Annotated in this window: 90 protein-coding genes, 4 tRNA genes, 1 pseudogene and 1 riboswitch; of the genes and pseudogenes, 52 read left to right on the plus strand and 43 right to left on the minus strand. The window is 37.7% G+C overall.

Annotation, left to right across the window (positions count from 1 at the left end):
• Nucleotides 1-404: 404 nt before the first annotated feature.
• The 5 genes from Q4489_RS11860 to Q4489_RS11880 all read right to left on the minus strand — a co-directional run bounded on the left by Q4489_RS11860 (nucleotide 405) and on the right by Q4489_RS11880 (nucleotide 7,673).
• Nucleotides 405-1,031: an NADAR family protein gene (locus Q4489_RS11860; protein WP_303480632.1), complete on the minus strand. Its 627-nt coding sequence runs from the start codon at nucleotides 1,029-1,031 to the stop codon at nucleotides 405-407.
• The gene (locus tag Q4489_RS11865; protein ID WP_303480634.1) at nucleotides 1,032-2,042 is read right to left on the minus strand and encodes a hypothetical protein; all 1,011 of its coding nucleotides are present in this window, start codon (nucleotides 2,040-2,042) and stop codon (nucleotides 1,032-1,034) included. It abuts the gene before it with no gap.
• A 120-nt stretch (nucleotides 2,043-2,162) separates the two neighbouring features.
• On the minus strand, nucleotides 2,163-3,062 hold the full coding sequence (locus Q4489_RS11870; protein ID WP_303480636.1) for a hypothetical protein: 900 nt from the start codon (nucleotides 3,060-3,062) through the stop codon (nucleotides 2,163-2,165).
• A 533-nt stretch (nucleotides 3,063-3,595) separates the two neighbouring features.
• Nucleotides 3,596-5,185: an ABC-F family ATPase gene (locus Q4489_RS11875; RefSeq protein WP_303480808.1), complete on the minus strand. Its 1,590-nt coding sequence runs from the start codon at nucleotides 5,183-5,185 to the stop codon at nucleotides 3,596-3,598.
• Nucleotides 5,186-5,420: 235 nt separating this feature from the next.
• Nucleotides 5,421-7,673, minus strand: a complete 2,253-nt coding sequence (locus Q4489_RS11880; protein WP_303480638.1) for a YgiQ family radical SAM protein — start codon at nucleotides 7,671-7,673, stop codon at nucleotides 5,421-5,423.
• A gap of 320 nt (nucleotides 7,674-7,993) precedes the next feature.
• Here Q4489_RS11880 and Q4489_RS11885 point away from each other — a divergent pair, with 320 nt between their 5' ends.
• The gene (locus Q4489_RS11885) at nucleotides 7,994-10,537 is read left to right on the plus strand and encodes a prolyl oligopeptidase family serine peptidase (RefSeq protein ID WP_303480639.1); all 2,544 of its coding nucleotides are present in this window, start codon (nucleotides 7,994-7,996) and stop codon (nucleotides 10,535-10,537) included.
• A 111-nt stretch (nucleotides 10,538-10,648) separates the two neighbouring features.
• Here Q4489_RS11885 and cysZ read toward each other — a convergent pair whose 3' ends face one another.
• Nucleotides 10,649-11,395, minus strand: a complete 747-nt coding sequence (gene cysZ, locus Q4489_RS11890; protein ID WP_303480643.1) for a sulfate transporter CysZ — start codon at nucleotides 11,393-11,395, stop codon at nucleotides 10,649-10,651.
• A gap of 139 nt (nucleotides 11,396-11,534) precedes the next feature.
• Here cysZ and smc point away from each other — a divergent pair, with 139 nt between their 5' ends.
• The 4 genes from smc to Q4489_RS11910 all read left to right on the plus strand — a co-directional run bounded on the left by smc (nucleotide 11,535) and on the right by Q4489_RS11910 (nucleotide 18,546).
• Complete coding sequence (gene smc, locus Q4489_RS11895) at nucleotides 11,535-15,050, plus strand: chromosome segregation protein SMC (RefSeq protein WP_303480645.1); 3,516 nt, start codon at nucleotides 11,535-11,537, stop codon at nucleotides 15,048-15,050.
• Nucleotides 15,051-15,062: 12 nt separating this feature from the next.
• Entirely contained in the window at nucleotides 15,063-16,109 is a 1,047-nt protein-coding gene (gene zipA, locus Q4489_RS11900) for a cell division protein ZipA (protein ID WP_303480648.1), read from the plus strand.
• Nucleotides 16,110-16,174: 65 nt separating this feature from the next.
• Nucleotides 16,175-18,226 carry an NAD-dependent DNA ligase LigA gene (ligA, locus tag Q4489_RS11905; protein ID WP_303480650.1) on the plus strand — a complete coding sequence of 684 codons (2,052 nt, stop codon included), beginning with the start codon at nucleotides 16,175-16,177 and terminating at the stop codon, nucleotides 18,224-18,226.
• Nucleotides 18,223-18,546, plus strand: a complete 324-nt coding sequence (locus Q4489_RS11910) for a DUF3392 domain-containing protein (protein ID WP_303480652.1) — start codon at nucleotides 18,223-18,225, stop codon at nucleotides 18,544-18,546. The genes ligA and Q4489_RS11910 overlap by 4 nt, the downstream gene beginning before the upstream one ends.
• On the opposite strand, the gene Q4489_RS11915 is transcribed toward Q4489_RS11910, so the two are convergent.
• Nucleotides 18,543-18,905 (minus strand): hypothetical protein, encoded by a 363-nt coding sequence (locus Q4489_RS11915; RefSeq protein ID WP_303480655.1) that lies wholly within the window; start codon nucleotides 18,903-18,905, stop codon nucleotides 18,543-18,545. The genes Q4489_RS11910 and Q4489_RS11915 overlap by 4 nt on opposite strands.
• A gap of 59 nt (nucleotides 18,906-18,964) precedes the next feature.
• Here Q4489_RS11915 and Q4489_RS11920 point away from each other — a divergent pair, with 59 nt between their 5' ends.
• From Q4489_RS11920 to map, 4 genes are all read left to right on the plus strand, one after another.
• A complete protein-coding gene (locus Q4489_RS11920) occupies nucleotides 18,965-19,597 on the plus strand; it encodes a hypothetical protein (RefSeq protein ID WP_303480658.1) in 633 nt (210 codons plus the stop codon).
• Between the two features lie 307 nt (nucleotides 19,598-19,904).
• A complete protein-coding gene (locus Q4489_RS11925; protein ID WP_303480661.1) occupies nucleotides 19,905-20,690 on the plus strand; it encodes a M48 family metallopeptidase in 786 nt (261 codons plus the stop codon).
• Nucleotides 20,691-20,834: 144 nt separating this feature from the next.
• Nucleotides 20,835-21,041 carry a ParD-like family protein gene (locus Q4489_RS11930; protein WP_303480811.1) on the plus strand — a complete coding sequence of 69 codons (207 nt, stop codon included), beginning with the start codon at nucleotides 20,835-20,837 and terminating at the stop codon, nucleotides 21,039-21,041.
• Entirely contained in the window at nucleotides 21,034-21,828 is a 795-nt protein-coding gene (gene map / locus Q4489_RS11935; RefSeq protein ID WP_303480664.1) for a type I methionyl aminopeptidase, read from the plus strand. Before Q4489_RS11930 ends, map begins: the two co-directional genes overlap by 8 nt.
• 16 nt (nucleotides 21,829-21,844) lie before the next feature.
• Here the strand turns inward: map and Q4489_RS11940 are convergent, their stop codons facing one another.
• Genes Q4489_RS11940 through Q4489_RS11960 form a run of 5 tightly spaced genes read right to left on the minus strand, consistent with a single transcriptional unit; the run spans nucleotide 21,845 to nucleotide 24,583 of the window.
• Complete coding sequence (locus Q4489_RS11940) at nucleotides 21,845-22,027, minus strand: hypothetical protein (RefSeq protein ID WP_303480667.1); 183 nt, start codon at nucleotides 22,025-22,027, stop codon at nucleotides 21,845-21,847.
• A complete protein-coding gene (locus tag Q4489_RS11945) occupies nucleotides 22,020-22,703 on the minus strand; it encodes a M15 family metallopeptidase (RefSeq protein ID WP_303480670.1) in 684 nt (227 codons plus the stop codon). Before Q4489_RS11945 ends, Q4489_RS11940 begins: the two co-directional genes overlap by 8 nt.
• 14 nt (nucleotides 22,704-22,717) lie before the next feature.
• The gene (dapE, locus tag Q4489_RS11950) at nucleotides 22,718-23,857 is read right to left on the minus strand and encodes a succinyl-diaminopimelate desuccinylase (protein ID WP_303480673.1); all 1,140 of its coding nucleotides are present in this window, start codon (nucleotides 23,855-23,857) and stop codon (nucleotides 22,718-22,720) included.
• On the minus strand, nucleotides 23,857-24,201 hold the full coding sequence (locus Q4489_RS11955) for an ArsC family reductase (protein ID WP_303480677.1): 345 nt from the start codon (nucleotides 24,199-24,201) through the stop codon (nucleotides 23,857-23,859). The genes dapE and Q4489_RS11955 overlap by 1 nt, the downstream gene beginning before the upstream one ends.
• 1 nt (nucleotide 24,202) lies before the next feature.
• Nucleotides 24,203-24,583 carry an ACT domain-containing protein gene (locus Q4489_RS11960; protein ID WP_303480680.1) on the minus strand — a complete coding sequence of 127 codons (381 nt, stop codon included), beginning with the start codon at nucleotides 24,581-24,583 and terminating at the stop codon, nucleotides 24,203-24,205.
• Nucleotides 24,584-25,172: 589 nt separating this feature from the next.
• On the opposite strand from Q4489_RS11960, the gene yfbV reads away from it, so the two are divergent.
• Nucleotides 25,173-25,592, plus strand: coding sequence for a terminus macrodomain insulation protein YfbV (gene yfbV / locus Q4489_RS11965; RefSeq protein ID WP_303480682.1), 420 nt, complete (start codon nucleotides 25,173-25,175; stop codon nucleotides 25,590-25,592).
• Nucleotides 25,593-25,618: 26 nt separating this feature from the next.
• Here yfbV and rlmA read toward each other — a convergent pair whose 3' ends face one another.
• From rlmA to udk, 7 genes are all read right to left on the minus strand, one after another.
• Complete coding sequence (gene rlmA / locus Q4489_RS11970) at nucleotides 25,619-26,431, minus strand: 23S rRNA (guanine(745)-N(1))-methyltransferase (protein ID WP_303480684.1); 813 nt, start codon at nucleotides 26,429-26,431, stop codon at nucleotides 25,619-25,621.
• Nucleotides 26,428-27,234, minus strand: a complete 807-nt coding sequence (gene xthA, locus Q4489_RS11975) for an exodeoxyribonuclease III (protein ID WP_303480687.1) — start codon at nucleotides 27,232-27,234, stop codon at nucleotides 26,428-26,430. Before xthA ends, rlmA begins: the two co-directional genes overlap by 4 nt.
• A 217-nt stretch (nucleotides 27,235-27,451) precedes the next feature.
• Nucleotides 27,452-28,108: a uracil phosphoribosyltransferase gene (gene upp / locus Q4489_RS11980; protein WP_303480690.1), complete on the minus strand. Its 657-nt coding sequence runs from the start codon at nucleotides 28,106-28,108 to the stop codon at nucleotides 27,452-27,454.
• A 58-nt stretch (nucleotides 28,109-28,166) separates the two neighbouring features.
• On the minus strand, nucleotides 28,167-28,742 hold the full coding sequence (locus Q4489_RS11985) for a thymidine kinase (protein ID WP_303480692.1): 576 nt from the start codon (nucleotides 28,740-28,742) through the stop codon (nucleotides 28,167-28,169).
• A gap of 6 nt (nucleotides 28,743-28,748) precedes the next feature.
• Nucleotides 28,749-29,519: a deoxyribose-phosphate aldolase gene (deoC, locus tag Q4489_RS11990; RefSeq protein ID WP_303480694.1), complete on the minus strand. Its 771-nt coding sequence runs from the start codon at nucleotides 29,517-29,519 to the stop codon at nucleotides 28,749-28,751.
• A 9-nt stretch (nucleotides 29,520-29,528) separates the two neighbouring features.
• Nucleotides 29,529-30,767: a NupC/NupG family nucleoside CNT transporter gene (locus tag Q4489_RS11995; protein ID WP_303480696.1), complete on the minus strand. Its 1,239-nt coding sequence runs from the start codon at nucleotides 30,765-30,767 to the stop codon at nucleotides 29,529-29,531.
• A 16-nt stretch (nucleotides 30,768-30,783) separates the two neighbouring features.
• Entirely contained in the window at nucleotides 30,784-31,422 is a 639-nt protein-coding gene (gene udk / locus Q4489_RS12000) for a uridine kinase (protein WP_303480699.1), read from the minus strand.
• Between the two features lie 184 nt (nucleotides 31,423-31,606).
• Here udk and Q4489_RS12005 point away from each other — a divergent pair, with 184 nt between their 5' ends.
• On the plus strand, nucleotides 31,607-32,821 hold the full coding sequence (locus Q4489_RS12005; RefSeq protein WP_303480702.1) for a phosphopentomutase: 1,215 nt from the start codon (nucleotides 31,607-31,609) through the stop codon (nucleotides 32,819-32,821).
• 196 nt (nucleotides 32,822-33,017) lie between these two features.
• The gene (locus tag Q4489_RS12010; RefSeq protein ID WP_303480705.1) at nucleotides 33,018-35,258 is read left to right on the plus strand and encodes a TonB-dependent receptor; all 2,241 of its coding nucleotides are present in this window, start codon (nucleotides 33,018-33,020) and stop codon (nucleotides 35,256-35,258) included.
• Nucleotides 35,259-35,326: 68 nt separating this feature from the next.
• Here the strand turns inward: Q4489_RS12010 and deoD are convergent, their stop codons facing one another.
• The 3 genes from deoD to add form a co-directional block, all read right to left on the minus strand.
• Entirely contained in the window at nucleotides 35,327-36,031 is a 705-nt protein-coding gene (gene deoD / locus Q4489_RS12015; RefSeq protein WP_303480707.1) for a purine-nucleoside phosphorylase, read from the minus strand.
• 114 nt (nucleotides 36,032-36,145) lie between these two features.
• The gene (locus tag Q4489_RS12020; protein WP_074495843.1) at nucleotides 36,146-36,316 is read right to left on the minus strand and encodes a XapX domain-containing protein; all 171 of its coding nucleotides are present in this window, start codon (nucleotides 36,314-36,316) and stop codon (nucleotides 36,146-36,148) included.
• Nucleotides 36,317-36,319: 3 nt separating this feature from the next.
• Nucleotides 36,320-37,339 carry an adenosine deaminase gene (gene add, locus Q4489_RS12025; protein ID WP_303480711.1) on the minus strand — a complete coding sequence of 340 codons (1,020 nt, stop codon included), beginning with the start codon at nucleotides 37,337-37,339 and terminating at the stop codon, nucleotides 36,320-36,322.
• Between the two features lie 189 nt (nucleotides 37,340-37,528).
• Here add and aroG point away from each other — a divergent pair, with 189 nt between their 5' ends.
• Nucleotides 37,529-38,581 (plus strand): 3-deoxy-7-phosphoheptulonate synthase AroG, encoded by a 1,053-nt coding sequence (gene aroG, locus Q4489_RS12030; protein ID WP_303480715.1) that lies wholly within the window; start codon nucleotides 37,529-37,531, stop codon nucleotides 38,579-38,581.
• A gap of 46 nt (nucleotides 38,582-38,627) precedes the next feature.
• On the opposite strand, the gene Q4489_RS12035 is transcribed toward aroG, so the two are convergent.
• Nucleotides 38,628-41,186 (minus strand): EAL domain-containing protein, encoded by a 2,559-nt coding sequence (locus tag Q4489_RS12035; RefSeq protein WP_303480718.1) that lies wholly within the window; start codon nucleotides 41,184-41,186, stop codon nucleotides 38,628-38,630.
• 271 nt (nucleotides 41,187-41,457) lie between these two features.
• Between Q4489_RS12035 and Q4489_RS12040 the strand changes: the two genes are divergently transcribed.
• Nucleotides 41,458-41,949 carry a low molecular weight protein-tyrosine-phosphatase gene (locus Q4489_RS12040; RefSeq protein ID WP_303480720.1) on the plus strand — a complete coding sequence of 164 codons (492 nt, stop codon included), beginning with the start codon at nucleotides 41,458-41,460 and terminating at the stop codon, nucleotides 41,947-41,949.
• A 44-nt stretch (nucleotides 41,950-41,993) separates the two neighbouring features.
• On the opposite strand, the gene ilvN is transcribed toward Q4489_RS12040, so the two are convergent.
• Together ilvN and Q4489_RS12050 are read right to left on the minus strand one after the other, a co-directional pair.
• A complete protein-coding gene (ilvN, locus tag Q4489_RS12045) occupies nucleotides 41,994-42,491 on the minus strand; it encodes an acetolactate synthase small subunit (RefSeq protein ID WP_303480723.1) in 498 nt (165 codons plus the stop codon).
• On the minus strand, nucleotides 42,491-44,215 hold the full coding sequence (locus Q4489_RS12050; protein WP_303480726.1) for an acetolactate synthase 3 large subunit: 1,725 nt from the start codon (nucleotides 44,213-44,215) through the stop codon (nucleotides 42,491-42,493). Before Q4489_RS12050 ends, ilvN begins: the two co-directional genes overlap by 1 nt.
• 568 nt (nucleotides 44,216-44,783) lie before the next feature.
• On the opposite strand from Q4489_RS12050, the gene Q4489_RS12055 reads away from it, so the two are divergent.
• The 10 genes from Q4489_RS12055 (at nucleotide 44,784) to Q4489_RS12100 (ending at nucleotide 53,022) form a co-directional block, all read left to right on the plus strand.
• Complete coding sequence (locus tag Q4489_RS12055; protein WP_303480728.1) at nucleotides 44,784-46,337, plus strand: HD domain-containing phosphohydrolase; 1,554 nt, start codon at nucleotides 44,784-44,786, stop codon at nucleotides 46,335-46,337.
• Between the two features lie 89 nt (nucleotides 46,338-46,426).
• Nucleotides 46,427-46,705, plus strand: a complete 279-nt coding sequence (locus Q4489_RS12060; protein WP_303480731.1) for a hypothetical protein — start codon at nucleotides 46,427-46,429, stop codon at nucleotides 46,703-46,705.
• Between the two features lie 48 nt (nucleotides 46,706-46,753).
• Entirely contained in the window at nucleotides 46,754-47,311 is a 558-nt protein-coding gene (locus tag Q4489_RS12065; RefSeq protein WP_303480734.1) for a hypothetical protein, read from the plus strand.
• Nucleotides 47,312-47,359: 48 nt separating this feature from the next.
• Nucleotides 47,360-47,893, plus strand: coding sequence for a hypothetical protein (locus Q4489_RS12070; RefSeq protein WP_303480737.1), 534 nt, complete (start codon nucleotides 47,360-47,362; stop codon nucleotides 47,891-47,893).
• 60 nt (nucleotides 47,894-47,953) lie between these two features.
• Complete coding sequence (locus Q4489_RS12075) at nucleotides 47,954-48,172, plus strand: DUF6500 family protein (protein ID WP_303480740.1); 219 nt, start codon at nucleotides 47,954-47,956, stop codon at nucleotides 48,170-48,172.
• A gap of 15 nt (nucleotides 48,173-48,187) precedes the next feature.
• Nucleotides 48,188-48,547, plus strand: coding sequence for a VOC family protein (locus Q4489_RS12080; protein WP_303480814.1), 360 nt, complete (start codon nucleotides 48,188-48,190; stop codon nucleotides 48,545-48,547).
• A 285-nt stretch (nucleotides 48,548-48,832) separates the two neighbouring features.
• Nucleotides 48,833-49,813, plus strand: coding sequence for a phenylalanine--tRNA ligase subunit alpha (gene pheS, locus Q4489_RS12085; RefSeq protein WP_074495864.1), 981 nt, complete (start codon nucleotides 48,833-48,835; stop codon nucleotides 49,811-49,813).
• A gap of 11 nt (nucleotides 49,814-49,824) precedes the next feature.
• Nucleotides 49,825-52,224: a phenylalanine--tRNA ligase subunit beta gene (gene pheT / locus Q4489_RS12090; protein ID WP_303480744.1), complete on the plus strand. Its 2,400-nt coding sequence runs from the start codon at nucleotides 49,825-49,827 to the stop codon at nucleotides 52,222-52,224.
• Between the two features lie 3 nt (nucleotides 52,225-52,227).
• Nucleotides 52,228-52,518 carry an integration host factor subunit alpha gene (locus Q4489_RS12095; protein ID WP_074495866.1) on the plus strand — a complete coding sequence of 97 codons (291 nt, stop codon included), beginning with the start codon at nucleotides 52,228-52,230 and terminating at the stop codon, nucleotides 52,516-52,518.
• A gap of 78 nt (nucleotides 52,519-52,596) precedes the next feature.
• Nucleotides 52,597-53,022: a DUF1801 domain-containing protein gene (locus Q4489_RS12100; RefSeq protein WP_303480747.1), complete on the plus strand. Its 426-nt coding sequence runs from the start codon at nucleotides 52,597-52,599 to the stop codon at nucleotides 53,020-53,022.
• On the opposite strand, the gene Q4489_RS12105 is transcribed toward Q4489_RS12100, so the two are convergent.
• The gene (locus Q4489_RS12105) at nucleotides 53,019-53,540 is read right to left on the minus strand and encodes a DUF2937 family protein (RefSeq protein WP_303480750.1); all 522 of its coding nucleotides are present in this window, start codon (nucleotides 53,538-53,540) and stop codon (nucleotides 53,019-53,021) included. The two genes, Q4489_RS12100 and Q4489_RS12105, sit on opposite strands and share 4 nt — an antisense overlap.
• 171 nt (nucleotides 53,541-53,711) lie before the next feature.
• On the opposite strand from Q4489_RS12105, the gene Q4489_RS12110 reads away from it, so the two are divergent.
• The 8 genes from Q4489_RS12110 to Q4489_RS12145 all read left to right on the plus strand — a co-directional run bounded on the left by Q4489_RS12110 (nucleotide 53,712) and on the right by Q4489_RS12145 (nucleotide 63,515).
• The gene (locus Q4489_RS12110) at nucleotides 53,712-55,502 is read left to right on the plus strand and encodes an ABC transporter ATP-binding protein/permease (protein ID WP_303480752.1); all 1,791 of its coding nucleotides are present in this window, start codon (nucleotides 53,712-53,714) and stop codon (nucleotides 55,500-55,502) included.
• The gene (locus Q4489_RS12115) at nucleotides 55,495-56,067 is read left to right on the plus strand and encodes a DUF1415 domain-containing protein (RefSeq protein ID WP_303480755.1); all 573 of its coding nucleotides are present in this window, start codon (nucleotides 55,495-55,497) and stop codon (nucleotides 56,065-56,067) included. The genes Q4489_RS12110 and Q4489_RS12115 overlap by 8 nt, the downstream gene beginning before the upstream one ends.
• A 100-nt stretch (nucleotides 56,068-56,167) precedes the next feature.
• On the plus strand, nucleotides 56,168-56,956 hold the full coding sequence (locus Q4489_RS12120) for a hypothetical protein (protein ID WP_303480757.1): 789 nt from the start codon (nucleotides 56,168-56,170) through the stop codon (nucleotides 56,954-56,956).
• A 22-nt stretch (nucleotides 56,957-56,978) separates the two neighbouring features.
• Nucleotides 56,979-57,797 (plus strand): glucosaminidase domain-containing protein, encoded by an 819-nt coding sequence (locus Q4489_RS12125; protein ID WP_303480759.1) that lies wholly within the window; start codon nucleotides 56,979-56,981, stop codon nucleotides 57,795-57,797.
• A gap of 324 nt (nucleotides 57,798-58,121) precedes the next feature.
• Nucleotides 58,122-58,808 (plus strand): response regulator transcription factor, encoded by a 687-nt coding sequence (locus Q4489_RS12130; protein WP_303480761.1) that lies wholly within the window; start codon nucleotides 58,122-58,124, stop codon nucleotides 58,806-58,808.
• Nucleotides 58,805-60,142, plus strand: a complete 1,338-nt coding sequence (locus Q4489_RS12135; protein ID WP_303480764.1) for a histidine kinase sensor domain-containing protein — start codon at nucleotides 58,805-58,807, stop codon at nucleotides 60,140-60,142. Before Q4489_RS12130 ends, Q4489_RS12135 begins: the two co-directional genes overlap by 4 nt.
• 145 nt (nucleotides 60,143-60,287) lie before the next feature.
• Nucleotides 60,288-62,297, plus strand: a complete 2,010-nt coding sequence (locus tag Q4489_RS12140) for a TonB-dependent receptor (RefSeq protein ID WP_303480765.1) — start codon at nucleotides 60,288-60,290, stop codon at nucleotides 62,295-62,297.
• Nucleotides 62,298-62,387: 90 nt separating this feature from the next.
• Entirely contained in the window at nucleotides 62,388-63,515 is a 1,128-nt protein-coding gene (locus Q4489_RS12145) for a PepSY domain-containing protein (protein WP_303480766.1), read from the plus strand.
• Nucleotides 63,516-63,734: 219 nt separating this feature from the next.
• Here Q4489_RS12145 and Q4489_RS12150 read toward each other — a convergent pair whose 3' ends face one another.
• The gene (locus Q4489_RS12150; RefSeq protein ID WP_303480767.1) at nucleotides 63,735-64,301 is read right to left on the minus strand and encodes a TetR/AcrR family transcriptional regulator; all 567 of its coding nucleotides are present in this window, start codon (nucleotides 64,299-64,301) and stop codon (nucleotides 63,735-63,737) included.
• A 101-nt stretch (nucleotides 64,302-64,402) separates the two neighbouring features.
• Between Q4489_RS12150 and Q4489_RS12155 the strand changes: the two genes are divergently transcribed.
• Nucleotides 64,403-64,942: a dihydrofolate reductase family protein gene (locus tag Q4489_RS12155; RefSeq protein WP_303480769.1), complete on the plus strand. Its 540-nt coding sequence runs from the start codon at nucleotides 64,403-64,405 to the stop codon at nucleotides 64,940-64,942.
• Nucleotides 64,943-65,110: 168 nt separating this feature from the next.
• Here Q4489_RS12155 and ttcA read toward each other — a convergent pair whose 3' ends face one another.
• The 8 genes from ttcA to rne all read right to left on the minus strand — a co-directional run bounded on the left by ttcA (nucleotide 65,111) and on the right by rne (nucleotide 75,222).
• Nucleotides 65,111-66,007, minus strand: coding sequence for a tRNA 2-thiocytidine(32) synthetase TtcA (gene ttcA / locus Q4489_RS12160; RefSeq protein ID WP_303480771.1), 897 nt, complete (start codon nucleotides 66,005-66,007; stop codon nucleotides 65,111-65,113).
• 258 nt (nucleotides 66,008-66,265) lie between these two features.
• On the minus strand, nucleotides 66,266-67,195 hold the full coding sequence (uspE, locus tag Q4489_RS12165) for a universal stress protein UspE (protein WP_303480773.1): 930 nt from the start codon (nucleotides 67,193-67,195) through the stop codon (nucleotides 66,266-66,268).
• A 375-nt stretch (nucleotides 67,196-67,570) separates the two neighbouring features.
• Nucleotides 67,571-68,290, minus strand: coding sequence for a fumarate/nitrate reduction transcriptional regulator Fnr (fnr, locus tag Q4489_RS12170; RefSeq protein WP_303480775.1), 720 nt, complete (start codon nucleotides 68,288-68,290; stop codon nucleotides 67,571-67,573).
• A 34-nt stretch (nucleotides 68,291-68,324) separates the two neighbouring features.
• Nucleotides 68,325-68,993: a sulfite exporter TauE/SafE family protein gene (locus tag Q4489_RS12175; RefSeq protein WP_303480777.1), complete on the minus strand. Its 669-nt coding sequence runs from the start codon at nucleotides 68,991-68,993 to the stop codon at nucleotides 68,325-68,327.
• Entirely contained in the window at nucleotides 68,983-69,183 is a 201-nt protein-coding gene (gene ccoS / locus Q4489_RS12180) for a cbb3-type cytochrome oxidase assembly protein CcoS (protein WP_303480778.1), read from the minus strand. The genes Q4489_RS12175 and ccoS overlap by 11 nt, the downstream gene beginning before the upstream one ends.
• Nucleotides 69,184-69,193: 10 nt before the next feature.
• Nucleotides 69,194-71,581: a heavy metal translocating P-type ATPase gene (locus Q4489_RS12185; protein WP_303480779.1), complete on the minus strand. Its 2,388-nt coding sequence runs from the start codon at nucleotides 71,579-71,581 to the stop codon at nucleotides 69,194-69,196.
• A gap of 3 nt (nucleotides 71,582-71,584) precedes the next feature.
• Nucleotides 71,585-72,079: a FixH family protein gene (locus tag Q4489_RS12190; protein WP_303480780.1), complete on the minus strand. Its 495-nt coding sequence runs from the start codon at nucleotides 72,077-72,079 to the stop codon at nucleotides 71,585-71,587.
• Between the two features lie 185 nt (nucleotides 72,080-72,264).
• Entirely contained in the window at nucleotides 72,265-75,222 is a 2,958-nt protein-coding gene (rne, locus tag Q4489_RS12195) for a ribonuclease E (protein ID WP_303480782.1), read from the minus strand.
• 576 nt (nucleotides 75,223-75,798) lie between these two features.
• On the opposite strand from rne, the gene rluC reads away from it, so the two are divergent.
• Nucleotides 75,799-76,761 carry a 23S rRNA pseudouridine(955/2504/2580) synthase RluC gene (gene rluC / locus Q4489_RS12200; RefSeq protein WP_303480784.1) on the plus strand — a complete coding sequence of 321 codons (963 nt, stop codon included), beginning with the start codon at nucleotides 75,799-75,801 and terminating at the stop codon, nucleotides 76,759-76,761.
• Nucleotides 76,758-77,405: an HAD family hydrolase gene (locus Q4489_RS12205; RefSeq protein WP_303480785.1), complete on the plus strand. Its 648-nt coding sequence runs from the start codon at nucleotides 76,758-76,760 to the stop codon at nucleotides 77,403-77,405. Before rluC ends, Q4489_RS12205 begins: the two co-directional genes overlap by 4 nt.
• A gap of 40 nt (nucleotides 77,406-77,445) precedes the next feature.
• Here the strand turns inward: Q4489_RS12205 and Q4489_RS12210 are convergent, their stop codons facing one another.
• Both Q4489_RS12210 and gloB read right to left on the minus strand, forming a co-directional pair.
• Complete coding sequence (locus Q4489_RS12210) at nucleotides 77,446-79,077, minus strand: LysM peptidoglycan-binding domain-containing protein (RefSeq protein ID WP_303480787.1); 1,632 nt, start codon at nucleotides 79,075-79,077, stop codon at nucleotides 77,446-77,448.
• A 70-nt stretch (nucleotides 79,078-79,147) separates the two neighbouring features.
• A complete protein-coding gene (gene gloB / locus Q4489_RS12215) occupies nucleotides 79,148-79,957 on the minus strand; it encodes a hydroxyacylglutathione hydrolase (RefSeq protein ID WP_303480788.1) in 810 nt (269 codons plus the stop codon).
• Nucleotides 79,958-80,239: 282 nt separating this feature from the next.
• Here gloB and Q4489_RS12220 point away from each other — a divergent pair, with 282 nt between their 5' ends.
• Nucleotides 80,240-81,004: a class I SAM-dependent methyltransferase gene (locus tag Q4489_RS12220; RefSeq protein WP_303480789.1), complete on the plus strand. Its 765-nt coding sequence runs from the start codon at nucleotides 80,240-80,242 to the stop codon at nucleotides 81,002-81,004.
• 8 nt (nucleotides 81,005-81,012) lie between these two features.
• Nucleotides 81,013-81,771 carry a Nif3-like dinuclear metal center hexameric protein gene (locus tag Q4489_RS12225; protein ID WP_303480790.1) on the plus strand — a complete coding sequence of 253 codons (759 nt, stop codon included), beginning with the start codon at nucleotides 81,013-81,015 and terminating at the stop codon, nucleotides 81,769-81,771.
• A 56-nt stretch (nucleotides 81,772-81,827) separates the two neighbouring features.
• On the opposite strand, the gene Q4489_RS12230 is transcribed toward Q4489_RS12225, so the two are convergent.
• The gene (locus tag Q4489_RS12230) at nucleotides 81,828-82,583 is read right to left on the minus strand and encodes an ElyC/SanA/YdcF family protein (RefSeq protein WP_303480791.1); all 756 of its coding nucleotides are present in this window, start codon (nucleotides 82,581-82,583) and stop codon (nucleotides 81,828-81,830) included.
• A 177-nt stretch (nucleotides 82,584-82,760) separates the two neighbouring features.
• Nucleotides 82,761-82,947: riboswitch (Lysine riboswitch) on the plus strand.
• A gap of 141 nt (nucleotides 82,948-83,088) precedes the next feature.
• On the opposite strand from Q4489_RS12230, the gene lysC reads away from it, so the two are divergent.
• A complete protein-coding gene (gene lysC / locus Q4489_RS12235) occupies nucleotides 83,089-84,441 on the plus strand; it encodes a lysine-sensitive aspartokinase 3 (protein ID WP_303480792.1) in 1,353 nt (450 codons plus the stop codon).
• 43 nt (nucleotides 84,442-84,484) lie between these two features.
• Here the strand turns inward: lysC and queC are convergent.
• Nucleotides 84,485-85,168, minus strand: a pseudogene (gene queC, locus Q4489_RS12240) (7-cyano-7-deazaguanine synthase QueC); the annotation flags it as partial.
• A gap of 67 nt (nucleotides 85,169-85,235) precedes the next feature.
• Here queC and queE point away from each other — a divergent pair.
• A complete protein-coding gene (gene queE / locus Q4489_RS12245) occupies nucleotides 85,236-85,910 on the plus strand; it encodes a 7-carboxy-7-deazaguanine synthase QueE (RefSeq protein WP_303480793.1) in 675 nt (224 codons plus the stop codon).
• 14 nt (nucleotides 85,911-85,924) lie between these two features.
• Here queE and pdsS read toward each other — a convergent pair whose 3' ends face one another.
• Entirely contained in the window at nucleotides 85,925-88,078 is a 2,154-nt protein-coding gene (pdsS, locus tag Q4489_RS12250) for a proteobacterial dedicated sortase system histidine kinase (protein WP_303480794.1), read from the minus strand.
• Nucleotides 88,078-88,785 carry a proteobacterial dedicated sortase system response regulator gene (gene pdsR, locus Q4489_RS12255; protein WP_303480816.1) on the minus strand — a complete coding sequence of 236 codons (708 nt, stop codon included), beginning with the start codon at nucleotides 88,783-88,785 and terminating at the stop codon, nucleotides 88,078-88,080. Before pdsR ends, pdsS begins: the two co-directional genes overlap by 1 nt.
• Nucleotides 88,786-88,979: 194 nt before the next feature.
• On the opposite strand from pdsR, the gene pdsO reads away from it, so the two are divergent.
• From pdsO to Q4489_RS12270, 3 genes are all read left to right on the plus strand, one after another.
• Entirely contained in the window at nucleotides 88,980-89,765 is a 786-nt protein-coding gene (gene pdsO / locus Q4489_RS12260) for a sortase-associated OmpA-like protein PdsO (protein ID WP_303480795.1), read from the plus strand.
• 174 nt (nucleotides 89,766-89,939) lie between these two features.
• On the plus strand, nucleotides 89,940-90,815 hold the full coding sequence (locus Q4489_RS12265) for an MBL fold metallo-hydrolase (RefSeq protein ID WP_303480796.1): 876 nt from the start codon (nucleotides 89,940-89,942) through the stop codon (nucleotides 90,813-90,815).
• A gap of 44 nt (nucleotides 90,816-90,859) precedes the next feature.
• Complete coding sequence (locus Q4489_RS12270; RefSeq protein WP_303480797.1) at nucleotides 90,860-91,555, plus strand: hypothetical protein; 696 nt, start codon at nucleotides 90,860-90,862, stop codon at nucleotides 91,553-91,555.
• 38 nt (nucleotides 91,556-91,593) lie between these two features.
• Here the strand turns inward: Q4489_RS12270 and dinG are convergent, their stop codons facing one another.
• Nucleotides 91,594-93,696, minus strand: coding sequence for an ATP-dependent DNA helicase DinG (gene dinG, locus Q4489_RS12275; protein ID WP_303480798.1), 2,103 nt, complete (start codon nucleotides 93,694-93,696; stop codon nucleotides 91,594-91,596).
• 108 nt (nucleotides 93,697-93,804) lie between these two features.
• Here dinG and Q4489_RS12280 point away from each other — a divergent pair, with 108 nt between their 5' ends.
• Both Q4489_RS12280 and Q4489_RS12285 read left to right on the plus strand, forming a co-directional pair.
• A complete protein-coding gene (locus Q4489_RS12280; protein WP_368389604.1) occupies nucleotides 93,805-96,249 on the plus strand; it encodes a DNA polymerase II in 2,445 nt (814 codons plus the stop codon).
• 134 nt (nucleotides 96,250-96,383) lie between these two features.
• Entirely contained in the window at nucleotides 96,384-97,568 is a 1,185-nt protein-coding gene (locus Q4489_RS12285; protein ID WP_303480799.1) for a cystathionine beta-lyase, read from the plus strand.
• Between the two features lie 122 nt (nucleotides 97,569-97,690).
• On the opposite strand, the gene fabA is transcribed toward Q4489_RS12285, so the two are convergent.
• Nucleotides 97,691-98,206 carry a bifunctional 3-hydroxydecanoyl-ACP dehydratase/trans-2-decenoyl-ACP isomerase gene (gene fabA, locus Q4489_RS12290; RefSeq protein ID WP_303480800.1) on the minus strand — a complete coding sequence of 172 codons (516 nt, stop codon included), beginning with the start codon at nucleotides 98,204-98,206 and terminating at the stop codon, nucleotides 97,691-97,693.
• Nucleotides 98,207-98,389: 183 nt separating this feature from the next.
• On the opposite strand from fabA, the gene Q4489_RS12295 reads away from it, so the two are divergent.
• The 8 genes from Q4489_RS12295 to Q4489_RS12330 all read left to right on the plus strand — a co-directional run bounded on the left by Q4489_RS12295 (nucleotide 98,390) and on the right by Q4489_RS12330 (nucleotide 102,628).
• Nucleotides 98,390-98,638 (plus strand): hypothetical protein, encoded by a 249-nt coding sequence (locus tag Q4489_RS12295; protein ID WP_074498051.1) that lies wholly within the window; start codon nucleotides 98,390-98,392, stop codon nucleotides 98,636-98,638.
• 147 nt (nucleotides 98,639-98,785) lie between these two features.
• Nucleotides 98,786-99,430 (plus strand): UvrY/SirA/GacA family response regulator transcription factor, encoded by a 645-nt coding sequence (gene uvrY, locus Q4489_RS12300; RefSeq protein ID WP_303480802.1) that lies wholly within the window; start codon nucleotides 98,786-98,788, stop codon nucleotides 99,428-99,430.
• 6 nt (nucleotides 99,431-99,436) lie between these two features.
• Nucleotides 99,437-101,278, plus strand: coding sequence for an excinuclease ABC subunit UvrC (uvrC, locus tag Q4489_RS12305; protein WP_303480804.1), 1,842 nt, complete (start codon nucleotides 99,437-99,439; stop codon nucleotides 101,276-101,278).
• A gap of 88 nt (nucleotides 101,279-101,366) precedes the next feature.
• On the plus strand, nucleotides 101,367-101,945 hold the full coding sequence (pgsA, locus tag Q4489_RS12310; RefSeq protein ID WP_303480806.1) for a CDP-diacylglycerol--glycerol-3-phosphate 3-phosphatidyltransferase: 579 nt from the start codon (nucleotides 101,367-101,369) through the stop codon (nucleotides 101,943-101,945).
• 252 nt (nucleotides 101,946-102,197) lie between these two features.
• Nucleotides 102,198-102,273, plus strand: a tRNA-Gly gene (locus tag Q4489_RS12315).
• Between the two features lie 48 nt (nucleotides 102,274-102,321).
• Nucleotides 102,322-102,395 (plus strand) — tRNA-Cys (locus Q4489_RS12320).
• 4 nt (nucleotides 102,396-102,399) lie between these two features.
• Nucleotides 102,400-102,486: transfer RNA gene (locus Q4489_RS12325), tRNA-Leu, on the plus strand.
• 66 nt (nucleotides 102,487-102,552) lie between these two features.
• A tRNA-Gly gene (locus tag Q4489_RS12330) sits at nucleotides 102,553-102,628 on the plus strand.
• Nucleotides 102,629-102,913: the final 285 nt, after the last annotated feature.

Consider the following 102,913-nt stretch of genomic DNA (forward strand, 5'->3'; position numbering starts at 1 on the left):
CACGGCACAAGCTCTGCCTTGTATAAATACCAAACAAATTGCTGCAAAAACAAACTTGAAAGATCAACACGCTCTAGAAATTTATTCACATTGAGTAGATTAGCCACAACTTTATCCAAAACTTCCATCACCTAGTTTGTGATAAATTTGAAGGGCTATTCGCCTAAGTACTTTAATAAATGCTGAATTCATAGTGCCCCAGCTACCCCAAAAGGATGTGGGAAAAAACAGGCTGCATTGGGGCGCAATAAAAGAGCCCCTCTGCTTTCAGTAAGCTACTTGCTTAACAGCCCCGTCGGCAGATGAAGTAAACGAATTTTTTATTGATTTAAAGTTGACCGTCATTAAAAAAAACGGTCAAAATAAACGCTATTTCTAATTGACAGAGTTAAGGCTCATATGTGCTAAACATCAAATAACCCAGCTTGATTATTTGCAATTGGCTTCTTATCTATAGATTTTACTGCTTCTATTTTGTGGCCTAAAAATAAAAAGTTGTCTATGTTCAAAGGTGGGACAACCATAAAATATTCTTTATCATTGTTAATTAATTGTTCTCGTAACCCCATCAACAACCGACCTAGAGCATTAATTCCTAAGTAAGTATTAGACTCTAACGGTTTTGCTCCCCAAAACGCATCTTTATTTGATAACTCAACAATAGGCATTTCACCAGAATCCAGTAACAATTGAGAAAAATCATCCCAATTTTGGGCTAGCTTAACTCGTAGGCACCACTTCATTATTTTTACTCTAACGTTAATCCAGTCGGCTCTAGTTTGTTCGCGGAATGGCTTACTAACCATTTTTGCAGTCATTGGGCTAGTTTGAAGTATTATTTTTTCTTGTACTTCAGGTAAATTTGGGAATCGACAAGACTGATACAAAGCTTCTGCACTTTGGAAGCGAACCTCACCAACAACTAATGGAAAGCCTCCACACATATTAGAGAAGCCCCCCCATTTTTCTGTTGTTTTCTTGAAAGCGGCAGCATGTCTAATATCATACTCCCTCTCTTCATAATTTCTCATTTAAATGCCATATGTCGAACGTTGCATTAATGGATACCATTTTCCAAAAGGGTGAGCAGTTGAATATCTAGGGTCTCCCCACCAAAATGCTAAAGGGTTATTGTTTGGACAGTTTCTATAACTAAACACTGTAGAACCAAAACCAAAACCATCAAATCTGTTATAACCAAGAGGTTTAACAACGATATTAGGTTTTTCACAAAATCCTAATATTTTTATGCCTGCCTTAAGCATTGCTGCTTCATATTGAGATCTTCTATCAACTGAGAATACTTTGTTTTTTTTCCCATTAACCTCCCTAAATTTTGGAGTTGTATTTAAGCTATCAATATATGATGAAACACTTGGAATTTCAGCTACGCTTGCTACAGGCCAAAAAACATGGGAATCATTTTTTTTGATTAACCTATTATCTAACCTGAGATCTTCTTTTGACCAGTATTTAAAAGTTATATTTTTTTTATTTTCTTCTGCAATTTTTTTCAATTGCTTCTGAACATAGTAAATACCACCTTGATACCATCCCATCATGACAACACTAACATGACATTGTGCAGGAGCACTTTCACGAATCCACTTCCTCATATCAGAAATTAATCGATTACCAGAAAACAAGAAATCATCAATATAAATATGATGTTCAGAGTGACCGTTAATTGAGGAGCGTATACCGTAATTTCTATACACTTCATTATTTAATAGTTCGACCAGCTCCGATTGACTATTACCGTTAATTTGAATACTACATAAAGAAATATTATTCCAAAAAGTTCTTGGTGAGTTTGAAGAAAATTTTTCGGAAGTTACAAGGCCTGATACAAAAGCTAAAAAAACATCTTTAGATATGTAGTTTTTTTTCAAAATCCGATTAGTCTCTTCCAATACCACTAAACGTTCTTTGCTATCAAATTGATTAACCCACCTAAGTACATGGTTCTCATCTAACAAGCCAAACTCTCGATCTCTATAATCCTTTATAACACCAGAAATACTTTTTACTAAACTTTCCAAGGTAACTCCATAATCGAATGACGTTTAACGCCGGCTAAATTGCGGATAATGCTTGGCTATAATCAGCGAAGAATGATTGTCAGCCAAGCTTTTGACCCCATCTTAAAACGTTTACTATAACTAATGAGGCAGAGCTTTTGATTCTAATGAAGGAGGTAAAACAGCCTCTAATAAAAGAGATATTTTACTCTTATCTTTGATTTTACCTTTTACATAGTTAGGGTATTTCTGCGGTAAATAAGTGTCTTGAAACCATGTTCTAAAAGTAGATAAAGCTTCATTCGGATATGCGTTTATTTCAGGATCTAGCTGCCGGTATGACTCTGGGAATTTATGATGTATTTTAATTCTAGCCCCAAAGCTAGCTTGTAACTCTTGTTCTTTCCAGTATTTAGCCCAGTGAATGCCTAAACTGCCATCAGGCATAATTGAGTCATCTACGGCAATATTGTTTCGGATAAGTGAAGCAATAATTGTCGTAGCTTCATCAAACATTGTGAAGTAACCCTTTGGGCTTTCATTGTTTAATATTCTTTCTTGGAGTAATTTCCAACTTTCACTAATTAAATCATCTTCATTATAATCTAAACGATCATAAATATATTTTCTTAGGCCTAACTTCGCAGCTTTACGGTAGTTTGTAATCGCTTCTTGTTTGGTCGTTTGAGCGTAGTGGGCATAATAGTCTGTAATCGCCATCACTATCGATTCAGGAACTGCGTGGGTTACACTAGATATTGCATAACTATTTTCAATTTCTACATATAGACTAACAGGTATTTCATCTGAATCAGTCCACTCGGATATTAGTTGCGCAAGTTGTTTTCCACGACTTTTTGTTTGAGCTTCACCTTTTTGCCAATCTTGTGACAGTTGGATAATCGCACTTGGAGCAACACCACAAAATCTAGCTAAACCTTGTAAAGATAAAAATGTTTCACCATTTGGTAAAACCCCCATGCTTATATTATCTACTTCCTGCATTTTGACAGGAACCAATTCCAGTTTACTCTGCTTCATAAGAATCCTTTTTAGTGTTAAGAGTTACCAATGCACGATTTTGTAGCTATATCAATTATTATGTAGACGACTCAGTAATATCCGTCTATTGATATTTCTTTAAACTACCAGAATTTATCAACAATTCAATTTGTAATGAAACTATGTGATGACTTTAATGGTATTAATTGGGTTGTTACTAATAATTTATCGTAATACTTAAAGGCTAAAGAGCTTTATGAAAGAGTTTCAGCGAGTTAAAAAATTGCTGGGTATTTTTAAAAAGATTTACTGAGCATTCTCAGTAATAATCTAGCTAGAATTTTTATAAAAGATGAACAATTGTGACTGTTCAATCCTCGCGGGAATTTCAATCGACAATCAATTAATTCATCACCGCTTTGTCGAAAAAGCAGACCATAAATCATTTGAATTTAGCGTTTGCATTTCGCTGTTAAATTCGGTTAGTACAGCTTAAGTAAAAGTGTTGAATAAAGTGAGTCACTGTTATTAAGTGCCCTTAAAATAGTTAAAGGGCACTTTAATGTCTTTGTTTAGCTTGTTTGACTTGCTAAATATTCATCATAACTACCGGCGAAATCAATAACGCCTTTGTCTTTTATTTCAATGATACGTGTTGCCAGGCTAGAAACAAATTCACGATCATGCGATACAAAGATCAATGAACCTTCAAATTGTTCTAAGGCCATATTTAATGATTCGATCGATTCCATATCTAAATGGTTGGTAGGTTCATCCATCACCAAAATGTTCGGGTTTTGCATCATTAATTTACCAAAAAGCATTCTACCTTGTTCACCACCCGATAATACTTTTACTGATTTTTTAATATCATCAGCAGAAAATAACATGCGGCCTAACGCTCCACGAATTGATTGTTCATCGTCACCTTCTTTGCGCCATTGGCTCATCCAATCAAATAGGTTCATATCGTGTTCAAATTCATGTGCGTGATCTTGCGCATAATAGCCAATATTATGATTTTCTGACCACTTTACTTCACCGCTATCTGGCTGAATTTCATTCATTAGTGTACGTAAAAAGGTGGTTTTACCAACACCATTTTCACCAATCACAGCAATTCGTTCACCGACTTCTGCCATTAAATTGATATTTTTTAATACATGGTTATCGTCAAAGCTAACATTCAGTTGTTCAACTTCTAACACATTACGGAACAACTTTTTCTCTTGTTCAAAACGAATAAATGGGTTAACTCGACTTGACGCTTTTACTTCATCAAGTTGAATTTTATCAATTTGTTTAGCGCGCGATGTTGCCTGTTTAGCTTTTGAAGCGTTGGCAGAGAAACGTGCAACAAAGGCTTTTAAGTCTGATATTTGCGCTTGTTTTTTTGCATTATCAGAAAGTAAACGAGCGCGAGCTTGTGTAGCTGCTAGCATATATTCGTCATAATTGCCTGGATAAACACGAAGTTCACCATAATCTAGATCAGCCATATGTGTGCAAACTGAGTTCAAAAAATGACGATCATGAGAAATAATGATCATGGTTGAATCACGTTCGTTAAGGGTATCTTCTAACCATTGTATGGTATGTATATCTAAGTTATTGGTTGGTTCATCAAGCAACAAAATATCAGGATCTGAGAACAGCGCTTGTGCGAGAAGTACACGTAATTTCCAACCAGGCGCTACTTCACTCATTTTACCGTAATGTTGTTCTACAGGAATACCTACACCTAACAGTAATTCACCAGCACGGCTTTCAGCACTATAACCATCCATTTCAGCATATAATGATTCAAGATCACCTACACGCATACCGTCTTCTTCGCTCATTTCTGGTAATGCATAAATACGATCTCGTTCTTCTTTTACTTGCCATAATTCGGTATGTCCGAAAATCACAGTATCAACAACGGAGTATTCTTCAAAGCCAAATTGATCTTGGCGTAATTTACCAATACGGTCATTTTGATCAAGGCTAACATTACCGCTGGTGGGTTCTAAATCGCTGCCTAATATTTTCATAAAGGTTGATTTACCACAGCCGTTGGCACCGATCAGACCGTAGCGGTTACCATTGCCAAATTTTTGTGAGATGTTTTCAAATAATGGTTTTGCAGCGAACTGCTGCGTGATGTTATTGGCGACTAAAATAACAGACTCCTAACGAGCTTGAAGTAAAGAAATTGCGCGCGATTATACAGCAACTAACAGGTAGGTGAAATTATAAATACTGACAAAGCCTATATCATCGGTTAAATGAGTGATACTAAAAATTAGCCAGATGAAATTTATAGCGTATATAGCGAGAAAAGTAAGTAGAAAAAACAGCTAAAGGTCTCATTCTTTAGCTGTTAATTATCGTTATAGTGAAGAGATGTAAGGTTTCTTACCGTTTTTTTGGCTTGTTCTTATTTGAAAACTGGTTATCACTAAAACGGGTTAACCCTTGTTTTCCTCTGCTAGCTTTCGTACGTTTAGTCATACCTTCACCTTTCTTAAAGCCATGAGCATTATTCTTGCCTTTTCCTGACTTTTTGTAATGTTGGTAATTGCCTTCTTGTCTACTTTCTGCAGGTACTAAGCAGCCAGGCTTTGTGCCAATCAACTTACGAGCTAAGCCCATTTTTGTCAGTGCTTCACGGATAATCGGCCAGTTATTTGGATCATGGTAACGTAAAATCGCTTTATGTAGCCGGCGTTGACGACCACCTTTAGGCACAACAACAGAGTCACTATTTTTTTTAACATTTCTTAACGAATCTATTTCTGTGTGGTAGAGCGTTGTTGCGTTTGCTAGCGGTGAAGGGTAAAAATTTTGTACCTGATCTAATTTAAAGTCATTTTCTTTGAGCCAGAGTGCTAAGTTCACCATGTCCATATCTGTGGTGCCAGGATGCGCTGAGATAAAGTAGGGGATAAGATATTGCTTTTTACCAGCAGCTTTTGAATATTTATCAAATAGGGTTTTAAATGCGTGATAGCTGCCCATTCCGGGCTTCATCATTTTGTTTAACGGCCCGTCCTCGGTATGCTCCGGCGCAATCTTTAAATAACCGCCAACATGATGTTCGGCTAATTCTTTTACATAATCCGGGTCTTCAACGGCTAGATCATATCGAACACCTGAAGCTATCAGAACTTTTTTGATCCCTTTTATTTTACGTGCTTTACGGTACAAGTTTATTGTTGGCGTGTGATCGGTATCTAAATGGCCACAAATGGTTGGCCAAACACAACTAGGTTTTCTACAGGTTGCTTCAGCTTTCGGGCTTTTACAGCGTAGCTTGTACATATTAGCCGTTGGACCACCAAGATCAGATATCACGCCGGTAAAGCCTGGTACTTTTTCTTTAATGTCTTCAATTTCATCTAGAATAGATTGCTCTGAACGAGATTGAATAATACGCCCCTCGTGTTCAGTTATTGAACAGAAAGTGCAGCCGCCAAAACAACCACGCATGATATTCACTGAGGTTTTTATCATATCGTATGCTGGAATTTTAGCATCACCATAATTTGGGTGGGGTACACGTTGATAAGGCAAACCGAAAACACCGTCCATCTCTTCTTCACTCAACGGATACGCAGGCGGATTAAGCCAAATAATACGATCGCCATGACGCTGTACTAATGGTTTAGCAGAACCCGGATTTACTTCTTGATGAAAAATACGCGAGGCATGGGCGTAAAGCATCTTATTATCTTTAACTTGCTCAAACGTAGGCAAATTGATGTAAGTGGTTAGCCATGGTTTAGTTTTATTTTTCCAGCTTTTGTTTTTGTGTTTATCGCTTTTAAATTCAACAATATTGACCACTTGTGTGTCTGATTTTACGTCTACCGTTTTTTCTTGTTCAGTGGCACAACTGGTTTCGTTAATTTCTTGGTATGGGCTAACAATAGGATCTATCTTTCCTGGTTTATCAATTGCACGTGAATCAATACCATGCCAACCGGGAAGTGCTTGCTTAGTTAAAAATGCGGTCCCTCTAATGTCGGTTAGAGACTCAATCGATTCACCTTGTGCAATACGATGACTTAACTCGACTAATGGACGCTCCGCGTTTCCATAGACGAGCATGTCTGCTTTAGCATCAAATAATACTGAGCGACGAACTTTCTCTGACCAATAATCGTAATGAGCTATACGACGCAAGCTTGCTTCTATTCCGCCAATAATCACAGGTACATCTTTGAATGCTTCTTTACACCGTTGTGAGTAAACTAAAACTGCTCTGTCGGGGCGTTTACCACCCTCATTATTTGGCGTGTAAGCGTCATCATGGCGTAAGCGTTTTTCTGCGGTATAACGGTTGATCATTGAGTCCATATTGCCGGCGGTAACACCGAAATATAGGTTTGGCTTGCCAAGTGCCATAAAGGCTTCTTTTGATTGCCATTCTGGCTGTGAGATTATTCCAACGCGAAAGCCTTGAGCTTCTAGCATTCTGCCTATAACAGCCATACCAAAACTTGGATGATCAACATAAGCATCACCGGTAATTAAAATAATATCGCAACTGTCCCAACCAAGCTCATCCATTTCTTCCCTTGTGGTGGGTAAAAATGTTGATGTGCCATAACACTCTGCCCAATACTTTGGGTAATCAAACAATGTTGTCTTAGGTAATGGGATCATGATGTTGCCTATTTAATACTAAAAGTGCCTATGTTGATGATGGCTTAAGCCAAATATCGCAAATAGGATTTTGGCGCGCGATTATAGCATTTTTAATCAATTTTGTTAGCTTAAGTTAGCTAGTGTTGTGTTTTTCGAGGCTTAGCTTTAGATAATTTATCTGCTTTTTTATTTAAGTATGCGTAATGATACAACAGGAAGAAAAAATTCAGCGCTAAAAATAAACAGGTTAACCTGTTCTGGTTGCCAAGCGTTTGCTTTTTACGTCACACTAGGGCAAATCATTAAATAATTATTTTAACAACAATTAAGCATTTACTATGAAAAATAATACCTTACTTTTAAGTGCAGTTAGTATTGCTTTGTTCGGTTGTGTAGCCACGACCAATGAACAAACCGCAGAATCTGTGTTGAATGAACCAAACGTTGCCGAACAACCGTCGATGACAGAACAACAAGCCAGCTTTGCGAAAGAAAAGTCTACTTTGGCACCTATCGAAAATTTAACACCGAAAAAAAGCGTTACACAAAAAACATTAGCGTCAGGTGAAATTGAACTAACGTTAGAAAAAATTATGTCAGATCCTGACTGGATGGGAAGAAGCCCTGAAGGTTGGTACTGGGGAGATGATAGTAATACCGTTTACTATCAACAAAAACGTGAAGGTAATCCCATTCGAGATTTGTTCCGTAAATCGTTACAGCAATCGGGCAACGGAGTAAAAGTTAATTTAGCTGAATACCATCAAGTAAAAGATAGGTTTGCAGTAAAAGATCAGCAGGGTAAACGTGAAGCTTATATCTTTGAAGGCAATGTATTTGTTAAAACATTGGCTACGGGTAAAGTAACTCAACTTACTTATACTTCTGCAATCGAGCGTTCACCAATATTTCTTACTAATGGGAACATCGCTTATCGTGTAAATAATCAGTTTTTTGAACATGACGTTGCTAGCCAAACTATTAGAGAGCTTGCTAGCTTAGTCGTAAAAGACAAACCTAAAGATGAGCAAGCTTCGTCATACCTAGCCAAAGAACAGCGTAAGCTAATTGGCTATGTAGCATTACAACAACGTAATAAAGCTCTGCGTAATGAACAGAAAGAACAGTTGAAAGCTAAAAACTCTACCTTGACTAAAACGGAATTCTTTTTAGGTAAGGGTAAGCGAGTGGTACATGCGAGTTTATCACCAACAGGTGAAAAGCTTATTGTTAGCGTAGCAGAAAGCAAACCTTCTCGTGCTTCAACTGATATTATGCCGAATTATATTACGGATAATGGCGATATCGAAGCTAAAAAAGTGCGTTCGCGCGTGGCAAATAATCGCAAATATCAAGAAGAAGTTTTCTTACTCGATCTAAAAACAGGTCAGCAGTTTCCGTTAAGTTTTGAAACGCTTCCTGGCTTTGATGAAGATGTGCTTGCCAGTGTAAAACAAGAAAATCATCAGCGTTTAGGTAAAACGTATAAAAGTGAAAAAGCGCCACGTAATATTCATGTGATGCGCGCAAGTAATCCTATTAAGTGGCATGAAAGTGGACAACAAGTCGCAGTGCTACTTGAAGCGTGGGATAACAAAGATCGCTGGTTAACAACGGTAGACTTGTTAGAAAACACATTAGTGTCGCAGCATCGACTTCATGATGATGCTTGGATCAATTGGTCGTTTAATGAATTTGGCTGGCTTGAAGATAAACTTTACTACCTTTCAGAAGAAAGTAGCTTTTCTCATCTTTATGTCAAAAGTCTAAAAGGAAAAGCTAAAAAATTAACGGAAGGTCGATTTGAAGTCAGCAATGTAAACTTAACAGAAGATAAAAATCACTTTATTTTTAAAGCGAATAAAAAGCATCCTGGTATTTATGAGATTTATCAAGTCGCTGTAGAGTCAGGTAAATTGACAGCGTTAACAGATCTTGGTGGTATGAATGATTATGCGTTAAGCCCAGATGGTAAAAAATTATTAATCCAACATTCTGAGGTTACCATGCCTCCTGAATTGTACGTCAAGCCGATTGATTCAAGTAGTAAAGCAGAGCGTATTACTAACACGGTATCAAAACAGTTTTTATCAATGCCATGGGTAGCGCCAAGCGTTGTTGCTGTGCCGTCGTCATATCAAAATGAACCTGTGTATTCACGCGTTTATTTACCTAAAAACTTTGATAAAACCGCAAAGAAAAACAAAGCAGTGATGTTTTCGCATGGTGCTGGTTATCTACAAAATGCGCATTTAGGTTGGTCAGGTTATTTTCGTGAATTTATGTTCCATAGCATGCTTGTACAACAAGGTTATGTCGTTATTGATATGGATTACCGAGCATCTAAAGGCTATGGCCGTGACTGGCGAACAGCCATTTATCGTCATATGGGGAAACCTGAAGTAGAAGATATGCGTGATGGTGTTGAGTGGTTAATTGAAAATGCCAATGTTGATCGTAGAAGAATCGGCACTTATGGCGGTTCATACGGTGGTTTTCTTACCTTAATGGCGATGTTTAAAGAGCCTGACTTATTTGAATCTGGTTCGGCGTTAAGGCTAGTATCTGATTGGGCCTATTATAACCATGGCTATACGTCTAATATCTTAAATACACCAGAAGATGACGCAATCGCGTACGAACGTAGCTCGCCAATTTACTTTGCGGAAGGGTTAGAAAAACCGTTGTTAATTAACGCCCCAATGGTAGATGATAATGTGTTTTTTGAAGATAGCGTTCGCTTAGTACAACGTTTAATTGAATTAGAAAAACAAGATTTTGAAACGGCGATTTATCCGGTAGAACCTCATGGTTTTGTTCAGCCGAGTTCATGGTTAGATGAGTATCGTCGGATCTATAAGTTGTTTGAAAATACGCTTTAACAAATAAAGTGTATTTCTAGTAAACATTCAAGCCCAGCCTAAACAGCTGGGCTTTTTTATGCTAATAAGTAAATTGAAAAACTCACATTGTCATTCAATACGTTTTAACCGTTAATCAGCAAAGTTATCGCGGTAATGATCTACCCATAGGGCCGTTGCGCCACAAATGGCTACTGGCATAATAACCAGGTTAACAAAAGGTATCATCGAACATACCGCTGTGGTAATACCAAAACTATAACTTAACCCTTTACGCTCTGCTAACGCATGCTTCATAGCTTCAAAAGGTACTTTGTGGTTATCAAAAGCATAATCTTTGTATTGAATTGCCATCATCCACGCAACAAATAAAAACCACATGATTTGCCCAATGATAGGAATAAAGCTCAAGATAAAAAAGCCAACAGCACGTGGTAAATAATAACTAAATTTACACCATTCTCTTGAAAATGTACGTGGTATATCTTTAACAATATCAAACACTGAACCAGATGGAGGTCTTTTATTGGTGAGCTTTGCTTCTAGCTTTTCTGCTAACAGCCCATTAAATGGTGCTGCAAGCCAATTAGCGACAGAACTAAAAATAAAAGAAAAGAACACTAAAAGAAACAATAAAGTAAGCGGTTGTACTATCCACGTTAGCCATTGTAAAAATTCAGGTAGCCAAGATTCGAATGCTAGCATCCATTCATCAAGCATTGTAAATAAATAACTGAACGCAACGGCGAATAAACACAGGTTGACTGATAATGGTATAAACACAAAACGTTTAACGCCTTTCATTCTAATTAAAGAAAAACCAAGTAATAAATAGCCGGCGCCGCTATGAGCTAAGGGAGAAGAGTGGTTTTGCTGCATTATTAACCTTTACTTTTCTGAAATAAAAATAGTATACCTAGCAAAGTTGGAACAGAGAAGGAAACACAGGTGCTAAAGGCGATATTTTCTGGTAGAGTCAGTTTATAAAAGCAATATATCATGCGGGCTACAAGCGTAAATGCGGTTAAAATATATCAAATTGGCGGGGTTTAAATCTTTTGTTGATCCGACAAAAGTGCCATTTGAACAACAAATGACCGCAATTGTTGGTCCGAATGGCTGCGGTAAGTCAAATATTATTGATGCTGTTCGTTGGGTGCTAGGCGAAAGTTCTGCAAAGCACTTACGTGGTGATGCCATGACCGATGTCATTTTTAATGGTGCTGCAAGTAGAAAGCCTATCGGTCAAGCCAGTGTTGAACTCATGTTCGACAACATGGCAGATCGCTTTCAAGGCTCTATGGCGGATCGCAACCAAGTTTCTATTCGTCGAGTTGTTAATCGTGACGCGCAAAATACCTATTACTTAAATGGCGCTAAGTGTCGTAGGAAAGATATCACTGATATTTTTCTGGGAACAGGCTTAGGACCAAGAAGTTATGCGATTATTGAACAGGGGACCATTTCTCGCCTTATTGAGTCTAAACCGCAAGAATTAAGAGTGTTTATCGAAGAAGCGGCAGGTATTTCGAAATATAAAGAAAGACGCAGAGAAACTGAAAATCGTATACGACATACTCGCGAAAATTTAGATCGCTTAACCGACATTCGATTGGAACTAACGCAGCAAATTGAAAAGCTGCATATTCAAGCTGAAGGCGCAAAACGTTTTAAAACGTTAAAAGCTGAAGAGCGACAATTAAAAGCTGAATTAGCTGTGTTACGTTGGCAGAACTTTGAACATCGTTCGAAGTTAAAGCAACAAGAAATACAAAAGGTTAACGATAGAATAGCGGAGTTAAAACAAGCACAACAAGCTGATGATCTCCTGTTAACTAACGCAAAACAGCAAATTCAAACAGCGAATAGCCAAATTCAACACTGCCAACAAGATAAGATTACCTTAACGAATGATATTGCAAGAGCTGAGCAACAAATCACACATGAAAAAGTGCAACAAAAACAACGTAAAGAAAGCGTTGACGCATTAAAAACTCAGATGGAAAAGGCACAGGAAATGCTCTTGCATGAGCAACAGTATTACGCGGAGACGCAACAAAAACTTGAAAAATATTCAAAGCATATTAAAAGTATTGAGGCACAAATTGTTGAATCTGAGCAGACACGCTTCGACAAAGAAACACAACTTCAACAATATCAATTAGAGTTACAACAACGTAATCTAGCTTATCGTGAGAGTGTTCAAGCTAAAAATTATTTTGAAAAACAACAATCAGTGTATTTATCTGAACTTGAACAACAACAACGACAATTAAATAAACTTAATCAACAATACGAAACGTTAGTGCTCGAAAAATCGACCTTAATGAAGGAGTCGTTGTTTGATGAACAACAGATCCGGCAGGTTATTGCTGAAAAGGAAAATCAACTTCGCGATCTTAACGCGGAGCTCAAAGCCACATCATTAAAACAGCAACAACATGCTGATATCATATCCGAGCTTCGGAGTGATTGTCGGAGTCAGCAATTACGCATTGCCGATATAACCAAAAAGTTGAGTCAACAAGAAAATTGGCAACAAGCACAAGTGTCCACATTTTCGCCGTTACTAAAAAATGAAATGCGTAGAGTTCAAGACTTATTGCAAGTTGAACCAGGTTGGGAGTTGGCTGTAGAAATGGTGCTTGAACAAATGCTACAAGCCCATGTGTTCGACTTGCCTTGGCATGAAGCAGAAATGGAAAAACTAATTACATTAGACGCTTGCTTTCTTTATTTATCAAGTGAAGATAAACAAGTAGACGGTATTTCCTCTCAACAACTTCAAGCAACACTGGCAAGCAAAGTGTCGAGTGAAGTATTGCCGCGAAGCTTATTTTCTAACGTGTTGATTGCTGCTGATGAAACAGCCTGTTTTGCTAATCGAGAAAATTTGAAACAACAGCAATCTGTTATATGCCCTCAAGGCGTTTGGTTAGGAAATAGTTTTATCAGAAAAGGGCAATTAACACGTTCAGATAATGTATTACTGTTAACAAATGAAAAGCAACAACTTGAACATTCTTACCAACAATTAATACAGCAACTGAATGACACTGAAACGCTGCTTCTGGGAGTTCATGCGCACATTGAGAGTATTGAAAAAACACAAGAAGAAGTAACGAAACAGTTAATTAGTCATCAACAGCAGTTATTAGAAGCAACACAGTTTAATGCAACCTGGCAACAAAAACATAAGCATATTGAACAGCAACAAGCGCATGTACAACGTGAAAAACAGCAAATAATACAAATGATTAGTAAGCAGGAAGCTGAATTCACAACATGGGAAAAAGAGCAAGATGTTGACCATAATGTCGCGAACGATGAACTCGTTGCAACAATGGCGTTACTTGAAAAAAAAATAGAACAACACAACGCTGCGTTAACTGATATTAATCAGCAATACCAATCGCTAAAAGAAAACATTCACCAACAACAAATATTGCTTGAGAGAAGTAAACACGAGAGCCAACTCGCGCAGCAAAATATTTCTCGATATCAAACAACGATTGATAATGCATCTGCGCAGCAAAAAGCAATGAATAACTATGAAAGCTTACCTGAAGAAAAGTTAATTGAATTAAATGAAAACCTACAGCGATGGTTAGCGTCATCGAGCGCGTTAGATAACGAAATTGAACAACAGCATAAAGTGATTGCAACACAACAAGTTGTTTTTCAACAAATGGAACAAAATGCCTTAAAAACCGTCGAACAAATCGAACAGTTCAAACAGCAGTTATCTCAATTACAATTAAGTGCTGAAAGTTTTTCAATAAAAGCTGAAAATGCACTTGAACAGCTAGATGAAATTGGTAAAAATGCCACAGACATTGCACAGTCTTTATCAGATAGTGCAAATGAATCTGTTTGGCAAGCTAAGTTAATAAAGGTTCAAAACGACATTCAACAACTTGGAGCGATTAATTTAGCAGCAATTGATGAGTATGAAAGTCAATTAACGCGAAAAAACTACCTAGATCAACAAGATCAGGATTTAAATCAGGCTATTTCAACGTTAGAATCAGCAATAGAAAAAATAGATAAAGAAAGTCGGCTTAAGTTTAAAACAACCTTTGATAAGGTGAATCATGATTTACAAAGGTTATTTCCTAAAGTTTTTGGCGGAGGTGATGCGTATTTAGCATTAACCGGCGATGACTTATTAGAGACTGGCGTAACAATTATGGCTAGACCTCCAGGTAAAAAGAATAGTACGATTCATTTATTATCGGGTGGTGAAAAAGCATTAACCGCTTTATCATTAGTGTTCGCGATTTTTAGACTTAACCCTGCACCTTTTTGTATGCTGGATGAAGTAGATGCACCACTTGATGATGCAAATGTAGAGAGATTTTGTAATTTAGTACGTGAAATGTCGAAAAGCGTACAATTTATTTATATTAGTCACAATAAAATTGCCATGGAAATGGCTTCTCATTTAACAGGTGTAACCATGTTTGAACCGGGCGTATCTCGTATGGTATCTGTTGATGTTGAAGAAGCAATTGCTATGGCCGACGTATCATAAACAGGCTAAAAGATGGAAGATAATTTTAGAAACGTATTAATTATTATCAGTGCTATTGTCATAGCAGCCATATTTGTACATGGCTTTTGGACGATTAGAAAAAATAAAAACCCATACAAACTTAAAGCAAAGCCTGAGTCAGTAGCGCCTACTGAACACAGTTTTGATAGTCAAGGCTTTGACCAAGACGGCATTGGCAAAGTGCGCGTGGTAAATGAAAGTACGTTAAGTGAGGAAGAAGTGCCTACAGCACCGGCACCAGCACCAGATTATGACGAAGATCCAATACCAAAAGATGTTGATAAACCGAATGCGAACTCGCCTTCATTAGAGCCTTCTTTAGGAGACTTGTCTGATATTACGGAACAACCTCCGTTAACAAGTCCACCGCCGCAAGCAAATGCGAGTGAAACACAACCAGAAGTGGAAGAAGAGATCATCACTGCAACAGAGCCCGTTTATCAAGAGCCAGTAAGTCGACGCAAACCAAAGCGTAGTAATGAAAAGGCTGCTAAAGGCAAAGTAAAACGTGATCAAATGGAAATCAATTTTGGTGATGAGTTTGATGAAAAAGCTTCGTCAGCCAAAAGTGAGAAAGCACCAATTCGAGAACAAAAACCAGACATCGATCCAGAAGTGATTGTTGTGTCGGTGGTTATGCCAGAAGATAATCATATTTCTGGCGCCGCGTTACTACCTACGTTACTTACGCTAGGATTACGTTTTGGCGAAATGGATATTTTTCATCGCCATGAAGATAATGCCGGCAATGGAAAAGTCACCTTTAGCCTAGCAAATATGATGAACCCTGGAACGTTTGACCTTGATAATATGGAAAGTTTTACCACCCAAGGCATCACATTATTTATGACTTTACCAAATGCAGGTGATCCTTTTGAAGTATTTGAACACTTAATGAATGCTGCAAAACATTTAGCTGTAGAATTTAATGCCCAATTACTAGACGATAAGCGCAGTGTAATGACCAAGCAAACTGAACAACATTACATGAGCAAAATTCGAGAGTTTGAACGCAAGCATCGAATCGCTTCCGCATAGTTTTATACTTACCTAATCAATATATTAAGCCTCAATTGAGGCTTATTTTTTTAACCGAAGATATTATGACAGAACAACAAGCATCAGAAAAAGTAACAGAACTTCATCGTTTACTTAACCAATATAACCATGAATATTACGTGATGGATGGGCCAAGTGTACCTGATGCAGAATATGATCGGCTGATGCGTGAGTTAATAGATCTTGAAGTGCAATACCCTCGTTTAAAGCAAAGTGATTCGCCAAGTCAACGTGTTGGCGGCGAGCCGTTAAAAGCCTTTACGCAAGTTACACATCAAATACCGATGTTGTCATTAGATAATGTTTTTTCAGCCGAAGAATGGCAGGCGTTTGTTAAACGTATTCAAGACAGGTTGAATACGCATGAGGCAATCTCATTTTGTGCTGAACCTAAATTGGATGGTCTTGCGGTAAGTTTACGCTATGAAGATGGAATATTAGTGCAAGCGGCAACTCGAGGAGATGGAGCCGTAGGCGAGAATATTACCGAAAACATAAAAACGATCAAATCGATACCCTTGAAGCTTCAAGGATCTATTTTTCCAAAGGTATTAGAGGTTCGTGGTGAAGTGTTTATGCCAAAAGCGAGCTTTGAGAAGCTCAATGAAACAGCGATCAAAAAAGGTGAGAAAACGTTTGCTAATCCTCGTAATGCAGCAGCCGGAAGTTTACGCCAACTCGATTCTAAAATTGCAGCTAAACGAAATCTGGCTTTTTATGCGTATGGGCTAGGCTTCGTTTCTGAAGACATCATAGGTCAAAATAACGAGGACTGGCTTGCAACAAGCCACTATCAGCGCTTACAACAAGTTAAACAACTTGGGTTACCTGTTTGCCCAGAAGTTCGATTACTTGAGGATACATCACAGGTTGATCATTTTTATCAGCACATTCTTAATCAGCGTTCAGCGCTTGATTATGAAATAGACGGCACGGTATTTAAGGTAGATGATATTGCTCATCAACAAACACTTGGTTTTGTGGCACGCGCACCTCGTTGGGCCACCGCGTATAAGTTTCCTGCCCAAGAAGAATTAACCACACTTGAAGACGTAGAATTTCAAGTGGGAAGAACCGGTGCTATTACGCCTGTCGCTCGGCTAAAGCCTGTATTTGTTGGTGGGGTAACCGTTAGCAATGCCACACTACATAATCAAGATGAAATTGATCGACTTGGCATTAAAGTAAAAGACACGGTAATTATTAGACGCGCGGGTGATGTGATCCCGCAGATTGTCAGCGTAGTATTAGATAAGCGCCCTAATAATGCCAAAGAAATAGAGTTTCCAACAAGTTGTCCTATTTGTCACTCAGATGTACTAAGACTAGAAGGTGAAGCAGTATTACGCTGTACTGGGGGGTTGATTTGTGGGGCGCAGCGTAAAGAAGCAATAAAGCACTTTTCTTCACGCAAAGCATTAGATATAGATGGCTTAGGCGATAAGTTAGTTGAACAGCTTGTTGATGAAAAGCTAATTCAAACACCTGCTGACTTATTTAGTTTGTCTGAGCTTGATATCAGTACAATGGAGAGAATGGGAAAAAAATCTGCTCAGAATCTTGTACAAGCAATAGCAAAAGCGAAACATACTACGTTGGCGAAGTTTGTTTATGCGCTTGGTATACGTGAAGTAGGTGAAACAACGGCAGCCAATTTGGCACAGCACTTTTTAACGTTTGAAGCGATCAAAACCGCTGATGAAGAAGCATTACAAGCGGTCCCAGATGTTGGTAAAGTGGTGGCAGCAAATATTGTTCAATTTTTTGCACAGTCACATAATATCGACGTTATTGAAGTGTTAGAACAGCTCATGACTTGGCCAGATATTGTTGCTAAAACTGAAGATCAACAACCATTAACTGATCTTACCTATGTGATCACGGGCACACTAAATAAAATGGGCCGTAACGACGCCAAAGCGTATTTACAGTCGTTAGGGGCGAAAGTTGCCGGCAGTGTTTCTGCAAAAACAGATTACTTAGTTGCCGGAGAAAAAGCAGGTTCAAAGCTGACAAAAGCGCAATCATTAGGGGTAAAAGTATTAACCGAAGACGATCTACTCGCATTACTTGCAGAGCATAAGGTAGTGTTATGATCGAATTACTTACATCGTTAGGTCAGTGGTTTCGTCCTTATCAATATCAAACCGCATTAGCCATAATAGCGACGATACTCGTGCTGTTTGGTAATGATATTAATGGCGCATTAAAGCACATGATCCGAAAACAACACTTTGTTGTGCGTACATTAGTCTTTATTGTGGTATGTGCATTCGGTTATGGTTTATTAACGGTCTGGCTTACTGCTTTACTCGCTAAGCAGCTCAGTAGCATACCAACGGTTTATATTGTACCTAGCGTGGTACTAATCTTTGTTGTTTTAGGCATTTATGCCCAAAAACAACGTCATATTTAAACGGTAAAAAAGGCATACAGAAATAGTAAACTTGGTGCTGGTAGAATAAAACCAAAAATGGCAGCTTCACACCATTCTATTTTTCGATAAAACCGTTGCCATTTTTTATCTTGTACTTTTGAAGAGGGTAACACCTGAAAGAAAAAGATAAATGCAGAAAGTACAAGCGCTTGCAGGGCGGAAAATAATATAAACAGTGCTAACCAGATCAATGACTCAGGTGTTAAGTTAGTAATTTGTCGTTGTAATACGAAATATAAAACAAAAGCAAAAACACTCCAACCTAACAACTTCCAGCGGAAGCCTGATAAAGTAATTGCAATACTATTAAACACCTCAGGACTAAACCAATACTTCATTATTGCCTTACTTACTCGTAGAATAAAGATCACACTCAACGTTAAGTATAAAGAAAGAAATGGCATTACACAGTAAAAAACTTATATTCATTGCCTTTTGGGCATCTTCAATATCACAAGTTGCTTTTGCATTTCCAACGGAGAATAAGCAACTTTCTACACAACCTCAACAGCAAGTAGAGGTAAGGCCAGGCCATGCTAAAGCCTTAAAATCATTAGATGATGAAAAGTATAAGGATGATCTAACTAAAGTGATTATAACTACCGTAAGTGAAATGACTGACAGTACAGGGTTAACCTATATTGGTGCTAAAGTAGCACGTACAGAAGTTGAAAAGTTTTTGGTACAATTAAAAACAATACTCGGTGACGAATTTCAACAATACCGTTTAAATCAAGCAAATCGAGATGGCAATGCTTTTCATGTGACTTTAGTTGCACCACATGAATATCAATTAATGAACAAAGATGAAGTTACCCTTGGTAGAACCGTTCGTATAACGCTAGAAGGCTTAGGTAGAGTTAGCCAAGGCAATAACACGAGTTACTTTGTCGTTGCTTCTTCTAACGATGGCGACTTTATGCGACAAACCTTGCGTTTGGCTGCAAAAGACTTTCATGTGACGCTAGGTTTTGATAAAAAAGATGTTTACGGTGTCAGCAAAGGTCAAGATACGTTGATAAAGCAGTAGGCATATTCGTCTTTTTAAGGCAGCTAAAAAATGCTAAGTGTTAACTTGTTTATCATTAAATTATTGATAACGGTTTAGATCATGCCAATGATTGCTTATTATTAGGGTCTGTTGAACTTTTGTGTTTAGTTTTAAAGCAGTTTATTGGGTTCAGCTAAACGTTATTTCTTCATCGTTGTTCGTAATTTACATGGAATAGCCATGTATCATTGCTTACATATTGAACAAAAAGCGTTTAGTTCGAACAAAATTTAACTTCTAAAGATCAACAGACTCATAAGCTATGGAAATTAAATAAAGGGCTGATATGAAATCAACATTCTTAATAATAGCAACGATTATTGCGGTAAGTGGTTGTGCGAAATCCTCAACAGGGCGTAATCAAATTACTTTATTTTCAGACAGTGAATTGAATAAGATGGGGGCTACTTCTTTTGAAGAGCTCAAAGAGAAAGAAAAAATTAGCCAAGATATGGCAACCAATAATTACGTGCAATGTGTCGCTAAAGCAGTGACAAAAAATGTCTCAAAACAAGCGCATTCTGGTGATTGGGAAGTGGTTGTGTTTGACTCAGATCAAGTAAACGCATTTGCATTACCTGGTGGAAAAATCGGTGTATACACGGGAATTCTTAAGGTAGCACAGGGTCAAGATCAACTTGCAGCCATTATTGGCCATGAAATTGCTCACGTTACTGAGCGCCACTCTAATGAACGACTTTCTTCAAACCAGTTAGTACAAATGGGAGCTGCAGTAGGTGGCGCTGTTTTATCGCAACAACAAATAGAAAATAAAGAAACTTGGTTGATGGTCGGGTTAGGTATTGCGCAATATGGCGTATTAATGCCGTACAGCCGTATGCATGAAAGTGAAGCAGATATCGTTGGTCAAGACTTAATGGCGCAATCTGGGTTTGAACCATCAGCAGCCATCTCGTTATGGCAAAATATGGCGAAACAATCAAAAGGAGCGCCACCTGAATTTTTATCAACACACCCGTCAAACCAAACCCGAATTAATGATTTAACGGAAAACTTAACTAAATCGAAAGCGATTTATCAACGTTCAACCGTTCGTCCTAGCTGTGGATAATGCAGTAGCTTTTCCTTTTGAATGAATAAAATGGTGGCAATTTGTGCCACCATTTTTTTTCTGTAAATCATTCCACTCATATTGAATGTATATATGTTTTGTAGCACTATGTATATGAAACGTATTCTTTTGTGTGGTAATCAAATGGGCATTGTTAAAATATCAGACCAATTACATGATGAAGTCAGAAAAACGAGTAGTGTTATGGAGCGCTCCATAAACTCTCAGGCTGAGTTCTGGCTAAAAATAGGGCGTCTTGCTGAGCAGAATCCAACGCTCAGTTATGAACAGATTATTGAGCGCGAGATGCGTTCAGAAAAAGTTACTTCAGTAAGGTTGATTAGTGAATAGCAATATAGTGATTAAATCAACGGCTGAAATTGGCTTAATGAGAGAATCAGGGCGTTTATTGGCTAAGGTTTTTAAGCAGCTAGATTCTTTTATTGATGTTGGTGTGACAACAATGGCCATTAACGATTTTGTTGAAGACTATATTATAAATACACTGAATGCCCGTCCTGCGAGTAAAGGTCAGTACGGTTATCAATATGTGTTAAATTCGTCAGTAAATGAAGTCGTTTGTCATGGTGTACCAAGTGACGGTAAGCGATTAAAGACGGGGGATATTGTGAATATTGATATAACCTTAGAAAAAAATGGCTTTGTTGCAGACAGTAGTAAAATGTACTTAATTGGTGAGGTACAAGCTCGGGCGAAATACCTATCAGAAGTGACGTATCAAGCGATGTGGCAAGGCATACAGATGGTAAAGCCAGGTGCAAGGCTAGGGGACGTAGGTCATGCTATTCAATCTTATGTCGAAGCTAATGGCTTTAGCGTAGTTCGAGAATATTGTGGGCACGGCATTGGTCGTGAAATGCATGAAGCGCCACAAGTTCTCCATGTGGGAAAACCAGGCACTGGACTAAAGCTAAAAGAAGGCATGACTTTCACAATAGAACCTATGGTTAATCAAGGAACACATAAAACCAAAGAAAAAAAAGATGGTTGGACAGTCGTTACTCGAGATAAAAAGTTGTCTGCGCAGTGGGAGCATACGCTTCTTGTGACCGCTAACGGAGTAGAAATACTGACTCTTAGAGATGATGAATCGTTGCCTGCGTCACTAAACGTATAAAACTCACTCTGCACAACTATTTTTTGTTGAATGAGTCCATTTTATGAGGCTTTTTATTTGACCGAGGAAGCGTTTCATTAAGATCATTTAAGTTTTTTTTACGTAGTGGTGTTTTTGCATTCCTACGTACCGTGCTAAAGTTACCAATAAATATCAGCGCAACAACAATAAAAATTGTAATGATTAACCAGTTATCCATTAGTTACCTCTTGAACGTTGTATACGTAGCGTTCCATTAATTGCTCTATTTGATCAAGAATAAAAGCTTTTCCTTCAATCTCATGTTTGTGCAGGGTACTAGCTAATATTTCAGGCGTTAATTCTGTTAAAAACTGAGTTGATAAAGGGGCATAAGATAAGTGCCAAGGCTCATGAGCGACTCCACCTTGGTAGCATTGATATGGAAAATAAAAACCATAATGTTGCGCATTTTCATTAAGCCATTTGGTCAGCTTAGCAAATGGACCATTACCCTGATATTCCCACTCTTCGAGCAATAGTTGCTGACCATTGTTTAGCTGCGATGGATCATAAATATCAACATCAGTACCCCAGTGGTGACGACTAGCACCAGGAAGCGCTGAAAATGTCATGATAGCATGCACTTTTTCTTCGGTGGTTAAAGTCGTTAAGTTTATTTGCTGTTGTTGCAGATCGAAAACCGGTAATTCTCCTGTCATCTTTCTGTTCCAAATATTAAGCTGCCTGTCAAAGTCTCGAAAACCACTCGCGATGGATAATTGAAAACCTGCCGTTTGTGCGGCATCAACTAAGCGTAACCAAGGAGTAATAATGCCTTGATGTATCCCTTTATTCTCTGATAAATAATGGATATGCGTGTTAGTTGTTCCCGTGAGTAAACCATGAGTAGCCATTGTTCTATATTGCCTTAGCTGAGTACATTGACGAGAATGTGATAATAAATATCAACTAACTCTTCAAGGTCAGAACATTTTACACTTTCATTGACTTGATGGATTGTCGCATTACAAGGCCCAAGTTCAACAACTTGCGCACCAGTTGGAGCAATAAACCTACCGTCAGAAGTGCCACCAGAAGTAGACAAAGTCGTAATAAAACCTTTTACCGTGCTAATTGCGTTAGACGTTGCATCAACAAGAGTGCCAGGTTCTGTGATGAAAGGCTTACCATTAAATGTCCATTTAATATCATAATTTAATTGGTGCTCAGTTAAGATAGCATCGATTTTGCTAACGATTTTTTCATCGGTTAACTCTGTGCTATAGCGTAAATTAAACCATGCAGTTAAATGGCCTGGAACCACATTTGTTGCTCCAGTACCTGATTGAATGTTCGAAAGTTGGAAACTAGTTTCAGGGAAATAACTGTTGCCGGTGTCCCAATGTGCTTGACTGAGTGCCGCTAAAGCAGGCATTGCAAGGTGAATAGGGTTCTCTACATGTTGTGGGTAGGCAACGTGGCCTTGTTTACCAAATATTGTTAATTCACCTGAAATTGAGCCGCGACGGCCATTTTTAACAATATCTCCCACTTCATTTGTGCTTGAAGGTTCACCAACGATACAATAATCGATCTTTTCATTTCTTGCTTCTAAAGTATCTATTACTCGTGTAGTGCCATTGATAAACGGACCTTCTTCATCACTGGTAATTAAGAAAGCGATAGAGCCTTTATGGTTTGGGTAGTCGACAATAAACTTTTCTGTTGCAACTACCATAGCCGCTAAACTACCTTTCATATCAGCAGCACCGCGGCCGAATAAAAAACCATCTTTGAAAGTGGGCTCAAAAGGTGGAGTATCCCAGCTTGCTAAATTTCCAGCTGGTACCACATCAGTATGACCTGCAAAACAAAAAACTGGTCCAGTATCGCCTTTACGACACCACATATTCGTGGTGTCTTCGAATACCATCGTTTCTGTTAGAAAACCTAACTTTTCTAAGCGCTCAGACATTAGTTGCTGACAACCAGCATCTTCTGGGGTGACTGATGGACGAGAGATCAAATCTGCGGCGAGGGTTAAAACCGGCGTGTTAGTTGTTGTCATTAGGCAAAAATCTCTTGATATTTTTCTGCCTTAAAACCTAGATGTAATTGGTCGTCAATATGCAACAAAGGCCGCTTCAATAATGTTGGTTGTAATAATACTTGTTCTGAGGCTACAGTATCTGAAAGATTAGCTTTTATATTTTCGTCTAAATTTCGGAAAGTTGTGCTACGTTTATTGAGTAATAAATCCCATGAAGACATAGCAACAAATTGTTGTAACTGGTTGTTATCTAGACCGTCAGCACGGAAATCGTGGAATTGATAAGTAATATTATGCTCATCAAGCCATTTTCGTGCTTTTTTTACGGTGTCGCAGTTTTTTATGCCATATAAAGTTGTCATATTAAATCACTTGATAATTATTGTTAGTTAAGGCGGTAATAGCGCTGTCAATTTTATTGCTTTTGACTAAGATATAATCGGTATCAAAGGTAGAGATGGCGAAAATACTGATTTTCTTATTCGCTAATATGGTAGAAATTTTTGAAAGTATCCCCGTCAATGAAAAGTCTAATGGACCAACAACTTCAAGTGCTTGCCAGTCAGGTTCGCTATCTTCACTTAACAACGTAAGTGTACTAGGAGCGACCACCGATACTTCATCATTAGTTTTTGCGATAAAATACATGTGTTGCTTAAACACTTCTGAGGGTATTTCGCTATTGGCTGGAAAACTATGGATAGTGAACGTGTCGTTTAATCGCTTTAACGTTAGAGTTGCCATATGCTAAGCCCGATAAATTCAAAGGCAATACTATAACTCGCCATTAAGCTAAACTCTAGGAACAATTCTTTTTTGAATAAAGAATATGAATAGCTAATTGATAGATAATTAATATTTAGATAAGTTTTATTAAAATTATTTTGTTAAACGATTGAATATTTAATTTAAGTAGAGGGTTTTAACGTAGTAATTCTATGACTAACTGATTTACAGTATTAGTTATATCCACAAAAGATGTGGATATCTTTGTGTGCAAACTATGGTTATGTTTGTAAGTGGCTGTATTTTAATGCTTTAATCTCTTGGTTGTTTTTTAACTAGAAATAATAAACTTAAATAAAACTTGTAATCTAGTAAAAAAGTTAGTTCATTATGATCTTGTGGAATTATTATTATTTTTAGTGGTTATGTCTGCCAAATTAAGGCTGATACTATGATGTATTGTGAAATAAACCTATTTTAGCAGCATAGCGTTTTAACGAAGCTCTTATTGTTAGTTTGCATATTTTTATTAAGATTAAAATTTAAACTACCTTCGAGTTTGTGCTATCTTGTAAGTAACAGTTGTTATAATGTATGGCCTATGAATATGAGTGTTGTAGAAATTGTAAAGTTAGGTCGCAAGTATATGTTACTTTGGCCTGAACGCAGAGAGCTAGCAGAGTACTTTGCTGAATACCAAGCAATTAAAATGAGTCGACTTGTATGTAAATACCTGCCGGGCGTTGCTTTGTTTACTTTAGTCATGCAACTTTATTTTGGTGGTATTGCTTCATTACCACAATCGGTTGTGTATACTGTTTTCATGTTAAGTGTACCGTTACAAGCTTTGGTTATGCTAGGTATTAAAGCCGATAAGTTTTTACCACCAGCATTAGCTGCTTGGTACAAAGAAGGGGTTGCCAAAATAAACCAAGGTGGTGGCGACATTAAGTTAAGTGTGCAAAAACCTCGATATGTCGATTTAGCACAGTTATTAAACGTGAGTTATCGTCACGCTAAGCATTAAACGAATTGATTTAAAGAACCGCTTTTTTAAGCGGTTTTTCTATAAATACGAATAAGAAAGTCTGCCTGACATTCAAAGTTATGCTCTTTTTTAAGCTGTTGCTTGACCTGTTCATTAGCTTTAAATGCAAATGGGGTCATTGACAACAAATTCAGCAGTTCCTCTCCGGTTTTTAATGTCATGCTATACGTCAGTTGTTCTTGACAATGCAACGTCATGTTATCAACACTTTGTTTGTCTTCATCATGCTGTAATGCTTGTTGATAAATTCTTTGTTTGAGCGCTAATAAGTGATTTTTACCTGGTGTAACGGTAATTAAATAACCGCTTTCAGACAAAACACGGTTAAACTCAACTGACAATATCGGGGCGTAGATTGAAACAATGGTATCGATACTGCGATCTTCAAATGGTAATTGCGATAACGTTGCTACAGAAAAGTGACACTCGGAATATTTCTTAGCCGCTTTTTTAACCGCTTCTTTAGCTATATCAACACCGTATACCACTTGATTGTTATGCCTAAATTGATTGGTATAATAACCCTCACCGCAGCCGGCATCTAAAATGGTTCCGTTATTAAGAGGTAATGTCTTAAGAATTGATACCAGCTTGTCGGCAAGCGGTTGATAATACCCTTGTAATAAAAAGGCACGCCGAGCATTTACCATTGCTTTATTATCGCCAGGTTGTTTCGAATGCTTAAACTGAACCGGCAATAAGTTAACGTATCCTTCCTTTGCTTTGTCAAAACAATGAGACTGAGCACAACGATAAGTGTGCTCTTTTAACGTTAAACGTGATTGGCAAATAGGGCAGCGATATTGCGCACTTATCATTTAAATGTAGACCAGATAGGCGCATGATCAGAAGGCTTTTCAATACCACGTAATTCATAATCAATGTCAGATTCTATACATTGCTGCGCTAATTTTTCTGTGGCTAACACAACATCAATTCGTAGCCCGCGATTATCATCAAAACCGCGAGAACGATAATCAAACCATGAGTATTTTTCACTGGTCGATGGATGCAACTCTCTAAATGTGTCTTTAAATCCCCAATTCATTAGCGTTGAAAGCCACTGACGTTCTTCTGGTTGAAAACTACATTTCCCCGTTTTTAACCACCGCTTTCTATTCGGTTCACCAATGCCAATATCTAAATCGATCGGCGAAATATTAATATCACCCATTACCACTAGATTTTCATCAGGTGTATGATTTTCGTTTAAATATACCATTAAGTCTTTATAAAACTGGCGTTTATACGGAAATTTTGTTTCATGCGCAATATTATCCCCTTGAGGGAAGTAACCGTTCAATACCGTTACTTTTTCACCACGATCATTGGTTGTGGTTACCATAATCATGCGTTTTTGAGAATCTTCAGTATCTGTTGGAAAGCCTTTGGTGACGAGTTCTGCTGGTTTTTTACATAACATTGCAACGCCGTAATGTGCTTTTTGACCGTGAAAATATACGTGATACCCCATTGCTTCTACGTCGGCAAGTGGGAAGGCATCGTCATGCACTTTTATTTCTTGTAAGCCAATGATGTCAGGTTGATGTTTATCTATTACGGCTTGCAATTGGTGAAGTCTGGCACGTAAGCCATTAATATTGAAGGAGATGATTTTCATGGACGATTTAATCATTGTTGATGTTATTTAATATTAAATAATATCACAAGATTATAGTTAAATTGAATAATGTTCAGGGTTATTTCATTCTAGATTTATTGTATTGCTTACCTAAACTTACCTTTCATTAAGGTAACATGAAACCTAGTGAACTAGGTTGTTGGTATAAACCACAAAAAGCGTAAAGCTTAATTTTGGCAGAAGTCACTGCTTGTTATTAATAAGTACCAAATATTTTGTCACCAGCATCACCCAAACCAGGTAAAATGTAGCCTTGTTTGTTTAGTTTTTCATCACATGCAGCGATATAGATATCAATATCAGGGTGCGCTTTTTCCAGTGCGTTAATTCCTTCAGGGGCAGCTACCATAAATAATGCAGAAATGTTTTGGCAACCCGATGATTTTAATAAATCAATACACGTTATTGCTGAACCACCTGTTGCTAACATAGGATCAATCACTATGGCATGTCGTTCTGCAATATCACTGACAATATTTTCATAATAACTTTCTATTCCTATGCACACATTGCCAGCGTTATCAGTAGAAATATCATCATCGTTACGTTTTAAACCGATAATGCTTACTTTAGCGCAGGGTAAGATTGTTAAAGCGCCCTCGAGCATGCCAAGCCCTGCACGTAAAATTGGCACTAAGGTAGGTTGTTTTTCTGCTAATAAAGGGGTAGAAATATTACCAGACCAACATGCTAAAGGAGTATTTTTCACCGTAAGATGTTGTGTTGCTTCTACCATTAACATAGTAGAAATTTCATTAGTTAATTCACGAAAAGACTTCGATGACAAGTTAGCTTCACGTGCTAACGATACTTTATGTTTTAGAAGTGGATGGTTACTGATATAAACGGCCATTATGTTTCCTTTTGCACATTGTTACGTGTATCTACCTATGGTACTTATGTTTAGTTATCTACCAAACAAGTGCTTTAAAATGTTTTCGACAAAGTGACTCGTAACGCTCATTGCCACCCACCTCAATTTGGGCGCCTGATGTCACTGCATTTCCTTTATCGTCTGTTCTGACAACAAAATTTGCTTTTTTTCCACAATGACAAATGGTTTTTAGCTCGATAAGCTTGTCTGCCCATGCTAAAAGTGCGGCGCTACCTACGAAAGTTTTACCTAAAAAATCAGTTCTAATACCATAAGCGAGCACAGGTATCTTTAAATTATCAACAATATCAGTGAGTTGTTTTACTTGCTGTTCCGTTAGAAACTGTGCTTCATCAACCAGTACACAACTAACAGGGGTTAACGTGTGTTGTTCTGTTACTTGTAAAGCGATATCAGTATTGGTTGAAAATAAATTAGCGTCAGCATGTAAACCAAGCCTTGAAGATATTTGCCCCGCTGAAAATCGATTATCGATATCTGCGGTATAAAGTAATGTATTCATTCCGCGTTCGCGGTAGTTGTATGAAGATTGCAGTAAATGTGTAGATTTCCCAGCATTCATCGTTGAATAGTAAAAATAAAGTTGTGCCATAAGGTATCAATAGCGCTCACTGCTTGGTTGTTCTACTTTACCCTCGATAGTGGCGAGTAAATTATCTAATAACCCACTTGCGCCGAAACGAAAGTGAGTTTGATCAAGCCACGAAGCCCCTAAAGTATCCATGACTAACGTTAAGTACTCAGTGGCATCTTCTAAGGTTTTAACGCCACCAGCGGCTTTAAAACCGACATTTGGGTTTACATTTTCAATGACCGATAACATGATTTTTGCAGCTTGTGGGGTAGCATTTATGTCAACTTTACCCGTTGAGGTTTTGATGAAATCAGCGCCGGCGTCAATGGCTATTTCACTAGCACGTCGAATTAAAGAGTCTGTTTTTAGTTTTCCAGATTCAATAATTACTTTGAGCGTGACTTGTTTACCACACACTTGCTTACAAGCATTTACTAGTTCGTAACCTACACTTTCATCACCAGCTATCAATGCATTATAGGGAAATACGACATCTACTTCGTCAGCACCAAGAGAAACCGCTTCTGCTGTTTCTTTTACTGCTTGGTTCACATCACTACCGCCGTGGGGAAAGTTGGTGACGGTTGCAATTTTTATATCTTTCTTTGTCTTAGCAAAATGTTGTTTCGCAATGGAAATATACTGCGGATAAATACAAATTGCGGCAGTATTTCCATGTTTTGTTGTTGCTTGCTCGCACAGCTCAGTAATGTCTTGGGGCGATTCATCGCCTCGCAAACTGGTTAGATCAACGAGAGAAAGGGCAAGTAACGCGGTTTGTTGTTGCTCTGTCATGTTATTCTCCTAAAGGCTAAGAAATACGCCTGCAATGGCTGCACTCATTAAGTTAGCGAGTGTTGCTGCCATCATTGCTTTCATACCAAGACGAGCAATATCAGGGCGACGAGAAGGTGCCATTGAACCTATTCCACCTAGTAAGATAGCAATCGAAGATAGATTAGCAAAACCACATAATGCGAAAGTGATAATAGCTTGGGTTGAAGGGGTTAATGTATCTTTGATTTCTACAAAATTCACATAAGCAAAAAACTCATTTACAACCACTTTTTGTCCGATAAAACTACCCGCTTGAAGCATTTCTTCTGCAGGAACGCCAATAACGAAAGCGAATGGGGCAAATACATAGCCAAGTAACCATTCAATCGTTAAATTTTCGATACCAAATAGGTTGCCAACTCCGCCGACTAACATGTTTAATAACGCAATGAGCGCGATAAAAGCCAATAGCATTGCACCAACATTAACAGCTAGTTTCATGCCTGATGCAGCACCTGTTGCTGCTGCATCTATAACATTAACGGGTTTAATTTCTTGCTCTGAAATAGATAAGTTATTTGCTTGTATTTTATCAGATTCGGTTTCTGGCAAAATAATTTTTGCCATTAACAAGCCACCAGGTGCAGCCATAAACGACGCCGCTATCAGATATTTTAGTTCAACACCGAGCCCAGCATAGCCAGCTAATATGGAACCCGCAACTGATGCTAATCCGCCGACCATAATGGCAAATAATTCAGACTGAGTCATGGATGCAATGTAAGGTCGAACAACTAAGGGCGCTTCTGTTTGTCCAACAAAAATATTTGCTGTGGCAGAAAGAGATTCAGGTTTACTTGTTCCTAACAGTTTTTGTAAACCGCCACCAATAATGCGAATGATCCATTGCATAATATTAAGGTGATAAAGTACGGCAATTAACGATGAGAAGAAAATAATGACCGGCAATACACGTACGGCAAATACAAAGCCTACACCGTTGCTAAACATTTTATCAGTGCCTAGACCACCAAATATAAAGTTAATGCCAGCCTTAGCGCTATCAATGACGTTTTGTACGCCATTGGTCATTGATTCAAGCACATCTTTACCGAATGGAATATATAGCACGAAAGCGCCAAGTATTAACTGTAGTAAAAATGCAAAGCCAACTGTTCGAAAATTAATTGACTTCTTATGGCTACTTAACGCGTATGCTGCTACTAGCAGCAAAACAATGCCTATGACCCCGTGTAACGCCCCCATGAAATATCCTCTGTTATTATTGTTGTATTAATTGTCTAATTTTTGCTTTTATGACTTCAATGGCCATTCTATTTTTACCGCCTTTGTTGACAATAATGTCAGCCCACGATTTAGAAGGAGCGATAAATTGATGATACATTGGTCTTACTGTTTGTTCATATTGTTGAGTGATAGAATCTATATCACGGTCTCGCTCTTCTATGTCACGCTTTATTCTTCGTAGCAAACAAATATCTAATGGTGTATCCATGTATATTTTTAGATCAAAACACTCTCGAAGATTTTGATCAGCAAAAAGCAAGATACCTTCAACCAAAATAATGGGAGATGCGGGAATTGTAATGGTATCTGTTAAACGCGTGTGTGTTTTATAGCAATATACTGGGCACTCTATATCTTTACCTTGTTGTAACATTCGTAACTGTTCAGCGAGCAATGTGTGCTCGAAAGCATTAGGATGATCGTAATTAGTTTCAATTCTTTGCGGTAATGGAATGTGATCTTGATTTTTGTAGTACGCATCTTCTTTAATAATAGCGATACCGTTTTTACCCAGTTCTGGGAACAACTCTTGATAAATAGTTTGCGCAAATAACGACTTACCAGAAGCAGAAGCCCCTGATATGGCAATAATGGTGGTTTTATTGGTTAGCAATCTTGGCCGCCTGTAAATAACATGGAAGAATAGCTGTTGAACGTTCGGTACAGGTTAAAATGTAGCCAGAAATTCAATATTGCTAATTTCTTTTACTATAACTAAAGACTTAATAATGGTAAATTACCATAACTTGACTAAATGGTCATGAAAAATTCATTTTTTGATGATAAAAGGTGTGAAAATGGCGCGAGCAATTATATTAGTTTTAGATAGTTTTGGCATAGGACAAGCGCCTGATGCCGAAAAATTTGGTGATATTGGTGCTAATACTTTTGCTCATTTAGCCGAAAAACATTTTGAAAGTACAGGGCGTCAAATAAATTTACCCAATCTTGCAAGTATTGGACTTATTGAAGCGAGTTTCTCTGCGGGAAATACACGTTTTCCAGTTAAGCAATATCCAATTCAAAAAGGTGCGTTTGGCTATGCTGCAGAATTGAGCAGTGGAAAAGATACACCTAGTGGTCATTGGGAAATGGCGGGTGTACCGGTTTTGTTTGATTGGGGTTACTTTACGGATAAAGAAAATGCATTCCCTAAAGAACTCAAGCAAATTATTAACCAAGCAACTGGCTATGCTGGTATGCTCGGTAACTGCCATGCCTCAGGCACAGAAATTATAGCTCGTTTAGGTGAAGAACATATCAAAACGGGCTTACCTATTTGTTACACATCAGCAGACAGCGTATTTCAAGTAGCAGCACATGAAGAGCATTTTGGTTTAGATAACTTATACACGTATTGTGAAATGGTGCGTTTGTTGCTTGATGATTACAACATTGGTCGTGTCATTGCTCGTCCGTTTGTTGGTAATACTGCTGCAGATTTTACGCGCACAGGCAATCGACGAGATTACTCTGTTTTACCTCCTTCCCCAACGGTGTTAGATAAAATGGTTGAGGCAGGCGGACATGTAATAAGTGTGGGTAAAATTGCTGATATTTTTGCCCATCAAGGAATTTCAGAAAAAACCAAAGCTACCGGTATTGACGCATTAATAGATGCAACGATTTCACATGTAGACACGGCAAAAGATAACAGCATTATTTTTACCAACCTTGTCAACTTTGATCAAGATTTTGGTCACCGCCGTGACCCATTAGGTTATGCGGCTGCGCTCGAGGCATTCGATAAACGATTACCTGATATTATTAATGCCATGACTAATGATGACGTACTTTTCATGACTGCTGATCATGGGTGTGATCCTACGTGGCCAGGCTCAGATCACACAAGAGAATTTGTGCCTATGCTCGCGTATCATCATCATATTGGCAACGTGAATTTAGGCCAGAGAAATACCTTTGCTGATCTTGGTCAAACCCTCGCTGAAATGTTCTCCTTAGACTCATTGGATTATGGTGAAAGTTTCTTTTCACAACTTGCAGTTAAGTGAATAAGCGAAATCTAAAATATTGGCTATAATTCATGGCACTAGGTGTGCTTTATTAGGCTGTGTTGAATTGTAGATCGCATATTTGTTGAAAATATACGTCAAAGCTCCATACATCTTAATCAATATGAAATAGCAGCGCTTAAAACCCTAGAATGAATAACATATTAAAAGATAAAGAGTCTTGGGAGAGAACAATATGAAAATGTTCGGACAAAGCGCGCTTAGCCGTAGTGTGCAATTGGCATTGTGTAGCTCTACATTTTTGCTAACTACATCGGTAACCGCAGAAGAAAATAATGATCAGACAGAAAAAGTAGTTGGTCTTGAAGTTATTGAGGTAACCGCTCGTAAACGTGTTGAAACGGTTAAAGATGTACCTGCTACTGTCACTGCTATGTCAGCTGAAAGTATTAATGACTATTTAGGCTCTGGTGAAAATGTACGAGCATTAGCAGGCCGTGTTCCGAGTTTACAAATTGAATCTTCAAACGGTCGACAATCACCTAGGTTTTATATTCGAGGTTTAGGTAATACTGATTTTGATGTAAACGCTAATCAGCCAGTCTCTATGATTTTAGACAATATCGTTTTAGAAAACCCTGTGTTAAAAAGTATTCCTTTATTTGATATCGAGCGCGTAGAAGTGCTCAATGGCCCACAAGGTACTGTGTTTGGCCGAAATACTACCGCTGGTATTGTCAAAATTGATACCGTAGCGCCAGACTTTACCAATGAAGGGTATGTTCGCGGTGGTTACGGCAGCCGTAGTACGATGTTTTTAGAAGCAGGTAAAAACTTTGAACTGTCAGATACTTGGGCAGCTAGAGCTTCTTTTAAGCACCAAGAACGAGATGCATGGGTTGATAACCTAACCACAGGAGACGAAGTAGGTGGCTATGAAGAATTTGCTTATCGCATTCAGTTTCTTTATGACAATGGCAGTGATACACGCGCGTTATTAAAAATACATGGCTTTGATCAAGATGGTGACATGCCACAAATTTTTTATGCCAATGCTTTTGAACAGGGAAAGTCTGGTTTAAGGGACGGATTTGATGAGTCTGAAATATATCATGACAGTACATCAGGGTTTGAATTAGATCATCAAGGTGGCAGTTTAGAAATTGAACATGATTTTGAAAGCGTAACCTTCACCAGTATTACAGGCTACGACACATTAGAAAGTTGGAGTTATGCTGATATTGATGGTGGTGTAACCGACTTTTCAGGTATACCAAACCAATTAGGTAAACAGTTATGGTTTAATGTCGCTTCTGGAGATGGGTTGTCAGATCATGAACAATTTACGCAAGAACTTAGACTTTCAGGTGATGCAGACGATATCTACTATCAAGTAGGTGCGTTTTATTTCCGTGAAGATTATACCGCTGATTATAAAGATTTAGATACTGAGGGAAATACCACTAATTTTTATCAAATTGATCAATTAACTACTTCGTACGCGTTGTTTGGCCAAGTGGAATACAAACCAAACAATAAATGGGCATTTACGCTTGGTTTACGTTACACCGATGATGAAAAAGAATTAGACATACGTGAAGGCGGTACTTCAAATGTAACCTTTGAAATTGATAAAGAGGATGATTACATTAATTGGGACGTTGCTGCTCGTTATACGATAGATGATGACTGGACAGCTTTTGCGCGTATCGGTAATGCCTCAAGAGGCCCTGTTACGATTGGACGGTTTGGCTTTCCAAGTGAAGCCGATACTGAAACATTAACTTCTTACGAAGCAGGTCTTAAAGCTAATTTATTTAATGGTAATGCTAGATGGTACATTACGGCGTATACCTATGACATTGAAGACCACCAACTAACAGCGACAGGTGGTGAAGCAAACACTAATTCTCTGTTAAATGCTGACAATACCTATGGCGCAGGTATTGAAACTTCTTTTGAAGCAATGCTAACCGATCAGTTACGAATAAGTACCAATTTAAGTTACAACAAAACAGAAATTCAAGACAGTTCATTGAAGGCAGAACGTTGCGCCTCTACACCGACATGTAATAGTCCTGATAAAGTGGCAAATACCGTAGACGGACCTTTTGGCCCTGTAGTTACTGTGTTTGTTGACGGTAATCCGTTACCTAGATCTCCTAAATGGTTAGCGAATATCAATATTAATTATGAATTCCCTGTAGGTTATGGTTACTACTATGCACAAACAGATTGGAATTATAGAAGTAAATCAAATATCTTCCTCTATGAAGCCACAGAATTTTACGCTGATGCTCGGTGGATAGGCGGCTTACGACTAGGTTTTAATAATGATGAAGGTTTAGATATTGCCATTGTAGGCCGTAATATTACTGATAAAATTGTTGCAGATGGCGCATTAGATTTTCTTAATTTAACGGCCTTTGTTAATGAGCCTAGGTTTTGGGGAGTAGAAGTAGGATATCAGTTTTAGTTTGCTTGATATCAGCCATAAAAAATCCGGTTATATACCGGATTTTTTATGGCCATTTTCAGAGAGGCCTATAACACGCTTTCTAACGTTAACTCCATCATGTCTTTAAAGGTGTTTTCACGTTCATCTGCAGTTGTTTGTTCACCTGTTTTAATATGATCACTTACGGTAAACACTGCTAATGCTTTTTTACCGAATTCAGCAGCCACACCATATAAACCAGCGGCTTCCATTTCAACCGCCAATACTCCCATGTTTTCCATGGTTTTAAACATTTCTGGTTGCGGTGTATAAAATAAATCAGCGGTAAATACGTTACCAACGTGCACCGGTTTACCTAGCTTATTGGCGGTATTAACCACTTTTTGTAAAAGTGAAAAGTCAGCACATGCAGCAAAGTCACAGTGATTGAAACGTTGGCGATTAACATTTGAATCTGTGCTTGCCGCCATACCGATGATAACATCACGTACTTTTATATCGTCTCGCACGGCACCACATGAGCCAATACGTATGATATTTTCAACGCCAAAGTCTTTATAAAGCTCAGTCGCGTAAATTGAAATAGATGGGATCCCCATGCCTGAACCCATGACCGAAATCTCTTGGCCTTTATAAGTTCCGGTATAACCTAGCATATTTCGCACTCGGGTTACGCATTTTGCGTTTTCAAGAAAGTTTTCAGCGATAAACTTTGCTCTTAGTGGGTCTCCGGGCATTAACACGGTTTTTGCAAAGTCACCTGGGTTGGCTTCAATGTGAGGAGTTGTCATGAGATATACCTTTAAATAAAAATTTATCTCAGTAAGTTTCAAGCAGGTGGTTTAATTGGTTTAACGCACCCCTATCAAGGATTTTTTACTGAATATTGTTAGTGAATGTCTATTTTAGCTAAAAAATCGTTCGATGATCCAGTGATAAAGTGTACCGCCTAAATATATACCAACAATTCCTGCAATACCTGAAATTACCGGAGGTGCTGGAAGTGGTAGCTTGATCACTGAAAATATTAAACCGACTAGCGCACCTGCAAATAAAGCCAATGCAATCTCTGCCATAAGTTATTCCTTCTGTTGTAAATGATTAAATGCCGCTTTATTTAATAACTCTCGGCGTGCCGAGGTTGATAAAAAGCTAGCATCCACACTGTTTTGTTGTAATTGTGTAATGTGTTTTTCTTGCAAATTAAATAATGAACTTGCGAGCTTATATTCCTTGATTAGCTCTGTATTTTCAACTGCTGGATCATCGGTATTGAGTGTTACCAACAAACCTTTATCTAGAAAGGTAGGTAATGGATGGTTAGTAAGGTTGGTAATTGTGCCTGTTTGGTAATTTGAGGTTAAACATGATTCAATGGCGATTTCATGTGCGAGCATATATTCAAGCAATTTATCATCGTGTTGGCAAGCAACGCCATGGCCAATCCTGCTTGCGCCAAGTTCTTGTATAGCTTGCCAAATACTTTCACTACCTGCTGCTTCTCCTGCATGTACGGTAACTTGCAAATCTGTTCGTTTTATTTTGTCAAAATGCTCGGTAAACATATTTCCAGGGTAATTAAATTCATCACCGGCTAAATCAACCGCAACGAACTTATCTTTGTGCGTTAAAATGCCATTTAATTCATCCATACATTTTTGTTGTCCAAAGGTTCTACTTAAAATACCAATTAGATTTGCTTCAACGTTGTAGATCTTTTTAGCTTGATTTACGCCTTCAGCGACAGCCTCTATTACGCCTTCTATTGGTAATTGGTGATTCATTGCCATGTAATATGGTGAAAATCTTAATTCAGCATAATCAATACCTGCTGAGACTAAATCTTCTATATTTTCATAGGCGACACGTTGGCAATCTTCTAGCGTTGCTAATACTGCCACACCCCAATCTAATTTTTTTAAGAAAGCTAATAAGTCTGGTTCAGATTCTTGTATCTGTACCAACGGCATAAAGTCTTCAATCGTTGATACCGGCAATGAAATGTTATGTTGCTGGGCAAGTTGCCAAATGGTGTTTGGGCGGATATTTCCGTCTAGGTGACGATGAAGGTCGATTAATGGCAGTGTATTATTGAGCATATAAAGTACATATCCTTACCGTTGTGTAAACAGCTACGTGAATTTTTATTCTAGTTCTTAATTATATCGTTTTTTTCCAATTTTATGTTGGTATTGTTGATATAACGCTGTTAAATTAGCCGACGGGATTCTTATCTAGGTGTCTAGACGTACAAAACAAAATCATAGTAGTAAATAAAGAGAAATAATATGTTCTACCAAACAGACGATGTGCGCATCGAAAAAATTAAAGAATTGTTACCTCCAGTAGCGTTACTGGAGCGATTTCCTGGTTCAGAAAAAGCGTCTGAAACAGTGTTTAGTGGTAGAGCAGCTATCAGTAAAATTTTTAACCATCAAGACGATAGGTTATTAGTGGTAATAGGCCCATGTTCAATCCATGATCCAGAGGCTGCAATTGAATATGGTAAACGCTTAGTTCAACTTCGAGAAAAATACCAAGATAACCTTGAAATTGTGATGCGTGTTTATTTTGAAAAACCACGTACCACGGTTGGTTGGAAAGGGCTTATTAATGATCCGTATTTAGATAACAGCTTTAAATTAAACGATGGCTTACGTATCGGAAGAAAATTATTAGCAGACTTAAATGATCTTGGATTACCTACTGCTGGTGAATTTTTAGATATGATCACGCCTCAGTATATGGCTGATTTTATGTGTTGGGGCGCAATTGGTGCTCGAACGACTGAAAGCCAAGTACACCGTGAGCTTTCATCTGGTTTATCTTGTCCTGTTGGTTTTAAAAATGGTACTGACGGTACCATCAAAATAGCCATAGATGCTATAGGCTCTGCTGCTGCGTCGCATCACTTTTTATCTGTTACTAAATTTGGCCATTCAGCAATCGTTCAAACGACGGGTAACCCTGATTGTCATATTATTTTACGCGGTGGTAAAACACCAAATTATGATGCAGAAAGCGTTAAACAAGTCACTGATCAACTAGCGTCGTCAAACTTGAATACTAAAATTATGATTGACTTTAGTCATGGTAATTCAAGCAAAAAATTTGAAAATCAGATGGTAGTTTGCAGAGATGTAAGTGAACAACTGGCCAAAGGTAATCATAATATTTTCGGCGTTATGGTTGAAAGTCACTTGGTAGAAGGCCGACAAGATTTAGTTGATGGTAAGGCCAATGTGTACGGTCAATCTATTACTGATGCCTGTATCGGCTGGTCAGATACAGAAACGCTGCTTGCGCAGCTAAATGATGCTGTGGGCAAGCGTAGGGGTTAATAGGTCACATTAATACCGCAATCAGCTCCTTTATTCTTGATTGCGGTCATTTTTCAACGGGGATATAATCGCCCTTTAAAGGTGTTTTCACTCTACCTTGTACTAATGAAGTTAACCATTGCTTATAGTCTTCAAGTGGCATTGGCTTAGCGTAATAATATCCTTGTCCTATATCACAGCCAAACTTTCTTAAAGTTGCTTCATCTTCTTCACTGTTAATACCTTCTGCAACCACTTCTAATCCTAAACCTTTTGCCATCTTAACCGTTGCTTCTGCAATGACTAAACGCTTTTTGTCTTGATTAATATTTTCAACAAACTGACGATCGACTTTAAGTTCTTGAAAGGGTAGGTGGCTGATTTGAGACATAGATGAATAACCAGTACCAAAGTCATCAATACTGATAGTGATGCCGAGATCGGTAAGTTGCTCAATGACTCGCATAGTGTGTGCGTTATCAGTAAAACTTGCGGACTCTGTTAACTCAAAAATAATTTTATCACTCGCAACACCTGATGCTTCTATTATATCTAACGCTCTTACTAGAAAGTGCTTTGATGAAATGTCTTTGCCGCTTATATTAATTGACACTAAATGGTTGAAACCATATTCATCCATTAATTGTTTCTGGTGATGTAATGCTTGTTGAATTACCCAAAAAGTGACTTCATGAATTAAGCCCATATCTTCAGCAATGGGGATAAACACATTGGGCGGTATAAAGCCTTCCTTTGTATGTTGCCATCGTAATAAGCATTCGCTGCTACAAACGCGTAAGGTTCTTAAGTCTACTTGAGGTTGATGATAGAGCATCAAGGTATTATTTTTAATTGCTTGTTTTAAATCGCTTGTAAGCTTAAACAAATACTGAGTTGTATCTTTAACATCGTTTTCATACTGGCTCCATTTTAGTAGATTGTTTTCCGCATTTGCCGCGGCAATAAGTGCACGATTTAATAGTTGATGGCTTTTATTACCGTCTACTGGGAAACGTGCTACACCAATCACTGCGGTTAACGGGAGTTTTAATTGGGAAATACGAAAGTTTTCTTGTACTACCTGTTGTATTGATTCAAATAGCATTTCAACAGGCTGTTCATCAACATGATGATCAATAATTAAGGCAAAACAAGTATGGTTTATTAAACATACCTTTTCTTGCTTATCTGTAATGGGAATTATCGCGTCGTTGTATTGAAAGAGCGAAGAAAGTTTACCATATAACTGTTTAAACAACTGTGTATTCATTTCGTCATTGATATATAGCGCTACTTTTTCTATATGCTCAGGCTTAACAATACAAACACTAAAATCACTATATCTATGTTGAACAAGGTTATTGATACAGGTTTCAAGGTTTGACTTTCTAGGGATGCCACTCGATAGATGGTAGGCAATATTCGTTATTTTATCTTGCTCATTACGGCGCATTCTTTCTGCAAGGGCAAAAGCCATCAAAGACACTTCGGCAATAATAGCGATTAAAAATGCGTTGCTGGTGAGAAAAGAATAATCAATAAAATTTAGCAGCACTGCGGGTTGAATTGCAGCACCTATTAGTAGTGGTACCCATGAAGCAAGGTAATATTTTGCCCAAGAAAGGTTTCCCTTTATACGTTTTATTAGTAGGTAAATCGCCAATATAAAGACGAGAGGCTGAATAGAAAAAAATAACGTTGCCTGTGCTACTTTATCAAGTGTAAAAGTTGCGAATATTGAACCGATTAAAAAGAAACAAACAGCAATTGCTAAACGATACGTTATGCTTTTTTGTTGATCATAGCGCAGAAAAAATAACGTAAAAGACAGTAAAAATAGCACCAGAAGGAAGTGTAGCGGTATAAGATACTTATCGATCTGTTGATTAAAAAAGTCATCAAATAAGATATACCCGAAACCCGTGATACTTGACATAATTAAAAAGGCAGACAACAAGTAACCAATGTAAAACAAATACACTTTATCTTTGACTGCAAAAAACAAGACTAAATTGTATAAGATCATTAACAACGCAATGCCAATAAAAGCGCCATATAAAAATTGTGCTGTTAGAATGTGTAAATCAAAACTGGATTGCGATTTTAACTGAATAGGTACATTAGGCGGGCCATCTGTACGAATTTGTAGTAGATAGCGTTGTTCATTACTAGGTGCTAGTTCAATGTTTATGTGTGGATAAATTTGATGAAAAGGTAAGTGCTGTAATGTTAAGTTTTGTTGTATTGTATTGTTTTTTATTGGGTAAACTTTAAAAATATCAAGCAGCTTATTATCTGCAAAAAGCACAAGAGAAACATGATGTGACTGTGTATTTTTGATATCCACCAATAACCAATAGGTTTGATCTTTAAGAGCAAAAGGAATTTCAGCAGGTGTTGTTTGCTTGAATGACTGCAAATTATCGAGAATGTTCTTATTATCAATAACATTTGAACTATCTATCCAATATTTATAGGTTACCTCGGTAGTATCGTTTGATTGTTTTTTCGTTATTTGGCTTAGGTTACTGCTCGATTGATAAAATATTATTATTAAGCTAAACGCTATCAATAGTATAAATATTCGTGTCAGTGCTAACGAGGTGTAGGAAGCAATTTTTTTCATTAATCGTTAGTGTTGTTAACGTCATCTAATACAACTGTAGCAAATTAATTAAATATTGGTAATTAACAAGCAAAAAATATCATCAATTCTATCTACTTAGCAAAAGAGTATCTTAACGGTGTTACTTTCCATAAAGCAACGGGATTCACTATTTAATACTCGCTAAATACATACTTTTACGGTAGGGTAATTAATTAAATTTTCGTGTTTATTAATGATTAAAATACGAATAAGTGGTTGGTTAGTACTTGAATTAACATTGGATAAATAAATGACTGGAAACATCGTGAATAAGGATATAAAACGTATCTTATTTGTTTGTATGGGCAATATATGCCGTTCTCCGACTGCTGAAGCAGTATTTAGGCATAAAGCTGAACGTAATAAATTAGATCTTACCATTGATTCTGCAGGTACCATTGGTTCGCATGCCCGTGAAAAGCCTGATCATAGAGCGCAAAAAATCGGTATAGAGCGAGGATATGATTTTGAAAAAATTCGAGCGAGAAAAGTAGAGCTCGAAGATTTTACGGAATTTGATATTATTTTAGCGATGGATGAACAAAATATAAAAGATTTAAAGAAAGTAGCGCCTGTTGGCTATCACGATAAAATTCATTTATTTTTGGAATTTGCCAATAACTTTCAAGATACTGAAGTGCCTGATCCATATTACGGTGGTGCGCGAGGGTTTAAATATGTGCTTGATCTTATTGAAGATGCAAGTGATGGTTTGATTGCACAATTAAAAAAAGCTAGGTAAGTAACGCCTAGCTTTAGAAAAATTATTGATAATAAAAGAAAGCACTAAACTCTTAGTGCTTTTTCACCACGAGCAATGCCTACAGTTCCAGATCTAACCGATTCAATAATTTCTGTTTCATTGGCGAGAGTTTTCATAAAAGCACTGATCTTTTTATCGTCACCTGTCATTTGAATGGTATACACCTGTTTACCTATATCAATAATTGAACCTCTGAAAATATCGGTGATGCGTTTCACTTCACTGCGAGATTTTTCATTCATTGCAAGCACTTTGATGAGTAAAATTTCACGCTCAACATGCTCTCGATCAGTTAGATCAGTAATTTTAATTACATCAATTAACTTATTAACCTGTTTAACAATTTGTTCTAATACCCGATCATCACCACGCGTGGTGATTGTGATCCTTGATAGACTCTGATCTTCAGTAGGCGCAACGGTTAAGCTTTCAATGTTAAAAGCGCGCTGTGAAAATAAGCCCACAATGCGTGAAAGAGACCCAGGTTCATTTTCCAATAATATTGCAAGAATACGACGCATTATGCTTTTACTCCTTTCTTTAACCACATTTCATCAATAGCACCTTGTTTAATTTGCATCGGGTAAACATGTTCTAGTTCATCAACTAAAATATCAACAAAGACTAATCGGTTTTTTATTGAAAACGCCTCGCTTAATTTTTCATCAAGCTCTGAAAGTTGATTAATTTGTATGCCTACATGACCGTATGATTCTGCTAATTTAACAAAATCAGGTAATGATTCCATATACGAAGAAGAGTGACGCCCCCCATAAATCATATCTTGCCACTGTCTTACCATACCCAAAGAGCGATTGTTTAATGAAACTATCACTACAGGTAATTGGTATTGAAGGCAAGTTGAGAGCTCTTGAATATTCATTTGAATCGAACCATCACCTGTAATACAAACAACATGACTGTCAGGGAAGGCTAATTTAACTCCCATAGCTGCAGGTAAACCAAAACCCATCGTGCCTAAGCCACCAGAATTAATCCATTGTCTTGGCTTGGCAAAAGGGTAGTACTGTGCGGCAAACATTTGATGTTGGCCAACATCGGAGCAAAGATAAGCTTCTCCGTTAGTTATTTCATAAACGGTTTCTATAACTTTTTGTGGTTTAATTTTATCGTTATTTTGTTGATAACTAAAACTGCCTAACGAACGCCATTCATTGATTTGCTGCCACCATTGCTCATTCGAACTTGAATCAGGTACAAAGTTTATATTCTCTAATTCTTCTTGTAATTGCTCTAATACAATATCAATTAATCCAACTACTGGGATGTGTGCATTTATTGTTTTAGAAATTGATGTGGGGTCAATATCAACATGTACTATTTTTGCATCAGGGCAGAATTTTTTCACATTGTTAGTAACGCGATCATCAAATCTAGCGCCAAGCGCTAAAATGACGTCTGCATTAGCCATGGCTTTGTTAGCTTCTAAGCTGCCATGCATACCTAACATACCAATAAAGTTTTTGTGAACGCCAGATATACCACCAAGCCCCATAAGGGTATTAGTACAAGGAGCGTTTAACGTTTCAACTAAACGGGTTAGTTGCTCAGATGCATCGGCTAATACAATGCCGCCGCCAGAATAAACCACAAGGCGTTTTGCTTCCGTGATAGCCGTGATCGCCTTTTTAATTTGTTTAGGGTGGCCTTTTTTGGTTGGATTATAAGAGCGTAGTTTGACATCGGTTTCGATATTAAATGGTGCCTTATTTTGCGGGATTAAAATATCTTTCGGTAATTCAACAACAACAGGGCCAGGGCGACCAGATTTAGCAATATAATGGGCTTTAGCAATAACATTAGGAATTTCTGCAAGGTCGCGACAGTTAAAACTATGTTTAACTATCGGGCGCGAACAGCCAACAATATCAGTTTCTTGGAAAGCGTCGTCACCGATTAAGCTTGTGGGTACTTGACCTGCTAGTACAACCATCGGAATTGAGTCCATATATGCAGTTGCAATCCCCGTAACACAGTTTGTTGCACCAGGGCCTGATGTAGCAAGTACATAACCCACTTCTCCCGTTGCTCTTGAAAAACCGTCGGCCATGTGTGTCGCAGCTTGTTCATGTCTGACTAAAATATGTTCAACGTCTTCTTGTTGAAATATTGCATCATATATATCGAGTACAGAGCCGCCAGGGTAGCCAAATACATATTTTACCTTAAGTGCTGATAGTGCTTTAACGACCATTTCAGCACCAGTAAATGTTTGTGTTGCCATTGAATTTTCCCTTACTAAGTGTTGTTTCCTAAAATACTGAAATAAAAAACCCCCGGTCTTTTCAGAGCGAGGGTTTTGTGAAAAATTTTCGTTAGTTTTTACACACAATATCAACCCCGCATTGGTTTTAAAACCACTACGACTGAGAGGACGACATTGAGTACATTAACTAGGTTCATTTGTTATTTTGTATAATATATTCTTTAAATGATATGTGTTTATATTAGGGGACTGACTTTACATGTCAACAAAAAATGTAGCTATTAGTCTTATTCAAATATATTGATCTGTTATGTCTGTGCGATGTGTAGTTATAAGCACGCTACGAGTAACATTGTTTTTTGCGGGTGTAATGACACTATTGTCTTTTAAAATGAATGTTGTGCTAAATAGAAAATTAAGTGTATGACTTTATATACCGTAAAAATTAACGTTGCTAATACAGGGTAATCTCAGGTAATGTTTTAAGCTACTAAGTAAATATCTTTAATTTTTCATGAGTTTAACGTAAATATAATCTACACTTATATTCAGAAAAGTTAACGCTAACGGAGTAGATGAGAATCAAATGTCTAAATTTATTTTTAAGGAAGAAATAGAAGAAAGCTCCGCTGAAACAGCGCCTAAAAAAGAGCGCTTTTGGCGCATTCTTGTGGTTGATGACGATGAATCTGTTCATCAAATTACCCGCCTTGTGTTAAGTGATGCGCATATTGAAGGAAGAAAGTTAGATATTGTATCTGCTTATTCTTCTGCAGAGGCCAAACAAGTATTATCAAATGATGATAGTTTTTGTATGGCGTTTGTTGATGTTGTGATGGAAACTGACCATGCGGGTTTAGAATTAGTTGAATGGATACGCAAAGAAAAACGTAATCAAGCGATTCGATTAATATTACGAACTGGCCAAGCGGGCACTGCTCCAGAAGCAAAAGTTATTAAAGAGTTTGATATAAACGATTACAAAGAAAAAACTGATTTTACCGCAGGAAAAATGACAACTTCCGTGTATGCAGGTATTCGTGCTTATCGCGATATCATGACAATCCAACGTAGTTTAGATGCCTTTAAACAACTAATTTTATCTACTCATGATTTATTAAGAATTAATCAATTCAAACCTTTTGGCTCAGCAGCCCTAAATCATTTACTAACCTTAATGGATGTTGAAAGTTCTGCTTTATACATAGCTCGTAGTCAACGTGAGATTGATCATGAAAACACTAATTTGATTATTGCTTGCACGGGGAAATATGTTGTTGAGTCTGATTGCCTAGAAACTTCTGACATTGATGATTCAGTGAAAAGCTTGATCAAAAAAGCGTTTGATGAGAAGAAGCACTTCTATGAAAATCAATGTTTTGTTGGATACTATGAAACATCATCTACTGCATCTTCTGTTTTATATATTGAATTTGAAGATGATGCTGAACACTTCCGTTCAAATTTAGCTGAATTATTCGCCACGAATGTGGCGTTAATACTAGAAAGCTTAACAAAACAGCATGAGTTAGAACGAACTCAGAAAGAGCTGTTATGTATTGTAGGTGAAGCGATTGAACGTAAGTCACAGAAAGCAAGTGCGCATGTTAAAAGAGTGGCTGAGATTTGTGCACTAGTGGCAACGAAACTTGGTTTAGAAGATAAGCTTGTAGCCGCGATTAAAATAGCAGCACCATTACATGATATTGGTAAAGTGGCGATACCCAATAATATTTTACAAAAGCCAGATCAACTTAATGAACAAGAATGGCAATTAATGAAAAGCCATACCGTTGTAGGTAGTGATTTACTTGAACGATCGAAAGAAAAAGTTTCACGTATTGGTGCGCGAATGGCAAAATATCATCATGAAAATTGGGATGGTACTGGTTACCCCGATGGTTTAAAGGGCGAAAATATTCCGCTTGAAGCTAGGATCATGGCGATTGCAGATGTATTTGATTCATTAGGTACCAAGCGTGTTTACCAAAAACAATGGGACAACAAAGATATTTTACAATTTCTGCAGGAACAACGGGGGAAAAAATTTCAGCCAGAAATAGTAGATATTTTTATTAAACACTTTGATGAATTTACTCAAATAAAAGAGAAAATTCCGGATACCAAGCCAGAAAACTAATAAAAATGGTGTTTAATTAATCGTTATTAAAATTGCTTAATCCAGTTTAGTTAGTGAATTTATTTTTCCATAAATTACAAGGAATTGCTATGCGTATACTATTGATAATATGTATTATCCTGTTTACTTCAGCTTGTGTTGTAGTGCCTGAAGTGGCAGATGTACCTAAATATAAATGTGGCCTGTCTACCGATCAAAAAACACTTAAAGTGGTTAATTTAATGGAAGGCGATACTAGCTTCTATGCTTGGAATGATGAGTTTTTTTCGATTATTTCGATGCCAACTTCAGCAGTAGTTTCGGGTGTCTATGTTGCTGTAAATAATGTTTATCACGCAGGTGAAAAGACCATTAAGTGTAAAGGGTAAAGTGGTCTTAAATTTTTTAATTTATATGAACATGCGAAGAGTAGTAGTTTGAAAACTAAATATATTTTTGTTAGCGATATTTTTGGACGCACTGAAAGTTTAGAGAAGCTTGTTGAATCGTTGCCATTTAACTCGATTATTATTGACCCATATGATGGCAAAAGAATGATGTTTGAAGATGAGCAAAAAGCTTATCAGTATTTCACCAAGCATGTTGGCTTAAACAATTATACAGAGCAGCTTCATCAAATATTAACGGCAATGAATGCGTATATTTACTTGATAGGCTTTAGCGTCGGCGCATCTGTTATTTGGCGTGTTTCTGAACGAAGCTATGCTAACAATATCCGCAATGCTTTTATATTTTATGGTTCCCAAATTAGACATTACGTAGATATCGAACCTAAATTTAAGATAAATGTTGTCTGTCCTGCCGAAGAAAGTCATTTTGACATTAATGCATTCATTTCATTGATTAAAGAAAAGCCACAGGTGGTCATTAACCGATCGAATTATTATCATGTCTTTATGAATAGATGCTCAACAAACTTTGACGATGAAGGTTATCGTCAACATATGCAATTACTTGCTCAGCATTTAAGGTGAGCAGAGTAGTTTTCCAACGTATTGAATAATAAAATAAAAGGGCAAGTAATGTCATTATCTGAATTAAGAAAATCATTCGAACAAGAAACTAATCGATCAATATCTTTGCCAGTTGCAGGCACAATAGTGTGGTTTATTATTGCATTACTATCAACGCAATTCCCTTTTAAAACAGGGTTATTAATTTTACTCTTTGGTTCAGGTACAATTTTCCCTATCGCATTGTTAATTGCTAAATTTCGTCATGAGGCTATCACAACCTCTACAAATCCTTTGGCAAAACTAATGGGGTCATGTGTCTTAATGGTAAATCTTCTTTGGGCAGTTCATATTCCTTTGTTTATTTTTGCTCCTGAATTTGTGCCTTTAAGTGTTGGGATCGGTTTGGGGTTACATTGGGTGGTTTACTCTTGGATAATTCAACACCCACTTGGTCTTATACATGCGATATTACGTACGATAGCAGTACTTGCCGTTTGGTTTAGCTTTCCAGAGCATAGATTGCTCGCTGTTGGCTTGGTGATTGTTGCAGTATATTTGCTCAGTATTTTTCAAATGCTAACTCGCGCCATAGAAGAGTAAATACTTGATACTGAATAAAGCTTTTAAATCAGTTGGTGTCTATAACAGGAACTAAAAATTGTGAATGATAATGTTCGGGAAAAAATAATTGCTGTTTGCGATAATAAAATCACCCAAAAAGGTGAAAATGTTGGCTTATCGTTTTATGCTTTTTTTGCTAATAAAAATGATGATCCTGAATTATTAATGGAAGTCGCTACATGGTGGATACAAACCCATCAATTAGATCATTTCGAAAAAGCGATTAAAATAAAACAACTGGTTAAATCTGGCAAATAAGCAGAAGGGTAGATGATGAGCAAACATGAAAAATTAAATTATGTTGAATTCCCCGCGAGTAATATTCAAGCGACAAAACGTTTCTTTAGCCAGGTTTTTGATTGGCAGTTCGTTGATTATGGGCCTGAATATACTTCTTTTTCTAATCAAGGCTTAGATGGCGGTTTTTATTTGTCTGAGCAACGAAATAATACCGATAACGGTGGCGCATTGTTGGTTTTTTATAGTAATAACATAAACCAAACTTTGGCTAAAGTTGTGGAAAATTCAGGTAAAATAAACAAGCCAATATTTGAATTTCCAGGCGGTTGTCGCTTTCACTTTATTGAGCCAAGTGGTAATGAATTTGCCGTTTGGTCAGAAAGTCAAAACTAAGTATAGATGGCAGCATTTTCGCTCTATAGTACGTTTGTTTCTCATCGACCGTAATTCCAGTCAGTATCAGTAATTAACGGTGCTTATCTGCAAACTAAATTCAAATTAAGAGAAAAAATCTCATCGAAGGCATAATTTCACGACAAGATCGTGAATTATTTATAAAAAAGCGCTGCTTTACTCTACTTTATGCGATCATTTTTGTGTAAAATCTTTGACCTTTATTTTTTAACAATCAATAAGTCTAGCCAAAGAACGGTGTAACTCACCGCTTTAGAGGAAATCATGAATTTAGACGATATAATACTACAAGCAGAGCAAGCTATTGCCGCTGCTAATTCACCTGAAGAATTAGATCAGGTACGTGTCAGCTTTCTTGGCAAGAAAGGGCAATTTACCGAGTTAATGAAAGGACTAGGTAAGTTACCTAAAGAAGAAAAGCCAAAGGCAGGTCAAGTAATAAACCAAGCGAAGCAACAAGTGCAAAAAGCGTTAACAGCTCGTGGTGAATTATTACGTACTGAAGCAATTAATAAAAAGCTAGCAGCAGAAACTATTGATGTTACTTTGCCGGGGCGCACTAATGAGTTAGGTGGCTTGCACCCAGTAACGCGTACGATAGAGCGTATTGAAAGCTTTTTTGGTGATTTAGGTTTTGCTGTTAAAGAAGGCCCTGAAGTTGAAGATGACTTTCATAACTTCGATGCGTTAAATATCCCTGAGCATCATCCGGCACGTCAAGATCATGATACTTTTTACTTTAATCCTAAGTTAGTTTTACGTACGCAAACTTCCGGTGTTCAAATTCGAACTATGGAAAAAGAGCAGCCACCATTACGTATTATTTCACCAGGTAAAGTATATCGTAATGATTACGATCAAACCCATACACCAATGTTTCATCAAGTTGAAGGATTGATGGTCGACAAAGATGTTTCCTTTACCCATTTAAAAGGTGTATTGCATGACTTCCTTCACCACTTTTTTGAAGAAGACTTAGAGATTCGTTTTAGACCTTCTTATTTTCCTTTTACTGAACCATCGGCTGAAGTAGATGTAATGGGTAAGAATGGTAAATGGCTTGAAGTATTAGGCTGTGGAATGGTACACCCTAATGTATTGAAATCTGTAGGCATTGATCCTGAAGTCTATTCTGGCTTCGCTTTTGGTATGGGCGTTGAACGCTTAACCATGCTTCGTTATGGCGTAAATGATTTACGCGCATTCTTTGAAAACGATCTTCGATTTTTGAAACAATTTAAGTAAGGCAATTCTTCATGAAATTTAGTGAATCTTGGTTACGAGAGTGGGTAAACCCTGCAATATCTTCGGATGAATTGACCCACCAAATCACCATGGCAGGCTTAGAAGTTGATGGGGTAGAACCCGTTGCCGGTGAATTTTCAGGCGTCGTGATAGGGGAAGTGGTTGAATGTGGCCAACACCCAGATGCTGACAAACTTCAAGTAACAAGAATTAATGTAGGCAGCGCCAGTGAAGATGGCGAATTAATTGATATTGTTTGTGGTGCAAAAAACTGTCGATTAGGCTTAAAAGTTGCTGTCGCTATGGTTGGCGCTGTACTACCGGGTAATTTTAAAATTAAAAAAGCAAAACTACGTGGCCAGCCTTCATTTGGTATGCTTTGTAGTGAATCTGAGTTAGGCCTAGCAGAAGATAGTGATGGTATTCTCGAGTTGTCACAAGATGCCCCTATTGGTGAAAACATACGGGATTACTTAGATTTAAACGATGTTACTATTGATGTTGATTTAACGGCAAACCGAGGCGATTGTCTAGGATTAAAAGGCTTAGCACGTGAAGTAGGTGTTTTAAATAGCTTAGCTGTTAACGAACCTGAAATTAATAGTGTTCCTTCTACAATTGACGATAAACGGTCCATTACATTATCGGCTTCAGAAGCATGTCCAAGGTATCTTGGCCGAGTGATCAAAAATATTAATGTAGACGCCCAAACACCACTATGGATGGTAGAAAAACTTCGCCGTAGTGGTGTACGCTCAATCGACCCTGTGGTTGATATCACCAATTATGTTTTGCTTGAGCAAGGTCATCCTATGCATGCTTTTGATCTAGATGCTATTGAAGGGGGGATTGATGTACGCTATGCAAAGCCGAATGAAAAGTTAACCACGCTTGATGAAAATGAAGTCAGCTTAAATGAACAAACATTAGTCATCGCTGATGATAATAAAGCATTAGCCATTGCTGGTATTTTTGGTGGTTTACATTCGGGTGTAACGAATAAAACGAAAGATATTTTCTTAGAAAGTGCTTTTTTTGCCCCTTTAGCTATTCTAGGTAAAGCGCGCCAATATGGTTTACACACCGATGCATCACATCGTTATGAACGTGGTATTGATCCTGAATTACAGCACCAAGCCATGGAGCGCGCAACGAGCTTATTACTTGAGATTGTAGGCGGCGAAGCTGGTGCTGTTGTTGAAGCTGTAGCTTCAGAACATTTACCTAAGGTTAAGCAAATTGCGCTTCGACGTAGTAAACTAGATTCTCGTATTGGTCATCATATTCCTGATGAACAGGTTATCGAAATTTTAACGAGGTTAGGTTTTACTGTTACCTTTGCAGACAAAACGTGGCAAGTAAGTGTACCAACGTATCGTTTTGATATTTCGATTGAAGAAGACTTAACAGAAGAAGTTGCGCGTATTTTTGGTTATAACAATATTCCTAATACGTCACCAAAAGCAACATTAGCCATGTGTGATCGTAAAGAAGCACAACTACCTATAAAACGTTTACGCCAAACATTAGTAACGCGAGGTTATCAAGAAGCGATAACCTATAGCTTTGTCGACCCTAAAATTCAACAGCTTATTCACCCAGAACAAGAAGTGATGACATTGCCGCATCCTATTTCATCTGAGATGTCGGTAATGCGTTTAAGCTTGTGGACGGGGTTATTACAATCGGTTGTATACAACCAAAACCGTCAACAACAACGTATACGCTTATTTGAAACTGGCTTACGTTTTGTACCTGACGAAAGCGTTGAAAACGGTGTTCGTCAACAACAAATGATCGCTGGTGTAATATCTGGCAATCGCAATCAAGAACACTGGGATATGGAAAAGTCAGCTAGTGACTTTTACGATATCAAAGCTGACGTTGAATCGTTATTGGCAAGAACTGCAAATAGCCAAGCTTATACCTTTGAACGAGCTCAACACGATGCATTACACCCAGGACAAACCGCTGCTATTTTGAAAGATGGCGAGCTAATTGGTCACGTTGGCACCTTACACCCTGAATTAGAACGAAAATTAGGCTTGAATGGCCGCACATTAGTTTTTGAGCTTTTATTGAGTGAAATTTCAACACTGAACATCCCGCTAGCTGGCGATATTTCTCGCTTTCCGGCAAATAGGCGTGACATTGCTGTCATCGTTGAAGAGAGTGTTGATGCAAAAAAAGTGTTACAACTCATTGAAAATGTTGGCGGAAATTATTTAGTTGATCTAAACTTGTTCGATGTATACAAAGGCAATGGAATAAATGATGGCTTTAAAAGCCTCGCTATTGCCATGATACTACAAGATCATGAAAAGACTCTTGAAGAAAAAGATATCAATGATGTTGTAAATCGAGTGGTCGAAACGTTAAAAGATGAGCTAAATGCATCACTGAGGGATTAAGCAATGGCGCTAACCAAAGCAGAAGTCGCAGAACATTTATTTGAAAAAGTTGGTTTAAGTAAACGTGACGCAAAAGATATTGTCGAAATATTTTTTGAAGAAATTCGTGAAACACTAGAGGCTGGGCAACAAGTTAAATTGTCTGGCTTTGGTAATTTTGATCTTCGCGAAAAAAGTGAACGCCCAGGGCGTAATCCTAAAACGGGTGAAGATATTCCAATCTCAGCTCGTCGCGTTGTTACTTTTAGACCTGGGCAAAAGTTAAAAAGTCGTGTTGAAGACGGCAACGGCTAGCCTTAGTTTTTTATATAAAAGGTTACTTCGGTAGCCTTTTATGTAATGAATAGAAGATATTAATCTATCAGTACTCTGATGACTGAGATTAAAACACAGCCTAATCAGCATGATGTGCATGAATTTTTATCAACTATTGATAACGAAGTGCGCAAAGAAGATGCTCATACCTTATTATCTATCTTCACAGAATTAACAGGTTTCAAACCTGTAATGTGGGGCAGTGCTATTATTGGTTTTGGTCAATACCAATATCATAATAGTAAGGGCACTAACAAGTGGATGCTAACGGGCTTCTCACCAAGAAAGCAAAATCTTTCGTTGTATATCATGCAGGGCTTTGATCATTATCAAGATTATCTTAAAAATATTGGTAAGGTAAAAACCGCGAAATCATGTTTATATATCAACAGACTAGATAAAGTAGACATGGAAGCGTTAACGATATTTCTACAAAAATCAATTATCGATATAAAGCAGAAGTATCCTGATCATACTGCCTAATTTACCTCTATGCGTTTAAACATACGTTGATAAGCACAACTGCAGGTGTATAAGCATAATTTCAGTAAACTCATTACCAGTATTGCAATGAAGAAACCTGTACACAACGCTTCTATTGTTAATGGAATAGCTAAGCTAAACATTGTATAGGTTTGCTGGGCAATACTTTCATCAACGTTTGTAGTGAAAAACCATAGTTGCTCTAAATAAGGCTGATTATGTAAGCTGGTAAATTGGAATGCTAAGTAGTCTCGACGATCGATTAATTCATTAACGATCATACCTGTTTTGTTAATAATGGTGTCGCTATTTGAAAGGTAATGTTCAGTAAGCTTAGATAAACTACCATTAAAATGCATGTCTGCTAAGGTTTGATATTGTGAAAGCTGCCATTTAGCCTCCTCTAACCGAGCAGATAGTTGTTGAATATACTGCGTTAGAAAGGCAGGACATTGAATGCCAATAATAAACATTATGGTAAATAAACACCTATCAATAAGCTGATGAATAAATGACATTATTACCCATTGTGTTTTGTAAACTTCGCTCCATAATACACCGATTGTTTCTTGGCTTAAAGGCCACGAGATCTTTAGCGAGTGTTTCGAATGGATTAAGTTAGTTATAGCAAGCCGTTGTTACCTTTAGGCGAACACATACGATTTTATTTACCCCTTAACGAGCACAATATGAGACGAATGCAACATAACGAGCAAGAACCTACTCATTTCAATTGGCGCATTGTTAAATCACTGATCCCGTATTTGCTTGAATTTAAAGTTAGAATTGGCATTGCTCTGATGTGTTTAATAGCAACCAAAGTGGCCAGTGTATACTTACCGTTTATTCTCAAAGATATTGTTGATTCACTGGATTCTCATCTAGAAAATAAGTTGTTTATCGTTCCATTTGGCTTAGTGGCAGCATACGGTTTAGTACGCCTAACCATTGTGTTATTTGCAGAAATAAGAGATACATTATTTGGTCGAGTAACAGAGCGGGCAATTAGAAGGATAGGCTTACAAGTTTTTGAACATTTACATGCAATGGATTTAAACTTTCATCTTGAACGTCAAACAGGCGGTTTATCAAGAGATATTGATCGCGGCACCTCAGGTATTAGCTTTTTAATGCGTTTCATGGTGTTTAATGTATTGCCAACATTAATCGAAATTGCCATGGTTATTGGCATATTGTTAGTTAATTATGGTCTATGGTTTGCGCTAATTACTTTGTTTTCAATTGTTATTTATATCGCATATTCAGTGTTTGCGACAGAGTGGCGAACGAAATATGTCAGGGCAGCAAATAAAGCCGATTCTTCAAGTAATACTCGTGCGATTGATAGTTTATTAAATTATGAAACAGTTAAATATTTTACTAACGAGGCATATGAAGCTAAGGCATACGATAAACAGTTAGCATTGTGGGAACAAGCAAAAATTAAAAATAGATTAACGTTATTTGCGCTTAATGGTGGCCAAGCGTTTATTATTTCAATAGCGATGACAGCCATGCTGGGATTAGCTGCACATCAAGTAACATACGGTGAAATGACGTTAGGTGACTTTGTGCTTGTTAACGCATTTATGATGCAATTATTCATTCCTTTAAACTTCTTAGGGTTTGTTTACCGAGAAATGAAAGGCTCGCTTGCAAATATCGAGCAAATGTTTGGCTTACTCAGTGCAAAACCCGCCGTTTCTGATCGTGAAGGTGCCGAAAATTTACACTTAAATCACGGGGAAATTGTTTTCGAAAACGTTGAGTTTTCGTATCATCAAGAAAGACCAATTATCAAAAACTTTTCATTGAAAATACCTGCAGGAGCAAGAATTGCCATTGTAGGGGAAAGTGGCTCTGGAAAATCAACGTTAGTGAAGTTGTTATTTCGTTTTTATGATAGCCAACAAGGTAATATTTTTATTGATGGTCAAAACATTACACAAGTCACTCAGCAGTCAGTACGTGAAAATATAGGAATAGTGCCTCAAGATACTGTGCTATTTAACGATACTATCCGAGAAAATATTCGCTATGGAAATCCAACAGCAAGTGATCAACAGGTAACACGTGCAACTGAACTTGCCCATTTAAGCCAATTTATAGATCAACTACCAAAAGGCTTTGAAACAACTGTAGGAGAGCGAGGGTTAAAATTGTCAGGCGGTGAAAAGCAACGGGTAGCCATTGCTAGAACAATTTTAAAAAATCCTAAGATTATTGTCTTTGATGAAGCAACATCGTCACTCGACTCTCACTCAGAACGCGCTATATTAGCTGCATTAAAGGAGATATCTAGTGACCATACCAGCTTAGCGATTGCACATCGTTTGTCGACTATTATTGATGCTGACAACATCGTGGTAATGCATCAAGGTGAAATTATCGAACAAGGTACCCATCAAGAGCTACTGAATAATAAAGGTAGATATTATAATATGTGGCATTTACAAAAAAGTGATAGTAAAGATGGATAAATTAACTCCAGAAGAAGCCGTCAAAGTAACAAGACTGTGGCTTGAAAATATTGTTGTGGCATTAAATTTTTGTCCATTTGCCAAGAAAGAATTAATAAATGAAACTATTGAATATTATGTTTGTGATTCCCGTCGTTTTACACCAGCACTTGAAGAATTTATTTTACAGGTAGAGAGATTGGTAAAATTTCCAGATATTGAAACAACCTTGGTGATTTTTAATCAAGGTTTTAATGATTTTGAAGACTACCTTGCTCTTGTTGATTACGCTAATGATTTATTAAGTGACTGTGGATACGAGGGCACTTTTCAAATAGCGACATTTCACCCAGATTATACATTTGAAGGTGAGGAACCATCACAAGCAAGCCATTATACTAACCGCTCTCCGTTACCTATACTACATATATTACGAGAAGCTAGTATGGAAAAGGCTTTAAAAAGCTATAAACAACCTGAATTAATCCCTGAAGAAAATATCACGTTAGCAAATAATAAAGGTACTGAATATTTCCAAACTGTTTTAGCTGATATTTTACAACAGGCGCACAATAACAATAAATAATTTTTATAAACGGCGTTCAATTAGGTATAATTACACCTTTGTAGTTCACATCACTGTTAATAACATTTTGTGAAAAAGTGATGAGTAAATATAGGTTGGTATGGAAGAGCGCTCGGTAATTAAAGTAGGTGGCGATTTAGAAAAAGCCGTCAAAGGTGAGTATTCAATTGATGTTAAAGCAGTATTAAATGAAGCGTGGGAAAATACTAAGCGTTCACGTACCGCTATTAACCTTGGTTTAATTTTTGTACTTATGCTTGGTGTGGTTGTTTCTTTACTGGTAAGTCAGTACTTTGGCGGTATTGAGGCCGTACTGAAAGATCAACAAGCGACAGCGTTATTAAATATCATCGTGACACTGGTGGTTTACCCATTTCTAGTGGGGGTTGAAATGATGGGGATTTTTCATGCTGTCGGCTTAAAAACGCATCCTAAATTAGTCTTTGGCTTTTTAAAGCGTGGAAGTTGGGTAGCAGTGAGCGCATTGTTTTGTTCAACGTTAGTCGCAATTGGTATGACACTTTACTATTTGCCGGGTATCTACCTAATGGTTGCTTTATCATTAGTATTACCCTTGGTTGTTGAGAAACGTATGTCGCCAATGAAAGCTATCGTACTTTCATTAAAAGCAACACGTCACCAATGGTTTAATATTTTTGCTTTATTTTTGATTTTATTTTTATTACTTATTGCGAGTTTTTTACCGATTGTTTTATTTGCTAATACTTCAGCTTCTTTACTTGGTGGGGTAATAACTATATTCGCACTGACCTATCTTGCCCCTCTGTTTTATAATGTTAAGGGGGTGTTATACCGTGAAATATTTGGTATGCAGTTGTCAGTCGCTAAAGGAGGGAATAACCCTCTTGATTCCACTTTCTCAGCTTAATCGACAGGACGTTTAATCATTCATGAGTTTTATAAAGCACTCAATACTTGGGCTATTTGGCCTTTTATGTTTATGGGCGGTAATTAAACCTTTACTTGAACAAGATAAATACAAAGTTGATGAAAAAATTCCAATTCCGAAACAACCTGATAAAGAGTTAACGGGTGAGCAACCGCTACATGATGTTGTATTACCGCGTTTTGCTGATTTTCGACACGTAAAACAAAAGAAAACGGCTTTTTTTGACTTTCTTAAACCGGCAGTTGTTGCAGAAAATAACCGTTTAGCTGAGCTTCGAAAGTCGCTTTTAGCTTGGCAAGAGCAGTTGACCTATCAGCACGAAATACCTCACACACATGCGCTAAAAGTAGAAGCATTAGCGTTAAAATATAAGCTGAATACGCGATTGTCTATTGCGGAAAAAGTAAGATTGTTAATAACTCGGGTAGATATTGTGCCCACGCCGTTAGTATTAGTTCAAGCAGCTAATGAATCTGCTTGGGGAACCTCTAGATTTGCGCGGATCGGGTTAAATTTCTTTGGCATTTGGTGCTATAAAAAAGGTTGTGGCATGGTACCTGGTAGCCGAGATGAAGGTTTAAAACACGAGGTTGCAGCATTTACCAGTGTTGAACAGGCGGTTGCGCATTATATGTTAAATATAAACACAAACGCGGCTTACAAAGTGCTACGGCAAATACGCAGTCAACTTCGAGAAAAAAACTTGCCGGTTGACTCATCATTATTGGTTACAGGCTTATTACCTTATTCAGAACGTGGCTCCGATTATATTTTAGAAATATCCGAAATGCTTAGACACAATAGAGTGTATATTCATTAATACTTACCCATAAAAAACCATTGCTTAGCAATGGTTTTTAACTTAAGGGGTCAGGTACAATTAATGAAAATAGAGCTTTGTCAATTAACAACTATTGATAGTTTTTTTTACAGTGTATCTCCCCTTTTAATCTATAGGTATTAACAAAAAATAATCAGGAATTATATACCTCATCAATATACACTTGAAAAACAAGAACAACGAAGACGGCTTGATTTGTTAGGAGTACCAAGCTCCCATTAGAAAAGAGCTTATCTACTTTTATGTTAAGATTGACATAGTGTATAAGCTGAATTCCTTCTGTATAAAAGAGAATATTAAACAATGAACAGAGTAAAAATATTGATCATTGAAGATGATATAGAGCTTAATCACCAACTAACGGAATTAATACAGGCTAATGGCTTTTTTGTAGAACAATGTTTTGACGGAGAGTCAGGGTTAGTTAAAGCGAGTAGTCAACAATACCAATTAATTTTACTCGATATTATGTTGCCGGTACTAGATGGCTTGACCTTGCTTAAAATGTTACGAAAAACGACTCAAGTCCCTGTCATTATGGTAACAGCAAAAGGGGCAGAACAAGAACGCATAGAAGGATTTAGCCAAGGTGCAGATGATTATGTGGCAAAACCATTTAATACCAGAGAATTAATTCTAAGGATTGAAGCCCTACTTAGACGAAGTGTCTCAAATACACCTACTGAAGATATTAAAACGTTATCTGAAGATAATTTAGCATTAGATGCGAGAACCTTATCGGTATCAATATATGAGCAAACTCTCGACTTTACTCCGATAGAGTTTAAGTTATTGTGGGAGCTATTTTTGCACAAAGGCCAAGTACTTAGTAAAGCCTATTTATATCAACAAGTGTTAAACCGCAGTATTGGGGAATACGATCGAAGTTTAGACATGCACTTAAGCCGTGTGCGTAAAAAACTAAATACGGTAAATGGAACTGGAGGACGTTTAAAAACGAGTCATGGTAAAGGGTATAGCTTTGTATGAGTCGTCAACTGTTCTGGAAAATGTGTATTATCTTTGCAACGGGTGTCGTTGCGCTTTTTTACTTTATTAATCTACTGACATCACGCACTGAAGAAGGCATGAGCATGTTGGCTTTAGAGCATCGGCAGCAAATCACTGATTGGGGAAGACGCGCCGAAAAAATGTATAAATCTGGTGATATAGTAAGGTTAAGTCAGTTTCTGGAGGCACTTAAGCAGCAAGAAAACACGTGGGTGTCTGTGGTTAGTTTTGACTATGCGAATGTAGCAGGAGACCCCATTAAAGAAGTGTATCAAGGAGACCCAATGTTTGGTCGAAGTGTCGATTGGAAAATACACTTATATCTTGACTACAACCCTGTCATGGAAGTGGCTTTTGAGAACGTTAGGGCTAATTTTCTGATACAACTTCCAAAGAGAATGCGGCCTGGCGCTTATTGGCGCTATATTCAATTAACCATTCAAATAATTATACCTACTATTTTACTAGCGTTGCTCTGTGTTTTGTTTTATCGCTATATCATGAAACCACTTTTGCAGTTGCAGTCAGCGACACGCCTATTCAGTGAAGGGCAATTAGACAGTCGAGCAAGTGAGTTTATGGGGAAGCGCAATGATGAATTTTCTGATTTAGCCAAAACTTTCGACGACATGGCAAGTCGCATTGGTGAACAAATTTTAAATCAACGGCAACTTATCGCTGATTTATCCCACGAACTAAGAACACCATTAACAAGGCTAGACATTGCTTTAGCGACAGTTAATGATGAACAAGCGTCAGGTAATATTAAACGTATAGAGAGAGAATCAAAGCACATTAGAAGGTTAGTGGAAGATACGTTGTCACTAGCGTGGATAGAAAATGAGAAACCCAAATTAAAAAATGAATCTCTCGATTTAATCGATTTACTCGATGTATTAATTACAGATGCAACATTTGAATTTCCGGATAAAAACATGAGAAGTCAATTGCCAGATACTGCCTTGATTGAAAACTCTAATCACCGTGCTCTTGGTCAGGCAATTGAAAATATATTACGGAATGCACTTCGTTATACCCCTAAAGATAAAGTTGTAGAGATAACCTTACTTGTTAAAAACGATCAATATGAAATAGCTATTCTTGATCGCGGTCCGGGTGTACCTGAGGATTTATTACAAACAATATTTAAACCATTTTTCCGGGTAGATAAATCACGAGAACGTAACGGAAATAGTTTTGGATTAGGTTTAGCGCTAGCGCAGCGACAATTATCAGCGATTAGAGCAGAAGTCAAAGCAAGCAATCGTAAGGGGGGAGGGCTAGCAATGATAATTACGATCCCCAAAAAATAACTAGTGCCTGTAGATTGTCGGGTATAAGTTATTCCTTATTGGCCAGTAAATGTAAAAAATGTAAAGATGCTGTTATTCTCTCTGTAAATAACAATAATTCGTATTCGTAATTTTAAAAAGCCAATCAGTAAACTATAGGTCTCTTATGAATCCGACATTATTAAAAAGTGGTATTAAGCCACTTTCCGTAGCGATTTTGTTTGCACTTAGTGGGCAACAAGCGCTTGCAGAAAACAATATCGATAAAAATACAGACCAAAAAGGCAATAATAACATTGAATCTATTGTTGTTGTTGGTCAAACCACTAATACATTAGTCACCACACAAGATCTCGAAAAATACCAAGCGAATGACTTAGCTGACGTATTTAGACTAGTGCCTTCAGTGTCTGTTGGTGGCTCTCTTGGTATTGCCCAAAAGGTATATATCCGTGGTATGGAAGATACCTTATTAAATGTTACGGTTGATGGTGCGCCTCAAACGAGTACGCTTTTCCATCACATTGGACGTTTATCCATCGACCCTGAACTATTAAAAGAAGTTGAAGTACAAGCTGGGGCTGGTGAAGCAACGGCTGGTTCTGGCGCTATTGGTGGTGCAATTCGTTTTAAAACCAAAAATATTAATGATGTACTCGAAGACAATGAAAGCTTCGGTGGAAAAATCAAGGCAAATTATTTCAGTAATGAAGGTTACAAAGGTAGTGCTGCTCTTTATGGTCGATTTAATGATGACTGGGGTGTAATAGCTTCTTACGTATACACCGACCGTGAAAATATGGAAGATGGCGATGGTAATGAGGTTTCAGGCACTGATCCTGAGCAAAGCTTAGGTTTTATTAAACTTAGCGGTAACATCGATGAAAATCAAAGCTTAAGTTTAAGCTATGAATCTCGTGAAGAAGAAGGAGATTTTGTACAACGTCCTAACTGGCCAGAGTCAAGCTGGAACCCTTTATATCCAATTACCGTTGAACGAGACACATTGGTATTTAACCATGCGTATGCAGCTAATAATCTGGTCAATTTAGAAACAAGCATTTACACAACTAAAGCGAGTGTTGAACAAGATATTTATGATAAGTGGGGTATCTATAAAGGTGAAGTTTCTTCAACGGGCTTTGATATTCGAAACAGTAGCCAATTTGGCGAACATGCACTTACGTACGGTATTGAATATCGAGATGACGAAGTAACAGCTGGCGCCCCAAGTGATGCTGGTGCAAAAGAAACAGGCACTGTCACTGGAATATACCTACAAGATCACTGGCAGCTTACTCGTGACTTATTACTAAGTATGGGGCTTAGGTATGATGAATACGAATTAGATCAAGCAACTTATGATAATAAAGTAGACAGTGATGGAGTGAGTCCAAACTTAGGAATTCAATATACGTTAAATGATAACTGGACGCTTAATGTAGGTTACGCTCAAGCAATGCGTGGTAAAGAAATTGGTGACTCTTTTACCATTGAAGCTGGATATGTAACAGTTGATCCCGCGTTAGAAGCGGAAGAAGTGAGTAACACTGAACTAGGTCTAACTTACCGTGATGATCATTGGAATATTGTTGCATCTGTCTATCAAAGTGATATTGATAACGTAATTTTAGACCAATTAGGTCAAGGTACTTATTATGAAAATGTGGGTACATTAGAAACCGACGGCTTTGAATTGAAAGTTGGTTACTGGATTGGCGATTTTCAAATTGTCGCAAACTACGCAAATAGCGATGCAGAATTAAACGGCAATAAGGTTGAAGGTTATGAATATATTGGCTTAGCTAATGTACGCGGTGATACCTGGGGCTTTAATGTCAATTACGCGCTTTCGAACACTATTGAAATGGGTTGGAACTTAGAATACGTTGAAGATTTGAACGATATTGAAGTGTTTCATCGAGCAGTTGATATTGGTTGGACACCAACAACAACAGAGATAGATAAAAAAGGGTATCAAGTACACGACGCATATTTGCAATGGGAGCCTAACGAGTCAATTTTAGTTAACCTAACCGTCACCAACTTGCTTAATGAGCAATATATTGATCATTCAAGTGTCGGTGATTATAACGTTGTTCCTGGTTGGGAAGGGGTGTCAGGCTTATATGAGGCAGGACGCGATATCCGTGTTTCATTAACTTATAACTTCTAAACTTTTTTAACTAAATCAATTACACAACGGTAATCACGAAAAGTGATTACCGTTTAGTATTTTATAAGGGCCAATAAAATGCTGAGGAAAATGCTCTTTTGGACACATTTAGTGATAGGGATTACTGTAGGTGTTGTGGTGTTCATCATGTCTGCTACTGGGGTTCTATTAACCTATGAAGCACAAATTAAAGAATGGGATGATGCAAGACATAGTGTTAAACCGCAAGCCGGTCAACAACGCTTAAATACGGATCAAATATTATCAATTATCCGACAAAAACACCCGGATGAAAATCACCTCTATATTCATCAATTTAAGGGAGAAGAGCGTGCCATACCAGTTTGGGCAGGACCGAATCGCTATTTATTATCACCTTATACTGGTGAAATCATTCTAAAGGGAGATAGTTGGATTGTTGAAACTCTTCATTTCATTACCGACCTTCACCGCTGGTTAGCGCTTGAAGGAAGTAAGCAACCTATCGGTAAGGAAATTACCGCATATAGTAATTTGCTGTTTATTTTCCTTATCATTACCGGCGCGTATTTATGGTTACCACGCCACTTTAAATGGCGATTAATTAAGACACAATTATTTTTTAAAAAACAATTCAAAAGCCGACATGCTAAGTACTTTAATTGGCACCATGTGTTTGGTGTATGGGCAATACTACCTTTATTTATAATAGTGGCTACTGCCACTGTCTTTCATTTTCATTGGGCAAATGATTTGCTCTATGGAGTGTATGGAGAAGATGCACCGGGCCCAAGAGAACGTCGAGTGCCTGTTCAACTTATTGATGGGAAACAGTCATATGAAACTTTATTTACTGTCGCGAAGCAACACGCAATTGAAAACGGTGTAGGTGACTGGCACTCAATGTGGTTAGAATTTGGCAGAGAAACGGGGAATACGCGTTTTTGGATTGATCCAAGCTTGGGTAATAGTTATGAACGTGCTTATGCACTTTTCTTAGATAACGATACTGCAGAGGTAATACGTGTAAAACGAGGCCAAGATTGGTCAGAAGGGGATCAAGCATGGGGTGTGGTAAGGTTTTTACATACCGGTGAATATTATGGTTTGATAGGTCAAACCATTGCGGGCTTAGCATCACTAGCTGCGTGTTTTCTTGTGTTTACAGGTTTTATGTTATCTTGGCGCCGGCTATTTAAGCCAAAAAAGAGAAAAGCGTTAAAGAAATGTGATACTTAAACTGGTTAATTACAATAGTAATCAATATTAAACATAAAAAGTATTCAACTCATAAACTATACAAACTCACCAGTTATATAACTTAACGGTTGAAACGAACCTTGAGTAGCACTTGCTTTGCCATTATCTGTAGTAGCTCATATCTGACTCAAAATTTAGTCTAATCGGTTTAGACTTCACATGACAGACAGCTATGAGCGATAAGCGGACATGTAAACTTTAAGTAGTAGTGCGTACCCGTACCCCTTTGAACAAAAAGTCTAGGGAGTTATCTGCACAGTCTGGTGTCAACTCACCCGTTGAGTCGCAAGCTAGTGCCATTGAAAAACCATGAAGATAGTCAACTAATAGATCAAGAAAAGCTTTTTCTTGATCGTTTCTTAGCTTTAATGGGCTAACAATTAAACTAAATCTACTTATAAATACATCAGCGGGGCTGTTTGAAGACATTGATAGAAGAGTCTCTAACAACCCATCATATTTTTTGAGAATGGCTAAATAGCTTATTGAAAGCTTTTTTAGTTCCTGTTTCCAATCTAATTTTCCGCTAGGTACATATATTTCAGACATTAGTGACTTAGCAACCCCCTCCAGCAAAATGCTTTTGTTATTAAAGTAATAATACAAAGCCATAGGATCTACGTTCAATTCTTTCGAAATAGCCCTCATGCTAGGAACTTTCCCAGTACCATCCATCATAAATTTAACCTTACTTATTATTAACTCGGCACTAAGACTGTCTTTATCTTTGGAGGGGCGACCCCTTTTTGCTTCGGATTGATTCATATAAAAATCTATATACTTTACTTTTAATTTCTACATTGTAGAATAATATTAATATATTCTACAATGTAGAATAAAGTTAAATTAAGTCAATTGAGGTAATTATGTCCAATAAAGTATTTATAGCTACAAGCCTTGATGGTTACATCGCTGGAAAAAATAATGAAATTGATTGGTTAGAGACTATTCCTAATCCAGACAATATCGATATGGGTTATCAGGCTCACATGGAAAGCATCGATGCTTTAGTTATGGGTCGCAACACGATGGAGTTGGTTGCTAATATGGATATTGAATGGCCTTACAGCAAACCTGTTTTCGTTTTAAGCAAATCATTGAAGAAAGTGCCAGATAAACTAGAAGGAAAAGCATTTTTAGTTAACGGAGATCTAAAAAGTATCAATAACGAGTTAAAGGATAAAGGGTACAACAATTTATATATAGATGGTGGCTTGACTGTTCAGGTTTTTTTAAAAGAAGACTTGGTTGATGAACTTATAATTACAACAATACCAATATTACTTGGTAGTGGCATCCGACTATTCGGTGAATTAGATCGTGTATTAGAATTTAGGTGTATAAAATCTGAAAGGTACTCAAATGGTATCTGTCAAAATCGTTTTGAGCGGTACACAGGCTTATAGTCAATTGAAAATATGTGCCAATATAAAAGGCCGCTATTGGCACATATGCTCTTTACGACAAAGTCGCTCGGTAATTAGGCCGACAGACTCCCTTGGTAATCACATTTAATCACATTATCTTTGGTATTTATTGTTTCATTGTATAAACAACATTTATCGATGCTTCTATTAAGAAGCATCGATAATTTCTATATTTTTTATATCGATTAAATTTGATGAAGAAATATCGACACCACTAAATTCATGTTCTTTTGGTGCTTGCGTTCTATCAATAGATAAACTAGAAAAGTCATAAAGGCTATTATCAGAAAGCTGAGAAGGGCTCACATTTTGTATGCTTTTAAACGTATTTTCTACTCGGCCTGGAGATTCGTTTTCCCATGTTGTTAGCATTTTCTTAATTTTTTTTCTTTGTAAGTTTTCTTGAGAGCCGCAAAGATTACAAGGAATAATAGGGTAATCATTAATTTCTGCTAGTGTTGCAATATCTTTTTCCCGGCAATAGGCAAGCGGACGAATGATAATATTACGTTTATCATCACTGAGTAACTTTGGTGGCATGGCTTTCAATTTTGCATTATTAAACATATTCATGAGCAACGTTTCAACGATGTCATCCATGTGATGACCTAACGCAATTTTTGTTGCGCCAATGTTTTCGGCAAAACCATATAAGGAGCCTCTTCTAAGGCGTGAGCATAAAGAGCAGGTAGTTTTTCCTTCTGGGATTTTTTGCTTTACTACTGAATAGGTGTCTTTATCGATAATATAGTAATCAATACCTTTTTCTTCTAGGTAAGCTGGTAAAATATGTTCTGGGAAACCTGGTTGTTTTTGATCAAGATTTACAGCGATTACTTCAAAGTTTATTGGCGCAACTCGCTTTAAGTATAAAAGCGTATCAAGCATCACAAATGAGTCCTTGCCACCACTGATAGCAGCCATAATTACGTCGCCTTCTTCAATCATATTGAAATCAGCAATCGCCTTTCCTACTTTACTGCGTAGGCGTTTTTGCAGTTTGTTAGCTTCATAATTATCTTTTCGAGTATCAGTGTATGTCATGTGTATTTGGCATCTCAAACGGAAATGGGCGCCATTATAAAGTGTCTATAAGATGATGATAAGTAAAAATTAGCGGAATAGACGTTAACTTGCTTTTAAAAATCACAGAATATGCTTTTATTGATTGTTTTATTTAGCCTACTAGAAAGTTAGAGTTAAATAATGTTCATTATTGTTGCTATTTAACAAATAAGAAGGCCTAGCAAAGTAAGCCTTCGTAAAATAGTTATTTGCTTAAGAATATGACACTTTGATAGGTTAATCTTGTAAAGGTGATTTGTAGCCTTCAGGTTTTAAAGCTAATACATCACAATTTAATCGGTCAATAACATGCTCGGCTGTATTTCCAATTAACGCAGCAGAAATTCCCGTTCTTCCTATTGTCCCTAAAACGACAAGTTCCGCATCAAGTTGTTGAGACACTTCTTCAATAACATCTTCTGGTAACCCTTCCCTTACATGGGTGTTTTCAGCTGAAATACTGTATTTAGTCGCGTGATTTTGCATGGCTTGTTGGTGATGTTGTCGCATTGAATCATTGTATTCGTTGGCGTTAAACTCAGGAATTTCAATTGCAATGTTTACCGGTGTTCCTGGGTATGAATTCACTAAGTGCACATTACCGTGAATAATATTGCCAAGTAGAACAGCCTCTTGAGTGATTATATCATTTAATGAGGTATGTTCTGACTCGTTACTACCTACATTCACTGACGCTACAATATTACCATTTGCAGGCCAACTATGATCTTTCACTAACAATACAGGGCAAGGGCACTTTCTTAAGATATGCCAATCAGTGGGCGTAAAGATAACGGCTTTTAACTTATCGTGCTCATGAGTACCTTTGATGACAATATCAACGTTATGATGAATCGCTTGTTCAATAATGGGTTCGAAAGGTCTGTTGTGCCATACAACTTGGTGGTTGATTGTTAGGCCTTGATGGTTTTCTTGGGCGATGATATTTTCAAGCCATGTTTTACGGTCATCAATTAAGGATTGACGCATGGCTTCGCGTTCATCACTTGATAGCATGGTAGTCATTTCATAAGAAAAATCATAAATAGACAGAAACGCGACAATATTTCCCTGAGTTTTATGAGCTAGCTCTATTGCACGTTTTAATGCTTTTTGCTCTTCAGTAGTAGGATCTATGACTGCTAAAATCTTTTGATATTTTTCCATTGTTGACTCCAAAATAGTGTCTTTAATGATCAATTATAGTTAGGGTCTGTTGATCTTTCTCGTTTATTTTTACAACCGCTTATGGGTATTTAAACAAGGCATTGCGATTAATGTGTGGCAATTCCACATGAAAAAGCAATAACGTTGTATAAATGACAAAAACCGTTGCCTTTTCTCTGTACCAAACGCTAACTGTTTATTGTTGTTCGCCATTTACATAGATTAACCAAACTACATTGCTAGCGTCTTAAACAAAAAGGGTTTAGCGCAAACAACAGTTAATCTCGAAAGTTCGACAAGCCTTAGTATAGCGTTACCTACATTTTAATTTGTTGTTTTAAATCAAAGATGAAGTAAACAGTAATGTACACTTACTTATAGTGCTGCGCACGCATTTAGCTTGTCAATATCAACGATAGTGATCAACTTGCCATTGACAACAATGATATTATTTTTATGAAAACGATTGAGTAATCGGCTGATGGTTTCAACGGTTAAACCAATATAATTACCGATATCGCTTCTCGTCATTGTTAGTCTAAACTCTGTGGGTGATAAGTTACGTTCTTGATATCGCTTACTTAAACTTGAAAGAAAAGTGGCTAAACGCTGTTCAGCATTTTTTCGGTTTAATAACGTTAACATTGCCTGATCTGTTTTTATTTCAGAACTCATCATGCGTAATATTTGTTTTTTTAATTTTGGCATCGAATTAGACAAAGTGTCTAAGGTTTCGTAAGGAATTTCACAGACCATTGAGGTTTCTAAAGCAGTAGCAAAGCTTGAGTGTTCAGATAACGCGATAGCTTCAAACCCAAGTAAGTCACCGGCCAAATGAAACCCGGTAATTTGTGCTTCACCATTTTCGTTAATGGTAAATGTTTTAAACGTACCTGAACGAACAGCATACAATGACTTCATCTTATCGCCATCATGAAATAACTGTTCGCCTTTATGAATTGGGCGTTTACGGTTGATGATATTATCTAATGTTTGCAACTCATGTTCGTTTAGTGAAAAGGGTAGGCAAAGTTCACTCAAACTACAGCTTTGACAATGTATGTGCTGTTGACCGGGACAATGTTGATTATTCATAACGTTCCTACATTAGATAATTGAATGCATAGTATTAAAACAAGAGTTGGTATGCAACGTTAAGTGTAAATACGCCGTAACAAATTAATCCTAACGCAATGAAACGACGAACCCACAATTTTTTAAACATAACAGTGATGGTTTGAAAGCCTAACGAAACGGTCAATAATGCTGGAAGGGTACCTACTCCGAAGAAAAACATAATAGCCATACCGTCTATTGCATTGCCTGCAGCAATTGACCAAGTTAATGTCGAATATATTAAACCACAAGGAAGCCACCCCCATAACATGCCTAACCCTAAGGCTTTGGATGTAGAATCAATTGGAAGTAAATGTTTAGAAATGGGTTGAAGTTTTTGCCAAAGAGTACGGCCTAGCTTCTCAACGTGATTAAGCCAAAATAGCCATTGTCCGATGTATAAACCTAATAAAATAAGAAAAAAACCAGCGATAAACTTTAGGGAAATCACAGGTAACCCTAAAGCTTTAATACTAAGTGAGCCAGTAAAACCAGCCACTAACCCGAGAAATGAATAGGTGAAAATTCTTCCTATGTTGTAAGCAGCAACAAAATAAAAAGATTTCCTACTATGTTGTTTAACAGCAGCGGTTAACATCGAGGAAATTCCACCGCACATACCAATGCAGTGGCCTGCGCCTAGTATGCCAATAAGAAAGGCTGAAAAATAATCAAGAGTCATTGTTAGATGTTTCTTGTTTATCTTTCTTGTTGTTTTCTACAGTGTTATTTTTGTCTTCTTCAAACAGAATACTTAGCCCTTGCTTTTCTAAATCGTCGAATTGATCAGATTTTACCGCCCAAAAGAATAGGTAAATACCTAGAGCTGTTAATAAAATAGCGATAGGGATAAGTACGTAAATAACACTCATAAGTTTTGGTTTATTTCACTTTTAATAATCGTAACGAATTCGTGATAACCAGTATTGAACTTAAAGACATACCGATCACCGCCATATACGGAGTAATATACCCACACACTGCTAAGGGTAATACAATTGCGTTATATCCGAAAGCCCAACCATAGTTTTGCCAAATAATATGCTTGGTTTTTAACGCGACTCTTTGGAGTAGATTAATTGACGTTAAGCGATTGTTTAGCAAGATAACATCTGCACCGCTTTTCGCAATTTCAGTGCCGCTACCCATGGCGATAGATACATGGGCAGCACCAAAAACAGGGGTGTCATTAATACCATCACCTACCATAGCAATAGTATTTTTATGTTGTATTGCTTTTAGTGTGTGCATTTTCTCGGTCGCTGTTAATTGGCTATGTACTGAATCTAACTGAAGTGTTTGTTGTACTTTTTCACAGCCAGAAGCGTTATCGCCAGAAAGCATAATAGTGTTAATGTGTTTAGCTTTAAGTGTGTGAATAACATTTTCTGCTTCCTCCCTAATATTATCGATTAAAGCAATAGCAGCAACGGGGTGATTATTTATTGAAACTATACAACTAAAAGCGGATAAAGCTTTAGGAACCTCAGTTGAGAAAATCCAACTGGGTTTGCCAATTTTAACGTCTTTACCGTCAATAACTCCTGAAATTCCACAGCCAGCATCTATGCTTATTTTTTCACTGATTATGCTAAAGTCTCGAAAGCGAGTAAACGCTTTTGCAATAGGGTGCTCGGAATGCGATTCTAAGTTTGCAGCATAAGCAAGAACCCTATCTTTACTATAGCTGTCATCTAACATTTCTATGTTTGCAATATCAAAATCGCCAGTTGTTAACGTGCCTGTTTTATCAAAAGCAATGGTATTGATCTCGGGTATCGTTTCCATGACATGTGAAGACTTAATCATAATACCTGATCGGTTTAATCGTGTAGTCCCACATGTTAATGCGGTTGGGGTAGCTAGTGACAATGCACAAGGACAAGTGGCTACTAATACGGATAAGGTGATCCAAAATGCTTCTGACGGCATATGTTGTTGCCAATATATCGCCGTGCCAATTGCGGTGAGTAATATCACCGCGACAAAATATTGTGCAATTGTATCAGATAGTTGTGCAATTTTGGGTTTATGAGCTTGGGATGCTTCACTGACTCTAATTAACTGACTTAAAAATGATGAACTTCCTGCTTGCTTTACTTCAACGAGTAAGTTGCCATCGCCATTAATAGTGCCAGCAAAAACAGTATCGCCCAGGCTTTTGTCAACGGGTAGTTGTTCACCAGAAAGCATTGCCTCATTGATTGGACTGTTACCTTGAGTGATAACGCCATCAGCAGGGATCACTTCACCTGGCTTTATCATCACAATATCTTTCGGTAATAGTTTGCGAGCAACAACATATTGTTCTTGATTATTGACTAATTTAGTTGCGGTCATCGGCATTAATTTTAATAGATTAGCCGAAACCTCTGCAGCTCTATTACGTGCTCTAAACTCTAAAAATTTACCGATGAGCAATAAAAAGGTAAACATTGATACTGATTCAAAATAAACTTCACCCGTTTGGTAAATGGTCGCCCATGCACTGGCAATAAAAGCCAATATAATCGCAATGGAAACGGGTACATCCATGGAAAGACGTTTTGCTTTTAAGGCATTATAAGCGCCGATATAAAAGATAAACGCACCATACGTAACAATAGGAACAGTAAGCACTAGGCTGGCATATCTAAGATAAACCACAAAATGCTCTGCCATATCACTAAAGGCACCAAAATATAGGCCGACAGCAATCATCATTACTTGCATCATTAAGATGCCAGAAATACCTAATCGTTTAATAAAGGCTTTACTTTGAATTTGATTGGCTTGTTCGGCATCGCTCGCCTTAAAAGGGAGGGCTTGATAGCCAATTTTTTCAATAGCGATCAAAATTTCACTAAGCTTAATATCGCTATGATGCCAACGAATGGTAGCGCGTTGAGTCGTCGCATTAACATTAATATTAACCACACCGGATAATTGATTAATCTGCATTTCAATCAACCAAGCGCAGGCTGCGCAATTGATACCCTCAACGGTTAGAATAGCTTCTTTACACTGGCCATCTTGATATATAAATTCGCTTTGTAAGCTCTCTTCGTCAAGCAAAGTGCGCTTTTGAAGTTGCTCTGGAATAAGTGCTTCGCCCTTGGGGGCTGACTCTGTTCTAAAACGGTAATAATCCGTTAAATTATTATCAACAATGGTTTGCGCGACAGCTTCACAACCAACACAACACATTGGCTGTGGTTTATTATCAATCGTAACAATCAGCGATAAACCTTTTGGAATGGGTTCACCGCAGTGAAAACAAGAAATGTGCATAGCTTAATGAGCTTCAATAGCCTTAGGTTTTATCTCGATAAAATCAGATTGGGGTAAGGTAATAACGTTTTGTATCTTCCAATGTTCTTCAAAAGGCGCAATAGTAACGCGCCATTTTCCGCTAACTTCTTGTTCAATATATTGCCTGAAATGACCGGAAGCATCAGGTGTTAAGGCGAAATAAAAGTCTTTATCTTTCAACGTTGGATGGTAAAAATTAACGTTAAGTAACGGAAACTCTTTATCTATCCCCGTTGGTTTGATGACGAGTACTTGGTTATCAAGTTTTAAATCAAACTTCATTCCCAGTTTTTGTGCGAGCTTTATTTTAGATATTTCTAAGTTAATTGCCTTACCTTTTTTATAGTAATCGCCCACCACCAAAGGGTCAGGATCAGTATTGGCAATAATAACTGTGGTAATACCTGCAACAACAGCAGAGAACGGAAGAAAAAATACGAGCCAAGCCCAAGGCTCTTTGTACCAAGGTGTTTTCATGAAGTAATATTGGTTACTAAATAATGGCAACTATTATACTGACTTTACGACAATGACTCTATTGAATTCACCGGATTTATTACTTTAGATCAAATTCAAAGCGCAAAAGAAGTTTTAATAGGAAATTTATGATGAAAAAGGTCAGCTATAAGCTGACCTTTTTTGCATAAATTGACTCGGGAAGTCTACGGTTTAACCGGACCTGATTGGCTTGTACTTGTGGCATGCTTGCGTAAAGCTGTTTTACCAGAGGTGTTAACTTTTACGCGTTCTTCAATAGTTGCCGAAGCGGTAGGTAATTCGCCAGTTTCATGGATAGTTGCTGGTTTAAACATCGCAGCAAAAGCATGCCCTTTAATTCGAGGCTTAGCTTTGGTTGAACCATTAGCTTTTTTAGCTTTAGCAGTTGCTTTAGGCTTACTTGCCGTTGGCTTTTGGTTATCCGTTACCTTTGTTTGGCTTGAATCAGTTTCTGATACTTCAGGTTTTTCTGTTGTATTTTCAACGTCAACAGTAGCAGTGTCTTGATGTGTGTTATCGCTATTATCCGATTCTAATGTTTGAACATCCTGGTCTAGGGTTTCAGGTTCACTCTTCACTTCTGCTTGTGCTGAGCTAGGTTGTTCCACTTTTTCAGGCTTACTATCAAGAGCTTCAGATTTCGTAGTTGCTTCTGGCGCTGATTTTTCCGTTTCAACAGAAGCTAGCGTGCTAGCTGATTCTTCTACATTATGTTGTTTATCTACAACAGTATCACCTTTTACGGTTTCTTGGCTGACAGTATTGTCTTTTGCTGAAGTGTGCTCTAAAGGTAAATCTTGTTGAACCTCAACTGATTGTGCTTCTTGAGCGATAGCTTCAGGATAACGCGCCTCTACCGGGTCTAATGTTGCTTCAACATTTTGTTGTTCTTCATTAGTATTTTGACGTCTGCGTTGCCCATGCGAGCGCAAATGCCTTGGTGAACGTCTATTTCTAGTGCGCTCTTCTTTACCTTTTTTATTGCTGGCGTCTTCTGAAGTGGCTTCAACGACTGCTGTTAATGCTTTTGAGTCTTTAACGTCAGCAACTTTAGCGTTAGCAGTATTGTTTTGAACATCTTCAACTTTTTTAGCCGGCTGCTTTTTAACCGGTTGTTTATCTTCGTTAGTGGCATTGTTTTGGTCAGCAACACGTACTTTTTTACGAACGTTTCTACGTTGTCTTTTCTCAGCAATCTTTTCCTCTTTAGGCTTAGTGTGCTTCGGCTGTTGAGGCTTTTTATGTTGCTTATTGACTTTATCGCTCTGTTCAGCGCTTGGTTTTTCATTACGCTTATCTGGGCGTCGCTCATGATTGCGCTTATTACGTTGATTTCTATTTCTCTGACCACCACGACGTTCGTAATCACGTTTACCATTTTTGTGCTGTGGTTTTTTAGGTTCTTCTTTTTTTGTTTCTTCAGTAGAAAACAATGAAGATAACCACTTGCCTATTGCAGCAAATAAACTGGGTTGGTTTTTAACAACAGGAGCAGCCTTTGTTTGGCTAACAGGCGCTTGTTTTGGTGCAGATATACCTTGCAATAACGGCTCGTCTTTTTGTGCGGCTTTTTTATCAAATTTCGGCATAACCGCTAACTCTGGTTTCGCTTCAATTACCGGTGTTTGATAACTTGCTTCTGCAATAGACTCATCTTTTCTAACGCGAATAACTTCGTATTGCGGCGTTACTAAGTTGGGGTTTGGAATAATTAACACATGTACGCTGTGATGCTTTTCAATATGCATTACCGAACGACGTTTTTCATTCAATAAATATGTAGCAACTGGCACAGGAACTTGTGCCTGTACTTGCTGAGTATTATCTTTAATGGCTTCTTCTTCCATTAAGCGTAACACCGACAAGGCAAGCGATTCTACGCCACGGACATGACCAGTGCCATTACAACGAGGACATACCCCTTGGCTGGTTTCACCAATTGATGGACGTAAACGTTGTCTGGACATTTCAAGAAGACCAAAACGCGAAATTCTGCCAAGTTGTATACGCGCTCTATCTGCTTTAACTGCATCACGCATACGATTTTCTACTTCTCGTTGGTGGCGTACTGGCGTCATATCAATAAAGTCAATAACGACTAAACCACCTAAATCTCGTAAACGTAGCTGACGTGCTATTTCATCAGCAGCTTCTAAATTAGTATTGAACGCGGTTTCTTCTATATCTCCACCTTTGGTAGCGCGAGCAGAGTTAATGTCGATAGAAGTCATGGCTTCGGTTGGATCAATAACAATTGAACCACCAGAAGGTAATCTTACTTCACGTTGAAATGCTGATTCGATTTGGGTTTCTATTTGGTAATGCGTAAATAACGGTACATCATTGGTGTATAACTTAACTTTACTCATAAAGTCAGGTCGTACTACTTCAATGTGATTACGTACACTTTCAAAGATCTTAGGGCGATCAATTAATATTTCACCGATATCGCGACGTAAATAATCACGAATGGCACGTAAAATAACATTTGATTCTTGATGTATTAAAAAGGGAGCAGGGCGTGATTCTGCAGCTGTTTCAATGGCACTCCAATGGTGTAAAAGTACACTTAAGTCCCATTCAAGTTCTTCATAGTCTTTGCCAACACCAGCGGTGCGAACAATTAAGCCCATGCCTTTGGGTAGGCTTAATTTACTTAATGATGCTTTTAAATCTGAACGCTCGTCACCTTCAATGCGGCGAGATATACCACCAGCTCGTGGATTATTCGGCATTAATACTAAATAACTACCAGCTAAAGAAATAAACGTAGTTAAGGCTGCGCCTTTTTGACCTCGTTCTTCTTTATCAATTTGTACGATGACTTCTTGGCCTTCAGTAAGTACGTCTTTAATGTTAGGACGTCCTTGAAAGGTGTAACCGCTAGGGAAGTATTCGCGAGCAATTTCTTTCATTGGTAAAAAGCCGTGACGCTCAGCACCGTAATCAACAAATGCAGCTTCTAATGAAGGTTCAATACGTGTGATTTTTGCTTTATAGATATTGGCTTTTTTTTGCTCATGACCTGGGCTTTCGATATCCAAATCATATAGTTGTTGACCATCAACTAGCGCTACACGCAATTCTTCTGATTGTGTAGCGTTGATTAACATTCTTTTCATAGTTTCTGTGACTCATAAATTAGTCACAGCACACCATTTGCTTAGTACACAAAGCAATCTATCGCTTTTGTAACAGCTGCTTGTCAGCCTCTCGGGTGTCAATCTTACTATGCCATTTTTACATAGTAAGCTGTTAATATAATCCTGATTGTTGCTCAGTGATGCTTATATAAGAAAGCATTACTGAAAAATTTGTCTTTATGCGCTCAGCATGTGTGCTGTGCTCAGTTATATCGCTAGTTAACCTTTATTTCTTCAGGTGTCATGTATATTCGAGAATATAGCGATAATAACAATTGTTTAATGATTGCAATTTGCTCTGGACATTTATATTTGCATGTTGACAGTATTTTCAAGTCAATCGTTACAAAGAGCTGTTCAATTAATAATTCACTTTTTTGATTATTAAGGTAGCCTTTCAATGCCTCTTACGATTCGCTAAAAGCAAGTTTTTTGCATGTTGCATGTTAAAATATAGCGCAACTTTTCTATTATCCCACTTTTTATTAGAAAAAGGCAATTAAATCGTCAGTTTATTTACGCGATTTTTATATATTTTATGATAAACTGCGCGCCATGAATGATACAACAAAACCTCAAGTTCGATTTATTACTGTAGATGTTGAAGATGCAGGACAAAGAATCGACAATTTTTTATTGAAAACCCTCAAAGGGGTTCCTAAGAGCATGATCTATCGCCTTTTACGAAAAGGTGAAATTCGTGTGAACAAGAAACGTACTAAACCTGATTATAAATTGAAAGACGAAGATGTATTGCGTATAGCGCCTATTCGCGTTTCAGAAAAATCAGCACCCGTTTCAACGCAACTTAACGTTGTGGCTAACCTCGAAAAACAAATTTTATTTGAAGATGATCGGCTAATCGTGATTAATAAGCCTTCAGGTATGGCTGTTCATGGGGGGAGTGGCGTAAACTTTGGATTAATCGAAGCATTAAGAGCGTTACGTCCAGATGCTCGCATGCTCGAACTTGTGCATCGTTTAGATCGTGATACATCTGGCTGCTTAGTCGTCGCAAAAAAGCGTTCTGCTCTTAGAAATCTTCATGAACAGCTGCGTAATAAGAAAGTTCAGAAGTTTTACCATGCATTAGTAAAAGGCCGTTGGTCTGCAAAAATTACCCGTGTTACAGAAGGTTTAAAGAAAAACGACTTAAAATCTGGTGAACGCATTGTTGTGGTTGATAATATTAACGGTAAAGAATCTGAAACACGTTTTAAAGTGATTCAGCATTATAAAGATGCAACACTGGTTCGTGCATTTCCGGTAACAGGTAGAACGCATCAAATTCGTGTGCACTGTCAAACTAAAGGGCATCCGATTGCGTGTGATGCTAAGTATGGGCATCCTGAGTTTGATGCTCAAATGAAAGCGCATGGGTTAGATCGCTTATTTTTACATGCTGCAAGTATTGAATTTACGCATCCGTTAACGGAAAAACGTATTAAAGTAGAAGCGCCATTAGCACCATCGCTTGATGCATTGCTATCAAAATTGACTGTTGCTAAAACGTCATGAAAGAGTACCAATTAATTATATTTGATTGGGACGGCACGCTAATGGACTCTATCGCGCGGATAGTTTCATCAATCCGCGCTTTAGCTCAAGCTAATGAACTGATAATACCGAATGAAAACGTGATAAAAGGCATTATTGGCTTAAGCTTAGAAGAAGCGATAGTGACATTATTTCCAACGGCGAACGATGCAACGATTGAGCAACTTAAAACGGGTTATAAAAAACATTATATTGAATTAGACCCAACGCCAACGCCTTTATTCTCCAACGCAGAGCAATTACTCATCGGGTTAACTCAGCAAGATAAAATGCTCGCTGTTGCAACGGGAAAAGCCAAGAAAGGCTTACAACGCGTGATGCGTGAAACTAATTTGACTCGCTATTTTAACCACGTAAGGTGCGGTTGTGAATGTCACTCGAAACCACATCCTCAAATGTTAGAACAATTATTAGTTGAATGTAGAGTGCCACCAGAGAATGCTGTGATGATAGGAGATTCTATGCTTGATATGGAAATGGCTAAACGTGCAGGGATCGATAGTATTGGTATTACCCATGGTGTGCATAGCCAAGAACAATTAAGTATGTTTCAGCCAAAAGCAATCGTGGGTTCTTTAGTAGAGTTACAATCGCTGTTGAGCTAAATCACAAACATAATAAAAGCACCCGAAGGTGCTTTAACTTTTAAATAGCTTTGGTGATATCGATAGCAAGTTTTAACTTTTGACCTGGTTGCAAATATTTTTTACGGCTTAAGTTATTCCACCGTTCAATTTCTTTAATGGTCACATTAAACTTGTTGGCGATTCGTGCAAAAGAGTCGCCTTTTCTTACCCGATATGTGATATTCCTCACAATAGCTTCACTAGAAGGTGTGGCAGCTGTGGTCACTTTTGACTTACGCCAAATAACTAATTTTTGCCCGATTCTGAGAGAGTCTCGTGGCGCCATACCATTCCATGCTGCAAGCTTACGGTAATTTACACCATATGCTCGGCTTAAATCCCAGAAGGTGTCTCCTGATTTAACAATATGAGTTAATTTCTCTGAACCACGAGGGTAATTTTGTTTTTTTGCGAGTCGTTGTTCACTGGATAAAATATATTTATCTAAAGATTTAGCGGCTACTGGGATTAAAAGGTGCTTGCCTTCACGGATTTGTGTGCCTCGAATGTTATTAACTTGCTTGATCACGCCAATATCTGTGTTGAAACGGTTTGCAATGATACCAAGGCTATCACCCCGCTTTATTTTATAGCGCTGCCAAGCTAATCGCTCTTTCTTTGATAATTTATTTAAACCCAACTTAAAAGCCGATACTTTGTTATCGGGTAATACTAAATAATGTGGCCCTTTAGGATCGGTTGCCCATCGATTAAACCCGGGGTTTAAATGTTGAAGCTCTTTTAATGTTAAATTAGCTAATTCAGCTGCTTTTGCTAAATCAAGTTGAGAACCGATATCTACGACAGAGATAACGGGTTTATCGGCAATTTTATAAAGGGATAGTTTAAACTCTTTAGGTCTTTTAACCAGATCAGCTAACGCTAATAGCTTTGGCACGTAAGCACGTGTCTCTCTGGGTAAATCAAGCGACCAGAAGTCAGTTGGTTTATTGCGTTTCTTGTTGTTTCTTATTGCGCGCTGAACTCGGCCTTCACCAGAGTTATAAGCTGCTAAGGCATGCATCCAATTACCATCGAAAAATTTATGTAAATATTTTAAATATTTAATTGCGCCTTTTGTAGATGCGACAACATCACGTCTGCCGTCGTACCACCAGTTTTGCTTCATGCCAAAACGTGTACCAGTACCTGGGACAAATTGCCACATGCCAGAAGCTCTTCCATGGGAATAGGCAAACGGATCGAATGCACTTTCTACAATGGGTAATAACGCGATATCCATAGGAATGCCAGCAGCTTCAATCTCTTGCACAATAAAATGCATAAATGGCTCTGCGCGCTTTGCTACTCGGTCTAGATAGGCTTGATGTTTAGCATACCAGTCTCTTTGCACCGTAACGCGTCTATTTTCGGGTATTTCAAAAACAAGTTGGTTACGAATTCTTTGCCAAATTCCATCATCTAATATGATGTTATCTTCTAAAGGAATGTCTACATCTTCTACTGGATGAATAACGTCTGCTGTTTCATCCGCTAATAATGCATGACTGACATCTACCGGAGACGCTATTTGTTGAGCTATATGCTCAGGTATTTGATTTTTCGGCGCTTGTTTCGTGTTGTTGTCACTGATCGTTTGACAACCGGTTAATATCACGAGTGCGGAAAGTGGAAAACTTAAATACTTCATGAAAGCCTTTTTGTTACGTAATTGCAGTAAGTGTCACTTATTTCAAACCGTTATTCAATATAGATTTTGTTTAGAAGTTGTCTTTCCAGGCTCTAATCGTGGTAAATACTGACAGTTCATCTAAATTTTTTATTTGGCTATGTTCAACAGCACTTTGTTGTACTTCCGGCTCCTTGCATCGTAAAAAAGGGTTTACTGCGAGTTCTTGTTTGATAGTCGAAGGAAGCGTAATTTGATTATTTTTTCTTAATTCAACAACCTTATTATAATAATTTACCAGTGCAAGATTACTTGGTTCAATGGTAAGTGCAAAATTAACATTCGCTAGGGTATATTCGTGTGTGCAATATACTGCAGTGTTTTCGGGCAGCGTGATTAATTTATGCAGAGAATCTAACATTTGAGCGGGCGAGCCTTCAAATAATCGTCCGCAACCAGCAGAAAACAAGGTATCACCACAAAAAAGTTTATTATTGTCGTAATAGGCAACATGCTCAAGTGTATGGCCTGGTAGAGTCATCACCGTTAACCTTAATGAAAGTGAAGGTATTTCGATAATATCTGTATCTTTTACAAAAGTAGTAACACAAGGAATATTTTCATGCTTTGGACCAAAAATATCGATAGACCATTTTTTATTTATACAATATTGCTTAAGTTCTGAAACGCCACCAACATGATCAGGATGGTGGTGAGTGATGAGTATTGCTTCCAGTTGCAAATTATTCTTTTCTATGAAATCAATACATACCTTTGCGTCACCAGGATCAACTAAGACTAGTTTAGAAAACCCTGGTACAAAAAGTGCCCATATATAATTATCAGTAAATGCTTTAATTGCGTTAACTTGCAAAGATACGGGTTGTTGAAGTTGTGACATAATTCACCTTAGATGATAATATCTTGAGCTAATTGTATCTATTTATGATGCTTAATAAAACATTGTGGTGTGTTAGGGGATGTGACCCTTTTTTGTATTTTATACAACAGGCTGTTTTTATTGTTAGTAAAATCGAATGAACGTGGTTTATTTATATATAATGAGCAAATTCTAATGCCGCTAGTATTAGAAATTATCATTGCCCAATGGGCTGAGGTTAAACCAAAATAAATGGCCCCTCTAATAAAACACTTAAATTTTTCTGATTGATTTTGGCGTGTTATGAAACCAGCTCTATCGTTTAGACAACCACATTCTCCTTCTTCTTGGGAAAAACTGCCTAATGGCGAGTTAATTGTTGAGTCAATTGACACTATTTTAGCCCCTTGGTGGCCAAAATTTTTTGGTTATCATTTACTGAAAATTGGTGCATTAAGTCATCATATCAATACCTCAGCTTCTACTATTCAACATCAAGTCACTATTTCAGAGCACAAACCTCATGCTGATATAAATGCAGAAATAGAAGACTTACCTTTATTAGAGCATAGCGTTGATGTGTGTTTACTAAGCCATGTATTAGAATTCACCTTAGATCCACATCATGTGATCCGTGAAGCGAACCGCGTGCTTATTCCAAATGGCTACCTTGTGATCACCGGCTATAACGCATTTAGTTTAGCGGGGCTAAATAGCTTTGTGCCATATCGAAGACAGCAGCCACCGTGGAACGAGCGTTTTTTTTCACCCTTGAGAGTGAAAGATTGGTTAGATCTCATGGGCTACGAAATACTTGCTGATGAACGTTGTTTACACTCAATGTTGGCAAATAATGTCAGCCAACATTTAATGGCGAGACAATGGCGACAATTTACCCAACGATATCTATCTAGTTTAGGCTCTATTTTTGTTATTGTTGCAAAAAAGCGAGTGTTGCCATTAACGCCCATTAAACCTAAGTGGAAATTAAAGCCTAAATTGGCACCTATTAACGTATCTTCAGTGGGCTCAAAAGTCAGACATACAAAAAAGAATATAAATAATTGAGAATATATATGAAGTTTAATGAATTTGAACAGTATTTAAACGCTTTGTTAAAGCCAGAGCAAATTAAAGATTATTGCCCTAATGGTTTGCAAATCGCTGGCACGAACCATATACAAAAAGTGGTCACAGGGGTAACGGCGAACCAAGCGTTAATAGAACGGGCAATTGAAGAAAAAGCTGATGCGCTTATCGTTCATCATGGTTATTTTTGGAAAAACGAGTCTTATGTCATTAAAGGAATGAAGCATAAGCGAATAAAAGCATTACTATTAAATGATATCAATTTATTTGGTTATCATTTGCCGCTTGATATACATCCAGAGCTCGGTAATAACGCACAATTGGCAAAACTTTTTGGTATTGATATTACTGGCCCTTTGGAAATCGGCAACGCACAAAGTGTTTCTTTACAAGGTAAACTAAAAAAACCTACTTGCGGAGAAGATTTTGCAACCATGATCAATGAAAAGCTTAATCGAAAATGTTTACATATAGCCCCGAATAAAGATAAAAAAATTCAGACTATTGCATGGTGTAGTGGTGGTGGGCAAAATTTTATTGAGTTGGCCGCAGAGCAAGGTATTGATGCGTTCATTAGTGGTGAAATATCAGAGCAAACGACCCATGTTGCCAGAGAAATGAATATTCATTATTTTGCAGCGGGGCACCATGCAACAGAACGATATGGTGCAAAAGCTTTAGCTAAAAAAATAACTGAAGATCTATCTATTGAAGCAATATTTATTGATATTGATAATCCTGCGTAGGTGTTGTTAGTTGAAGAGAAAACAGCATAGGGCGTTTATGCGCCCTATGCTGGTGACTATCCTGTGATAAATTGAGCAATTCTACCTAACGTTTCATACCATGCATTGGTACTTTGTTTTAAGCTTTCGACTTGAGGAAGAAAATACGCCCATTTTTTTTCTTGATCTAACCCTTTCACCCAAGGACTAGCAGGAGCAGGTATAACAGCTACTCCTTGTTGTTTAAAATATTCTACACTACGGGGCATGTGATCTGCGTTTGTCACTAACACGACATTTTTGCCTTTTACTCTTGGGGCGATTATTTCAGACTCTTCTTTAGTGTCTTTAGGAAAATTTTGCACAAATATTTTTTTATTAGGCACACCTAAACTTATTAATGCATTTTTAACCATAACCGCATTGGGGGTAGGATCGCCAAGTGCTGCACCGGAGGTGATAAATTGTGCTTCAGGATGCAACTGATATATTCTCAGACCTTCAACCATACGTTGCAGCGAGCAAGCTTTTAGTTGGGAGGTTGCAGGTAACGATAAATCGGTTGTATGACCACAGCCTAAAATAACGATAAAGTCTACCTTTCTGTTTTGCTGCTTGAAGGATTCATAATTCGCTTCAATAGGAGCCATTAATCGATCGCTTACCCAAGGTGTTGATAAGAAAATAAGCAGCATCGATGATAATAAAAGACAACGAAAGCTCCAACGTCGAGCACGGTTAAAAAGCAATAATGCTAACAGCATTAATAAAACGACAATACTCATTGGCATAAGTAAAAAGCCGATTATTTTCTTCAATAAAAACAGATCCATTTAGTTTCGCCCATATGCAGCATGTTTATCTAGTTAAGCAGAGGGATCATAACAATTAACAGGGTTAATTTGTATGCTAATTCACTTCGTTATTTTTTTCGCTTAATGGGTTGTAATTTTAGTTTATTTGACGTTTAATAACGACGCTTCAAAATTAGACTATTTACTCGATTTTGAGGCTCCAGAAGAGGTGCGGTAGCCAGGTAGTTAGTTTTAGGAACCACTATTCCAATGATAACTAATGAGGGGGACTACCGCCGAGGACTTATTTTTGTGTGGAAAAATAATGTTCGGTTACTGAGGTTGAATCCTTAGGGCTGTCACCTCTGTTGTAAAACAGATGGGGTGGAGGGCTTCTGGCTGAAACGAAACACGGTATTTTCACACGAATTTCTTCTCAGTCATGCTCTTCCTTAATAATAATCGCCAACTCAATGGCAGATAGGGAGACCTTTTACATGTTAACGTTTATTTCAAGCAATTGCTTTGTTGTTGAGGTGTCAAAATGACACCAATAACGGTTGCCAAATTTGGTGGGACAAGTGTCGCTGATTATCAAGCAATGCTTCGTTGTGCTCATATCATAAAAAACAATCCTGACAATAAGCTTGTTGTTGTCTCTGCAAGCGCAGGTGTCACAAATTTTTTAGTGCGATTATCTCAGCCAAACGTGCCTATTGCTGAACAAGATGAAATCATCAAGAATATTGGCAATATTCAATATAATATTACTCAGCATCTTGATGAACAAGATGATCTAAACCAACAAATATCTGTTTTGCTAGAAGAGCTTGCTGCTTATGCCAGTGCAAATGCGTTAAACCATAGTGCTCGTATATCCGATGCAATTTTATCATTTGGTGAACAAATGAGCTCAAGAATTTTTGCGCAAGTATTACAATCAGTGCGTTTACCAGGACAATATTTTGATGTTCGTCAAGTAATGAAAACGAACGACTTGTACGGAAAAGCGGTGGTAAATCTTGAAAAATTGAAAGCCAATGTTTCCACTATTTTAGCTTCTAAGCTTGAGTCAAATGTACTGGTTACTCAAGGATTTATTGGTCAAAATGATGCGGGTTATACAACAACGCTTGGAAGAGGTGGCTCTGATTATAGCGCTGCTTTACTAGCAGAAGCACTTGAAGCTGATAATCTTGCCATTTGGACAGACGTTGAGGGTATTTTTACCACGGATCCGCGGATCACTGATCAAGCGAGATCTATCAAAGAAATTAGCTTTGGTGAAGCTGCGGAAATGGCAACCTTTGGCGCTAAAATTTTACATCCAGCGACCTTAATTCCTGCGATGCGTCAAAACATTCCGGTTTTCGTTGGCTCGAGTAAAGAGCCAGAGAAAGGGGGGACACGCATACAACAAGCTGTTGCATCAAAACCTACCTATCGGTCTATTGCCCTACGCCGTGAACAAACACTTGTTACGGTGAAAAGCCCCGCCATGTTACATGCTAGTGGTTTTTTAGCCAAAGTGTTTGCGGTATTAGCAAAGCACGAGTTAAGTGTTGATTTGATCACTACCAGTGAAATTAGTGTTGCCATGACCTTTGATAATCCTACCGGTTCAACTCAAGCTTTATTAAATTCAACGGTTGTTGAAGAGTTGGAACAATTATGTGAAGTAACGGTGGAACATGGCTTATCATTAGTTGCTGTTGTCGGCAATAACATTCATCAAACGAATGGTGTTGGCACTGACATTTTTGAAGCATTATCAGGTGTTAATGTAAGAATGATCTGTCAGGGAGCTAGTGAACATAACCTTTGTTTTCTTGTTGATGAGCAGCAAGCGAACCTTGCGGTAGAGCAGTTACATAACAATTTGTTCAGCGTAGCATAATGATAACAGCGCTGAATAATCTTCAGCGCTGATTTTTTACTCGTTATGCACTTATTTCGTAAGCTAATGGATCCGTTGTTTTATTTTCGCTAAACGCTTCTAAACGTTCTTGGCAGGCGCCACATTTACCACAGGCTTTTTCCCGGCCGTTATAACAAGTCCATGTTTGGCTGTAGTCTAAACCCATTGATAAACCGTCTGTAAGAATATCTGTTTTAGTGACGGTTAAGTAAGGGCTATATATTTCAACCGCTTCATAATTGGCAATTTGACAAACATCATTCATTTTTTGCACAAATTCAGGGCGACAATCTGGGTAGATTGCATGATCACCAGAGTGAGCACCGTAGTAAACTTGGCTAGCGCCAACAGAAACGGCATAGCCAACAGCCATTGATAATAAAATCATATTACGATTTGGCACTACCGTTGATTTCATTGATTCTTCTTCGTAGTGGCCTTCTGGGATCTCGATATCATCGGTTAGTGAAGACCCCGCTAATAATTGATTTATTGCAGAAATATCAATGATTTTATGTGTAATCCCTAGTGCTTTGCAAACACTTGCTGCACAATCTAATTCTTTGATGTGGCGTTGACCGTAATCAAACGAAAGAGCAAATACTTGCTTGCCATCTTGTACTGCTTTATTTAATACGGTGAACGAATCCATGCCGCCAGAATAAATTACCACGACTTTGTTACTCATATTTTGTCTCACTAGGGTATAATAGAAATCTTGCGCATTTTACTTGAATTCGTTTAACCATTAAATAGGCAATCTGCAAAGCAATATGAGTGTTACGTACAAAATTAATGAATTATTTGAAACTATCCAAGGTGAAGGTAGTTTTACCGGCCAACCCTCTATTTTTTTGAGGTTGCAAGGGTGTCCTGTTGGCTGCTCTTGGTGTGATACGAAACATACCTGGGATATTGATATCGTTGATCAGGTTGATATTGATAATATGGTCAATAAACCACAAGAATCTGTCAGTTGGGCGAATATGACAGAGCAAGATATTTTAGCTGTTTTTAAGCAACAAGGTTACCAAGCGCGTCATATCGTTATTACCGGCGGAGAACCTTGTATGATGGATTTAACCTCGTTGTGTCAAACGTTAGAAGATCAAGGGTATTCTACTCAAATTGAAACGTCAGGAACGTTTGAAGTAAAAACAACAGATGCTTGTTGGGTTACTGTTTCGCCTAAAATAAATATGAAAGGTGGCTATCCGGTGTTAAAAAGTGCACTAGAACGTGCTAATGAAATTAAACACCCAATTGCGACCAATGCGCATGTCGATGATTTAAAACTATTGCTAGAAAAAAATAATATCACTAATAAACCTGTGTATTTACAGCCTATAAGCCAAAAGAAAAGGGCCACTGAATTAGCTATTCAAACCTGTATTGAAAATAACTGGCGTTTATCCATTCAAGTGCATAAATATATTGGAATTGAATAAGCAATTTTTAACACTTAATCAACAATAGGTAATTCAATAGTTATCGTAACACCCGCGGGGTTGTGATGATCACTGGCTTTTATAGTTCCCTGATGAAATTCACAAATTAACCTCGCAATATATAGTCCAAGTCCTAAGTGCGGGCGCTTATCCTGCTCAAGTTCCTGACGGTTTTCACGAATAGATACCATTGAATCAAATAAACGCTCTGTCATTGCTTGTGGCAAATGTTCGCCATTATTACTGATATAAAGATAAAACCTTTGTTGTTTAATTGCGGTGCTGACTGTGATTTGTTGATCGTTACTAAACTCAACCGCATTTGAAAACACCTTATCGAGTAATTGAGCAAAATGTTCAGGCGAGCCACTGATAGAAGCCGAATCAATTGCATTATGAAAATTAATGTTATAACCGTGATAAATTTGCTGGTAGCCTTGAAGGCAGCCTTCCAACACCTTAATGATGTCAAAGGTGACATAATCAGTATTTTTGAGCATTTGCGTTAAATTTGTCGCTTCACTCATATTGGTTAAAATCAAATTTAATCGTGTTAAACCGCCTTGGGCTCTGGCTACCGTAGTTGTAGTTGTTTCGGGTAGTGGTTGCAACGATAAGTTCTCTAGCGATGTTCTCACGATTGCAATAGGGGTGCGCAATTCATGTGACAGCCTAGATGACATGTTTTCAAGGTACTGGTTGTATTGGTTTAAACGGCTAACTGCGGTTGAGAAACTGCGTGATAGATCGCCAATTTCGTCATTCGTTGTTGCTGCAGGCACTAAGGTTTTAATGCGTCCATGTTCATCAATGGCTTGTTCCGCTTGATTTCTCAATGCCCTGATACGATTTGTAATTCTGCTAGCAAAAAAGAAAAAGGCTAAAATACCAAAAAGCATAATGGCTAAAATGCTGGTAAAGAGCTTTTCTAGCGCTTGATTTCGCACAGTTCTAATACCATTGTTAGTCTCTTCTACAATAACAGCACCTTTCACCTGGTTGTTAATATAGATTGGGTAAGCTGCTGTTAATATAACAGCTTTTTTATCTGCCGATAATCGCCATTGGCTTTGAGGGGTACCAAGTAGCGCAGATTCGATATGTTCGCCAGTGACATTTTGTGCATCATATAATTGATCGACAAAATATTTCGGGGGTTGTGTCAACAGTGTTTCAAATAGAGGAGTAAGCCACGTGCTAATTTTACTGTGCCATTCATTTTGATCTGCGATCCCAGAAGTTTTGTGCCAAAGGCCTTCCGCATTTGTTATGTCACCCGCACGGGCAAGTACACGATTATGTTGATCAACAACCCATATACTTGACTGAGTATAACGCATGCCTTTAACTATACGTTCTATTTCTGGAGAGGGCACTAAGATGGTTCCTAGTGTTTCGGCGCTGGTTGTATCAGCACTTGCAATCGTCGTTATTGTTTCACTAAAGGGTTGATCAACATCATGAACAGCAAACGCTAGTGTGTCGCTAATATTATCTAATGGAATACGTAACTCTATATTGTAACCTTGATTAGTGTTAAGCCATTTACCTTGAATGAATGGCGCACGACTTGGATATTTTTCATTGGTTTTTAAATGAAAAGCATCTAACCATCCTGCGTTTTTATTACTGATCACATAACGCTGAAATTCACCATTGGGGCTAATAAAAGCAAGCTCAACGCGATCATTTAGTAATACACTAATAGCATTTTGATCGCGAAAAATAACCGTGTCATCAACAACACTTAAATAAAAGTAAAGGTACTTATCGTATTTTCCAACTGCGGCGGTGTAATTTAACGACAGGCTATTGCCCGTGCTTTGATCATTAAGCACATTATCAGCGCCATAATAATGAGCTTTATTAAGGTAATCAGGCCAATCAAAATGCTGACCATCTAAATTTATTGGTTGTGATAATGGATAACTGTAAAGATCTTTACCTTTTTCAACGCTGGGTAAAAAACTCGCTTGGTTATTAAAAAGATTCGGTCTTTCGTGTAATGCCGTTGCTAGCGCACGAGCTGTGCCTAATATGGTTTGTTCTTGGCCAAAGCGTAAATACTTTTCCATTTCCCAGACATATTGATAACCAAACCAAGGAATTGTCACTAAAAAGCTTGATAACAACAACAGTTTGCTGCGTAAACCAAAACGTATTGCCATTAGTTGCTCACTGATGGTTTAGGTTCATTCCAGCGATAACCCATACCGTAAACGGTTTCTATACAGTCAAAGTTTGCGTCAATTTGCATGAACTTTTTGCGAATACGCTTTATATGGGAGGTGATGGTACTGTCATCGACAAATATTTTAGAATCTTGCATGAGCTGTTGGCGATTTTTGACATGACCAGGTGATTTTACCAGCGCATGTACCATCCAAAACTCAGTGATGGTTAAATCAACATAACTCTCTTGCCATTTTACTGTCATGCGTTGGCTATCAATGGTTAATTGACCGTTTAATAGTAAATGATCTTCTTTAGTTGGCTTATGTTGTACTTCTAATCGTCTGAAAATAGCAGCGATTCTTGCTGTTAAATGAGGCAAACTAATATCTTTCGTTAAGTAGTCATCAGCGCCAATACGTAACCCTGATACGGTATCTACATCATTATCTCTGGCAGTTAAAAAAATTATGGGCAAGGTTTCAGAAATACTTCGAAGCCATTGGCACAAGGTAAACCCACCGTCATATTCTTGTTCTAATCCAATGTCTAAAATCACAAGTTGTGGCAGTTTTATGTTAAATGCTTGAGTTGCTGTTGTTCTATTGGCATAGGTTTGTACTTGGTAGCCTTGTGCTCTTAACACTTCTGCGTAATTTTCACGAATTGCCGCTTCATCTTCAACAATAGCTATATGCTTCAATCTTGGCATCTCTATAATTTCTTAATGTGTGCACTATATAAAACTTTTTCGGTAAAATCGCGAAAAATTGTTAATTGCCATATTGTTGCCACATTTGATCGTCACATTGCCATGTTAGCTACGTTTAATTGCCTGATTCTTTTGGTTAAATAGTTTCATCGAAAAGATACTTAATGACTAAAACAGGAATGCTAATGAAAACTAACAACACAGTAAAAAAGAATGTCGTCATCGGTTTAACGCTAGGTGCTTTAATGGTTCCACAATCCTTTGCAGCAAGCACTAACGAAGAAGCAAAATTATTAACTCATGAAGAAGAAAAACAAAATGTGCATATTGGCTTTGGTTCAGGAGCCGTAATAGGTGCAATTGTCGCAGGGCCGTTAGGAGCAATTGTTTCAAGTGCCGTAGGCGCTTTTGCGGCTAAACACTATAACGCTAACGAACAGCGTGAGGGGCTAACGGTGAAATTGGATCAAACACAATCAGATTATCAGCAAGCGATGAAAAATTATCAACAAAAACTGCAAGAAGCTGAACAAGAGTATCAACAAGAGCTGATGGCAATGCAACAACAGCAACATAATGCTTCGCAACTTCAAGCGGAAAATTTATTAATGAGTATTCAATTCTCCACGGGTGAAAGCGCGTTAAAGCCGCATTATAAAAGTCAAATTGATGCATTAGCGAAATTATTAGCAATGTCTCCGACAATTAAAGTGGATTTATCAGGATACACCGATTTACAAGGCAGCGAATCGCGTAACAAAGCATTATCAATTGCACGTGTGAATGCCGTTAAAAAAGCATTAATAGATCGTGGGATAGCTGCAGAAAGGATTAATTTGTTTGCATTCGGAGAACAAGCTCCGGTGGTAGCCAGTAATGAAAATCAAGTGAGCTTTTATGATCGCCGTGTGGTGATAAAGCTTCAACAATCTCATGTTTCAGACACTAGCATTAAAACGGTCAGTAATTAAAGGAGGTGCAATTACAGTTTTATCAAGCTTAAACCAGAGTGCAATGCTCTGGTTTTTTTATGTATTGAACAGCCCAAGATAATCTCAGCCCTTTAATAAATGGATGTTGTGTAGATGTATTATAGTTGATAAGGTCTAGAGGCTAGTCTAATGCTAAAGGTGCATGATAAAAATATGAGTAAAAATAGTGTGAGTTGGTTATTGATCGGTTTTATTTTCTGCCAAAGCGTCACAACATTTGCTCATGATTTTTCAGAGTATAACAAAGACACGCGTGAATTTACGGTTAAAAAACACCAAATAGACAACAAGACTACAATTACCTATTTAGGCAATGAAGCGTTATTTATTGAATCAGGTAATGAAAAAATATTATTTGATCCTTTTTTTAGCCATGATTTTGGACTTTATCAACAAGTGCCAGAACATTTAATAACGGCAATTATGCACAACCAGCCACCGTTTAACGATATTAGCGCAATTTTTATAAGTCATGCCCATCGAGATCATTTTGACGCAGACATGATGATAAAGTATCTAGCGGCTAATACTCATGTTTCACTTTTTGCCGCTAATCAGGCAATAAAACAAATTGAACAGCGAACGAATCAAACAACAAATATTAAAGCTGAACAACTGCATACTATTGATTTAACCTTTAACAGTGAACCATGGGAGTATAACGGAAAATACCTAACGGTTGATGCGGTGAGGATCCCTCATGCTGGTTGGCCGGCAAGAGCAGATGTAGAAAATTTAGTGTTTAGAGTGACGTTTAATAATGATAATACCATTATGCATATGGGAGATGCAGACCCTGACATAACACATTATTTACCCTACAAATTGCATTGGTCTAAAACTCGTGTAAATGTGAATTTTCCACCTTATTGGTTTTTTATGTCAGCTCAAGGGCGCGATATTTTGTTTAATGTATTAAATGCTGATAAACATATAGGTATTCACGTTCCTAAAATCCCGCCGAAACGACTTGATCAGTACACAAAAGATTATTTTTTAACTCCCCTAAGTAAGCATGTTATAAAGTAGCGTCTATACTTAATAGCAACACGGAAGTAACGGGAGCCGCAAGAATGCGATGTTTTTACACCTTGTTTATCATGCTTTTAATGTTTTGCCAATCAAGTGTTTTTGCAGAGCAAACCTCAATGAAAATCAGCGTTGTTAATGACTCTCCGGTAGTGCTTTGGTATAAGAATTATGTAGAGCATGCATATAACCATTTAGATTTTCGCATTACTTTTATGCAATTACCTTCAGGAAGAGGAGCAATTGAAGCCAATAAAGGCAATATTGATGCATTAACAATACGTACTTCTTTGGTAGAGCATGCTATTCCTGAATTTATTCGTGTACCTATTGTTTTAGCCTCAGGTAAATTAATGTTATTTTGCCAAATTGATGTTATCTGTGATCCAACTATCGTTAATCAAAAAAGAAAAACCATAGGTACAATCGCTGGAGTGAATGTGACTAAAGTCTTTATGGCCGATAAAAAAGCGAATATTTATGAAGTTGCATCAGCGGGAAAAGTAGCTGAAATGTTTATGCGTAAACGCCTTGATTATCTATTAACAATAACATCAGAAGATTTCGGTAATTATGTTGATCTGCCTGAATATCAATATCAAACAGCTGAGTTAACAACGCTTAAAGGTTATCATTATTTACATAAAAGACATCAAGCTCTGTTGCCTGACATAGAGAGAGCGTTAGCCTTAGCAATTGAAGATATAGGGCCATATCCAAAGAGTTCGATCAGCAGATAAGTTTGTTTTACTTGCGGCAAATTTAGCTTATTTAATAATTAACCTCGTTTATAAGGCGGTAAGGCATTGAGAAGATCTTGCCCGTAACGTTTGGTTTTTAATCGTTTGTCTAAAATGGTAATAATACCCGTGTCTTTTTCATTTCTTAACAACCTGCCTGTCGCTTGTATTAACTTTTTGCTCGCTTCGGGGACACTAATCGACATAAATGGGTTTCCACCTTTCGCGCTAACATATTCAGCGTGAGCTTCTTCCACCGGGCTTGTTGGTACAGAAAAGGGGAGTTTAGTGATAATTAAATTTGTAAGATATTTTCCTGGTAAATCAAGCCCTTCTGAAAAGCTTTGTGTGCCAAAAACAATACTGTTTTCATTGTTATCACAGTGTTTTTTGTGACTTTCTATTATGTGTTGTCTTGATTGCTCACCTTGAACCAAAATAGACAATGTATTTTTTTCACGCAGCGCTTTAGCAACCGTTTCCATCTGCCAGTATGAGGAAAATAACACTAGGGTTGCTTCACCTTGGGCAATAAGTTTAGGTAGTCTTCTAATTAATTCATCGCTAAACCGTTCATCACTTGGCTCGTATTCCGTATCAATAATATTTAATTGTGCACATTGTTGATAATTAAAAGGCGAGTCAACTTTTTGATATTGGGTACCATCAGTATTACTCAAGCCGACTTGTCGGCGGAAATGATCAAATGAATTTAGCGCCATTATTGTAGCAGAGCAAAGTACAGCTCCTTCACATTTAGACCATAACTTATCTTCCAAGGTAAAACCGACTTCAATAGGAGATGCTGCCAATAAGTAATCAAGTTTTTTATGTTCGGTGAGTTCACACCAACGGGCAACCGGTGCGGCTTTCTCACTATCAACCTTTGCATACATGGCCCATAATGCATGAAAATTTTCCAGTCGTTGATTTAAAAAGCCATATTCAGATAATAAAGGTTCTGCCAAATAACTCGCTACTTCACCGTCTTTCACCGCTTCCATTAAAAGAAAATACAGTTTATTCGCGTGGTTTAAACATTTTTTACTAAGTTCTTCTAAATCTTCTGCGGGTTGTTTTATGGCTTTAGGTAACACTCCATGTTCGAAACGGTAAACGGTACTGTCTTTGTCTGTTGAAAACTTAGTACGCTTATTAGGGGCAAAATAGATGCTTTTGTTAGCATCAATGAAGGTGAGGACTTTTTGCAAATCAGTGAGTAGATCTGTGCAGTCATCTGCTAATTTTAATGACGGTGAAATAGCACTTTGAGATTTGATTAATTTCGCCATTTTATCCGCTAGCTCTTTGAGTTTATCTAGCCATTCTGTTGCACCCTTTATGGCAATGGCAGCACTGGCGTGATCACGGGTTATTTTTGGTAGATGGTGCGCTTCGTCAATTATGTAAAAAGTATCTTCTGGGTCTGGTAAAATTTTACCACCGCCCATTTCTAGATCTGCCAAAAGCAAGCTATGATTTATCACTAACACATCGCTATTATCCATCGTTTCTCGTGCTTTATGGAACGGACAATGGGTATGATCCGCTACATTACGTAAACAGCTGTATTTATCAGATTGAATAAGTTGCCAAATATGATGTGGAATAGGGTCTGCCCATGAGTCTCTGTCGCCTTGCCATCGATTTTCTTTTAAAGCGCTATGTAATTGCTTTAACAACGTTAAATCTCGTTCAGAGGGCTTTTCAGCAAAGGTAAAACCAGGCTGTGGCGAATCTTGGACGCTAACTGCAGCGGTTAATTTTTGTCGACAAACATAGCGTTGTCGGCCTTTAACTAAAGTGAATGAAAAATCAATTCCGCTATGTTGCTTTAAAAAAGGTAAGTCTTTTTCCACTAATTGCTCTTGTAAAGCAACGGTTGCTGTTGAAATACACACCTTTTTGTCTTTAGCTTTTGCCAGTGGAATAGCGCCTAAAGAATAAGCAAGTGATTTTCCTGTACCTGTGCCTGCTTCTATCGCAATTAATTTACGATCTTTACTGTATTCACCGGCAAGTGTTTTTGCTATTTCTGCAATTAAAAAGGTTTGTTGTTTTCTAGGGTTGAAATTCTCTAGGTTTTCACCGAATGCTTTGTAAGCCGTTCGAATTGCTTGTTTTATATTATCGGAAAGCATAGAAAGCTTTAACTCCCTGAGACGGTTTATTCTAGCGTCAATTTAATTTACAATGCTGTATATATTACCAGTTCGCTGGTGCGATTGATAACACTTTAAGGATTTTATTTGCTGCAATCGTATAAAACTATTAAAGGCTTTATTTTGACGAGGCAGGCTTACGACAGTCAAGCTGGTATCGTTTTATCCTATTGGGTAAAAAGTAAAGATGGCGCTAGCTGTATCAATATTTATGATGAACAGGCGTTATTTTTTATCGAAAATGAAAACGTTGATAAGTCTCTTGCGCTGCTCAAAGCGGCTGCAATAACAGTTGATAAAGTTACCCCGTTATCATTAAAAACCTTTCAACAGCAACAAGTCACGGGTTTCTACTTCAATTCCATGCAGCACTTTTATCGCGCCCGTGAGGTGCTGTTAAATCACGATATTAAACGTTATGAAGATGATATTAGGCCAGATGAACGGTATTTGATGGAACGTTTTATTACGGCTAATGTAGCGTTCATATGTCAATCACCAATCGATGAACAGCCCAGTAACCCTCCTGTATTTACTGGTGTTAAAGCGAGATCATTAGTTGAAGATAAATTACGTTTTCCTGTGTCGTTTTCTGTAGTTTCGTTAGATATTGAATGTACGTTAAAAGGTGAATTATTTTCTATAGGGCTTTATTTAGCGTCTGATCAGCAAGAATCAATTAAAACAGTACTGATGATCGGTGAAAATACCGGTTGTAATTCTAATAAACTCTCTACAGATGAAGCTAATGAAATCTACCCGCACATTGTATGGTTTGCAAATGAAAAGTCGTTACTTCAAGCACTTATCCGCTGGTTTCATGAATATGATCCCGATATTGTTATTGGTTGGAATGTTATTAATTTTGATTTTCAAACTTTACAACAACGATTCGATTTATATCGATTAAGCTTTTCAATTGGACGAGATGGTAAACAACCACGATGGAGAAAAAATCGCGTAAGTGAACAGCTTTTTATTGATATTAATGGTCGTGTGATCATAGACGGAATCGATTTACTAAGAACGGCAACGTATTCTTTTAGTAGTTTTTCATTAGATTCCGTGGCAACAGAGTTACTCGGTGTTGGAAAAAAAGTTGAAGATGTTGAAAATCGAGTGGCTGAAATCATAGATAATTTTCATCATGATAAACTAGCCTTAGCAGCCTACAACTTACAAGATTGTGCATTGGTGTTACGGATATTTGAACGCACTAACTTATTGTCGTTTGCCAAATTACGCGCTGAATTAACTGGCTTGTCAATTGACAGAATAGGTGGTTCAGTTGCTGCTTTTACTAATCTTTATTTGCCTAAGTTACATCGTGCTGGCTATATCGCACCTAATTTAGGTGATGGTATGAAAGGGTTAGTGTCGCCAGGTGGTTTTGTTATGGATTCAATTCCGGGGTTGTATAAAAACGTATTGGTTCTCGATTTTAAAAGCCTGTATCCCAGCATCATACGTACCTTCAATATTGACCCTATGGGGATGGTTGAAGGATTGCTCGATACTGATCATAGTATTGAAGGTTTTGACGGTGCATATTTTTCTCGAGAAAAGCACTTTTTGCCCGATATAATCGAAGAGTTATGGTCTGAACGTGATAAAGCAAAAGCTGAACACAATGATGCTCTTTCACAAGCGATCAAAATTATTATGAATTCCTTTTACGGTATATTAGGTTCAACGGGCTGTCGATTTTTTGATCCTCGACTTGCAAGCTCTATCACTAAACGTGGGCATGAACTGCTAAAAACCACGAAGTTATGGATTGAACAGCAGGGATTTCAAGTGATATACGGTGATACAGACTCTATTTTTGTTAGTGTACCAGACGAACTTGATCAAGCTGCTTGTAAAATGAAAGGTGATGAACTTGCTGTTTTGATCAATCAACGTTGGCAAGAAGAGCTAATCCGTAAATACAAGATAACCAGCCAATTAGAAATTGAATTTGAAACACACTTTATCAAATTTTTTATGCCGACAATTAGAGGCCAGGAAGTGGGCACTAAAAAGCGATATGCTGGCATTGTGAATAAAGATGGCATTGAAAGTATTATTTTTAAAGGATTAGAAAGTGTACGTTCTGATTGGACTCAACTTGCTAAACAGTTTCAACAATCGTTGTATCGTAAAGTATTCAACGACGAGCCTGTTATCGACTATGTTCAGAGTATTGTTCAACAAACCTTAAAGGGTGAGCTGGATCATTTATTGGTATATCGTAAACGTATTCGTCGAAAATTACATCTGTATGTAAAAAATGTTCCACCGCACATAAAAGCAGCACGTGCGGCCGATGAGCTAAATAGGAAACAGGGTAGAGCATTACGATTTCAAAATAAAGGCTGGGTTGAATATGTATTAACCACATCAGGGCCACAAGTCGTTGGCTATGTAAATGCTCCCATGGACTATCAGTTGTATATTGATCGTCAATTAGCGGCGGTTGCCGATGCTATTTTACCGTTCATCGGAGAGTCTTTCGAGCAAATAGTGGCTCCTCAACAATCGCTCTTTTGAATGTGTATTTTTTTACCATAGATTGCTAATGATTAACTAATAACAGAACTAACTGAAAAATAACGTGCGTTTCAACTCAATAACCAGTATGTTGTGTTTAGATGGCTAGATAGCTAAAAAGAAAAGTGAGTAATATGAAGAAACAGACCAAAATTATTAATGCGGGTCGTAGCAGCAAATGGACACGTGGTGTAGTAAACCCACCCGTTGAACGCGCTTCTACGGTGGTGTTTGACTCTGTAAAGCAGATGAAGCAAGCAGCGGCTAATCGCGGTAATCAAACATTATTCTATGGACGCCGAGGCACATCAACCGCGTTTGCTTTTCAAGACGCGATGGTTGAGCTTGAAGGTGGAGCAGGCTGTGCACTTTATCCTTCGGGAACCGCTGCAATCACTAATGCGATACTTGCCTTTGTTTCAGCAGGTGACCACATTTTAATGGTTGATACCACTTATGAACCAACTCGTGATTTTTGTGAAAACGTATTAGCAAAGTTTGGCGTTGAAACAACATATTACGATCCGTTAATTGGCGCTGGCATTGAAGCACTTATAAAAGAAAATACGCGTTTAATATTCTTGGAATCACCTGGTTCAATAACCATGGAAGTTCAAGATGTACCAAGTATTGCTAAAGTGGCTCATCAGCATGACTGTATTGTTATGTTAGATAATACATGGTCTGCGGGCATATTTTTTGATCCATTTGCACATGGCGTTGATATTTCTATTCAAGCGGCTACTAAATATATCGTTGGTCATTCAGATGTGATGTTAGGAACTGCAGTTGCTAGCGAGAAATATTGGCCTCAACTTCGTGAAAACAGCTATTTAATGGGGCAATGTACTTCACCTGATGATTTATATTTAGCTTTACGGGGTATACGTACTTTAGGTGTTAGGTTAAAGCAACACCAAGAGAATGCTTTAAAAGTTGCCCATTGGTTAGCTGCACGTGAAGAAGTTGATACGGTGTTACACCCTTGCTTTGAATCATGCCCGGGACATGAAATTTTTAAACGAGATTTTACAGGATCAAACGGTTTATTTTCATTTGTGTTAAACATTGGAGATATGGCTGCCATGAACGAATTTTTAGATGGTATGCAGCATTTTAAAATGGGCTTTTCATGGGGGGGCTTCGAAAGCTTAATTCTAGCGAATAATGTTGAACGCCTTAGAACAGCGACAAAAGTCGCTTATCAAAAGCCTATAATTCGTGTGCACATTGGTTTAGAAGATCCTGATGATTTAATTGAAGATCTTGAAAAGGGCTTTGAACGGTTAATTACTTCGTTAAACTCGAGAAATAGCTAGGTTAGAATTTACCCTGCATTAAATAAGAAAAGGCCAAGTGATAATACTTGGCCTTAATATTTCGTATTACTCTAACGCTTACCGCAGTATATTTTTAACGTTAGCGATTGTTAAACGGTTACTTAGAAAGCAGAAGTGTCTGCGAATAAACCTACTTTCAAATCTTTAGCCGTGTAAATTTCTTTACCATCAACAAAAACACTTCCGTCAGCAATACCCATAAAGAGTTTACGTTTAATAACGCGCTTTAGGTTAATTTTATAAGTCACTTTTTTAGCAGTTGGTAATATTTGGCCAGTAAACTTCACTTCACCGACACCTAAAGCACGGCCACGACCAGGACCACCTGACCAAGCAAGATGAAAACCAACAAGCTGCCACATAGCATCTAAACCTAAACAACCAGGCATTACCGGGTCACCTTTGAAGTGACAGTCAAAAAACCAAAGGTCAGGAGTAATATCAAGTTCTGCGATGATTTCACCTTTACCGTATAACCCACCTTCATCTGTGATTAATTTGATTCGATCCATCATTAACATGTTATCAGCAGGTAATTTACTATTCCCTTCACCGAAAAAGTCTGTTGTACCCGCTAAAACGAGTTCTTCTTTAGTATATGAGTTTTGTTGTGCCATTAGCTTTTCAATGTGTTGGTCTAAATTTCAAAGGCGCTACTTTAGCGAACACTTGTACACTAAACAACTCTGAACAGTTAAATTTTTAATTATTTGTTTGTGTAAATGTGGTTCTACAGTTAAAATTCGGTAACGCATAACCGATTTTTGGTTAATATATATTAAGCTAACAAGTTGAATAATATGAAAAAAGAACCTTTATCTAACGCAGAAAAACAAAAGCGGTATCGCGAACGTCAAAAAGAGCGAGGAAAACAAGAAATACGTGGATACATGACGCAAGAAGCAAAAGAATGCTATCAGTTAATCACAGAACAAACAGGTTGGAATGATAGTATCATTATGAGTAATGCTATTCGTTTGACGTATGCGGCATATAAAAATGGTCAAATTGCATTACTTAATAGTTGGTTGAAAAAAAATAATTTATAACCCACGTACTCGGCTATAATTGACCAATAAGTTAAATAAAATACGCTAGAGTGCTATTTTTTCCGTTGTGTTGGTTTGGCTTTCGCTATATTCTTAACGGGCTTTAACATACACAATTATTATTAATATGAGTAAGGTATTTGTCTTTTGATTAACGTTTTATTAGTAGATGATCACGAATTAGTACGCACAGGTATTAGAAGAATACTTGATGACGTAAAGGGTCTGAAAGTTGTAGGCGAGTGTCAAACAGGTGAAGAAGCTGTTGCTTTTTGCCGCAAGGATGAGCCAAACGTTGTGTTAATGGACATGAATATGCCTGGTATTGGTGGTTTAGAAGCGACAAAGAAAATAATTCGCTATGCACCAGATGTTAAAGTGATCGTGTTAACGGTGTATTGTGAAGATCCTATTCCTACAAAAGTGATGCAAATAGGTGCCGCAGGTTACTTAACAAAAGGCGCTGGCTCAGATGAAATGGTAAACGCCATTAGAGCTGTGAACAGTGGTCAACGATACCTCACACCAGCAATTGCGCAGCAAATGGCACTAAATCAGTTTAAATCACCTGATGAAAACCCATTTAATGTATTATCTGAACGTGAACTTCAAATTATGCTGATGATCACGAGAGGTGAAAAAGTACCTGATATTTCAGAGCAGCTAATTTTAAGTACTAAAACGATTAACAGCTATCGGTATCGTATGTTTGAAAAGTTAAAGGTTAGTAATGATGTTGAACTTACTCACCTTGCTATTAGGCATGGAATGTTAAAAACCGAAACGCTTTAATTTGTTTTGTCTCAAGAACAACTAACCACATTTGAACATAAAGCTTTCCTTGCCTCGGTAACTGAGCAGCCAGGCGTTTATCGTATGTATGATGATAAACGTACGGTCATTTACGTTGGTAAAGCGAAACAACTTAAAAAGCGACTTTCCAGTTACTTTAGAAAAGATGTAGGTAGTAATAAAACGCGTGCTTTAGTGAAACAAATTGCTGCGATCGATGTGACCGTCACCAATACGGAAGCTGAAGCGTTAATTTTAGAAAATAATTACATTAAGAAGTACCTTCCTAAATACAATATTTTATTAAGAGATGACAAGTCTTATCCTTATTTATTAATTACTGATCATAAGCATCCAAAACTTGGATTGCACCGCGGTGGTAAAAAAGTAAAAGGAGATTACTTTGGCCCGTATCCAAGCGCAGGTGCAGTATGGGAAAGCTTACGTTTAATGCAGAAGTTGTTTCCTATACGCCAGTGTGAAGATAGCTATTATCGTGCTCGTAGTCGGCCTTGTTTGCAATACCAATTAGGCAGGTGCTCCGCGCCATGTGTCGATAAAATTAGCGAGTCTGACTACCAAGAACAAGTGAATTTGGCAAAGTTGTTTTTACGCGGGAAAAGTTCTGATGTCATCGCAGATTTGGTCGACAAAATGGAACATGCAAGTACTGAATTAGCATTTGAAAAAGCAGCGCGTTTTAGAGATCAAATTTCTACATTGAGAAAAGTACAGCAGCAACAATTTGTTAGTGGTATTGCGGCTGAATTGGATGTAATAGGCTATTATCGTCATCATTCTCAAGTGTGTATTCACTTATTATTTATACGTGATCATAAAATTTTAGGTAGTAAAAGCTATTTCCCAACCGTACCTTCTGATACTGATGACCAAGAAGTTTTAGAAGCGTTTATTCAACAACATTATTTTGGTAACTCTCTAGAAACAGGTAATACACCTAAAGAAGTTGTGGTGCCTTTTAAAATAGAAAATAGTCAACACTTAGCTGCATTATTAACGCAACAAGCAGGGTTTGATGTGAAAATGTCTTACCGAGTTAAATCTGAACGTGCGCAATACATTAAGCTTGCAAACACTAACGCACAAATTGCTTTGCAAAGTAAAAATGCTCATAAAGAATCAATGCAAAGTCGATTTGATGCATTAAATGAAGTCTTTGAAATGGGGAATGGTATTCAACGTATTGAATGTTTTGATATCAGTCATACTATGGGACAGCAAACTATTGCTTCTAATGTAGTCTTCAATAGAGAAGGGCCGCTAAAAAGCGATTATCGCAGATACAATGTTGTTGGCATAACCCCCGGTGATGACTATGCAGCAATGGCTTTTGCGTTAAATAAACGTTATGGAAAACTGACGAACGAAGATAATTTACCAGATATTGTGTTTATTGATGGTGGTAAAGGTCAACTGGCTAAAGCAGAACAGTTTTTTGCTGAACTGAGCTTAAATAATACGCCTTTATTAGTTGGGGTTGCCAAGGGTGAGTCTAGAAAACCGGGGTTAGAAACACTTATATTAGCAGGTACGCACCAATTAATCTCATTGCCTGGCACTTCACCCGCGTTGCACCTTGTACAGCATATTCGCGATGAATCGCATCGATTTGCTATTGCAGGACATCGTGCTAAAAGACAAAAAGCCAGTAAAAAGTCTACATTAGAAACAATACCAGGAATAGGTGCTAAAAAACGGCAGGCACTATTGAAGTTTCTTGGTGGTTTGCAAGAAGTACAGGCCGCGGATAAAAATGCCTTAGCTAAAGTACCTGGGATCAGTAAGTCACTTGCTGAAACTATTTATAATGCTTTACATGACAATTAACCCCAGTTGTGTAAAATGTCTGAAACGATTTTGTTCGTAGACTTTTGACAGCTACGTTAATCGATATACTAATGAGCCTAGAAGTAATATGTGGACCATCCCAAACCAAATTACATTATTTAGAATTACCTTAATTCCAGTTTTTATTATTGTTTTTTACTTACCTATCTCTTGGAGTCATTTTGGTGCGTTTGCTATTTTCTGGTTAGCGGCAGTAAGTGATGCACTTGATGGATACTTAGCACGTAGATTAAATCAATCTTCGGCCTTTGGTGCATTTATAGACCCTGTCGCTGATAAGCTGATGGTTGCAGCTGCATTAATCATGATCGCGGCTGATTTTGAAGTCTGGTACGTTGCAGTGCCAGCAATGATTATGATTTCCAGAGAAATATTCATTAGCGCCTTACGGGAGTTTATGTCTTCAAAAGGTAAACGAGATATTGTTGCCGTCTCTACCTTAGGCAAATATAAAACAGCGGCACAAATGTTGGGGGTGATGGGGCTAATTTGGCAACCCAATTATGACATACCATTAATATTCTTTAATTTTCCGCATGAAATTTTAATGTTCGCAGCTTATGCTTTTTATTATATCGCGACGGTTCTTACTGTTATTACAATGGTGAGCTATTTTAAAGCTGCTTGGCCAGTGTTAAAGCATTAAAATAATCATAAATTTAGTAAAAAATCGACAGATCAGTCGGTTTTTAACCAGTTGAATTAAAATTGATATTAAATTGTTGACTCACATAATTTTCTATGTAGAATGCTCCTCCAGTTGACAGGGAGTCAGCGAAATGAAGCGGCTGTAGCTTAATTGGTAGCACATTGTTTTCAATGTGAATGTCACTAAGGTGCAGAGAGTAAGTATCGATACTTACTCACGCGACTCTTTAAATAGAGTGTTTGATATGAAGCGGCTGTAGCTCAGTTGGTAGAGCATCACGTTGCCAACGTGAATGTCACGAGTTCGAGTCTCGTTAGCCGCTCCAATTATAATAAGGAAGTTAAATTTGACTACCCAACGTGGTTGATGAAACGGCGGGTTGGCAGAGTGGCTATGCAGCGGATTGCAAATCCGTGGACCTCGGTTCGACTCCGGGACCCGCCTCCACTTTGCCCGGGTGGTGGAATTGGTAGACACAAGGGATTTAAAATCCCTCGCTGGTAACAGCGTGCCGGTTCAAGTCCGGCCCCGGGTACCATTTCATCCTACGTCAGTAGTTGAATTATAAAAAAGCTTGCGCTATTATGCGCGGCGCTTAAATAAAGCGGCTGTAGCTCAGTTGGTAGAGCATCACGTTGCCAACGTGAATGTCACGAGTTCGAGTCTCGTTAGCCGCTCCAATTTAATACTGTTAAGTGAGTCTCGTTACTTGCTAACGCTACTCTTGAAATAGAGTGAATAATATGAAGCGGCTGTAGCTCAGTTGGTAGAGCATCACGTTGCCAACGTGAATGTCACTCAGGTACAGAGAGTGAGTCTCGTTACTTGCTAACGCTACTCTTGAAATAGAGTAAATAATATGAAGCGGCTGTAGCTCAGTTGGTGGCGCATTGTTTTCAATGTGAATGTCACTCAGGTACAGAGAGTGAGTCTCGTTACTTGCTGACGCTACTCTTGAAATAGAG

The organism is Thalassotalea sp. 1_MG-2023, from assembly GCF_030546745.1.
Taxonomy (GTDB): domain Bacteria; phylum Pseudomonadota; class Gammaproteobacteria; order Enterobacterales; family Alteromonadaceae; genus Thalassotalea_C.

Bases quoted from the DNA above. Each gene is read 5' to 3' on its own strand.
- Q4489_RS11860 (WP_303480632.1), bottom strand. From the start codon at position 1,031: ATGAGAAATTATGAAGAGAGGGAGTATGATATTAGACATGCTGCCGCT.
- Q4489_RS11870 (WP_303480636.1), bottom strand. From the start codon at position 3,062: ATGAAGCAGAGTAAACTGGAATTGGTTCCTGTCAAAATGCAGGAAGTA.
- Q4489_RS11880 (WP_303480638.1), bottom strand. From the start codon at position 7,673: ATGATCCCATTACCTAAGACAACATTGTTTGATTACCCAAAGTATTGG.
- Q4489_RS11885 (WP_303480639.1), top strand. From the start codon at position 7,994: ATGAAAAATAATACCTTACTTTTAAGTGCAGTTAGTATTGCTTTGTTC.
- cysZ (WP_303480643.1), bottom strand. From the start codon at position 11,395: ATGCAGCAAAACCACTCTTCTCCCTTAGCTCATAGCGGCGCCGGCTAT.
- smc (WP_303480645.1), top strand. From the start codon at position 11,535: ATGCGGTTAAAATATATCAAATTGGCGGGGTTTAAATCTTTTGTTGAT.
- zipA (WP_303480648.1), top strand. From the start codon at position 15,063: ATGGAAGATAATTTTAGAAACGTATTAATTATTATCAGTGCTATTGTC.
- ligA (WP_303480650.1), top strand. From the start codon at position 16,175: ATGACAGAACAACAAGCATCAGAAAAAGTAACAGAACTTCATCGTTTA.
- Q4489_RS11910 (WP_303480652.1), top strand. From the start codon at position 18,223: ATGATCGAATTACTTACATCGTTAGGTCAGTGGTTTCGTCCTTATCAA.
- Q4489_RS11915 (WP_303480655.1), bottom strand. From the start codon at position 18,905: ATGAAGTATTGGTTTAGTCCTGAGGTGTTTAATAGTATTGCAATTACT.
- Q4489_RS11920 (WP_303480658.1), top strand. From the start codon at position 18,965: ATGGCATTACACAGTAAAAAACTTATATTCATTGCCTTTTGGGCATCT.
- Q4489_RS11925 (WP_303480661.1), top strand. From the start codon at position 19,905: ATGAAATCAACATTCTTAATAATAGCAACGATTATTGCGGTAAGTGGT.
- Q4489_RS11930 (WP_303480811.1), top strand. From the start codon at position 20,835: ATGGGCATTGTTAAAATATCAGACCAATTACATGATGAAGTCAGAAAA.
- Q4489_RS11940 (WP_303480667.1), bottom strand. From the start codon at position 22,027: ATGGATAACTGGTTAATCATTACAATTTTTATTGTTGTTGCGCTGATA.
- Q4489_RS11945 (WP_303480670.1), bottom strand. From the start codon at position 22,703: ATGGCTACTCATGGTTTACTCACGGGAACAACTAACACGCATATCCAT.
- dapE (WP_303480673.1), bottom strand. From the start codon at position 23,857: ATGACAACAACTAACACGCCGGTTTTAACCCTCGCCGCAGATTTGATC.
- Q4489_RS11955 (WP_303480677.1), bottom strand. From the start codon at position 24,201: ATGACAACTTTATATGGCATAAAAAACTGCGACACCGTAAAAAAAGCA.
- Q4489_RS11960 (WP_303480680.1), bottom strand. From the start codon at position 24,583: ATGGCAACTCTAACGTTAAAGCGATTAAACGACACGTTCACTATCCAT.
- yfbV (WP_303480682.1), top strand. From the start codon at position 25,173: ATGAGTGTTGTAGAAATTGTAAAGTTAGGTCGCAAGTATATGTTACTT.
- rlmA (WP_303480684.1), bottom strand. From the start codon at position 26,431: ATGATAAGTGCGCAATATCGCTGCCCTATTTGCCAATCACGTTTAACG.
- xthA (WP_303480687.1), bottom strand. From the start codon at position 27,234: ATGAAAATCATCTCCTTCAATATTAATGGCTTACGTGCCAGACTTCAC.
- upp (WP_303480690.1), bottom strand. From the start codon at position 28,108: ATGGCCGTTTATATCAGTAACCATCCACTTCTAAAACATAAAGTATCG.
- Q4489_RS11985 (WP_303480692.1), bottom strand. From the start codon at position 28,742: ATGGCACAACTTTATTTTTACTATTCAACGATGAATGCTGGGAAATCT.
- deoC (WP_303480694.1), bottom strand. From the start codon at position 29,519: ATGACAGAGCAACAACAAACCGCGTTACTTGCCCTTTCTCTCGTTGAT.
- Q4489_RS11995 (WP_303480696.1), bottom strand. From the start codon at position 30,767: ATGGGGGCGTTACACGGGGTCATAGGCATTGTTTTGCTGCTAGTAGCA.
- Q4489_RS12005 (WP_303480702.1), top strand. From the start codon at position 31,607: ATGGCGCGAGCAATTATATTAGTTTTAGATAGTTTTGGCATAGGACAA.
- Q4489_RS12010 (WP_303480705.1), top strand. From the start codon at position 33,018: ATGAAAATGTTCGGACAAAGCGCGCTTAGCCGTAGTGTGCAATTGGCA.
- deoD (WP_303480707.1), bottom strand. From the start codon at position 36,031: ATGACAACTCCTCACATTGAAGCCAACCCAGGTGACTTTGCAAAAACC.
- Q4489_RS12020 (WP_074495843.1), bottom strand. From the start codon at position 36,316: ATGGCAGAGATTGCATTGGCTTTATTTGCAGGTGCGCTAGTCGGTTTA.
- add (WP_303480711.1), bottom strand. From the start codon at position 37,339: ATGCTCAATAATACACTGCCATTAATCGACCTTCATCGTCACCTAGAC.
- aroG (WP_303480715.1), top strand. From the start codon at position 37,529: ATGTTCTACCAAACAGACGATGTGCGCATCGAAAAAATTAAAGAATTG.
- Q4489_RS12035 (WP_303480718.1), bottom strand. From the start codon at position 41,186: ATGAAAAAAATTGCTTCCTACACCTCGTTAGCACTGACACGAATATTT.
- Q4489_RS12040 (WP_303480720.1), top strand. From the start codon at position 41,458: ATGACTGGAAACATCGTGAATAAGGATATAAAACGTATCTTATTTGTT.
- ilvN (WP_303480723.1), bottom strand. From the start codon at position 42,491: ATGCGTCGTATTCTTGCAATATTATTGGAAAATGAACCTGGGTCTCTT.
- Q4489_RS12050 (WP_303480726.1), bottom strand. From the start codon at position 44,215: ATGGCAACACAAACATTTACTGGTGCTGAAATGGTCGTTAAAGCACTA.
- Q4489_RS12055 (WP_303480728.1), top strand. From the start codon at position 44,784: ATGTCTAAATTTATTTTTAAGGAAGAAATAGAAGAAAGCTCCGCTGAA.
- Q4489_RS12060 (WP_303480731.1), top strand. From the start codon at position 46,427: ATGCGTATACTATTGATAATATGTATTATCCTGTTTACTTCAGCTTGT.
- Q4489_RS12070 (WP_303480737.1), top strand. From the start codon at position 47,360: ATGTCATTATCTGAATTAAGAAAATCATTCGAACAAGAAACTAATCGA.
- Q4489_RS12080 (WP_303480814.1), top strand. From the start codon at position 48,188: ATGAGCAAACATGAAAAATTAAATTATGTTGAATTCCCCGCGAGTAAT.
- pheS (WP_074495864.1), top strand. From the start codon at position 48,833: ATGAATTTAGACGATATAATACTACAAGCAGAGCAAGCTATTGCCGCT.
- pheT (WP_303480744.1), top strand. From the start codon at position 49,825: ATGAAATTTAGTGAATCTTGGTTACGAGAGTGGGTAAACCCTGCAATA.
- Q4489_RS12095 (WP_074495866.1), top strand. From the start codon at position 52,228: ATGGCGCTAACCAAAGCAGAAGTCGCAGAACATTTATTTGAAAAAGTT.
- Q4489_RS12100 (WP_303480747.1), top strand. From the start codon at position 52,597: ATGACTGAGATTAAAACACAGCCTAATCAGCATGATGTGCATGAATTT.
- Q4489_RS12105 (WP_303480750.1), bottom strand. From the start codon at position 53,540: ATGTCATTTATTCATCAGCTTATTGATAGGTGTTTATTTACCATAATG.
- Q4489_RS12110 (WP_303480752.1), top strand. From the start codon at position 53,712: ATGAGACGAATGCAACATAACGAGCAAGAACCTACTCATTTCAATTGG.
- Q4489_RS12115 (WP_303480755.1), top strand. From the start codon at position 55,495: ATGGATAAATTAACTCCAGAAGAAGCCGTCAAAGTAACAAGACTGTGG.
- Q4489_RS12120 (WP_303480757.1), top strand. From the start codon at position 56,168: ATGGAAGAGCGCTCGGTAATTAAAGTAGGTGGCGATTTAGAAAAAGCC.
- Q4489_RS12125 (WP_303480759.1), top strand. From the start codon at position 56,979: ATGAGTTTTATAAAGCACTCAATACTTGGGCTATTTGGCCTTTTATGT.
- Q4489_RS12130 (WP_303480761.1), top strand. From the start codon at position 58,122: ATGAACAGAGTAAAAATATTGATCATTGAAGATGATATAGAGCTTAAT.
- Q4489_RS12135 (WP_303480764.1), top strand. From the start codon at position 58,805: ATGAGTCGTCAACTGTTCTGGAAAATGTGTATTATCTTTGCAACGGGT.
- Q4489_RS12140 (WP_303480765.1), top strand. From the start codon at position 60,288: ATGAATCCGACATTATTAAAAAGTGGTATTAAGCCACTTTCCGTAGCG.
- Q4489_RS12145 (WP_303480766.1), top strand. From the start codon at position 62,388: ATGCTCTTTTGGACACATTTAGTGATAGGGATTACTGTAGGTGTTGTG.
- Q4489_RS12150 (WP_303480767.1), bottom strand. From the start codon at position 64,301: ATGAATCAATCCGAAGCAAAAAGGGGTCGCCCCTCCAAAGATAAAGAC.
- Q4489_RS12155 (WP_303480769.1), top strand. From the start codon at position 64,403: ATGTCCAATAAAGTATTTATAGCTACAAGCCTTGATGGTTACATCGCT.
- ttcA (WP_303480771.1), bottom strand. From the start codon at position 66,007: ATGACATACACTGATACTCGAAAAGATAATTATGAAGCTAACAAACTG.
- uspE (WP_303480773.1), bottom strand. From the start codon at position 67,195: ATGGAAAAATATCAAAAGATTTTAGCAGTCATAGATCCTACTACTGAA.
- fnr (WP_303480775.1), bottom strand. From the start codon at position 68,290: ATGAATAATCAACATTGTCCCGGTCAACAGCACATACATTGTCAAAGC.
- Q4489_RS12175 (WP_303480777.1), bottom strand. From the start codon at position 68,993: ATGACTCTTGATTATTTTTCAGCCTTTCTTATTGGCATACTAGGCGCA.
- ccoS (WP_303480778.1), bottom strand. From the start codon at position 69,183: ATGAGTGTTATTTACGTACTTATCCCTATCGCTATTTTATTAACAGCT.
- Q4489_RS12185 (WP_303480779.1), bottom strand. From the start codon at position 71,581: ATGCACATTTCTTGTTTTCACTGCGGTGAACCCATTCCAAAAGGTTTA.
- Q4489_RS12190 (WP_303480780.1), bottom strand. From the start codon at position 72,079: ATGAAAACACCTTGGTACAAAGAGCCTTGGGCTTGGCTCGTATTTTTT.
- rne (WP_303480782.1), bottom strand. From the start codon at position 75,222: ATGAAAAGAATGTTAATCAACGCTACACAATCAGAAGAATTGCGTGTA.
- rluC (WP_303480784.1), top strand. From the start codon at position 75,799: ATGAATGATACAACAAAACCTCAAGTTCGATTTATTACTGTAGATGTT.
- Q4489_RS12205 (WP_303480785.1), top strand. From the start codon at position 76,758: ATGAAAGAGTACCAATTAATTATATTTGATTGGGACGGCACGCTAATG.
- Q4489_RS12210 (WP_303480787.1), bottom strand. From the start codon at position 79,077: ATGAAGTATTTAAGTTTTCCACTTTCCGCACTCGTGATATTAACCGGT.
- gloB (WP_303480788.1), bottom strand. From the start codon at position 79,957: ATGTCACAACTTCAACAACCCGTATCTTTGCAAGTTAACGCAATTAAA.
- Q4489_RS12220 (WP_303480789.1), top strand. From the start codon at position 80,240: ATGAAACCAGCTCTATCGTTTAGACAACCACATTCTCCTTCTTCTTGG.
- Q4489_RS12225 (WP_303480790.1), top strand. From the start codon at position 81,013: ATGAAGTTTAATGAATTTGAACAGTATTTAAACGCTTTGTTAAAGCCA.
- Q4489_RS12230 (WP_303480791.1), bottom strand. From the start codon at position 82,583: ATGGATCTGTTTTTATTGAAGAAAATAATCGGCTTTTTACTTATGCCA.
- lysC (WP_303480792.1), top strand. From the start codon at position 83,089: ATGACACCAATAACGGTTGCCAAATTTGGTGGGACAAGTGTCGCTGAT.
- queE (WP_303480793.1), top strand. From the start codon at position 85,236: ATGAGTGTTACGTACAAAATTAATGAATTATTTGAAACTATCCAAGGT.
- pdsS (WP_303480794.1), bottom strand. From the start codon at position 88,078: ATGGCAATACGTTTTGGTTTACGCAGCAAACTGTTGTTGTTATCAAGC.
- pdsO (WP_303480795.1), top strand. From the start codon at position 88,980: ATGAAAACTAACAACACAGTAAAAAAGAATGTCGTCATCGGTTTAACG.
- Q4489_RS12265 (WP_303480796.1), top strand. From the start codon at position 89,940: ATGAGTAAAAATAGTGTGAGTTGGTTATTGATCGGTTTTATTTTCTGC.
- Q4489_RS12270 (WP_303480797.1), top strand. From the start codon at position 90,860: ATGCGATGTTTTTACACCTTGTTTATCATGCTTTTAATGTTTTGCCAA.
- dinG (WP_303480798.1), bottom strand. From the start codon at position 93,696: ATGCTTTCCGATAATATAAAACAAGCAATTCGAACGGCTTACAAAGCA.
- Q4489_RS12285 (WP_303480799.1), top strand. From the start codon at position 96,384: ATGAAGAAACAGACCAAAATTATTAATGCGGGTCGTAGCAGCAAATGG.
- fabA (WP_303480800.1), bottom strand. From the start codon at position 98,206: ATGGCACAACAAAACTCATATACTAAAGAAGAACTCGTTTTAGCGGGT.
- Q4489_RS12295 (WP_074498051.1), top strand. From the start codon at position 98,390: ATGAAAAAAGAACCTTTATCTAACGCAGAAAAACAAAAGCGGTATCGC.
- pgsA (WP_303480806.1), top strand. From the start codon at position 101,367: ATGTGGACCATCCCAAACCAAATTACATTATTTAGAATTACCTTAATT.